Genomic DNA, 110609 nt, shown 5'->3' on the forward strand with positions numbered 1-110609 from the left:
GGATACTGAACAGGCATCTCCCAGCCCGCAAAATCAACCATCTTGCCACCCAACTCAACATGAAGAGAGTAAAGTGGAGTGCGATTCGGTGCGTCGGTCATGGCAGATACCTTTTCGTATCGAGTGGTCGGAACGCATACCTGTAAGTTTGCCCCAAGCTGGATCTAATGCAACGATTCAGCCTTCGTGTTTCGGCCCAGAACCGCAGCCAGAGCGGGCATGTATACGAGCGCATGCATCAGTAATGTTCCTATAGGAAACTTTTTTCCGTTAGGCAACAGACGATCTTCTTAGCGCTTGTAACTGGCACGTTTGCGAAGCCGCGTGTTCAACTCGGAGTTTGGCTATGGCCATGCAGACAATCGAGAATTTGCGTATTCGCTACAGTTCACTTCGGTTTTGGCTGCAGCCTTTGAACGGCGTGATCCAGCACATGAAGCCCGGCGATCAGGTCACTTTCGGCGGTATCCTCGGCGAAATCATGACTGATTCCGTTGATAGACGGCACAAACAGCATGGCAACCGGCATCAGGCGCGAGACATTGGTGGCGTCATGAAGCGCGCCCGAGGGCATCCTGCGCCATTTGCCGGGCGCGACCCGTTCGGCCCCATGCTCCAACGCGGCGCGGAGCGAGGGGTCCATGGCCACCGGCTTCAACCCCAGCATCGGGCCGTAGCTCAGGCCCATGCCCATCTCTGCGGCGATCTCGGCGGCTGTGTCGCGAATGACCTCCTCCATCCTAGCCAAACGGTCCGCATCTCCGTCACGCCATTGCATCGAAAACCGCACCTGCCCCGGTACAATGGACGAAGCGTTGGGGTGCAGATCTACATGCCCAATTGTCCAGACGGTTTGCGGCGTAACCACGTTTCGGAACCGGTCGTTCAGACGGGTGTTGAACACAGACAGAGCCTGAAACGCGTCGCGACGCAGGTGCATCGGGGTGGTTCCGGCGTGGTTCTGCTGACCGTCGAACTGAACCACCATATCGCGTATGCCGACGATGTCGGTGACAACGCCGATTTGCTCTTTCTGGGTATCAAGCGTTTGGCCTTGCTCGATATGCATCTCGACGTAGCCGGTGAAGCGGGTGGGATCGACAAAGCCATCGGTCAAATCGCCCATCGCACCCCGAGCCGCGGCAAAAGGCACGCCCGCGTGGTCGGTCAGCTTGTCCGCCTGATCCAAAGGCAGCCCGCCCGACCAGATGGCCGAACCTGTGGTGACGCCAAACCGTCCCTCTTCATCCTGAAAGCTGACGACCGAGACAGGCTGATCACTGCTGCGCGCAATCTCAAGCGCGGCGATCACGCCTAACGCACCGTCGAGCCAGCCGCCCTCGGGCTGGCTGTCGCTATGTGACCCCATCAACAATGACGGCCCGTCCGCCAAACCAAACAGATTCCCGACCGGATCGAAATGCGGGGTCAGGCCTGCATCCGCCATCCGGTTTGAAAGCCATGTCCGGGCGGCAATGTCGGCCTCGGAATAGGCGGGACGGATGACGCCTTTGCCCACGCCCGAGGCTCCAAATTCGCGCAGCTTGTGCAGATCGGCCAAAAAGCGGTTTTCGTTGATTGCCATGAACTCCCCCCAAACGTCTTGCGCGGCCAACCATAGCGCCCGGGCGGCAACCTGCAATCACCCTTCGATTTTTGCCGAACCCCTCTGGCCCCGGCCCGGAACCTGCCCTAAGACTTGCCAGCAAGAGGGACCGCCATGTCACATATCACATTGGTTCGTCACGGTCAGGCCAACACGGCAGCGCGGGACGAGGTTAACTATGACAAGCTCAGCGATCTGGGTCACCAGCAAGCGCGCTGGCTGGGCGCGCATCTGCGCGACACGCGGGCACATTATCCGCGCGTCTATTGCGGCACGCTGACCCGACATGTTGAAACCGCCGCCAGCATGGGTCTGCCTGAGCCGGTTCGCGATGCACGCCTGAATGAGATCGAGTATTTCACCCTGGCGCAACTGTTTCACGAACAGCACGGGGTGGCGATCCCGACAGATCGCGAAGGGTTTGTTGACCACCTGCCCCGCACATTCGCTGCCTGGGCCGCTGGCGACATCCAGGATGCGCCCGAAAGTTTCGAACAGTTTGAAACTCGCGTCAGTGATGCCCTGCATGAAATTGGAACCGAGGGTGGGCCGGCCATTGTTGTCACCTCAGGTGGGCTGATCTCGATGGTGGTCCGGCAGGCGATGGGTCTGGATATCCCGTCGATGGCGCGGGTGGCGCTTGCCATTATGAACACTTCGATGCACCGGCTGCATCCGATCGGAGCGCAGCTCAGCCCGGTTCTGTTCAACGCGACCCCGCATCTGGAAGCGCCAGACCGTCAGTTCGCCCAAACCCATCTGTAAGGAGGTCTCGATGCAGCTTTACTACGCTCCCCGCACCATCTCGGTCGCTGTCGCCATAGCGCTGGAGGAGGCCGGTCTGGACTATGAGGCGATCCGGTTGGACTTTGCCAATGGCGAACAGACCAAACCCGCCTACAAGCAGATCAACCCCAAGGGCCGGGTTCCGGCGCTGGCGGTGGATGGCGGTATTCTGACCGAAACCGGCGCGTTGCTGGACTATATCGCAACTATCGCCCCGCAGGCCGGGTTGGTCCCCGAAGACCCGGTCATGGCCGCGCGGATGCGCGAGGTGATGTACTACCTCGCCTCGACCATGCATGTGAACCATGCCCACAAAATGCGCGGGCACCGCTGGGCCGACAAGAAATCCAGCTGGAAGGATATGAAGGACAAGGTCGCGCAGACCATGACCGCGTCCTGCAAATACATCTCGTCGAACGGGCTGCGCGGGCCGTTTGTTCTAGGTGAGGCCTTCTCGCTCGCCGATGCCTACCTCTACGTGGTGTGCAGCTGGCTGGAGGGCGACGGCGTTGGCGTCTCGGCCTTCCCCAAAATCCTCGCCTTCCGCCAAGCGATGGAGGCACGCCCTTCGGTTCAGGCGGTCCATGCCGCCGGAATGCTCTGACAAAAGGAAATACGATGACACATCTCTGGGTCCGGGCAGAACAGCGCCCGAACGAGGAACGGGTCGGGTTGACCCCAGAAGGTGCTGCCGCGTTGATCGCGGCTGGCATCCGTGTGACGGTCGAGGAAAGCTCTGTCCGCGCTATCCCGCTGGACGGCTTTAGGGACGCGGGCTGCGAGATCGCGGCTGAAAACAGCTGGCCCGAGGCCCCGCAAGACGCAATCATCTTCGGCCTGAAAGAGCTGCCCGAGGACGGCACCCCCCTGCCGCATCGCCACATTATGTTCGGCCATGCCTACAAGGGCCAGCACTCCGGTCGGGCTTTGCTAGAGCGGTTCAAGGCGGGCGGCGGCACGCTCTATGATCTGGAATATCTGGTCGGTGAAGACGGCCGACGCGTCGCCGCCTTTGGCTATTGGGCTGGCTATGCCGGGGCCGCGGTCACGCTGAAAACATGGGCCGCACAGCAACGCGGACAGGAATGCCCGCCGGTTGGCGTCTATGCCAACAAAGACGCCCTGAACGCCGAATTGCTGGCCGAGTTGGACGCCATCGGCACCCGCCCTCGCGCCATCGTTATCGGCGCGTTGGGCCGGGTCGGCACGGGTGCCGCAGATATGTGCGAAGCCATGGGTGTCAGCGTCACCAAATGGGACATGGCCGAGACCGCCAGCGGAGGCCCATTCCCGGAAATCCTGGATCATGACCTGTTCCTGAACTGCATCTTCGCGCGCCCCGGCACGCCGGTCTTTGTTCCGCGCGAGGCGATGACCGCGCCGCGCAAGTTGACAGCCATCGGCGACGTGGCCTGTGACCCGGACAGCGACTATAACCCGGTCCCGGTCTATGACCGCGCCACCACGTGGGAGGCCCCCGCCCTGCGCGTTGCGACCGATCCGGTGATGGACGTGATGGCCATCGACAACCTGCCCTCGATGCTGCCGGTCGAAAGCTCGCAGGACTACGCAGCGCAACTGCTGCCGTCTCTGCTGACGCTCACCGATCTGGACAGCGGCGTCTGGGGTCGGGCAGAAAAAACCTACAAAACTCATATCGAAGGGATCTGAGCGATGACGATTCACTGGTGTGGCACCGGCCTGTCGGCCATCCCCGGCCTGCGCCGCCTGATCGAAGGCGGGCACAAGGTTACCGTCTGGAACCGAACCATCGAAAAGGCCAAAGCCGAGGTCGGCGACCTGACCGACGACATTCGCACCTTTGACATCGACGTTCTGGGCGCGGTGCTGGAGAAGCGCGACGTGATCGTCTCGATGTTGCCGGGCGATTGGCACGTGCCGCTGGCGGAGCTGGCAATCTCCAAAGCAGCGAACTTCGTCTCGTCGTCCTATATCGCGCCCGAAATGCGCGCGCTGGACGACAAGGCGCGTGAAGCTGGTGTGGCTTTGGTCAATGAGGTCGGGTTGGACCCGGGCATCGACCACCTGATGGCGCATGCTTTGGTGGCCGACTACCGCGCCTCGGATGCTTTTGACGCGCAGAACCACCTGAGCTTCATCTCGTATTGCGGTGGCATCCCCAAGAACCCGAATCCGTTCCGCTACAAGTTCAGCTGGTCGCCACTGGGCGTCCTCAAGGCGCTTCGCTCACCGTCAAAATCCATCCGCGACTACGCACCGCTGGACGTCGCCCGCCCATGGGACGCAATCAGCAGCTATATCGCACCATTGCCCACCCCAGAAAGCTTTGAGGTCTACCCCAATCGTGACTCGCTGCCGTTCATGGCCGAATACCAGTTTGAGGATCACTGGCCGGTCAAAGAATTCGTCCGCGGCACCCTGCGCCTGAACGGCTGGACCGATGCCTGGGCCGACGTGTTCTCCGAAATTGAGACCCTCTCTGGCCCCGAAGGCGACGCGCGTCTGAAAGAGATGTCGGACCAGTTCTGGACCGAGAACGCCTATGACGAAGGCGAGCCCGACCGCGTTGTGCTGTGCGTTGGCCTGAAAGCCGAGAAAGATGGCGTTGAGGTGTGGAACAAAACCTACGTCATGGATGCCTGGGGCGATGAACGCGGCACCGCGATGGCGCGTCTGGTGTCGATCCCGGTCTCACTGGCGGTTGAGGCTGTCCTGAACCGCGCCATCCCCGCTGGCGTTCACGCAGCACCCAGCGATCCGAAACTGGTGCAAGGCTGGATGGGTGAAATCGACACGCTCGCGCAGCATCTGCAAATCGTGGATCACTTGGGTTAACCAGCCGGTAGAAAGAAAAAGGCCATCCCAGTTTGTCTGGAATGGCCTTCAATATCGTATTATTTCCATTTCTAAGCCTGGCTTTTGTTACGACGCCTAAGCGTCAGATATATCGATTGATCGTGTCCTCGATATCGCTGCGGTTTATGCCCAACTCGGCCAACTGATTGTCGCTCAAGCCATCCAGATACTGCGCGGCACGCACAATTTCCGGACTTATGGCCCTGATACGCATGGCGCGATCAAACAACAGCAGAGCCGTAGCGGATGGCGTTGGCTGATTTGCGGGCGGGATGACATCAAACATATTCGTTACCTCACTCATTACAAAAACGGCGTTTGCGAACGGTCGCGGACCCTGTTTCATTGTCGAAGTGGGGCACCGTTGAAAACGCTCTCATAGGCGCGTTGTTTAATCTCGCTCCGATCAATCCCGATATCCGCGAGTTGGTGATCCGAAAGTCTTTCCAGATTACGCACCGTGTTCGAGAAAATGCGTCTCCGAAAAAACTCGACCTTTGCGTCCGCGTAGTTCGAGAACAAACCGTCAAAGAGGCCAGTCCCGGCTTCTGCAGTATGTGTATGTGCCATTTCTTTTCCTCCTAAATTTGATTTTCAGTGCAGTACTGACATCAAATAAAGGGACGCTGCGTTAACCAAAAAGCAGCGTTCCATTAAAGTTTCTTTAGGAAGATGGAGCGCGATGGCACGCGCTATCCGGAGCCTTCGGCTACATCAGATCGTTCTCGATATCCTCAGCCGATATGCCCAATGCATCCAACCCGTTCTCAAGATGGTCCGACAGATGCGGCGTGCCGATCAGATAGTCGGCGCAGGGGGTCGAGGCCTCAGACTTGGCGGTGGCAATGGCCTCGGCCAGATCCTCGGCAAAGAAGCTTTCGCGCCCGATCCACATAATGGCGACCAGCTCGGCCTGCTCATCCTCGCTCATCCGGTCGACAAAGGCGCGTAGCTCACCTTCGGCCCGTCCCAGTTCACGCCCCATCATGGCAACCTGAGCCACTTTCCTTGCCGAAATTTCCAACATGCCTTCAGCTCCTCTTGTTCGCGGTTTCTACACATCAGACCCCGACACGCGCCCTGAGTCTTTGATCTTACGCAAACAGAGGGGCAACTATCGCCGAACCCGCGACACCGGTTGATCCGGGACAGGAGCCGTGCGGAACGGACGAAACCGGGCTTTTTTGATCCATAGCTTGATTGCCTGCCATACGATCAGCGCAAAGGTGCGCCGCGCACCAAACGGACGCCGCACCAACGACCATAGTATAGAGCGGTTGGTCAGCGGCTGGCGCGGACCCGTCAGCGTGGCAATCAGCCCGCCTCCTTCCCGCCCATAGTCGATCCAAACCCCAACACGGTCGGGACGATAGTCGAAGCGGAACGTGTAATTCCCCTCAATCATCTGGAAAGGCGACACATGCATCAGCTTGTCCGCGACCACCCGGTCCGAGGGGTCGATGACCGCAAAACCCGGCTTGTGGCAAACATAGCTGTGGCGCGTCCCGTAAGTGTTCGTGACCTCAGCGACCACGGCGTAAAGCTGCCCTTCCTGATCGAAACAGAACCAGAAACTGACCGGGTTGAAAACATGGCCCAGAACCCTCGGCTGCGTCAGCAACATGATCCGCGCGGGCTGGGGCACCTCCAATTCCTCAAACCGGGCGCGCAGCCATGGGGCTCCGATCCCCTGCCCCGGTTCACCACCGTGATCTGAGCTGCGCCAATTGGTGATGTTCACGCGGTCGACCGAAAAAAGCAGCGGCGTGGACAGATCGGCCTCGGGGTCCAGCAGGATGTAATCGACCGAATAGCGAAAGGCGTTTTCAATCGCCCCTTTGCGACCGTGATAGGTGTAACCTGCTATGTGGTCGATATTTTTCATTCCGCCGCGCGTCCTGCTTTGCCCGTAAATTGTTCGACTTGCTCCCTTTTCAGAAAGGAGACGTCATTTGAAATACGGAATCCACCCCGGTTTGGACTTTTTTTGTCGCATGAAAGTGATCCGCCTTGGTGCCCCCCGCGTAATCCGGTTATGTTTACCGAGATCAATACCGTGACCTTGGACGAACCTGCGGCTGAACAGGCCGCCCCTCAGCCTTGGCGCGCAAAGAAACGCATCAAGGGTAGACAGGTGAACGGAACGAACGGCAGTTGCGACACCAGGACCGAGTGGGTGGAACATGTCAGGCGCATCCGAGACGCGCAGGACCAGGCGGCTTTTGCCGAGCTGTTCCAGCATTTCGCGCCGCGTATCAAGGCGTTCCTGATGAAGTCAGGATCAGACGCTGCGCTGGCCGAAGAGTGCGCGCAAGAGGTGATGGCGACCTTGTGGCACAAGGCCCATCTGTTCGATCCGTCGCGGGCCACGGTGGCCACTTGGGTGTTCACCATCGCTCGGAACAAGCGCATTGACGTCCTGCGCAAGCAACGTCGCCCTGAACCCGAGGAACTGGGATGGGGCCCCGAGGCTGAGCCGGACCAAGACGATGTCCTTGCGCTGCAACAGGAAACCGCGCAGCTGCGCACCGCCATGCTGGCGTTGCCCGAAGCGCAGAGAGAGCTGATCGAGAAGGCGTATTTCGGTGATTTGAGTCACCGCGAGATTGCGTCTCAGACCGGGTTGCCCCTGGGAACGATCAAATCACGTATTAGGTTGGCGCTGGACCGCTTGCGCCACGCGATGAACTGAGATGAGCAAGATGAGCCAGTCGATTAAACATCACCTGACAGATGAGCTACTGATGGCCTATGCCGCCGGCTCTCTGCCCGAGGCGTTCGACCTGATGGTCGCAACCCATCTGTCGCTGTGCGACCACTGCCGTGCGCGCGCCGAAAGCTACGAGGCCGTGGGCGGACATGTTCTGGATGCACAACCCGATGCAGTCAGCATGAGCGACACATCCCTTGCCGCAACGATGGCCCTGATCTCGCAAGGCGCACCGACCCCCAAGCCCGCTCGTCCGGGCTGCGCCATCCTGCCGACCCCCCTGCAAGACTACGTCGGTGGGACAGTTGATGACATTCAGTGGAAACCGATTGGCATGGGCGTGAAACAGGCGATCCTGCCGACCAGCAAGGAGGCCACCGCCCGCTTGCTGTTCATTCCTGCAGGTGTCGCCGTCCCGGATCACAGCCACAACGGCACGGAACTGACAATGGTTCTTCAGGGCGCGTTTTCGGATGAGGTTGATCGCTTCGCACGCGGCGATGTCGAGATTGCAGATGAAGATCTGCATCACACGCCGACGGCCGACATCACCGAGGATTGCATCTGTCTGGCCGTTACGGACGCACCGCTGAAGTTTAGCAAACTGATGCCGCGCCTTTTCCAGCCCTTCCTGCGGATCTGATCGTGTATAGTTCGGATCAGAACTGCCTCTGACAGGAGATATTTCATGAACCGAACATATTTGATTGCGCTTGGCTTTGCGTGCTTTGCTACAATCGCATCTGCCCAGATGAAGGCCGACGTTAAGTTCGAGCCAGGCAACTTTGGCACAATGGTCAACGGTACCGTGACCGGAGATGAGTATTTTGACTACTCGCTCGGCGCGAAAGCCGGGCAAGAGATGTTTGCCGACCTCAAGGTCAGCGACACCAATGGCAATGGTGTGGTCTATTTCAACATCCTGCCCCCCGGCAGCGATGGCGTCGCGATCTATAACGGTTCGATCGACGGCAACACCGCCCGGATCGATCTGCCCGAAGACGGAGACTATACGATCCGTGTCTATCTGATGGGAAATGACCGGGATACGGGCAAAACCGTGGGCTACAATCTGGACCTGTCGATCCAGTAAGTTGCTACTTGGGCTAGCTGTCGACTTCGACGTTTTCAGACCGGATAGGAACCCCCAACAGCTCTAACGCGCCGCTGCGGCCCTTGACCTCGATCGGGGGGATGCTGACCAGCCCGTCCAAGAGGCCCGGCCCTCCGGCCGCTGTCACAAGGTCGTTCGAGACGATCAGGTCCATTTCCAGATCGCGGGTCAGGCTTTCAAGTCGTGCGGCTATGTTCACCGCGTCTCCGAACACCGAAAACTCCAGCCGGTCCTGATCGCCTATCACGCCGAGAAAAACCTCACCCCAATGGAGGCCAATTCCGGTGCCAAGTGATGGGAGGTCCGCCGATTTGCGCTCGGCGGTCCAGCGGGCCATTTCGTCCAACAGTCCTGCGCCGCAGTTCAGGCAGCGTTTTGCGGCCTGCTCTCCGTCAAACACGATCATGACCGCGTCTCCGATGAACTTGTCGATGATACCGTTTTCCCGACGCACAACAGCCGAGACCCGGCGTCTGTAATCTGACACCAGCTCAGAGACCTCATCCGGTTCAAGCTGTTGCGACAGTGTCGTGAATCCGCGCAGATCGATGAAAATCAAACCGGCCTTCTGGCGGCGTCCGTTCTTCAAAGCCGCCAATCCGCTGTCACCAAGGTCCTGCACGACCTGTGAGGGCAGGTAGCGCGTCAGGTTCGCGCGACGCTGCGCCTCAGTTATGGATTGAAACAGCAACTTGTGAACCCGCCTTGCGGCGACGATCAGAACCACCCCGGCCAGGGCGATCATGAAGACTCGGATCAGGTTGGGCGGCGGTGCCAGAAATAGCCAAATAGGACTGTCTGTATGGCCCCGCGCGGATCCTGCATTTATCCCGATCAGGAACAAAAACCCTAGCGACAGCAAGACAACCTGCATCAACATGACCTTGTGGTTGCCGCGCAATACTCCGAAAGCCAGAACCACAGGAACCAGCCAGACGGCAGGCAAAACGAAGACCTCATCACCAACGAGGCCTGTATTGAGCAAACCCAACCAAACCGAGACAATCAGGAACACGGAATCCGCACCCGACACAGGCCACGCCATCCAACCCGAAAAGCGCCCCCTGCGTGCCGCGATCCATGTCACGAAGCCAAGCAAGAAATAGGCAAAGAGGGTTCCGAACGCGAACGCCCATTGGCGCTCCAGAACTGCGTGCCCGCTGTTCGAAACCGGTTGGATTGTGACGAGGAAAAAGACGCCAAGTCCCGCCGCAACACCCATTCGCAACAGGCCAACGATCTGTTCCGCGTCCTGCTCGGCCGTTCTCAGCAGTTGGTCAATTTCTGGCGGGTGCGCCGCATTTTTCATTCTGCAACCTGTCTGTCAGGATGCGCACTCAGCCCTCGTGCCGCGTTAAAGGGACGACCTCCGAGGGGGCCTCTGGCGCAAGTTCCTCAAAATCAAAGTTATCAAGCCGTTGCGCCCTGCGGCCAGCTTTTTCCGCGCTGATCTTGATGTCCGAGATATCCTTGGCCGCCTGCCCGAAATGACGATCCAAATTGGCAACGCGATCCCCCAAACGCTCGACATCCTTGTGCAGCATCCCAAGCTCTTTGCGGATGGCCCCCGCCTGTTCCCGCATCCGAGCGTCTTTTAGGATCGCGCGCATCGTGTTCAGCGTCGCCATGCAGGTGGTCGGAGACACGATCCAGACGCGTTTGGTAAAACTCTCCTGCACCAATTCGGGGAACTTGGCGTGCAGCTCCGCATAGACCGCCTCGGACGGCAGGAACATCAGCGCGCCATCGGCTGTTTCGCCATCCAGAATGTATTTCTCAGCGATATCGTTGATATGTTTGCGCACCGTGCTGCGGAACATCTGAACCGCCGCCTTCAGCTCGGCATCATTGGTCGATCCAATCAGCGCCTCATAGGCCTCCAACGGGAATTTACTGTCGATCACAATTGGCCCCGGAGGGTTCGGAAGATGGATCAGACAATCCGCCCTACGTCCGTTCGAGAGGGTCGCCTGCAACTGGAAACTGTCATGCGGCAGCGCTTTGGAGACGATGTCGTTCAGCTGAATCTCACCAAACGCGCCCCTGGTCTGTTTGTTCGACAGGATATCCTGCAGCGACAACACATCGCCGGACAGCTTGGTGATGTTGTCCTGCGCCTTGTCGATGGCGGCCAACCGCTCTTGCAGCTGGGTCAGCGAAGTCGCAGTCTGCTTGGAGGACCCATGCAGCGACTCCTTCATCCTCTCCTGCATCTCCGCCAGCGCACGGGCCGATTTCATGGCATTGTCGGCCAGCCGGTCATTCATCTGCTGCTGTACCGAGGACAAGCGGGATTCGACCGTCTGGATCACCTGCACCTGCGCATTGGCCTGCGTGTCCGAGACATGCTGCAACCCGCCGCGCAATTGCTCCTGCCCCTGCCCCAAGGCCTGCACATGTTGCCCCAGATGTGCCATCTGACGCGCCAAAGGTTCTGCCATCCGCGCGGAACGCTGCGACGCCCGTAGCGACAGGAACAGCAACAAAAGGATCAGCGCCAGAACGCCACCCGCAACGAGGATTACGGGGTCATTCAGTGCATATTGGGTGCCTGCAATCTCGATCATATAAACCTGTATGTTCTCGTTTTGTTTCTATCTTATTAGACGCTTCGCGTGACCGGATCAACTGCGCCCGAACAGGCGCTCGATATCGCTGAGTTTCAGTTCAACATAAGTGGGTCGGCCGTGGTTGCATTGGCCGGAATGCGGGGTGGCCTCCATCTCGCGCAGCAGGGCGTTCATTTCCTCGGCCCGCATCCGGCGGCCAGAGCGGATCGAACCATGGCAGGCAACGCGGCTGAGGATCGCCTCGATCCGCGCCTGCACCATCTGACTGTCGCCCTGATCGGCAAGCTCATCGAGGATATCCAGGATCATCGCCCGGGCATCGACCTCGCCCAGAATGGCAGGGGTTTCGCGCACGGCAATGGCACCGCCGCCAAAAGGCTCCAGCGTCAGGCCAAGGCGTGAGAGGTCATCGGCCACTGCCATCAACCGTGCGCAATCGCCTTCTGATAGCTCAACGATCTCGGGGATCAGCAAAGCCTGCGCGGCGACGCCATTCTCGGCCATCTGCGTTTTGAGTTTTTCATAGACCAACCGCTCATGCGCGGCGTGCTGGTCGACGATGACCATCCCGTCTGCGGTTTGCGCGATGATGTAATTCTCATGCACCTGACCGCGTGCGGCCCCCAAGGGCAGGTCCTGCGGCGCAGGTTCTTCGGCGGTCACCGGGGCTGCTACCGGGGTCGGCTCGACAATGCTGCCGCTATAGTCCCTTGCCAGTTCGGCAAAACCAGGGGATTGCGCCCGATACGCGGCTTGCCGGGCCGCCTGGGACGGGCGATCCATCTGGTAGACCCGCGCAGGGATAGGCTGAGGCGCCTCGGGCCGCATCGCGCCCAATGTCGCGTTGGCAACAGTTGAGGACGCCCGATGCCCGGCCTCGGCCAGCGCGTGGCGCAGGGCGGATACCATCAATCCACGCGCGACGCCGGGGTCGCGGAACCGAACCTCGGATTTCGCGGGGTGCACGTTCACGTCCACAAGCGTCGGATCGCAGTCGATGAAAAGCGCCGCAGCCGGGTGGCGGTCGCGGCTGAGAAAGTCGAAATACGCGGCCCGAAGCGCGCCGGTTAGCATCTTGTCACGGACCGGACGGCCATTGACGAACAGGTATTGCGCAACCGCAGCTCCGCGCGAATAGGTCGGAAGGGCAGCATAACCATACAATCGGATGCCTTCGCGCGTCGCATCGATCTGCAGGGCGTTTTCGGCGAACTCGCGTCCGATCACGCGGGCCAGACGGGCGTGGAGGGCATCGAAAAGATCGCCGTTCTCGCGGTCGGCGCGGAAGGTCACGCGACCCTCACCTCCGCCCGAAACATCGCGCAAGGTGAACGTGACGGAAGGCTCAGCCATGGCGAGGCGTTTGACCGTATCGCCAATGGCCTGAGCCTCGGCCCGATCGGTTCGCATAAACTTGAGCCGCGCCGGCGTGGCGAAGAACAAATCGCGCAGTTCGACCACTGTTCCTGCACGAAGGGCGGCGGGCTTCACCGCCTCCATCTTGCCGCCCGATACCGCAATCGACGCCGCATTCGCCCCCGGAACGCGGCTGATGATCGACAAACGACCTACCGCGCCGAGCGAGGGCAAAGCTTCACCCCGAAAGCCGAAGGTGTGAATGTTCAAAAGGTCCGACCCGTCGATTTTCGAGGTCGCATGGCGCGACAAGGCCAGCGGCAGATCCCCAGGCGCGATACCACAGCCATCATCGGTGACACGAATCAAGGTCTTGCCCCCGTCCGCGATATCTATGGCAATACGGGTGGCTCCGGCGTCGATGGCATTCTCGACCAGTTCCTTGACGGCCGAGGCCGGGCGCTCGACCACTTCACCCGCGGCGATGCGGTTGATCGCAGCATCGTCGAGCTGCCGGATAACGGGTCGTGTTTCGCTGATATTGGGGGTCGTCTGCGCCATACCACCAGACCTAGCACATAACGGCCCGATTCTGCCACCGGATTGAACCGTAATAATAGCCGATCTTTCTGTACTAGAACGGAGGGGGCCGGGCAGTGTTCGGGGGCTGGCTGTGCCGCCCTCACCAAACCCTGCCCGGACTTACCGAAGTGAGTGGTAGTTGTTAGCCGGTAATGTAATTGACCTAACATGCAATTAGTTAAATTGCTTATTAAGAGTCATCTTTATTTACTCTGGGCAAAGTTCAGCCGATGACCTGCGGGAACCGGTGGCAGGAAAGTGCCGCTTCACGCAGGCGTGTGCGCGCCCACCCGGGTGCGGCACGGGCCGAAGAGGGCGGTCAGGGCCAGAATCACGCCCGACATTGTGGCGATCATCCCCGCCGCGCTGACGGCGTCCGCCGCGCCCAGCCAAAGCGGGCCATACCCGGCCAGAACATAGCCCGAAACAGCTGAGAGGATGGCGAAACCCACGCTCCAGGCGATTTGCGTCTCCAGCCGGTTGGTCATCATGCGTGCCGCAGCCGGGGGGCAGATGAACATGGCAATCACGATGATCGAACCGACCGCATCAAAGGCGGCAACAGCAGCGATCGCGGCGACGATGACCAACGCCAGCCCTAGCGCGCCCGTGCGGATGCCCATAGTACGCGCGAACCCTTCATCAAAGGTCGAGATTTTTAGCGGCCGCCAGAAGAGCCATGTGAACAGCAGAACACCCAGCATCGTCACTGCAATCCGAGGCAGTTCCGGCGGCAGCCCGGCCAAGGCCTGCAGGTCCCAAAGCGAGGACCAGCCCGTCGCATCCAGCCAGATCAGGCTTTCTAAATTGCCATACAGCGCATGTTCCACGTCCAAGTGTACGGTTGAAGTATCCGTCTGCTCCAAAATCAGCACACCTGCCGCAAACATGGTGGTAAAGACCACACCCATCGCCGCACCCGGCTCGATTTGACCCAGCCTCCTGATCGCCTCGATCAGAGTAACGGCCACGATCGCCGCGCCCGCCGCGCCCAGCATCATGGGCCAGGTGGAGATCGTTCCGGTCAGCAGAAAGGCCACAACGATGCCGGGCAACACCACATGGCTGATCGCATCCCCAATCAGCGCCTGTTTGCGCAGCACGAGGAAATTGCCGGGCAAGGCGCAGGCAATCGCCGCAAAGGAGCCAATCAGCAGCGGCGTCAGAGACAGGGGTACGAATTCCTCACCACTCATGCCGGAACCCCCTGTGGTCCGCCGATGCGGCGGTCTATTTCGACGATCTGATCCTTGGTCAGTACGGTTTCGATATCGCGCAGACCATCATACAGCGCGGCAGTCGCCTCATGTGCCTGATCTGCGCGCACGACCTCCCATCGTTTTTCATCGCGCAACGCTTTGGCAGCGCGAGCTTTGCCAGCCTCGGTCGCCACGCCATCGGCGCGCACAAGATCAGCTCGGCGCAACAGGCGCAGGGTCAAAGGCTCGTAGATTTTCTGACCTTGCGCCAAGGCCAACAGCCCTTGCCGGATATGCACCCGACGTTGGAACCTCAGATGGCGTAGAACGGCAGCCAGAACCCCTCGGACCGGGGCGAGGAACAGGGACAAGACGAAGAAGGCGAAGCTGACCAGGACGATGATTGGCCCGGTCGGCAGATTCGGCGCAGTGGCCGACAAGGCGGCGCCGATATAGCCTGCCAAACCACCCGCGAGACCGGCCAGCAAGACAACGCGATCCGACCGCTCGGACCAGAACCGCGCGGTGACCGGAGGGATGATCAGTAGTGCCACAATCAGGATCAGGCCGACGATTTTCAGGCCGACCACGGTGACCGCCATAACCAGACCCATCATCGCAAGGTCAATGCGATGCACGGGCAAGCCTCGGGCCGCGGCATATTCCGGGTCAAACGCCACCAAAGTCATCGGACGGCGCAGGATCATAACAAGCGCCAGGGTCGTCGCGCCTCCGATCGCGATGATCAAGGCATCCACCCACAGCATCCCGGCCGTTGAGCCCAGAAGGAACCCCTCCAACCCCGCTTGTCGACCAACGCCCATGGTCTGAATGACGGTCAGTAGAACGATGCCAAAACCGAAGAACACCGATAGAACTGCGCCGATTGCGGCGTCCTCGGCCAGTCGGGTGTGGCGGGTTAGCCAGTTCAGGCAGAGCAGACCGACCCAGGCCGACGCTGCCGATCCGGCCAGCAGCCCCAGCAGGTTACGCCCATCCCCACCCAAAGCCACAAGCAACATGAAGGCTAGACAGACCCCCGGCAAAGTCGCATGGCTGATCGCGTCACTGACCAGCGCGCGTTTGCGCAAAAATAGAAAGGTGCCGGTCACACCGGCCGAGACTCCCAGCAAACTCGCACCGATAGCAACCAGCGTGGCGTTGTAGCCAAGCTGCAGGCTGAGCGCATCCCAGAGCATTCTTTACCCCAGCGCGCGCGAGATCTGGTCGATTTGGGCGGTGGCCAAGCGGCCTCCGTATGCGGATTGCAGGGTTTCGGCGGTAAAGGCCTGCTCCACCGAGCCTTCGGCAATCTTGCGTGTGTTGATCAGGAAGACATGATCAAAGTAGTCCGAGACCGTGGCCAGATCGTGATGGACGACTACCACGGTCTTGCCCGCCTCCTTCAGCGATTTCAGCACTGCGATGATGGCTTTTTCGGTGGCCGCATCGACACCGGCGAAGGGCTCATCCAACAGGTAAAGATCGGCGTCCTGCGCCAAGGCACGGGCTAGGAACACCCGCTGTTGCTGGCCGCCGGACAGCTGGCCGATCTGACGATCTGCAAAATCGCGCATGCCAACGCGGTTCAGGCAATCCATTGCAGCCGCTTTGTGCCGCGCGCGAACGCGACCCAACAGGCCCAGTTGACGCGACAGGCCCATGAGAACCACATCAATCACGCGGGTCGGAAAATCCCAATCGACACTGGCCCGCTGCGGGACATAGGCAATCCGGGCACGTTGTTCCTCGAGCAGTTGACCAAATACAGTCACCTGCCCGGACAAGGGCGTCACAATGCCAAGCGCGGCCTTTAGGAGCGTCGATTTCCCTGCCCCATTCGGGCCGATAATCGCGGTCATCGCTCCCGGCTGAACCGTCATATCCACCGAGAATACAGCAGGCTTCTGACCGTATGAGACTGTCAGACCACGCACCGCCAGCGGGCTGGCCTCAATCCCTTGGTCTTCGACGTAAACACCCTGAACCGCTGCAAGCTCTAGCATCACTCAAAACCCCGCAGACAGTTTGCCATTCAGACCCTGATCGGGAACATCCGCCCCCAAGGCGCCTGCGATCACGGTGATATTGTGATCCAGCATGCCGACATAGGTGCCCTCGTATGTACCTGGCTCGCCCATGGCATCGGAATACAGCTCACCCCCGACCGAGACTTTGTGCCCCTTGGCCGCAGCGCCTTCGATCAGCGCGCGCATCGAGCGATCCGAGACCGAGCTTTCCACGAACACGGCGGTCAACTGTCGGTCGACCAGAGTGTCGACCAGCTCTCCGATCCGATTCAGACCGGCCTCGGATTGGGTCGAGATGCCCTGGACGCCCATCACCTCATAGCCGTAAGCCGCACCGAAATAGCCAAAGGCGTCATGGGCGGTCAGTAGAACGCGGCTGTCTTCGGGCACTGCGGTCAGGGCCTGTTCTGCATAGGCTGACAGAGCGTCCAGTTCGGCCAGATGCGCCTGTGCATTCGCGGCAAAAATCTCGGCAGCCTCGGGGCGGGCTTCGGTTAATGTCTCTTGGACCTTGGTGACCACATCAGCCCAAAGGGCCGGGCTCATCCAGATATGCGGGTCATATTTGTCAGCATAGTCATCATGCGCGCGCAGATTCGATTTATCGACGCTTTCGGCCACGGCGACCACGGTCCGCTTGCGACCGAGGTCTTCAAAGAAATCCTCCATCTGCGCCTCAAGGTAGAGACCGTGCCACAGCACCAGATCTGCGCGGGTCATGGCGACGATATCGCTGCGGGTCTGACGGTAGGCATGCGGATCCACGCCGGGACCCATGAGGCCCTTAACCTCGACCTGATCGCCGCCAACCTGTCGTACGGCGTCGGCAATCATACCGGTCGTAGCCACAACTTTCAGCGGCGCCTGCGCCCATGCAGCAAGTGGCATGGCAGCGACGATAGCGAGAGCAGCAAGGAAACTGCGACGAATCATAGTAGATCTCCGGAATTCGGACCCTGTTGCAATTAAATATGAGAACGACTCGCAACTAAGTCAATGCTATTGCGAATTAGTCGCAACAAAATCCCGATTTATTTGTCCAAATGGTCAAAAAAATACCGCAAGGCCGCTCTGCTGCCTTCCATTTACTGCCAAGCCGTGCGATTTTGACGCAAACCTCCCAAAGGATGTGAGAATGGAACCGCAGCGCTCAGACAGCCCCGTGCGCACCGCGCATCTGCCGCAAGTCACTGAACCCAGAAACCCTGGAATGGACCTTGGTCTGGATTGGGTCCGCGCCGTGCAGGCCAATACCTCTGCGATCGAGCGTCGGGCGGCAACCCTGCCCGGTCGGCGGTCGGTGAAGAAGGACTATCAGGCTGCGTGGCTTTTGAAGGCGGTCACGATGATCGACCTCACCACCCTATCGGGTGACGACACGGTAGGACGCGTGCGCCGTTTGTGCGCCAAGGCGCGCCAGCCGGTTGCGCCGGCAACTCTACAAGCGCTGGATATGCCCGCAATCACCACAGGGGCCGTCTGCGTCTATCACGACATGATCGAGACTGCCGTTGCCGCTTTGAAAGGCACTGGGATACCGGTGGCTGCCGTTTCCACCGGGTTTCCAGCAGGCCTGTCGCCGTTCCATCTGCGCGTTGCCGAGATCGAAGAGAGTGTGAAAGCCGGAGCGGAAGAGATCGACATTGTCATCTCGCGCCGCCATGTGCTGTCGGGCGATTGGCAGGCTTTGTATGATGAGATGAAGGCCTTCCGCGCCGCCTGTGGCGATGCCCATGTCAAAGCCATCTTGGCGACCGGAGAGCTGGGCAGCCTGCGCAACGTCGCCCGCGCCTCATTGGTCTGCATGATGGCGGGGGCGGATTTCATCAAAACCTCGACCGGGAAGGAAAGCGTCAACGCTACTCTGCCCGTATCGCTGGTGATGATCCGCGCGATCCGCGACTACTATGACCGCACCGGGTATCGTGTGGGGTACAAGCCTGCGGGTGGTATCTCCAAGGCCAAGGATGCCTTGGTTTATTTGTCGCTGATCAAGGATGAACTGGGCGACCGCTGGCTGGAGCCGGACCTGTTCCGCTTTGGCGCCTCGTCACTTCTGGGCGATATCGAACGGCAGTTAGAACATTATGTGACGGGCGCGTATTCCGCCGGTTATCGTCATTCACTCGGCTGAGCCTGCGGCACGCACGGGACAATGAGTATTTGGGAAAAGATGAAGTCATGACAGTCAAAGAAATCTTCGGCACCATGGATTACGGCCCCGCCCCAGAAAGCGCGGCCGAGGCGCTGGCCTGGCTGGTCGATCAGGGCGACAAGTTCGGTCACTATATCGACGGGAGTTTCACCAAACCGGGCAAAGGGTTCGAAAGTCGCAACCCCGCGAGCGGAGAGGTTCTGGCCAAGCTGACCCAAGCCAAGCAGGCGGATGTGGACGCCGCCGTCGCCGCTGCCCGCAAGGCACAGCCCAAGTGGGAGAAACTGGGTGGCGCAGGCCGGGCGCGGTATCTCTATGCCATTGCGCGACTGTTGCAGAAACACGCGCGCTTGTTCGCCGTGCTGGAGAGCATGGATAACGGCAAGCCGATCCGTGAATCGCGTGACATCGACATCCCTCTGGCGCAACGCCACTTCTACTATCACGCCGGTATGGCGCAATTGATGGAGAGCGAGCTGCCCGAAGCTGAGGCCTTGGGTGTGTGCGGGCAGATTATCCCGTGGAACTTCCCGCTGCTGATGCTGGCCTGGAAAATCGCGCCCGCGCTGGCGATGGGGAATACGGTGGTTCTGAAACCGGCCGAATATACCTCGCTGACTGCGCTGCTGTTCGCTGATATCTGCTCACAGGCCGGGCTACCCAAGGGCGTCGTCAATATCGTGACCGGTGACGGTGCGGTGGGCGAGATGATCGTAAACGCGGACGTGGACAAGATCGCGTTTACCGGCTCGACCGTTGTGGGGCGGCGTATCCGCGAGGCAACGGCTGGTTCGCGTAAGGAACTGACTTTGGAGCTGGGCGGCAAGTCCGCCTATATCGTGTTCGACGACGCCGATATTGATTCCGCTATCGAAGGTCTGGTCGATGCGATCTGGTTCAATCAGGGTCAGGTCTGCTGTGCGGGCTCCCGCCTGCTGGTGCAGGAGGGCATTGCCGACCGCTTTCACGACAAGCTGCGCGCCCGGATGGACGGCTTGCGCATCGGTGATCCGCTGGACAAGTGTATCGACGTCGGCGCGGTTGTAGACCCGGTTCAGCTGCAGACGATCAAATCCATGGTCGATAGCAACACCGCAGGCCATGTCCACCACGCAGCCTGTGAGTTGCCGGAAAACGGCTGCTACTATCCGCCGACACTGATCTCGGGACTCGAGACCTCGGACCCTCTGATGCAGGAGGAGATCTTTGGCCCGGTTCTGGTCTCCTCGACCTTCCGCACCCCGGCTGAGGCGGTCGAACTGGCGAACAACACCCGCTACGGCCTGGCCGCAACGGTCTGGACCGAGAATGTGAACCTCGCGCTGGATATTGCGCCCAAGCTGGTTGCGGGCGTGGTCTGGGTCAACGCCACCAATCTGTTCGACGCCGCCGCCGGGTTTGGCGGTGTACGGGAAAGCGGCTTTGGCCGCGAAGGCGGTTGGGAGGGGCTGACAGCCTACACCAAGCCCAAGGGCAAGGCCAAGCCTCTGGCGAAGGTAGAGGCGACCATGGGCGAAGGTGCTTCGGTGGACCCCATCGACCGCACTGCCAAGATGTACGTCGGCGGCAAGCAGGCCCGGCCGGATGGCGGGTACTCGAAACCCGTATGGGGCAAATCCGGCCTGCTGGGCCATGTAGGTTTGGCCAACCGCAAGGACGTCCGTAACGCGGTTGAGGCCGCCGCTGGCGCGAAAGGCTGGTCCAAGACCACAGGTCATCTACGAGCGCAAATACTGTACTATATCGGCGAGAACCTCTCGGCCCGCGCGGGCGAGTTCGCCGCCCGTATCGACGCCATGACCGGCAAAAAAGACGGCGTGAAAGAGGTCGAAGCCTCGATCCAGCGCCTGTTCACCGCAGCCGCCTGGGCCGACAAATATGACGGTCAGGTGCATGGCGTTCCGATCCGGGGCGTGGCAATCGCCATGAAAGAACCCGTTGGCGTGATCGGCGCGCTCTGCGCGGATGAGGCCCCACTGCTGGGGCTGGTCTCGGCCATGGCGCCTGCGATTGCCATGGGCAACCGGGTGGTGCTGGCGGCGTCCGAGCCGTATCCGCTGGCGGCGACGGATTTCTATCAAATCCTCGAGACCTCGGACGTGCCCGCCGGTGTGGTCAATATCCTGACCGCAAGCCACGCGGAGCTGGCGAAACCGCTGGCATCACATCTGAACGTGGATGCGGTCTGGTCGTTCTCTTCGACAGATCTGTCGAAAGAGATCGAGGTCGTCTCAGCCGGGAACCTCAAACGGACCTGGGTCAATAACGCGACGGCATTTGACTGGAGCATGGACCATTCCCGCCGCTTCCTTCAGGCTGCGACCGAAGTGAAAAACATCTGGGTGCCCTACGGCGAATAGGGCTCCCGCATCACGGGAGTAGATTGGTTGGTTACTTTTTTAGTTAAGGTCGTTGCATCATGAATGCTCCTCGAAGAGTCTACTCTGAATGTGGTTCCCGAATTCTCGAAGTCGCAAAGACCGAGGGTGGCCTCTACACTCTTAAGGAGTTCGCTCGAAGATACGACACCGAAGAAAAGGCAGCGTACGAAATCAAAGTTCAGTCAAATATCAGCAGCAGCAAGTTTGGTGATTTTGAAACTGCCTTGCAGGAAGCGGAAAGGCTTGTTTCCCTCTAAAGGCGTTGCTCGCGAGGAAACGCCCCACAAACCCAAAAAAGGGACTGTACATGGATTTTTCAGGACGGACCGTCATCGTCATTGGCGGCACCAGCGGTATCAACCGGGGCATTGCCGAGGCCTTCGCGGCCTCGGGCGCGAGGTTGGCGGTTGCCAGCCGCTCACAAGAGAAAGTGGATGACACGGTCGCTGCGCTGAAAACGGCAGGCGCGGCAGAGGCCATCGGTGCGGCGTTTGACGTGCGCGATCCGGACGCCGTGGCGGCGGGGTTGAAACAGTTCCATGACGCGTTTGGCGATTTCGACGTGCTGGTGTCAGGTGCGGCGGGGAATTTCCCGGCGCTGATGTCCGAGATGTCGGTCAATGCGTTCAAAACCGTTGTCGACATCGATCTGATGGGCACCGTTCATGTTTTGAAAGGGGCCTATCCCTATCTCAAACGACCTGGTGGCAGCATCATAAACATCTCGGCCCCGCAATCCTATCTGCCGTACGAAGGGCAGGCGCATGTCTGCGCGGCAAAGGCGGGTGTTGATCAGATCACCCGAACCCTGTCCATGGAATGGGGCGTCGAAGGCATCCGTGTGAACTCGGTCGTGCCTGGTTTTATCGAGGGCACCGAAGGGGCCAAACGCCTTGCGCCAACACCCGATGCGGGCGAAGCGCTGCGCAAGGACGTTCCATTGGGCCGTTGGGGCCAACCGCAGGACGTGGCCAATGCTTGCCTCTTCCTCAGCTCTGACATGGCCAGCTATATTAGCGGCACGGTAATGGCGGTTGATGGAGCCTTGTATCAGCGCGGCTCGGGCAAGTTTGGGCAGATGATGGGTCAGATGCTGCGTGCGGCAAAAAGGGCTAAAGCCTGAAGGCTGAGTGTTCAGCCGTAGGGCTTTGTTTCGGCTACAGCTACCTCAAGAGCTTCTGAAATAGATCCCTGCGGCGACCAGCAGCGAGGTCAGGACGCCCGCGACCACGTAAAGTGCAAAGGCGCTGAGTAGGGATTGGCCAAGAATCAAAGCTGCCGCAAAGGTCAGCAACCCCGCAACTGTGCCCAATCCCATAATCGCAACTACCATAGCGTCACTATCCATCCCTAGCTGTGACAAGAGATGACGACCAAGGGAATCTCATCTCATATTCCGATTATCACAGAATTCTCGACATTTCTGGCTAAAGTATGGCCAAGACGCGTTAACGGTAAGTTAAGGCGGAGAGTTGCCGATCCGGTAAGCGGCGCATCGCTCGTTATTAATAGGTACCCTGCCCAGCAAGCGCAGGGGGGGACGGCGTCAGCCGTCCACCCCTTCGGGTTTTCCGACGATGGTGAAGTGCAGGCCCTCCGGGTCCAGCAGTTCGGACGCCACGCGGTTGATCTCATCCAGCGTCACCGCATTCACCTTGTCGTTGCGGGTCGCGATATAGTCGATCGGCAGACCTTGCATTTGCATCCCGACCATGATCCCGGCAATCCGCCCATTGCCATCAAACCGAAGCGGATAGGCACCTGTCAGATAGGTCTTGGCGTCGTCCAACTCCTTCTGGGTTACACCCTCGGACGCTGCTCGGGCCCATTCGTCGCGGATCACCTCGACGGCTTCGGCGATGCGGTCATTGGAGGACGAAACTGAACCCAAATAGACCGAGGCCAGATCTTTGGGCGCCAGATAAGAATAGACGCCGTAGGTCAGGCCGCGCTTTTCGCGCACCTCTTGCATCAGGCGGCTTTCGAAACCGCCGCCGCCAAGGATGTGATTCAGAACAAAGGCCGCGAAGAAATTGGGATCATCACGGTCGATCCCTTTCTGCGAGAACAGCGCCACGGATTGCGGCGTGTCGAATTCGACCACGCTTACGCCGCCCTCGATCTGAACCTCGGCTCTTTCCGGGATCGGTTTGCCTGTCTCTGGCAGGTCCAGCAGCAAGGTATCCAGCAGCGCGCCGAGCTCTTCGGCGGTGATATCGCCGACAGCGCCCACATAGAGGCGATCCTTGGCAAATACGCTGTCATAGGCGGTGACTACATCGTCGCGTGTCAGCGCCGCCACGGTTTCAAGTGTGCCTTTGCCCTCAGACCCGTAGGGATGATCGCCATAAGCCATAGCGGCAAAGCTGCGACCGGCTATATCGTTAGGATCGGTCTGGTCCGAGCGCAGGCCGGACAGGATCTGCGCCTTCACACGTTCCACCGCGTCCTCGTCAAAGCGCGGCTCAAGCAGTGTTGTGCGCAGCAGATCAATCACCTCATCCCGGTTTTCGGTCAGGAAGCGGGCGGAGATCGAAACCGAGTCGTCCCCGGCATTATAGGTGAATGAGGCGGCCAGCGACTCCAACTCGCGCGCATAGGTGCGGGCGTCCATATCACCCGCGCCCTCTTCGATCAGGCCACTCATCAGGTAAACCGCGCCGCGCTTGTCCGGGTCATCCAGCGAGGTACCACCGCGAAAGCGCAGCTCGAGCGCTGCGAAGGGGATCGAGTGATCCTCGACCAACCATGCGGTGATTCCACCGGGAGAGGTGACCTCCTCAATCTCAATCTCGGCCCATGCGGGCAGCGCGATGACAAAGGCGATCAGGGTTGCAAAGATGCGTTTCATTGGGTCACCTCATCATCCTTCATCAGCCAGCCGGTGACCGAGCTTTCCAGTTGCAGAACCTCGCGGGCGGCGGCGATGATTTCATCCCCGGTCACGGCCTGCAGGACGTCGGGCCAGGCCTGCACATCCTCAACCGTCAATCCGCTGGTCAGGGCGCGACCATAGCGGTTGCCGATGCCGTCCACATTGTCACGGGCATAAGTCTGCGAGGCGCGCAGTTGCATCTTGATCCGGTCAAGATCTTCTTCGTTCACGCCCTCGGCGATGAACTCGGCCACAACACGATCCATGGCATCCTCGGCATCTTGCAGCGAGACACCTTCGGCCGGAACAACCAAAAGGTCAAAGGTGGTGTCATCCAGCGAGACCCCCCGGTAAAACGCGCCTGCATAGGTAACGACTTGATCTTCGAATTGCAGTTTCTCGTTCAGATATGAGGTCGTGCCGCCCCCAAGAAGCTCGGCCAACAGAAATAGGGCTGCCGCTTTCTCCTGTGCGCCCGGATCGCGTTCCGGGGCCAGATAGCTGCGCTGCACATAGGGCTGCGACACACGCGGGTCTTTGTAGGTCAGGCGACGTTCCGCGGTTTGCGGAGGCTCCTGCGAGCGGACGCGTTCCGGCAGGTCCAGATTGGCCGGGATCACACCGTAATACTGATCCGCAAGACTACGCACCTCGTCCGGGTCGACATCTCCGGTCACGACAAGGATGGCGTTATTGGGGGCGTAGTGCGTCTGGTAGAAGGAGAGCGCGTCCTCCATGTCCAGCGTCTCCATCTCATGCCGCCAGCCGATGATCGGGACGCCGTAGCGGTGGTTGAGGTACTGCGCTGCGTTCATCTGTTCGCCAAACAGTGCGCGCGGGTTGTTGTCAGTGCGCTGGTTACGCTCTTCCAAAATCACGTCGCGTTCGGTGGCAATATCGTCTTCGGACAGACGAATATTGCGCATCCGGTCCGATTCCATCTGCATCATCAGCTCCAGCCGGTCGGCCGCGACGCGCTGGAAATAGGCTGTGTAGTCATAGGAGGTGAAGGCGTTGTCATTGCCACCATTGGCCGCAACCGTGGCCGAGAACTCGCCCGGTGCCAAAGTATCGGTGCCCTTGAACAGCAGATGTTCGAGGAAATGCGCCACGCCGGACGACCCAATCGGCTCATCTGCCGATCCGGCGCGATACCAGACCATGTGCTGCACGACCGGCGCGCGGTGATCCTCGACCACAACGACATCCATGCCGTTGTCCAAAGTGAAGGTTGTGACCGCCTCTTTCCCGTCCTCGGCCAGGACCGGGGTGGCTGCAATCAGGGCGGCAGATAGTGCCAAAGCCCGAACCATGGGGCATCCTCCGTTTCGTTTCTAGACTTCAAACTACGGTGGAGCCCGGCGGGATCAAGGGAGATGACAGAAAGTTAAAGAATTATTCATTCGGAGGTGAAGAGGGAGTCTCTACCCCAATGCGACGGGCTGCATCGGTCTCGACAAAGGGATCGATCGACTGACGTTCGTAAACCTGCTGGTAGCGATCGACCGGGAACAGGCGCAGACCGGTCCAACGGCCACGGCGCTTGCGGAAGGCTTCATCATCTGCCTCGACCACGGCGCGCGCGTTTGCTGGCACGCCATAGCGGCTTGAGGCAGTTACAAGTGCGGCATCCGACGACGGGATCGCCGCATTCGGGTTCAGCGCCGACGCGTTGCCCCCAAGGGCCACTACGGCGTCTGCGTTCGGGTTCGGATCCGTCAGGTTGCCACCGCCCGGTGTGGGGGCTGGCAGAAACGCATAGTCTTTCGGCTGGGTCAGGGGTTTGACCGGCAGCACGGAGAACTCATCCGGCCCTTCCCCCGGAGGGTCAAGATCGCGCAGGCCGGGGTTGTTGCAACCTGCAACGGCTGCACCAAGGATCATGGCAAGTAGGGCGCGCGACAACCGCATCAGAGTCTCCAACCTGTTTCAGGTGCTTTTAACGCATCTCTTCGGGCGCGTCACGAGGGCTTTTTACTGTCAAACAACACAAGTCCGATGGCACCGGCAAAGATGAACACATCGGCCAGATTGAACACGAAGGGATTGTTGATGCCGCAACAGGACATGTTCAGGAAATCCAAAACATAGCCATACAGCACCCGATCAACCACATTGCCCAGCGCTCCGCCGATCAGCAGCCCGCCACTCAGCAGCATCACCTTGGTCGGAGCCGACCGCCACAGCCAGATCGCAACCGCGATACAGACGGCCACGGAAATGCCAATCAGAACCCACCGCGCTGCATCTGAGTTGCCTTGGAAAAGGCCAAAATTGATCCCGCGATTCTCGCCGTATTTGAAAACAAGCAGCGGCGGCAGAACGTCGATATTGCCCTCAGCCACGCGCATCACGTGAACGACCAGATATTTGCTGATCTGGTCGATCAGAAATGCCGTGATTGCGGCCCAGAGCAGAAGACGGCTGCGCATCAGTGGCGGAAGTGGCGCATGCCGGTGAAGACCATGGCCAAACCGGCCTCATCCGCCGCCGCGATCACTTCGTCATCGCGCATCGAGCCGCCGGGTTGAATCACGCAAGTGGCGCCGGCCTCTGCGGCCTCCATCAAACCGTCAGGGAAAGGGAAGAACGCATCCGAGGCTACGGCTGAGCCGATGGTCAGCGACTGTGGCAGTCCCAGCACGTCAGCCATACGCTCGGCTTTCTTGGCCGCAATCAGCGCCGAGTCGACGCGGCTCATCTGGCCCGCGCCAACCCCGACGGTCGCCCCGTCCTTGACGTAGACGATAGCGTTGGATTTGACGTGTTTGGCGACTTTCCAAGCAAACAGCAGGTCTCGCATCTGTTCGTCGGTCGGCGCCTTCTTGGTGACCACTTTCAGGTCATCCATTCCGACAAACCCGTTATCCTTGTCTTGGACCAGAAGGCCACCGGCCACCTGACGCACGGTTTTCCCACCGGCGGTCACGTCCGGCAAACCCTCAGTCGTCAACAGGCGCAGGTTCTTCTTGGCGGCAAAGATCTCCTTGGCCTCATCCGAGGCACCGGGGGCAATGACGACCTCGGTGAAGATGCCAGTGATCTCCTGCGCCGTTTCCGCGTCCAGAGGCTGGTTCAGCGCGACAATCCCACCAAAGGCAGAGGTCCGGTCGCAATCGAAAGCCGACTTATACGCGTCTAGCAAGGTCGCTCCGGTCGCGACACCGCAGGGGTTGGCGTGTTTGATAATCGCGCAGGCGGCAGTGTCGGCAGGGTTGAACTCGGCAACCAGCTCAAAGGCTGCGTCGGTGTCGTTGATGTTGTTGTAGCTCAGTTCCTTGCCCTGATGCTGAAAGGCGGTCGCCACGCCGGGGCGGTTGGTGCCATCGGTATAAAACGCCGCCTGCTGGTGGCTGTTCTCGCCATAGCGCAGGGTCTGTTTCAGCTCACCGGCAAAGGCACGGCGCTTGGGGGCCTCCAGCTGTAGGGCATCAGCCATCCAGTTCGAAACAGCTGTGTCATAGGCCGCTGTGCGGGCATAGGCCTTTTGAGCCAACCATTGGCGGAAGCCATAGGACGTCTTGCCATAGTTCTCTTCCAACTGGTCCAGCAGCGATGAATAATCTTCGACATCCACAACCACGTTCACAAAAGCGTGGTTCTTGGACGCCGCGCGGATCATCGCCGGACCGCCGATATCAATATTCTCGATGCAGGTGTCATAGTCGGCCCCTTTGGCCACTGTCGCCTCGAACGGGTAGAGGTTCACGACCAGCAGGTCGATCGCACCAATGCCATGTTCTTCCATGGCCGCCACGTGGCTGTCATTGTCGCGCAGCGCCAAAAGGCCACCATGAACCATCGGGTGCAGGGTTTTGACCCGACCATCCATCATCTCGGGGAAGCCGGTGATCTCGCTGACGTCCCGAACCTCAAGCCCCGCATCGCGCAGGGCCTTGGCGGTCCCCCCGGTGGACAGCAGCTCAACCCCGCGCTCGGCCAGCGCCTTTCCCAGCTCGATCAGCCCGGTCTTGTCGGAAACGGAAAGCAACGCGCGGCGCACGGGGTGAAGGTCGGTCATGGGTCCAAAGGTCCTTTTGGCGTCAGTCGAATTCGGGTTCGTCCCGGTGCATGTCGCGCACGGCATAGGCTGTATCCTGCGCCTTGCTCAACGTCCACTGGATGCGCGTCGCATACTCCATTGCGCGGCCAGATAGAACGATCTGTTTTGTCGCGCGCGGCTTTAAACGCCCTTTTTCAAGGTAAACGCTTGGCTCGACGGACAATTTTCCCACGCCATCATGGCGGAAAACCCAGATCTCACCGCTTTTGAGGGCCATCGACACCGCCGAACCACCCAAATCAACGGCCGCATCCACATCCGGGTGCAGATGAAACCGGATATCAAACCCGACACCTGAAAGACCCGAGGCATCCATCGCCTTGTCAAACTGCCGCTTGGATTTGTCGCTTGTTGTCAGCAGGATATCCTCGCCCGTCAGCTCACGCCCGTCAAAGCGCAGCTCGAACGTGCGCGCGTGGGTCAGGCCGAAAACCTTGGTATAGCCATCATTGCCGACCATGAAGCGGATGCCCTCGAACGCGTCCTCGAAATCCACGGGGACGTCTTGTGGCGCATCCACCAGCGCCTGCCGCTCACTGCCCGTTACAGGTTTAGCGAGACGCGCGCTGGAATATCCATCCAGACAGAGCGTGGAATGAGACGGCGTGGCTCGTCCCGCCCGACGCCAATCCAGTCCAAAACTGGCCCCGGAGCCGCAATTCACGATCAGCGGACGCCGGCCCGAGGTCAGCTCGAACGCCGTGGTTGAGGCATGCGCGTTCAGCGAGGCCGCGCCGACGGGCGGAGGGCTGGCATCAACGATCACGGTCGTGCGGGCGGCAGACAGCCGGGCAAAGCCCATTGGCAATTCGGTTGCCGCCTTGTGCTTGACCCCGCTTTGGGCCAGCGCCTGTTCCAACCGGCCTTCGATCCCGCGTCCGCCGCCATGGAACCGGGCCAGAGCTCCATCCGCATGGCGCAAACTGCGCAGGGTAGGCGCGATCCGCTTGATCGCTGCGGCCTGCGCCACCGGCGTGCCGCGCCCAAGATCGCTGAGGGCGGCGGAGGTCCAGCCGAGTAGCGTAAACACCTCAAGCAACTCTTCGGGGTTGCGCGTCGGGATCCCGCCCTGTTTGTCGACTTGCCGTTCGCATTCGCGCGCCAACGCACGCAGGGCGGGATCGGCCATCCCCTCCAGCCCCTGCAGAGCCAGCCCGGCCTGGACCAGACCAGCCAGTGCCTCGAACCTTGGCAAACCCGGCGTTGCGGCATGGGCGCGTTTAGACAGAAACCATGTTTGTTGCGCGAGAGACCGGAAAAACAGTTTGCTCTGCGCCTCATCTGCGCCCCGCAGCAAAAAGGACGCGTGGTTGATCCAGCGCATGACACGCCGTCCGGTCAGATCGGGAACCCATCCGGGGCCCTGCCCGCGCCCATGCACCTCGATCCAGCCCCAGACCCAGCGCTGCGCCTTGTCTCGCGCCCGCATATCACCGACGGCCGCCAGATCATCCAGCCAGGCGAAGCCGTGCCTCTCATCGTCAAAGCCCAGACTGGGGGCTGTGACTTCCCACAGGCCAGTATCCTGCGCCTCGACGAGATATCCGGAGAACAGCAGATTGCCCGCCACCAGCTGACGACCACGGGCAAAAGACCCGACGGTGCGCGGTTCAGGCTGCGTGACAAACCCCGTGACCGCCTTTTGCCGCTGGCTCAGGCGCGCATAGAGACGGTTCTGGAACCGCATCCATCGGCTGGTCATGGTGTCCGTATCTGACATGACGCTCGTTACTCTGCCTCTTGCGCTCTGCTGGCGCTTGAGACCCAACGATAGACCGCGCCGATCGTCAAGTCATCGAAAAGCATGCGCTCAGGCGGATTTGTTCAGACAGGCGATGTAGAATCCATCCATCCCGCCGCGATCCGGCCAATAATCGGGCCGCAGACGCAGGCCGCCTTCCTCGGTGATCCACTCCGGCTCGACCCCATCGAGGGTCAGCGCGTCGCGATCCACGGTCATGTCCGGGTACATGTCCAGCGCCTCTTCGACCTGCACCTCGCCCTCGTCAGGCAGCAAAGAGCAGGTGCAATAGACCAACCGCCCGCCCGGTTTGAGCAGGCTCCAGGCATGGGCCAGCATCTGGGTCTGCAACTCGATCAGACCGCCGAACTCCGAGCCATCCTTGGCAAAGGGCAGATCCGGGTGGCGGCGGATCGTACCGGTTGCCGAACAGGGCGCGTCCAGCAAGATCGCATCATACTGACCCTGATGTTCCAGCGCGTCGCCCGCGATAACGCTTGCCTCCAACCCGGTGCGCGTGAGGTTTTCGCGTACCCGTTCCAACCGCTGCTCCGAGATATCCAGCGCCGTCACCTCGGCACCAGCAGCGGCCAATTGTAGCGTCTTGCCCCCCGGCGCGGCGCAAAGGTCGAGGATTTTCTCAACAGCCTGCGGGGCCAGCACGCGCACCGGCATCGCCGCCGCCGCATCCTGCACCCACCAATCGCCCGAGTTGTAGCCCGGCAAGGCCGAAACCTGCCCCGCATCCTGCACCCGCATTGACCCGGTCGGCAGAGCTATACCCGGCGCATCCGCCCCCGGTTTGGCCGTCAGATCCAGTGGGGCGGCTGCGAAATGCGCTTGCTCCATACCAGAAACGGCCTCTGCCCCCCAAGCCATGACCAGCGGATCACGCAGCCAGTCCGGCAAGCGTGGCACGCGCATCTTGGGCCACGCGTCTGGCCCTTCGGCGGCTACCTTGCGCAGCACTGCATTGACCAATCCCTTAAGGCGACCATGCTTGCGCGAGCGGGCAACAATTTCGACCATGGAATTCACCACACCATGGGCGGCCTCGCCATGGCATAGCTCGACCGCGCCCAGACGCAATGCATTGTGGACGGTCAGCGCGGGGGTACGGTTTAGGTGATTGTCGAGCAGCCGGTCCGCGCGCTCGAGCCCGCGCAGGGTTTCCAGCGTCAGGCGCTGCGCCCGTGCCCGGTCTTCCGGGGCCAGACGGTCCAGCGCGCCTGCGGCCAGACATTCGGACAAAAGCCGCCCTTCGCCCAAAATCTGATCCAGCAGATAGATCGCGCTGCGTCGCGCCGCCGTTGAATTGTCGGACATGGAACCGCCTTTTGATGTGCTTGTGGTCCGCATTGCCTTTGGCGGACGGTGGCGTATATCAAGACCGTGACCGGAAAGGAACCCGATGTCATGAGTGACGATACCAAAGATCTGCCGCCCGCAGCCCAGCGCGCACTGGCCGAGGCCGCCGAGCGCCGCCGCAAGGCCGAAGCCGAGGCAAAAGACATGCCGAAAGAGCTGGGCGGACGTGACGGACCAGACCCGGCGCGCTACGGCGATTGGGAGAAAAAGGGCATCGCCATCGACTTCTGATGGTTTACCCCCGCAGCGCTTGCAGGAAATCATCCAACAACGCGCGTTGCTTTTTCGATTTGGCCCGATCCTCAGGCCATGTCAGCCAATAGCCATCCTTGGTCTTCAGCTCTGGCAGGTCCAGCCTGCGCAAACGCCCCGACTGCAAGCTTTCAGCAGCGAGGGGCACTGATCCCAGAACAACCCCCAACCCCTGCCGCGCTGCCTTCATCGCGTGCCCGACGGAATCAAAACTGATCCGGCCCTGCGGCAGGTCCTTGATCCCCGCGCCCTGCGCCCAGTCCTGCCAGCCGGGCCGCTCGCCCCGCAGATCAATCACGGGCGCGCCCCAAGTCACTTCCGGCGCGGCCATCGGGGCCAGCACCTCGGGCGCGATCAGCTTGGCCTTGCGCCCCGGCCAGACACCGCGACCGTAGCGGATTTGCAGCCATGTCCGCTCTTCCTCCAGCGACGTTCTGCGTGTCACCGAATCCGTCATCACCCGCGCCTTGGGCCGCATGTTCAGAAAGGCAGGCAAGGCTGGCAGAACCAGTGCGTGGATGTGTGAGGAAAGCCCCGCGACCCGCAGCTCGCGCGGGGATTTGCCGAACAGGTCTTCGGTGTTGCGCTCCAGCGCCTGCAGGCTGTCCTGCACCAGCGGCAGATAGCTTTCGCCTTCGATGGTCAGCGACACGCCCCGCGCCTCGCGCACAAAAAGCGTACGCCCTAGCCAGGCCTCAAGGTTGCCAATCCTCTGGCTGACCGCGGCCTGCGTCAAACCGAACTCACGTGCAGCGGCCGAGAAACCGCCCAGTCGACCAGCCGCCTCGAACACCCGCAGCCAGTCAAGAGGCGGCAAACCGATCTTTTCCTTAGCCATTAGAAAAACCAACCCTCAGACGAAATAAGCATTAATTGTGATAATGGCACGGGGGGCGTATCCACTTCAAGTAAAGCCCGCGCTGAACAGGAGAGACCTCATGCTGCGCACCGCCACCTATGACCCTTCGGTTGTGACTATTGAATTCACCGACGGAACCTCAACCCGATTTCATGCCATTTGGTTGCGCGACAACGCGCTTGACCCGGACACCCGCGCGCCGGGCAACGGGCAGCGTCTGATCACCATTGGCGACATTCCCGAAAACACCTCAGTCAGCGCGGCCGAGGTGATCGACGGTGACCTGAGCGTCACCTTCCAGCCGGAAGGTAAAACCGTCACCTTCCCCGCCGCATGGCTGGCCGATCATGTTTACGATCGCGATCAAAGCGCCCCGTTCGGGCGCATCGCCCCCGGCATCACCACATGGGAGAGCGGTATCACGGCCCCAAGCGGCGACTGGAACGCGGTTCACGCCGACCCGAGCGCCAAACGCAACTGGCTGGCGGCTGTGGCCGAATACGGTTTTGCCAAACTGACCGACGGCCCGACCGAGCCCGAATCGCTTCTGAAAGTGGCCGACCTGTTCGGCTATGTGCGTGAGACCAACTACGGCCCCTATTTCGAGGTCCGGACCGAGGTGAACCCGACCAACCTCGCCTATACCGGGCTCGGGTTGCAGGCCCATACCGACAATCCCTATCGCGATCCGGTGCCGACGCTGCAAATCCTCTACTGTCTTGAAAACAGCGCCGAGGGCGGCGACTCGATCGTCGTTGACGGGTTCCGCGCCGCAGAAAAGCTGCGCGACCAGAACCCCGAGGGCTTTGCGTTGTTGGCAGGCTTCCCGGCGCGGTTCGAATACAAAGGTTCGGACGGGGTTTGCCTGCGCTCACGCCGTCCGATGATCGAGCTGTCACCCGATGGCGAAATCATCGGCATCCGGTTCAACAATCGCTCCTCCGCGCCCTTTGTGGATGTGCCCTTCGACAAGATGGAGGCCTATTACGCCGCCTACCGCCAGCTGGGGGACATCATCGACGACCCTGCGATGGGCGTGTCGTTCAAGCTTGAACCGGGCGAGAGCTTCATCGTCGACAACACCCGCGTGCTGCATGCGCGACTTGGCTACTCGGGCGCAGGGTCGCGGTGGCTGCAGGGCTGCTACGCCGATAAGGACGGGTTGCTGTCCACTCTGGCCGCTATGGACATGGCGCAACCGGAGGCGGCGGAATGAAACCCGATTTCACGACCCTGAACCGCGACAACATCGTGGCCTTCATCGGCGATGTCTTCGACCGCCGTGGTGGCGAGGAATATCTGGGCGAGCCCGTGACCATGGCCGAGCACATGCTGCAAGGGGCCACCATCGCCGAACAAAACGGCATGCCCGAAGAGATCATTGTGGGAGCTCTCCTGCATGACATCGGCCATTTCACCTCGGAATTCGGAACCTATCATCCTGATGACACCGAGGACCGCCATCACGAAGATGCAGGCGCCGAAGTACTTGAGCAGTTCTTTCCGTCCGTCATCACCGATTGCTGCCGCTACCATGTGGCGGCCAAACGGTATCTTTGCGCCACAAAGCCCGAGTATTTCAACCGGTTGTCCGCCGCCTCGGTCCACACGCTGGAACTGCAAGGCGGCCCGATGAGTTCCGAGGAAGTGACCGCGTTCGAGGCCAACCCGAACCTTAAAGAGATCATTCAGGTGCGATATCTCGATGAGGCCGGAAAGCGCGCGGATATGGAAACCCCTGACTTTGCACATTTCGCCCCGATGGTGCAGCGTATGGTCGACAAGCATATGGGTACGCCATGAACGCCCCGGAATATATCTTTGAAGCCAGCACCAAACCCTCGCTGCGTGGCACGAGGTTCCTCTGATCCGCGCCACGGACGCTTCGGTCAAAGGCTATGGCTGTCTGGTCGATGACCCCGAAGGGTTCGAGATCGAGATCACCCGCTGGCCGCAGCAAGGCTGGCGGCCCATCGACGAAGGCACCGGAGATGAAGCCGGCTGGGTCGAAGGCACGTTCCATGGGCAGTGGAAAGGCGATGTCCTCTACGGCCGTAATGAGGCGGTGGGCGGCCACTATGTACTGGGTTGGTCAACTGATCCTCAGCAGGCACAGGTCGAGCGGCAGAGCGCACCGCGCGATCAAGTCCTTTTGTGGCACATGAACTATCACCCAGACGGTGGACAGATGTTCTGGCCGCTGGACAACAAGCCCTTCATCATCCCCGCCGCCTTGCCCGGCGATAATCTGACGCCAGACAAAGTGGTGGCGTTCTGGTGCGATGGGTCTCGCGGCCTCTATATCCATCCCGGCATTTGGCATGAGGGGATTTTCCCGGTCGAAGACAACCAGCGCTTTCTCGACCGGCAAGGCGCGGTTCACGCCCGCGTCAGCGCAGATATCGGCAAAGAATTCGGCGTCTATCTCGCCTGCCCGCTGCGCGCGGACAAGGTTAAGGATCTTTGACGATCACTCGAAGACAAGCTCGGTAATCGCCGTGTCCTGATAATGCGTGCCGGGGTAGACATCGGTGATCTCGAACACGACCCAGGATACGGCACCATAGTTGGCCAAAGCACTGGTCTCTTGCCAGTCAGATGTGTCGTCAATGGTGAAAGACGTCGTGGAACCATTCGAAAAGCTCAACTTCAGCTCGCGCACACGACTGTTGCGGATGAAGGTCCGTTCAGATTTGGCATAGCCGTTCCGAATTGCCCAGCGGTTGATCTGCGTGGGTGAATCAAAAGCCAGAACGAATGCTTCACCGTACCCATGCCCCGGCGCGCCTTCCACCCAAGCGGTGCGGTGATCCTGGTCCGTCACATTTCGAGGGCCATAGTTGTTGCTGCCCTGTGCCTTCAAAACTGAACTGAAACACAAATCCGCCCACTGCCCGGCAACCGAAATACCGGTGCAGCTGTTCATAAGCCAACCCGGTGGCGGTGGCACTTCGGGCGCAGGCGGCTGAGCCGTTGGCGTCGCAGTGGATGGTGCCTGCCCAGTGCGTCGCAGCCATCCGCGCTCAACCGCTGCAAGGCGCTGATGGCGGGGCGGATGGGTCGCTGACCCTTGTGCGGGCAAGGTCTCCCACAGGGACTGAGCCTGCGTCAGGTTGGCCCCAAGTGCAGCGAGAACGAATCCGGCATATTCATCTGCCTCCAATTCGGTGGGCGGGCGCGACCCTCCTTCGATGATCGTATGTCCCTGAAGATGATGACCGACCTCATGGGCGATCACACCATAAAGCTGCCAATAGGCGTTCGGGTCCGCTTCGTATTGCGACAGCCAGTCCGGGTTGAATGCCAAGTACCGTTGTTCTTTGAAGATTACAGCCGCTGCGTTATCGACCTCGGTGGTTTCAAGCACCTCGAAATTCGGCAACAGGCCGGACACGGCCAGGATGCTGTCCACCACACCCCAAACTTGCTGCACCGAAAACGCGCTGGATTCGCTGAAGCGGGGCTTTTGCAACGTGATTTCCTTGCAGCCCTCGACCGTGCAAACCACCTGTTGGTCTTCGGCCAAAACGCTACCAGCGGCCAGCGAAAGCAGAAACGCCCCTGCAACAGACTTGACCAAAGCACTCTTCCCCCTTGCCTTACGAAGCAAGCATGGATCGAGTCCCGGTGTCAGGTAAAGCCCATGTTCAGAAAATCTCATTGGTTGTGTTGGTTTAGAGCCCCAGCACATCCACCATGTCATACTGACCCGGTGCCTTGCCCTGCCCCCAGAGCGCGGCTTTCAGCGCACCGCGGGCAAATATTGCGCGGTCGGTGGCCAGATGGCGCAGGACGATCCGTTCGCCAGGCGCAGCGAACAGGACGTCATGTTCGCCCACGATGTCTCCGCCGCGAATGGCGTGGAAGCCTATGTCTCCGCGTTTACGGGCGCCGGTGATGCCATCGCGGCCCCGGTCGGCCACATCCGGCAGCTTGACACCACGCCCCTCGGCAGCGGCTTCACCCAGCATCAGCGCAGTGCCCGAGGGCGCATCGACCTTATGGTGGTGATGGCCTTCGATGACTTCGATGTCGAAATCCTCATCCAGCGCAGCGGCAACTTTTTTGGTCAGTTGCACCAGCAGATTGACACCAAGGCTCATATTCCCCGCCCGCACGATCACCGCATGGCGCGAGGCAGGCTCGAGGGCAGCGATCTGTTCTTCGGTCATGCCGGTGGTGCCGATCACATGCACACACCGCGCCTGCGCGGCCAAAGCAGCAAACTCCAGCGTCGCTTCGGGCGCGGTGAAGTCGATCACGGCCTGCGCCTGTGCGAACGCCTCCAGCGGATCGTCCGTCACAGTCACGCCCAGCGCGGGGCCGCCCATGGCGGTGCCCACGTCCTGACCGATCCAGTCATGGCCCGCGCGCTCGACTACACCAACCAGACGGGCCTGATCGCTATCAGTCACGGTCTTGATCAGCATCTGCCCCATACGGCCCGAAGCCCCTGTGATAACGATCCCCGGAATATGGGTCATTGCGCTGGTCCTTTTCGCTAAGTCGGCTCAAAGCCTCCTACCCGGTTCGCGCCCGCTTGGCAAAGCCCTGCTTTGCGCTTAGATCGGGGTTTATGGCAAAGAACAAATTCCACGATGGCCCCGGCCCGTCCCAACGGCAACTGCGTGTCGGCGAACTGATCCGCCGCACCCTGTCCGAAGTTCTGGCGCGCGGAGATGTCCACGACCCCGACCTGAACCGTATGTCGATTACCGTAGGTGAGGTCCGCACCTCGCCCGATCTCAAGATCGCCACCGCCTATGTGCTGCCGCTGGGCGGCAAGGGCCAAGAGGATGTGATCGACCTGCTCGCCCGTAACAAGGGTGAACTACGGCGCATGATCGGCAAAAAGCTGAACCTGAAATTCTCACCCGATCTGCGGTTCCGTCTGGATGACACGTTTGACCGTCTGGAAGACACCCGCCGTATGTTCGAACAGGACGCGGTGCGCCGCGATCTGGACGAGTGATCCGGGCACTCGTAACACTTGGCGCGGTTCTCTGGGCCGCGCAGGCCCATGCGGTCACCTGTGAAAAGCTTACCCATGAGGACAAGCGGTACACGGTCTGCGAGGTCGATGCCTCGGAAGACATACGCCTGTTTCTGAACGATGACGAAGGCGAACTGCTTGGGCATTTCTCATCTGTAAACGACACGCTCGCGCCCGAAGGCAAACGGCTGGTCTTTGCGATGAATGCGGGCATGTATCACGACGACCGCTCGCCCGTCGGCCACTATGTGGAAAACGGGCAAGAGAAGATGCGTGTGATCCCGAATGCCGGGCCGGGCAATTTCGGATTGTTGCCCAACGGGGTGTTCTGCATTCGCGAGGGCCGCGCTGACGTGTTGGAAACGCTCACTTTCGTGGATCAGGCCCCGCAGTGCCGATTTGCCACCCAATCCGGCCCGATGCTGGTGATCGACGGCAAACTGCACCCCCGGTTCCTGCCCGATTCGACTTCGCGCTACATTCGCAACGGTGTGGGCACCAGTGCCGATGGTACCCGCACGGTCTTTGCGATTTCCGAGGATTACGTGACCTTCCATGAGTTCGGCAGGCTGTTCCGCGACGTGCTGGAAACGCCGAATGCGCTGTTCCTCGATGGAAATATCTCGCGCATGTATGAGCGCGCCAGCAACCGGTCGGATATCGGGTTCTCACTAGGGCCAATCGTAGGCGTCGTCGAAGACGCGCCCTGAGTTTGACAGCGGCAAAACGATCCGCTAACCCGCGCGCCTTAGCAAAAGGCAAGGTGCAAGATGGGACGCAAACGCAAGGGCCGCAACATTTCCGGTTGGCTGGTGGTGGACAAGCCTGCGGGCATGACCTCGACCGCAGTGGTCAACAAAGTGCGTTGGGCGATGGACGCCAAGAAAGCAGGCCATGCGGGTACTCTGGACCCCGAAGCAACCGGCGTTTTGGCCGTGGCTTTGGGGGAGGCGACCAAAACCGTTCCCTACATCACTGATGCGCTGAAAGCCTACACCTTCACCGTACGTCTGGGTCAGGCCACCAACACCGACGATGCCGAGGGCGAAGTGATTGCGCAAAGCGATGCGCGCCCTTCGGACGAGGATATCAAACAGGCGCTCGCCCCGTTTCTGGGCGATATCATGCAGGTCCCGCCCAAGTTCTCGGCCGTGAAGATCGACGGGCAACGCGCCTATAAGATGGCCCGAGATGGCGAGGAGGTGGAGCTGTCCGCCCGCCCCCTCTGGGTCGAAGAACTGATCCTTGTTGACCGCCCTGATGAAGACCATGTGGTGCTGGAGATGACCTGTGGCAAAGGCGGCTATGTCCGCTCGATCGCGCGGGATCTGGGTGAGGCTTTGGGATGCCACGGCCACGTCAAAGAACTGCGCCGCATCTGGTCCGGCCCGTTTGAGGCCGAGGACGGCTTGTCCATCGAACAGATCGACGAGATGGCCAAGACCGAGGCGCTTGACGACTATCTGCACCCGCTGGAAACCGGCCTGTCGGACCTGCCCGAGCTGAAATGCACACCCGAAGGTGCCACCCGTCTGCGCAACGGCAATCCGGGCATGGTTCTGGCTTCGGACGTGGAATATGGCGATGAGGCATGGGCCTCGCTCGACGGCAACGCCGTAGCGGTGGGCATCTACAAATCCGGCGAGCTGCACCCAAGCCGGGTGTTCGTCACCTGAACTCCGTGTTAGGCGAAGGGCATGATCACCCGAACGCATACCAAGGGCGATGCGCCCTCGACCGCTGTCTACTCGGATTGCGAGAAGTACCGCTATAGCCTGACCCGTGTTTGGGATCCGGTAGGGCATAAGGCGCTGTTTGTGATGCTGAACCCGTCAACCGCAACCGAGGTGCAGAATGACCCGACGGTCGAGCGTTGCGAACGCCGCGCACGGGCGCTGGGGTTCGGGGCGTTTCAGGTCACCAACATCTTTGCCTGGCGCGACACCGATCCGCGCAAGATGCGCGCCGCCGCTGATCCGGTCGGTCCGGCAAACGACGCGGCCATTCTGGACGGCGCAACATGGGCCGATCAGGTCATTGCCGCCTGGGGCACCCACGGCGCGCATCTGGACCGCGGCCCGGCGGTTGAGGCGCTGCTGCGCGGCACCGGGCAACCTCTGTTTCATCTGGGCCTGTCCAAAGCCGGGCACCCCAAACATCCGCTTTACATCGCCTATACACAGCAGCCCGAACTCTGGTGACAAAGGGTTAACCACTCGGCCAGCTATGCTTTGACCGATGAACCGTTCGAATGGAACAGTGCCGCCAAGGCGTCTCATTTCTTTCGGAGGGTTCGATATGTTTCTGGCCGGGTTGATCGGATTGGCCGCCGTCGGCGGCGCGGCATACGCCATTGGGGATGCGTTCATCGAAGAAGATGAGCAGGACGAGGGCGCGGAGGACGAAAGCCAGACCGAGATCGGCGAAGGTGAGTTCCTTGATGTGGGCGAGAGCGTCGAGCCGGCGCAGGACAGCCACGACACGACCACCGGCGGAACGGTGATCTCGGAACATGAAGGTGATCTGGTGATCGCCGGAAGCGACAACGCCGATGTCATAACCGGGCAGGACGGCACGGACCAGATCAACGGCTATAGCGGTGATGACCACATCATGGGTGGCGATGGCGACGACGTGATGCACGGAGCCGAAGGTGAGGACACTCTGTTTGGCGGCCAGGGCAATGACCTACTGCATGGCGAGGCAGACGATGACACCCTGTTTGGGGATGAGGGCGATGACAGGCTCTACGGTCACTTCGGCGACGACCAATTGCAGGGCGGCGAAGGCAACGACGCGCTGTATGGCGGTCAGGGCGACGATGATCTGAACGGCGGAGACGGCAATGATGCCCTGCATGGCGGTTATGGTGATGACACTCTGACCGGCGGTGAGGGTGAAGATTCCCTCTTTGGCGGCGATGGCGACGACTTGCTGCTGGGTGATGAGGATAACGGCGAATCGGACTATTTGAACGGCGGCGCAGGGGAGGACACGATACTGGCCAAAGATGGCGACGTCGCGACCGGAGGTGCAGGCGCGGATGAGATCATCGCCGACACGGAGAATTCCGAAATCACCGTGATGGGCTTTCAACCCGGTGAGGACCGCCTTCTGATCACCTGGGAAGATCAGAATCCTCCCGAGATCGAAATCGAGCAGGACCCCGAGAATGAGAACCTGACCCGCGTCAGCCTCAACGGCCACGAGGTCGCGCATCTGTTCGGGGCCGACGGGTTGACGTTGGACGACATCCAGTTACTGACTGAGGCCGAATTGGCGGAATACCTGCCCGCTGGCTGAGCCGTCAGAATCCCTTTGCCATTCGCGCCAAAAGCGCCTATACGCGCCCATCCGCATCGGAATCGGTGCGGTTTTCTCCATGGGCCTGTGCTGGACGACATCCCGGCCTGCGCCATTAACTCTAACCTTTGAAGGAGACCCCGATGTCGATTACTGCCGCTGAAAAAGCACGCGTCATGAAAGAATTCGGCACCAAAGAGGGCGACACCGGTTCGCCTGAAGTCCAGGTTGCCATCCTGACCTCGCGCATCACCACCCTGACCGAGCACTTCAAGACCCACAAGAAAGACAACCACGGTCGTCGCGGTCTGCTGAAAATGGTCGCCCAGCGCCGTAAGCTGCTGGACTACCTGAAGGGTAAGGAAGAAGCACGCTATCAGGACCTGATCAAAAAGCTGGGCATCCGCCGCTAAGATCAGAGCTGATCAAGCTGATATCAAAACGCCCGCGAAACAGCGGGCGTTTTTTTTGGAGTTGCCATGTCGCCAGGGCTGGAAGGCCCTACATACAAGATACGCTGCTACATCTTGGCTTTTTCCGATTTCAATGCCAGCCACAGGCAATAGCACATCATCAGAACCACCAGTGTGAACGGGATGCCTGTCGACACTGCCGCCCCTTGCAGAGCCGCAAGACCGCCGCCCAAGAGCAGAGCAATCGCCACTAGACCCTCGAGCGTACACCAGAACACCCGTTGGATCACCGGCGCATCCATCTTGCCTCCGGCGGTAATCGTATCAATCACCAACGAACCTGAATCCGATGAGGTCACAAAGAACACAACAATCAAAATCAGGGCGATCGGCGCGATGATGCCATAAAGCGGCAGTTCCTTTAGGAACCCAAACAGGGCGCCCTCGGGGGCATAGCTGTCGATCACAGTGGCGCGTACGCCTTCGGCTCCGCCTGCATTCAGCATGTCGATAGCGGCGCCGCCGAAGGTCGACATCCACAGGGCGCAGACCGCCGTGGGGGCCAGTAGCGCGCAGAGGATGAACTCACGCACCGTGCGGCCCTTGGAAATGCGGGCGATGAACATGCCCACAAAAGGCGACCACGCGATCCACCAGGCCCAGTAGAAGGTCGTCCAACCGTGGAAGTAACTGGTGTCTTCTCGCCCGAACGGGTTGGACAGTGCCGGCAGATGGGTCACGTAATCCACCATCACGTTGAAATACCGCGAAATGGCTGTACCCACTCCGGTGACAATGATGACGAAAAGGAACAGACCAACGGCCATGATCATGTTGATCTCACTTAGCCGTTTCACGCCCGCATCCATACCCAGCAGGACTGAACCAAGCGCGATCAGCGTAATGCCGATGATCAGCAGGACAGTGACGGTTGGACTGGGTTCGATACCGAATACCTCGTACAATCCAGCAGCAACTTGCTGCGCCCCAAGACCCAGAGAGGTGGTAAGACCGAACAGCGTGGCAAACACCGCCAGTGTGTCGATGAGATGACCCCACCAGCCCCACACACGCTCACCCAGAAGCGGATAGAAAGCCGAGCGCAAAGTTAGAGGCAGGTCAAGGTTGTAGGCAAAGATCGCAAGGCTTAAACCAACCGCGGCATAAACCGCCCAGCCTTCAAGGCCCCAATGATGGATCGTGCCAACAATACCAATATACTCATTGCCGGGCACTGCGATGTCGATACCCAGGGGCCGGGCGTTCCCGCCTTCGGCAAAGTTGTAGTAAACCGGCTCCATCACGCCGAAAAACAGCAGACCGATACCAATACCGGCGGCGAACATCATCGCGATCCATCCGGCATAGGAATAGTCAGGCTTGGCGTCCTTGCCGCCGATCCTGACTTTGCCGACAGGCAGAACGATCAGAACCAGACAGAACAGGGTGATGGCGTTAACTGACAGGACGAGGAACCAGTCAAACGTGCTGGTGAGCCATGGCCTGAGCCAGCCAAAAAAGGCGGCCGCGGCCTCTTGATTGGCCAATGCGATCAAGACGAACGCAAAGATCAAAATACTCGAGATCAGGAAAACCGGGTTGTGGATATCTAAACCGAATGGACGGACGTTGTCCTGACCCAATTCATACTCGGTTTCGAAATCGTAGATCCGCGGATCCGGATCCAGCATTTTCTTGGTTTGAGCCATACTTTGCCCCTTTGCTCGCAAGCTGCAAACGCCAAGGTAGTCGGCCGGCTGACGGATATGAGTATGTTACCCCCTTGGCGTATTCCCGTCTCTTCGACCGTGGGTTCAGTGTTAACAGTCTACACTGCATACAGTTTTTTCAAAACTCATTCATTTTTTTGAATCTTACGCCCCTTGGGAACTGACATTTCGCAGCCCCAAAAAAAGCGCAGCGCAGGGTGCTTAAATTCCAGTCTGCACGTTTCTGCCAATCGCAGCGGTTCCCCTTTCCTTTCAACGCATTCTCATGTATGCGCGCGGGTATCTGAGACGTTGTGCCCTGACCCCGGCACTCGAATGGAAGATAAAGTGGGGTCGGCGGCAATGGGGCCGCCATGCAAACCGGAGACCCGCAGGGGCGGGAGTGCTCCGTTCTAGGATACGCATATGTTTGATGTAACTAAGAAATCTATGCAGTGGGGCGAAGATACGCTTACACTGGAAACAGGCAAGGTTGCCCGTCAGGCGGACGGCACCGTGATTGCCACGCTGGGCGAAACCAGCGTCATGGCCAACGTGACCTTTGCCAAGCAGCAAAAGCCCGGTCAGGATTTTTTCCCGCTTACCGTCCACTACCAAGAGAAATACTATGCCGCCGGTAAAGTTCCGGGTGGCTTCTTCAAGCGCGAGGCGCGCCCGACCGAGAAAGAGACGCTGACCGCGCGTCTGATCGACCGTCCGATCCGCCCGCTGTTCGTTGACGGCTTCAAAAACGAAGTTCTGGTGATGTGCACCGTGCTGAGCCACGATCTGGTCAACGACCCCGACATCGTTGCGATGATCGCGGCATCCGCTGCTCTTACCATTTCCGGCGCGCCGTTCATGGGCCCGATCGCCGGTGCCCGCGTTGGTTTCGTGGATGGCGAATACGTCCTGAACCCGACCGTCGACGACATGCAGGACCTGCGCCTGAATCCCGAACAGCGTCTGGACCTGGTTGTTGCCGGCACCAAAAACGCCGTGATGATGGTGGAATCGGAAGCTTACGAACTGTCCGAGGCTGAAATGCTGGGTGCCGTGAACTTCGCGCACGAGCAAATCCAGCCGGTTTTGGATCTGATCATCGATCTGGCCGAAGAAACCGCAAAAGAGCCGTTTGAGTTCGTCGCCCCCGATTACTCTGAGCTTTACGCTGCTGTTTCCGCAGCAGGTGAAGAGCAGATGCGCGCCGCATTCGCGATCACCGACAAGCAAGAGCGCACTGCCGCTGTTGCCGCGGCCCGTGAAGCGATCAAAGAAGCGCTGACCGAGGAACAGCTGGAAGACGCGAACCTGGGTTCCGCGATGAAAAAGCTGGAAGCCGGCATCCTTCGCGGTGACGTTGTCAAAGGCGGCAAGCGCATCGACGGTCGTTCGACCACCGATGTTCGTGCCATCGAAGCCGAAACCTCGCTGCTGCCGCGTACACACGGTTCCGCCCTGTTCACCCGTGGTGAAACGCAGGCGCTGGCCGTGACCACGCTGGGCACCGGCGACGATGAGCAGTTCATCGACGCGCTGCATGGCAACTTCAAATCGAACTTCCTGCTGCACTACAACTTCCCTCCCTATTCGGTTGGTGAAGTCGGCCGCGTGGGTTCGCCCGGCCGTCGTGAGATCGGCCACGGCAAGCTGGCATGGCGCGCGCTGCAGGCGGTTCTGCCTGCGCCGACTGACTTCCCCTACACCGTACGGGTGGTGTCGGAGATTACTGAATCCAACGGCTCGTCTTCGATGGCTTCCGTCTGCGGCGGTTCGCTGTCGATGATGGATGCTGGTGTTCCGCTGAAAGCACCAGTTGCCGGTGTGGCCATGGGTCTGATCCTGGAAGATGACGGCGAGTACGCTGTTCTGACCGACATTCTGGGTGACGAAGACCACCTGGGCGACATGGACTTCAAAGTGGCGGGTACCGAAAACGGCATCACCTCGCTGCAGATGGACATCAAGGTCGCTGGTATCACGCCGCAGATCATGGAAACCGCTTTGGCACAGGCCAAAGAGGGCCGGATGCACATTCTGGGTGAGATGGGCAAAGCCCTGTCCGAGACCAACGAATTCTCGGTCCACGCTCCGCGCATCGAGACCATGAACATCCCGACCGACAAGATCCGCGAAGTGATCGGATCGGGCGGTAAGGTCATCCGCGAAATCGTTGAGGTTTCGGGTGCCAAGGTCGACATCAACGACGACGGCGTCATCAAGATCGCCTCGCCGGATGGTGAATCGATCCAGAAGGCCTATGACATGATCTATTCGATCGTGGCCGAGCCGGAAGAAGGTCAGATCTACACCGGTAAAGTGGTCAAGATCGTCGACTTCGGTGCCTTCGTGAACTTCTTTGGCAAGCGCGACGGCCTGGTCCACGTGTCCCAGATTGAAAACCGCCGCCTGAACCATCCGTCGGACGTTCTGAAGGAAGGTCAGGAAGTAAAGGTCAAACTGCTGGGCTTTGACGATCGCGGCAAGGTCCGCCTGTCGATGAAAGTTGTCGATCAGGAAACCGGCGAAGAGATCGTTCCTGAGAAGAAAGAAAAGAAAGAAGACGCAGAGTAGTCTGTTCTACTTTCAAATGATGAAGGCCCCGGTGAAACCACCGGGGCCTTTTTTGTGCTACAGTGCCGCCCAGCAGGAGGGTTGGCGATGTCTAACAAGGACCAGATGGATGAACTGGCGCGGCTTTACCTACAAGCCATCGAAAGCGGCGACCTGCCCACGATGCTGAACCTGTTTGCCGAGGACGCGACGGCAACCTCTCCGATATCGGGCAAGCAACCGGCGCGGGACTTCTATACCAACGTGATGAACATCACGAGCGACCGGTCCACCCTTCACAAGAACACCTTTACCGACACATCCGGTGCGCCGCAGATGGCGGTTCATTTCAACTACACCCGCACCATCCGAAACGGGCACCCTGAAACGATTGAATGCGTAGACCTGTTTGAATTGACCGAGGATCAAACCCGATTCCAATCGGTGCGGATCATCTATGACACCGCACCGGTTCTTGTAGATTTTGGTGAAGCCTGATCCTTAGTGCGCCACCCCAGACGGACCGTGCTTCATGACATGCCACTGACCATAGCTGTCGTTCAAATCCAACTTTATCGCCGCGTCGGCCTTGGTCGAGGCACTGCCGATCTCGGCTAAGGTAAATTCAATCCCGCCTGGAATGTCGATCCGCACGCGATGTGGGCCACCACCATGCGGCGCTTCAATGGGACGGCCGGTCGAGTTCAGCACATCTCCGATAGACACCTTTGCCGTACGCTCCTCCATATCCATCTCGAAATCTATCGGCAGAAATAGGGTCTCATGCACGGTTTTGCACATCGCACGGAAGACGAACCAATGGGTCGCCATCTCTTCGGTCTCTTCCCCGTGGAAGACCTTTTCTAGTGCGGCCCTCTGAGCATCTGAGGCGCTTGGATCGATGATCACCTGCATCTCGCCGCCGCCCTCAAAGATCGGACCCGGCCAGGCATAGATCAAAGCGGCCTTGGCACCCGCTAAGTCGGTATCTCCAAAATGGCCTTTCGAGACTTCAAGCACTTCGAACCCACGGCAATTGCCCTGTGTTGGAAGTTCCTCGAACTGGCAAGGGCACGCGTAACCGCAATTACAGTTCCCAAAAGCATCACCTTCAACATACCAATCTGTAAAAGCCATCGTCTTCTCCTGTGTTTCACAGTGTGATCGCCCGATGGTGCGGATGCCTGGTTCGTCTGCCTATCGCACCCTAGCATATTTGTGTCCTTTCAAGAACCGGTCGCCGACACCGCTCGCACTGGTTCAGCTTGCAAAAAATGAACGACCATTTCTCTCGCGTTGCTCTTTCCCCACACGCGCCCGTGTTCTATGCACGCACAATGCGATCTTTCATCATCCATATGTCCTCCAGCACGGCTCGCCGCGCCAACGCAGACCAGCTGTGCAAGGACCTGCCGAATGCCGAACTCTTCGAGGCGACCAACGGGCGCGACGCGGACCAGATCGCAGATGTCCGTCTGCATCCCGGCACCCTGCACAAGCCGCACTACCCGTTCGACCTTCGCCCCGCGGAAATCGGCGTATTCCAAAGCCACCGGCGTCTCTGGCAAAAACTGGTGGATGAAGAGATCGACCTGGCCATCATCACCGAGGATGACCTGCGCGTCGATCCGGACAAAATGGTCCAGGCAATCAAAATTCTGCACGCCATCGCCACCTCGGATCACTATATCCGCATCCCTGTCAAACAACGCGAAGTCGCAGCCCAAACATTGGCAGAAGAGAACGGCCTGAGCCTGATCCTGCCCAAAGTGATCGGGCTGCAATGCGTCTGCCAAATGGTCGGCCGCAACGCCGCCAAACGGCTTTTGAAGGCGACCGATCGAATCGACCGCCCCGTGGATACGTTCCTGCAAATGCACTGGATCACCGGCCAGCCAATCCATGCCCTTCTGGGCAGCGGCAACCGCGAAGTAGCCCGCGATATCGGCGGCTCGACCATCCAGACGAAACCACCCTTCTCAGACAAACTGACCCGCGAAGTCAAACGCGCTGCCTACCGGGCACAGCTCCACCTGCACCCGCAGCGCCCGCCTACTTCATCTGGCTGAAAATATCTTCGGGGGAATTGCGCTCAAGGCGCGATGGGGGGCAGACAGCCCCCCTGACCCGACCTAAATCAGGACGGAGCCTTGGTCTTGCGCAGATAAGGGAAGATCGTCTCGAACTCACCAAACTTCGCCTTGGCGTCTTCGTTCGAAACGGTCGGCGGGATGATCACATCCTCACCCGGCACCCAGTTCGCAGGTGTCGCAACACCCTTGGACGATATCTGCAGCCCGTCCAACGCCCGCAGGATCTCGGCAAAGTTCCGGCCCACGGTCATCGGATAAGTCATCGACAGCTTCAACTGCTTGTCGGGTCCGATGATGAAAACCGAACGCACAGTGGCGCTATCTGCAGGCGTTCGGCCATCGGGCAGGTAGGCCTCGGCGGGAAGCATGTCAAAGGCCTTGGACACCGCCAGCCCGTCATCTGCAATGATCGGGAAACCGGGGTTGGCCTTGCCATAGGCTTCGATGTCTTTCTTCCACTTCTTGTGGTCCTCGACACCGTCGACCGAAACACCGATCACCTTGGTATTGCGCGCCGCCCATTCGTCATTCAACTGGGCCACAGCCGAAAACTCGGTGGTGCAGACCGGGGTGAAGTCCTTGGGATGCGAGAACAGGATCGCCCAGCTGTCACCAATCCAATCGTGAAACTGAATGGTGCCCTGATCCGTCTCTGCGGTGAAATTCGGGACCGTGTCGTTGATACGCAAACCCATGGTGCAACTCCTTCTTTGGTTACTGACCGAGTCGAATGCTGTGAACCTAACCACTTTGCGCCAGAGTTAAACCTTCCGCAAAAGTCTTTTTCCGGGACGTCGCCAAACAAATTTGATCAAATTACCCCCTTGCCGCGCCTCAGAGCGAATGACAGACTGCGCGACAAAACCAGTCTTTGACATCACGGCCCGGAGGATACGCCATGATCGAAAAACGCGATTTCTACATTAACGGTCAATGGGTTGCCCCGTCTCAGGCATCTGATTTCGAGGTCATCAACCCCTCGACCGAGGAACCCTGCGCGGTGATCTCCCTCGGCGCTCAGGCCGACACTGACGCAGCCGTTGCCGCGGCCAAGGCGGCCTTGCCCGGCTGGATGGCAACGCCGGTCCAAGAGCGTATCGCCCTGGTTGAAAAGCTGGCCGACCTCTACATGACCCGGTCCGAGGACCTGGCGCAGGCCATGTCGCTTGAGATGGGCGCGCCGATCGACATGTCGCGCACTGCCCAATCCGGTGCAGGGATCTATCACCTGAAGAACTTCATCCGCGCCGCCAAGGCGTTTGAATTCGAGCGCCCTCTGGGCGATCACGCGCCCAATGATCGCATTATCTATGAAGCCGTCGGCGTCGCCGGTCTGATCACCCCGTGGAACTGGCCGATGAACCAGATCACCCTCAAGGTCGGCGCGGCGGCGATTGCGGGCTGTACGATGGTTCTGAAACCGTCCGAGCAGAGCCCCCTGAACGCAATGATCTTTGCCGAGCTGATGGACGAGGCCGGTTTCCCACCCGGAGTGTTCAACCTGGTGAACGGCGATGGCGCGGGTGTCGGTTCGCAACTCTCTGCGCATCCGGATGTGGACATGATCAGCTTCACCGGCTCGACCCGCGCGGGCACTGCGATCTCGAAAAGCGCTGCCGATACCCTGAAGAAGGTGCATCTGGAACTGGGCGGCAAAGGCGCCAACGTAATCTTTGAGGATGCGGATGAGAAGGCCGTGAAACGCGGCGTTCTGCACATGATGAACAACACCGGCCAAAGCTGTAACGCTCCAAGCCGGATGCTGGTGCAGCGCCCGATTTATGACAAGGCCGTTGAGACCGCAGCCGAAGTGGCCAATGCTGTCACGGTCGGCCCGGCCACGGAGGAAGGCCGCCATATCGGGCCCGTTGTGAATGAGCTTCAGTGGACCAAGATTCAGGACCTGATCCAAGTTGGTATCGATGAAGGCGCGCGGCTGGTCGCAGGTGGCACCGGGCGGCCCGAGGGGCTGAACAAGGGCTACTATGTGCGCCCCACGGTGTTTGCCGATGCCAATAACCAGATGACCATTGCGCGGCAAGAGATCTTCGGCCCGGTCCTGACCATGATCCCCTTCGACACCGAGGAAGAAGCCGTCGAGATCGCCAATGACACGCCCTATGGCCTGACCAACTATGTCCAGACACAGGACGGCGCGCGCGCCAACCGCATGGCGCGGGTGTTGCGGTCCGGGATGGTTGAGATGAACGGTCAGTCGCGCAGCGCGGGATCTCCGTTCGGCGGGATGAAGCAATCCGGCAACGGCCGCGAAGGCGGCGTCTTCGGCCTTGAGGATTTTCTTGAGATCAAAGCCGTCGGCGGTTGGGCAGCAGAATAGGCATGTGGCCTGATCTAGGACGATTGGTGAGGCTCGGGCAGAGCCTCACCCTTTTCTAGGCTGGACGCACAACCAGCTGGGGTTGCCCATCAGACGTCCTTTGTGTTGAGCGTCCATCCCAACCGATCACCCCGGTTACACGTTGGCGGTACGAGGAAAAGCTCTCGAACTGCACCACATCAACTGGCGTTTCAAAATGCAGGGTAACCCTGCGGTTGGATCCGTCACCCAACAGGGTCATGCCGCGTATTTCGGCTGAGAACGGCTGCCCCAGATATCGCCCTTCAACCCGATCTCCGACACGCAAGTGCATGCGGTTTCCAGCTTTGGCGTGCAGTGTATTCCAATCCCGAACGCCATATTGATGGGCGAGCATCTCCAACGCCTCGCTATGTGAAAGGGTCACATCTTTGGCGCGTAGGTCTTCACGCAAGCGCTTGGCCTGCGCTTTCAACTCGTCTATCGGTGGGATTGTTCTTTGTATCGTCATCATGTGCCTCGTTTCCTTGAACGGGCGCGAAATCTGGACGGGGTTCGCATTGCCATCCGCGCGCCGGGAAAGTGGCAACAGATGTTCGTATTCAGGGTTTCACCGAAGCCAAAGGCCGCGAACGGCAGGGGACCCAAACCTTGCTAGTCCTTTGGCACTGCTTGGTTGCAGAGTCAATCAGGCATCCGCCTGCGCAGCCTCATAGGCCAGCATCGCGCGCTTCACCGGCAGACCCCAGTGGTATCCGCCCAGACCGCCCGACTTGCGCAAGGCCCGGTGACAGGGGATCAGCCAGCTCACCGGATTGCGCCCAACCGCTGTCCCCACCGCGCGCACCGCCTGAGTCGACCCCACCCGCTGCGCGATTTCCGAATAGGTCGTGACCTGACCCGAAGGGATATGCATCAGCGCCTCCCACACCTTGATCTGCAGCGGTGAGCCGATCAGGTGCAGTGGCGTCTCGGACCGGTTCGCGCCAAAGGAGGCCTCGACCCAAGGACGCAGCTTTTCGGTATCCTCGACGAAATTGGCCTTGGGCCAGCGCGCGGTCATGTCCTCCATCGCGGCGGCCTCGCCGGTTTCGGCACCAAACGCTATGCCGCAGATGCCCTTGTCGGTCCCCATGACCAACGCTGGCCCGAAAGGACAATCGAACCACCCCCAGTAGACCGTCAGCCCCGCGCCTTTGCGGGCGTACTCACCTGGGCTCATGGATTCCCATTTCAGGAACAGGTCGTGCAGGCGGCCGCTGCCGGACAGGCCGACATTATGGGCGGTCTCCAACGTGGTGAAGCGTTCCCGCAGCAGCGCCTTGGCATGACCCAGCGTCAGGTATTGCTGGTACCGTTTCGGCGACACCCCGGTCCAGCGCGAGAACAGGCGCTGGAAATGGGCGGGACTCATGCCCATCTGGCTGGCCAGTTCTTCAAGGCTGAGGGTTTCGCCACCCTGATCAATCAACTCGATCGCGCGGCGCATGACGTTGTAGTGGTATCCGCTTTCGGGCGTCTGGACGTTCATGGCTTTCACCTCATCTGTTGAACCGAACCATAACGCGCAGGTCACGCTCCCGCGACCCGGAACTTGCGCATTGGCTTTGGGCTTGTGTCATTGGCCCTTGGGCGGCATTAAGGCTCGGATGGCAAAGCAACTCGATTATCACACGATCCGCGAAATCTTTACGCGCTTTCAAGAGGCCGACCCGGAACCCAAGGGCGAGCTGGAGCATGTGAACGTCTACACTCTGGTCGTGGCAGTGGCGCTTTCGGCGCAGGCGACCGATGCGGGCGTCAACAAAGCCACGCGTGAGCTGTTCAAGATCGCAGATACTCCGCAAAAAATGCTGGATCTCGGCGAAGAGGGCCTGATCGAGCATATCAAAACCATTGGCTTGTTCCGCCAGAAGGCGAAGAACGTCATTAAGCTCAGCCGTATACTGGTCGAAGACTACGATGGTGAGGTCCCCAATTCCCGCGCGGCGCTGCAATCTCTGCCCGGTGTCGGGCGCAAGACGGCCAATGTGGTTCTGAACATGTGGTGGCGGCAACCGGCGCAAGCGGTGGACACGCATATCTTCCGTGTCGGCAACCGCACTGGTATTTGCCCCGGCAAGGACGTAGACGCCGTCGAGCGCGCCATTGAGGACAATATTCCAGCCGACTTTCAACTCCATGCACATCACTGGCTGATCCTGCACGGGCGCTATCACTGCAAGGCGCGCAAGCCGCAATGCTCGACCTGCATCATCCGTGATCTCTGTCAATTCGAGGACAAGACCCTATGAAAACCTACCAACTGACCGGCATCGGAAATGCCGTTGTGGATGTCATTTCCCAGGCCGATGACAGTTTCCTGGAACTGATGGGGATTGAAAAAGGCATCATGCAACTGATCGAGCAAGAGCGTGGCGAAGTGCTCTATGCCTCGATGGAGGGTCGGGTGCAGACACCGGGCGGCTCGGTCGCGAACACCATTGCGGGCGCGGGTGCGCTGGGTCTGGATGCTGCCTTTATTGGCCGTGTGCATGATGACGCGTTGGGTAGATTCTATGCCGATGCGATGAACGAAGACGGCGTGGATTTCGTGAACCCACCTGTGCCGGGCGGCGAGCTGCCGACCTCACGCTCGATGATCTTCGTCTCGCCCGATGGTGAGCGGTCGATGAACACCTATCTGGGGATTTCCTCGGAACTGTCGTCTCAGGACGTCTCGGACGAGGTTGCCGGAAACAGCCAGATCATGTTCCTCGAGGGGTATCTGTTCGACAAGGAAAAGGGTAAAGCCGCGTTTCTTGAGGCCGCGCGCGCCTGTCACAGAGGCGGCGGCAAGGCCGGTATCGCCATTTCCGATCCTTTCTGCGTCGAGCGTCACCGGGTCGATTTCCTGCTGCTGATCGAGAACGAACTGGACTTCGTGATCGGCAACGAGGCTGAGATCAAATCGCTGTTCGAAACCGACGATCTTGAGGACGCACTGGCCAAAACCGCCGCAATCTGCCCTCTGGTCGTCTGCACCCGTTCGGGCGACGGCGTGACGGTTCTGAACGGCGACACCCGTCACGATGTTGCGGTCGAAAAAGTAGTGCCCGTGGATGCGACCGGCGCAGGCGATCAATTCGCCGCCGGATTCCTTTACGGTATGGCCACCGGCCGCGACTATGAGACCTGCGCCAAGATCGGTAATGTCTGCGCACGCGAAGTGATCAGCCATATCGGTCCGCGCCCCGAGGCAAACTTGCAAGAATTGCTGCGGGAAGAAGGCCTGCTGTAAGACATTGATCCGGGTCGGCGCCCACGCGCCGGCCTTCAGGATCCGGCGGCTGCGTCATTCGACGCCCAATCATACTCATAAGCATTCACACGTTGGGCTTGCTTGAGGCGCTGTTGCAACCCCGCGTCGGCTGCTGTTCCGAGATAGGCGATCACGGCCTGCTCATTGGTCCCGAAGTCCTCGCGGAACCAGATATAAATCTTCGACAGGATCAACCGCCCCTGATCATCGAATCGCACCCCACGCGGGTCGTTGACATAGGCGCGTTCGGCTGCGGCGAGATCGCGTTCCAGCGTCTTGGCCTCCCACGCGCGGGCCATCAGGTTCGGACACCCGACCGCCGCACAATTCAGCGCATAGTGAATGCGCGGCTCATTGAAAGTCGGTCGGATGATGCGGTGTTCAATGTCGTTGAGGGTCAGGCTCTGACCCGACACCACGGCCAACGGGCGACCCCACGGGCCGATCGACAAGGGCCCATCCTTGATGTCTCGGATCGAGGCGACTGGATAGGCCTCTAGCACCACATCCACCGTCAGCGCGTTGTAGAGGTTGATCCAATAGGCCAATTGCTGATCGCGGATCAGATCGGCCGGGTCAACGGCCTGCAGCTCGGTTAGATAGGCATCCAGCAGCGCGCTGTCGGCCGCACTCACCTGCCCATAGGCCACCCGGTTCACACCGCGCGCATCGGGGGCCACATAGCGGGTCAGAAAGCGGGTCCAATCTCCATGATCTACCTTCTCACCCGGAGGGGGCGCGGCGCGGGTCAGGGCCGTGTCGGGCAAGGGCGTCGCGGCGGGCAAGGCCAGCCTCTCCACACTGGCGCAGGCGGCCAGAAGCAGCAGCAGCAAGATCAGAACCTGTCTCATGAAGCGTTCTTTCGGCTTTGGCGGGCAGCGCGCAACTGCCCTTTGAGGCGTTTCAGTGGGGCCACCCTAGGGTCTTTCAACGCGGGCAGATCCGGGCGCGCAGACAGACCGCGCGTCGCCGCGTTCCACCAATAGGTGCCCATCGGACTGTCCACCCGATCCGGCGCGGCCAGATGCTGATCCCGCTGCGCGTTGTGGACGCACATGGAGAGCGGCCCGTTGGCCGTCGCAACCATGAACACGCAAGAGGCGCAGCGGTCTTTCTCTAACGCATCCGCAGCCATGAAATTGTGGATGAACACGGCCTGCCGCCGTACCGGTCCGCGCAATACGCCGGTCCCCAGCCGCAGAAGGCACCCGGCCAGATGGCTGAGCGCCCAAAGGGCCAGCAGCGGATGGCGGCGGATCAGGCGTCCCACGCAGGGGCGGATGCGGATATGAGCGTCTTGGCCTGTATCCACCTCCTCAAGCGCCGCAATCACCCGCTGAACCAGGCGCCGGTTCGACAGTAACGACACAGCCTTTCCCCCCGCAGAAACAACGCTGCCATACCGGTTGCAACTGGAATGCCCGACGGCTGCCGAGTCAAAATGCAACGACGTGCCATAGCCTTGCTCGACCGCGCGGATGACGCTGTCTTGCGTGATTGCATCGGGCCGCGCCCGCAACACGCCACGCCCGGTATCGGCCTGCATCTGGAACGAGACAAAACTGACCTCGGGCTGATCCCGCAGGAACCGGGCCGAAGCCGGGATTTCAGCAAAACTGCCCCCAAAAACGGTCGTATTGAAGAGAATACGCAGCCCCAAGCCGCGCGCCCGGTCGATATAGGTTTTGCGCACGCGGTTGAGCTCCACCTCGGAGGCAAACCCTTTGCGCTCTTGCGTCATGTCCACGTGAAAGGCCACGTCATCCAGCCCCGCTGCCGCCAATCGCGTCAGCATCGCCCGGCTGGCGCGGATGCCGTTGGTCATCAGGCACGAACGCATACCCAGCCGCTTGATCTCGCGGCAGAGCGCCTCAAGATCGTCAACCTTGCGCAGGGTCGGGTCGCCGCCGGTCAATTGAACGGAAACACCCCGACCATAGTGGCTGCGGATCGTGGCAATTCGCGCGAAGAGGACCGAGAGCGGGGGATCATAGGTCATCTCGGCCCGGTCCGAGAGGTAGCACAGTGTGCAGTCCAGATTGCAGCGCTGCGTCACCTCAAGCGCGACGCAGGCCATCGGGTAGAACCGCCCTGCTGTCTGAGACGGGCCGAACTCTCCGCACCCGCGCAATCCCTCACGCAGAGGCGCGCGCTGGTCCGAGCCCTGAAAGCGCCGTCCGGCGGGTTTGATGGAGATGGGGTCTGTCAGGGTGTCTTTCATGCACCCAAGCTAGAGGCAGTCCTTGACCCGAACCACGCCCCCTCACGGCAACGTGCAGGCTGGTGATCAGCTCAGATGACTACTAAAGACCGCGATCACCTGTTCATAGACCGCGCGCTTGAACGGCACAATTTCTTCGACCAGTTGATCCGGGGTCTGCCATTTCCAGCTGGTGAATTCTGGATGGTCCGTTGCAATATTGATCTGGTCGTCCTGGCCGGTGAAGCGCAGCAGAAACCATTTCTGCTCTTGCCCGCGATAACGGCCTTTCCAGATTTTCGGAACGATGTCGTGGGGCAGATCATAGGGCAGCCAGCCGTCAGTCTCGGCCACCACCTCGACCAGGTTAGCTGTCACGCCGGTTTCTTCCCATAGTTCGCGCAGCGCCGCATCTTGGGGGTCCTCGCCCTTGTCCACCCCGCCCTGAGGCATCTGCCAAGCGTTCTTGTGGCGGTCATTGCGTTGCCCCACGAAAATCTTGCCCTCGGCATTCATCAGCATCAGACCGACACAGGGGCGATAGGGCAGTTTGGCGATCTCTTCCGGGGTCATGCGAGGCCTCATGGACATGGTTCGCGACCTCTCTATCAAGCCGCGCGACAGGCGCAAAGGGGATGACGTTAGGTTTCGCGTGACAATGTTTACGCGAACGTCAATCTATTTCTCAACTTCGGAAGGGAGAGTTCGCCATGACTGCGTACCCAAACATGCTGGCCCCGCTGGACCTGGGCTTTACCACGTTGAAGAACCGCGTGCTGATGGGCTCGATGCATACCGGGTTGGAAGAGACCGGCGACTGGAACCGCGTGGCCGAGTTCTATGCGGATCGTGCCCGCGGGGGCGTGGCGCTGATGGTGACGGGCGGGATCGGCCCGAACCTCGAAGGGTCTGTCCTGCCGGGCGCGGCGATGATGACCACCGATAAGGACGTGGCGAACCACTCGGTCGTGACGGACCGCGTGCATGAGGCAGGCGGCAAGATCGCGATGCAAATTCTGCACGCCGGACGTTATGCCTATGGTCCCAAATGCGTGGCGCCCAGCCCGGTGAAATCCCCGATTTCTCCGTTCTCGCCCAGTGAGCTGGACGAAGACGGAATCGAGAAGCAGATCAGCGACATTGTGAACGCGGCTGTTCTCGCCCAGAAGGCGGGATATGACGGGGTCGAGATCATGGGCTCCGAAGGGTATTTCCTGAACCAGTTCCTCGTGACCCACACCAACAAACGCGAGGATCGCTGGGGCGGCTCATATGAAAACCGGATGCGCCTACCGATCGAGGTCGTGCGGCGCACGCGTGAGGCTGTGGGTACGGATTTCATCATCATCTATCGCCTGTCGATGATCGATCTGGTCCCGAATGGGTCGACCCATGACGAGGTGGTCGAGCTTGCTCAGCGGATCGAACAAGCCGGTGCCACGATCATCAACACCGGCATCGGCTGGCACGAGGCGCGGATTCCCACCATCGCCACCAGCGTACCGCGTGCGGCCTTTGCCTGGGTGACCAAAAAGCTGATGGGCAAGGTTGGTATCCCGGTGATCACCTCGAACCGGATCAACACGCCCGAGGTCGCAGAAGAGGTTCTGTCGACCGGCTGTGCCGACATGGTCTCGCTGGCGCGTCCGATGTTGGCGGACGCGGATTTCGTCAACAAGGCGATTGCGGGTCAGTCCGCGCAGATCGCGCCGTGTATCGCCTGTAACCAGGCCTGCCTGGACCACACGTTCGGCGGCAAACTGACCTCCTGCTTGGTCAATCCCCGTGCCTGCCATGAGACCGAACTGGTCATTGAGAAGGCCGAGACGCGCAAGACCGTTGCCATTGTGGGCGCTGGCCCGGCCGGTCTGTCGACTGCAATGACCGCTGCCCAGCGCGGCCATGACGTCACGCTGTTCGATCGCGCCTCGGAGATCGGTGGGCAGTTGAACATGGCGAAACAGGTACCGGGGAAAGAGGAATTCTGGGGGCTGGTCGACTGGTACCGCACCATGATGGATGATCTGGGCGTGAAGGTGGAACTGAACCGCGAAGTCAGCGCCGACGACCTGACCAGCTTTGACGAAGTCGTCATTGCCACCGGCGTTATCCCACGTGATCCGGAAATCCCCGGTCAGGACCGCGACTATGTCATCAGCTATATCGACGTGCTGCGCGAGAAAGCAGAGGTCGGCAAGTCCGTCGCCGTGATCGGCGCTGGTGGTATCGGCTTTGACGTATCCGAGTTCCTGTTGGAGGACGGCCACAGCATCACCACCGACCTGCCTGCCTGGATGAAAGAATGGGGCGTGACCGACCCGGAGCAGCACCGCTCGGGTCTGGCACCGGAAGGCCCTCAGCCTGCAGCCCCAGCACGTCAGGTGACTCTACTGCAGCGCAAGAAACAGGCGCATGGTAAAGGCTTGGGCAAGACCACCGGTTGGATTCACCGCGCGACGCTCAAGATGAAAAACGTCAGCTTCGTGGGCGGCGTAAATTATGAGCATATCGACGATGACGGCCTGCATATCAGCTTTGGCGAAGAGCGCGCCAACCCAACGGTGATTGCTGCGGACACCATCGTTCTGTGTTCCGGTCAACTGTCCGAGCGTAGCCTTGCAGACGCCCTGATCGAACGCGGGATCACGCCGCATGTGATTGGTGGCGCAGATGTCGCGGCGGAATTGGATGCGAAACGGGCGATAAATCAGGGCACCCGTCTGGCCGCCGCAATGTAGGGGCGCTGAGGTCTACATCGTATAAGTCAGGCCTGTCTCTTTCTCGAATCGGGCCATGTAGGTTTCGTAGTCGCGGTAGGCGCGATGGAACAGCAGCCGCGCCATTCGCGTCGCCCGCCATGGCTTTTTGCCCCCGACATAGTGCCAGATTTTCGGAGTTCTGCTTGCATCACTCAGATGCTGGCGGAACGTCTTGGACATTTTGCGGTATTTCGGACTGTGAGCGTCAAACCAGATCTGAGGCCGCGTGTTCCACTGAATGGGCAGGTGAAACCAGCGCCCGTGAAACAGTTGGTTCATTCTGTCCTGTTCGGGCAGGTAGGGAATGTGCGGAACCAGCTTCTCGAAATCGCTGATCTCGCGCAATTCGCGATCACCGTGTATGGCCGAACAGTCCATCACCATGATACCGGCGTTGAAATAACCTTCGCCCGGTATGAACCCCAACCTAATGCTCTTGCTCACGCGGCTGAGTGACTTTTTGTGCTCGTGGCCCGGTCTGAAAATCTGTTGCAGGGAAGGGCGCAGGAAGTCCCCTCCGCCAAGCGTCACCAGACCCATATCCACGCAGGCGGCAAAGGGTTGGCCTTCAAGGTCCATGTCCAGCAATTCCCAAACATCCGAAACAACCAGAGTGTCCGCATCCACAAAAACGCAGCGCTTTTCGCAAAGCTGGGGCAGAAACAAAGGCAGCATCGTGATCGCAGGGAACTTCGATTTGTACTCTGAAAAACCTGGCAGGTGATCGAGGTCGAATTTCCGGTACGAAATCGTCCCGCCCGTGAGGGATTGATTGGCCCGTTCAATGATCGCGATGTCTTCGCCTGTGAAATCCTGCCCGAAGATCGTCACATCCAAGGGCTTGCTCGCGTTTTTGACAGCGGAATATGCGGAAAGCAGAGCCGGGAACAGAAAAGACCTGTTCACGCCATAAACCACCTGCATCGCGCCCCCCCTCGATCACGTCAATGTGATGAGAAGGAATAGCAGCGAAGAGCAGGCACTTCAAACCCTTAGCGGCCCTCAAAACTCTTGGTTTGCGGCGTTACCCGGCGCCCCCTTATTCGACCGAAATCGTAATCACTTCGGATACAATGGGCGGGTTGTGCGGAACGTGACCCGCATCGCCCAAAACCAGTTGCAGCGTATGCTGACCTGCTGGCAGATTCAGAGTGACCTCGGTCTGGCCACCGCCGAAATGCATGTGGTTGTCGTCTGCGGGCAGCCCATAGAGCAACTCATCCGCGCCGTCTTCGCCCTGACCCAGCGGCGGTCGGTTTATAAGCAGATGGTGGTGGCCGGTATTGTCGGCCTCGGTCCCTGCAGGCGCAACGCCCATGCCGCTGAGGCCAAAGACCACCGTGACCGGTGATTGCACCGTGTCGCCATCGGCAAGGTTCGCGAAATAGACCTGCGCACCCGGCGCGGATGGCGTTTGTTCCTGCGCCGCGACAGCTGTGGCAAACAGAGCAACTAAAATGGCAGTGAAGATGGCTTTCATGATCTCCTCCCTCGTCACAAAAATGCCATTCTAGATCTAGCACATCTTGAATGTTTTTCAGAAAACGCCCGTTTGCAGGGCGATCACCATCGCGGGAAACAACTGTTTCCACGTTTCTGATACGCAAACGATCCGATTCAAAACCCTGATATTATCCCATGTCCGCCCCGATTCCGCCCAGATTGAGGGGCAAAGTCGTTGCAAGTAGCAAGACCTGGGGAACGAGAATGGATCGACTGACGGAAATGGAAGCCTTTGCCAACGTGGTGGACCAAGGTGGCTTCACCGATGCGGCCAAGAAGATGGGAATCTCCAAATCAGCCGTTTCCAAGCACGTGTCCAGCCTCGAGTCGCGGCTGGGGGCACGACTGCTCAACCGGACCACACGCCGCGTTTCTCCGACCGAGATTGGGTTGGCCTATTACGACCGCGCCCGCCGGGTGTTGAACGACGCGGGTGAGGCGGATTCGCTGGTCACCGCGATGCAATCGGCCCCTTCTGGCCTGCTGCGGATCAGCGTGGCGACGGATTTCGGGGTCAATCACCTGTCGCCTGTGCTGTCAGATTTTCTGGCCACCTATCCCGATATCACCGTGAACATGGTGCTCAATAACCGCTACGTGGAACTGATTTCCGAGGGTTTTGACGTGGCCGTTCGCATCGGGGAGCTGGAAGACAGCACTCTGCGCGCCCGCAAGCTGACCGAGACCGTCAAACGCATGGTCGCCGCCCCCAGCTATATCGAGAAATACGGCCGGCCCCAGAAGATCGATGATTTGAACGAACACAAGCTGCTGCACTATTCCAGCCAGTCCTCGGGCAATGTCTGGCGCCTGACTGCCCCATCGGGCGAGAAACGTCAGGTGCGCACGGCCGGTTGGCTCAGCGTGAACGACGGGCAATCGCTGTTGAATGCAGCAGTCTCGGGCCTCGGGATCGCCTATCTGCCCAGCTATCTTTACGCCGATGCGTTGAAAACCGGTGAGGTTGTGGATGCAATGCCATCCCTGCCGGACGAGGTGCAAGGCATCTACGCGGTCTATCCTCCAGGCCGCTTTACTCAGCCCAAGGTACGGGCCTTCATAGACTTCCTCGTTGACGCTTATTCCGAAAAAGGCGCGATGGACTGGTAATTCTCCCGGTGAACTGGATTGGCCCGTGCGTTCTTCGTGCGGGTCTTTTTTTGTGCAGACACGTCAGTTGACCAGCAAGACAGCCTCAACCCTACGGTTCAGATCGCGCCCTTCCGGTGTCGCGTTCGAGGTCAGCGGCGCAAGATATCCCACGCCCTGTGCTTCGATCCGATCCGCCGCGACGCCATGCTTGTCGATCAGGCGGGCACGCACCGCCTGCGCCCGTTCAGTGCTGACCTTTGTATTGGCCTGCAACGTGCCGGTATCATCAGTATGCCCCACCAACGCAAGCCGGGTTGACGGATTGTCGGCCAGGAACTGCGCCAGCAACGACAATGAAGCAAACGGGCCGTCGCCCAGTGCCACCTCGGCGGTGCGGAAATGCAAATCGTCCAGAATAACATGGCCCGACTGCTGCAACGCGTCCAAAAGGCCCTCCGTTCCGCTGGCGGATTGCTCAACGACCACAGGCGTTGGAGCCGGAGCATCAACGGGCGCAACGCGGATCAGTTGCACATAACCATCCGGCGGGTTGCGGCTGACCAGGAGGCTGAGCGCCTCGTCGCCCTTGGTGGCAGACAGAAAACGATAGTCGCGAATGGCGACATACATATCCGGTGTTGGCACCACTTCGGTCCCAAAGCGGAAATCGAACCCGCCGCAGGTCCGGGCCTCACATTCAAACAGGATATCAAAGCCCTGCGCCACGAGCTGATCCCGTAGCGGAGCCAGCAATTGCAGTGTCGTGCTAGAGCCCGCCTGCAAGCGCCATGTCAGCCGCTCGACCCGCCCCTCGACCGTGCGAGACGGGACTATGCCATCCGCAACGGGTCCTGTGGGCAGCTCATAGCTGTCCAGCGGCGAGGTCCTCTCGCTGATCTGACGCGCGCTGGCGGGCAGGGTCAGATCTTGCGCCAGACCCGGCCCGGCCATCAGACAAAAGGCAAGGGCGAGGCGTCGGATCATCGGGCTTGCGCGTGGTATTCGGGGTTGGGGGCCATGGCGGTGGCACTGGCCACCCTGTTTGACATGTTGAAGAACCCGGTGACGTTGGCGATGTCCCAGATATCCCGGTCACTGAAGCCCTGATCGCGCAAGTGCTGGCGATCAGCCTCTTCAATCTCGGCGCTTGCGGTGGTCATCTTCGCCGCGAAATCCAACATCGCACGCTGGCGCGCATCCAGAGGGGCGGTGCGGTAGTTCATCACCAGCATCTCGCCCAATTGCGGATCACCGGACATCTGCCTGACGGCAGCACCATGGGCAACAAGGCAGTAGAAGCACTTGTTGATCGAGGACACGACCACCGCGATCATCTCACGTTCGAGCTTGGACAGCCCGCTCTCTGCCAGCATCAGGTCGTTATACATGGCGGTGAAGGCGTTCAGCTTGTCGATGTCGAACGCGTAAGCCTTCAGCACATTCGGCACCATGCCCAGCCGTTCAAGGCAGACATCAAAGTATTTCTGCGTCTCTGGCGGCAAAGGGTCGGCCATAGGCAGGTTCAGCGCGGTGGGTAGATCGGTCTGGGTCACGGGCTTTCTTAACTCCTTAGACACGTTGACGATAATGGTATTCCCCGACAATCTCCATCCCGAGCGCACGGTAGAGGCCATTCGCCCCATCATTGGCCTTTGTACAGATCACGCTGAGCGTTTTCGCCCCGTTGTCCCGCGCCCAGAAGGCTGCTGCCCGCATGGCCCATTGGCCTAGGCCCTGACGGCGGTGATCGGGAAGAATCTCAAGCGCATGTACCATGGCCACATCGCCTTGCATGGCCATGAACACAGTTCCCGCCGGGCGACCGGAATGCCGCAGCAGGAACGAGGTCTTGGGACCCGCGGCACGCTCCATCACGGCCAGCCGTTCGGGGCCGATACCACCTTTGGCCCAGATCTCCTCCATGACGGCAAGCGGTGGCCAGATGCCAAACGCGGTCACGCGGGGCAGAGGCTGATCGGTCAGCTGCTCCGGCGGGCAGGCGTAGATGTTGACCGGGTCCAGCACCTCATAGCCGCGCGCTTCCAGTTGGGAGTCGAGCTTGCGGTCATCGGGCCACAGACAAAAGATGCGTTTCTGGCCCATGGCCTGCATGGCACCCTCGGCCGCGATGATATCGGCCTCGGTTGCGTCACCCAGCGCATTGGCGGCAGACACGCGTGATCCACCCCCCTGCCCTTCGCGCAGGCGGAAGGGGCCAAGGACGTCATAGCGCGCAGCGGGCCATGTTCCGTCAACAATGTCGGGCCAGTTGATGCTCACAACTCAAGCTCTTTTGCCAATTGGGTCATGGCCGCGTCGATGCGCGCACCCTCAGTCCCCCGGATTACCACGTTGGCGCCGAAGACCCCGTTGATCTGAAACGGATAACAGCCGATGGACAGGTCCGAGTACGCCTCGGCCAGTGCAGACAGCGTGGCAGCAATGTCGCCTTCGCCCCGATCCACCCGCAAGGTCTGAGACAACAGCGGGCTACCGCCCGTCAGACCCGGCAAAACACTAGCGACCATGGCTTGGAAGACCGAAGGCACCCCGGCCATCACATGCACGTTTTCGATGGTAAATCCGGGCGCGGTTGAGACCGGATTGTCGATCAATGCAGCCCCATCAGGAATGCGGGCCATACGCAGGCGGGCCTCATTCAACTCCAGCCCCGACTTGTCGTAATGCGCCTGCAAAAGCGCCCGCGCATCGTCGCGCACGTCAATCGGGGTGTCGAAAGCGCGGGCGATGCAATCGGCGGTGATATCGTCATGTGTCGGCCCGATGCCTCCGCTGGTGAAGACGTTGTCGTAGGACACCGACAGCGCTTTGACCGCCGCTTCTATAGCCGGGGCATCATCGCTGACAATTCGAACCTCTTTCAGGTCGATGCCATGCTTGGTCAACTCCCCCGCAAGATAGTGCATATTCGCATCACGCGTCCGGCCCGAGAGGATCTCATCCCCGATGACAAGCATTGCAGCGGTTGGATTGGCCATGGCGCGCGCCCCCTCTTGATCGGCTGTTGGGGCAGGTATAGGCCGTGGGGCATGAGATTTGAAACCCCCCTTGTCCCCGCCCGACTGATCCGCCGCTACAAACGCTTTCTGGCCGATTGCACGCTAGAGGATGGGCGCGAGGTGACAGCCCACTGCGCCAATCCGGGCTCAATGATGGGACTGGCTGAACCGGGCGAGAAAATCTGGCTGGAGCCCAATGACGATCCGAAGAAAAAGCTGAAATACGGCTGGCGGCTGGTTGATCACGAGAATGGCCATTTCACCGGCGTCGACACTTCGGTGCCGAACCGGGCACTGCGCGCGGCGTTGGAGGGTGGCGAGATCCCCGAACTGGCCGCTTATGAAACCGTCCGGGCCGAGGTGAAATACGGCCAGAACAGCCGCATTGATTTCCTGCTGACCCAGCCCGGCCTGCCGGATGCCTATGTCGAGGTCAAAAGCGTCACGCTTTCCCGCCAGCCCGGTCTTGCCGAGTTCCCCGACAGCGTAACCGCTCGCGGTACCAAACATCTAGGCGAGCTGGCCGCCATGGCCGAGCAGGGCCACCGCGCGATCATGCTGTATCTGGTGCAACGCACCGATTGCGACCGCTTCGCGCTGGCCGCCGATATCGACACGGCCTATGCGGTGGCCTTCGACACGGCGCAGGCGCAGGGGGTTGAACGTTTGGTGGTCGGCACCGCCGTTTCGCCACAAGGGATCGAGGTTGATGCGGCGAAGGCCTGGGCAATCGGTTAAGGCAGGAGAGTGAACTCTCCCAGATAAGAGCCTCGCCCCGATGTGTAGCCGCGATAGGTGCCATCCTCAACCTGCCCCACCGCAGCGCAGAGGTCCTGATCTTTGCGGAACGTCTTCCAACGGCTGCAGATCCTGTCGCCCTCCAACCACCAAACACCGGTGTCCCGGCCCAGGCGAGGAATCTCAGCGACAAAGCTTTGGTCGGCGTTCACGCTTGCGGTGCCAGTGACGCCCGCGCGGTTCAGGGCAATCTTGCGATCCTGTACCAAAAGCGCCGTAAACTGATCCTGCGTCAGCATCGTCACCTCTTCGCGGCAACCGCAGGTCAGAACGACCAGAAGAGCAGTAATCGCTCTGACCATCTCAGCCCCTGTTCCCGTTGATGTATTCTACTTTGCACCGTGCCGCAAAGCGGCGCGGATGGCCACGCGCGGGCGGGATGATCAACGAGATTTGAACTTCTACTTGTGAATTTCAGGCCAAAGATCGGCGTCCAACCCCTTCACAAACGGTGCGAAGTGATCGGCCACAACCTGCCACCCCCCGACCGAAGCCGTGTTGACGGGTTTACGGGCCTGAAGGTTGCTGGCCGTTCTGATCGCATCCGAGGATTTGTCGGGCGACAGCATCGCCTGTTCAAAAGGCAGGTCGCAGAGACGGGCCAGCTCCTTGGCACCGTCCTCCAGATTATTCACCAGATGCTCGTAGCTTATGTCATGGACCCGCCCCGGAAGCACGGCATGCCAGTGCTGAATATAGCGGCGATAGCGGTTGGCTTCGGCTGCCATCCAGCTCAGATCATGCGTGTAATACAGGCCACCCGCTCCGAAATGCGTCCGCCACATCGACAGCGCCACATCGCGCGGATCGCGCATGACGTTCAGGATTACCGCGTTCGGGAAGGCCTGCGCAATCGGCCCCAGAAACGCGTAATTCCCCGGAGCCTTATCGATAAAGGCGCGTGTGCCTTCCGCCGTCTGGGGCAAATTACCCGCGTAGTAATCGGCCAGCTCCTGTGCGTCACTTCCAGCACCCGGTTGGCTTTCTGCCTTGCGGGCCCAGTGGTGCACGCCCGCCAACTCTCCCAACCCCTGAACGGTGGAGTGTGAGGCCAGAATCCTCTCGATCAGAGTTGTGCCGGAGCGTGGTAAGCCGACCACAAACACTGGCCGCGGGATATCGGTGCGCGGCGCTGATGCAGGGGCGGGCAGAGGCGTGCTCAGACGCTGGCGGCAGGCTTTCTCGGCCCGGGTTTCCCAGCTTTTGAACCCATGCTGCAACTGATCATGCGCCTTGCGCAGCTGAAGCATCTCGGTCGCGGTATCGCCATCCTGTTTCGCAAGGCTCGCGGCGGCGAAATGCACAGTGGCTGCGGCTTCCCGATTGGCGTTGCCCGCCTCAAGCAGTTTAGAGGTCAGAGCCTGCAATTCCGCCCTATCCTCAGCCGACAGGTTCGGCAGAGTTGCAGCGAACTCCAGCGTTTCGGGATCCTCGGGCGCCAGCGCAAAGGCGGCGCGGCCATGGGTTAGAGCCTCAGACATACGCCCCAAACCGACGAGACCCTTGGCCAGTCGCAGCTGACCGTAGTGGAATTTCGGGTGCTTCTCGGCCACGGCCAACAGGACGTCGATGGCCTGGTTCCACTGGTGCATCTCATCCAGAATATCGGCCTTCAGGCAATGGGCCTGCAGATTGCCGTTTTGATGGCGCAGAACCTCATCAACATCTACCAACGCCTCGCTCAGTTGACGCTCCTGCAACAGGGCCATGGCGCGCACATAACGTTGCGGTGGGGTCAGAGGGGCCTTGGCCCCAACTTTATTCATCAGGGTTAGCGCCTTGCCGGCATCGCCGCCCTGAACAAGGCTCAGCCCGAAATTCTGGATCAGGTCGGGGTTCTCCGGCTCCATCTTCCAAGCGCGCTCCAGATGGGTCTGTGCCTGTTTGAATTCCCCCTGGTGAATGCATGCAAGACCAGCCATCTGCGGAAACGCGGGCATTTTGGGCCATTTCTTCCCGGCCTTGACTGCACGCTTCAGCGCCCTGTCCGCGCGCCCGGTCTTGAGCATTTCACTAATGGTGGCAATCTCGGCTCTCAGCTGGTCGGCTTTCTGCATCTGACTGCCCTTCTTCTATTTTAACGCCCGAGAACTATCTTACCCGTGCTAGTTTATATCGCTGTACGCGTCCACCTGTGATCGGATCGTCAACCATCCTAGATACAGGCTGCGACGCTGCACCCTCTGGAACTTTCTGCACAAGCAGCGTAAATAGAGCACTGCGCGAAACATTTGGAGCCTCGCATCCATGAAAGAACACCGTGGCCGCCTGACCAAGGACGGTATCCGCATTTACGAACAAGCTGACTTTGCCGGCATGCATGCGGCAGGGGCTTTGGCTGCGCGGATACTGGATGACATCGCGCAACATGTCTTCCCCGGCCAAACCACCGGTGCGATCGACGGGATCATCACCCAGATGGTCGAGGACGCGGGCGCGACTTCGGCCACGATTGGCTACAAGGGCTACCAGCACGCCAGCTGTATCAGTGTGAACCACGTGGTCTGCCACGGCATTCCCGGTGAGAAAAAGCTCAAGGACGGGGATATCTTGAACATTGACGTCACCGTCGTCGTGGACGGCTGGTTCGGCGATACCTCGCGGATGTATGTCGCAGGCAAACTGCCGCGAAAAGCCGAGCGTCTGATTCAAGTCACCCATGATGCACTGTTCAAAGGGATCGAGATGGTCAAGCCGGGCAACACGTTCGGCGATATCGGCCACGCGATTCAGTCCTATGTGGAAGCGCACCGCATGAGCGTTGTGCGCGATTTCTGTGGTCACGGGCTGGGTCGGGTGTTCCACGCCCCGCCAAACGTGCTGCACTATGGCCGCCCCGGTACCGGTTCCGTTCTGGAGGAAGGCATGTTCTTCACCATCGAACCGATGGTCAATCTGGGCCGCCCTGAGACCAAGACTCTGGCCGACGACTGGACTGCTGTGACCCGCGACAAGTCGCTCTCGGCACAGTTCGAACATTCGGTCGGTGTAACCGCAAATGGGGTCGAGATCTTTACCCTGTCACCCGGCGGCAAGTTCCATCCGACCTATTCTTCGTGATCGGCAACCTGATCCCGTAGCACTTTCAGCAGCATCGTCTCAGCCCCCCACGGCGTGATCGCGTCGTGGATGAACACCGGCGCGCGTGCAGGTTTGCGCGGCGGGCCGGTTTCTGTGTCAGTGTCCTGAGCCAAACCCCAGAACAAGGGCGGTAGGGCGCGGTCCATGCCAGAAGCCTAGCACAAACCGGCCCGCGCCTCAAAACCGGATCACGATGGCGTACAGCTGCCTCTGTCAAAACGCTGCGAAGTGCCTTTGATCATCATGTCATATTCGAGACTTACAAGATCAACGGCAAAGTTGACGACCTGACCATCCTGAATCAGCAAAAACGTCAGGTTGTCCAAACCCGGCAGGATGTCCGCCTCGCCCTGCAGATCTCCGACAGTGATGTGCCCTTTGTTGGACCCGTCCGAACGGGCCAACGTCACGTTGGATTGATCCACAGACGAGGTGCAATTGGCCGTAAATTCATTCGCATCTAGTTTTGTTTGCCCTGCAACAACAGGGGAGGAGCCCAGCACGATGGCCGAGGTCAGGGCAGCTCTGAAAAGCATAGAGAGTCCTTTAAGGGTTGTTCCGCGTTTCCACGGCGCGTAGAGGCGAAATTGGCCGCAATTTTGGCGGAGATGCGTCAAATTGCTGGCCGCCCGCATTCAATTTTAAAACGAATTAGGACGGTCAGGATCAACCCACATGATCAAGTGATTGAAGCATCAGTGAGATATGCGTGTCGCCGTATTTTCGACTGTCCAACAACTGGAATCCATCCGGTGCCTGCATCGGGGCGTTTTCTTCCCACACGATAAACGCCCCCTCAGCGATCCATCCTGCCTCGGACGCCTTGGCCAGCGCTTTTTGGCCCAGAGACTTGCCGTAAGGCGGGTCCAGAAAGATCAGGTCGTAGTGCGCGTTCGGGTTTTCACCCAAACGCGTCGCATCCCGGCGGATCAGATCGGCCCGATCTGCGCTGCGGGTCAGGTCGATATTCTTGCGGATCAGGCCCTGCGCCACACGCCCGTCATCCACAAAGGTGACGTGGTCAGCACCGCGCGACAGCGCCTCGAGCCCCAGCGCGCCAGTGCCTGCGAACAGGTCCAATACACGCAGACCGTCAAAATCGATCTGATGGCTCAGGACGTTGAACAGGCTTTCACGCACTCGGTCGGTGGTGGGACGCAAATGGGCACCCGCATCCCCTTTGCCGACCGAGGCCAAGGCACGACCCCGGAACTCTCCGGCGATGATCCTCACGCTTTGAGCAGCGGTTTCAGATCCGCAGCCGGATCGGCCACCACGGCAGGATCAGCGGTTTTGCCCGCGTCGATCAGGCGCTTGCCAACCATATAGGCGCGCGGGTCGTTCATCGCGTCGACTGCAATCAGCTGGTCACCCTTGTAGTACCAGAACGACACGGTCTGACCTTCGCCCTGACGGGTGACAACCCGATCATAACCCGTATTCAGACCTGCGATCTGCAGTTTCACGTCATACTGATCCGACCAGAACCACGGCGTTGCTGTATAGTCCTTGGCTGCCCCTAGCATGTTCTGAGCCACGATCTCGGCCTGATCAATGGCGTTGGGCACGCTTTCCAGACGAATGCGCCCCTCACCATGCGGGAAGGAGGCGCAATCCCCCGCAGCCCAGATCGACGGAACAGAGGTGCGGCCATGGGCGTCGGTTTTGATGCCGTTGTCCAGTTCAAGCCCAGCCATCTCGGCCAGTTGGCTGGACGGCGCGATGCCAACGCCGACAACCACAAAATCAACCTCGATTTCGGTTCCATCCGTCAGAACCGCGCCGACGACCTTGCCGTTTTCACCGATCAGACGATCAAGGCCCACACCCTCGCGGATGTCCGCGCCGTGACCCGTATGCAGCGTGCGGAAATAGTCGCTGGTTTCCTTGGCGGCGACGCGTTGCAGGATACGCTCGGCCATTTCTACCAGCGTCACCTTGACCCCGCGCTTGGCGCAGACGGCTGCGGCCTCAAGCCCGATATAACCACCGCCCACGATCAGAGCGCGCGCGCCTTCGGTGACCCGAGGCTCCATCTCGTCGATATGAGCCAGATCACGCACTACATGAACGCCCTGAAGATCTCCTCCGATAGAGGCAGGTAGGTAGCGCGGATCCGACCCAGTGGTCAGCGCCAGCTCATCGTATGAGATGACTTCATCCCCCACGGTTACGGTCTTGGCCTTTGGGTCAATCGCAGTGACACGCTGCCCCAGACGCAGGGTGATGTTGTTGTCGGCGTAGAAGCTTTCGGGGCGCAGGAACAGACGCTCCAGCTCCATCTCGCCCAGCAGATAGGCCTTGGACAAGGGTGGGCGCTGGTAGGGCAGATGCGGCTCGGCCCCGATGAGGGTGATATCCCCTTCAAACCCATCCTTGCGCAGTTTCGCAACAAGCGACGATCCGGCCTGCCCGGCGCCGATCACGACAATATGGCTCATGTTCGTTACACCCTGTCGAATTCTCATGGTTACTTTTGTCCGACCACCTATATTGCGGCATAGCCCGACTCTGCAAATCCAAACGACAGGAGCTGATAAATGATTACAACAGGTGAGATGCTGCCCGACGCCACGCTGACCCAAATGGGTGCGGAAGGCCCCGAAGAGGTTCGGATTTCGGACAAAACCGCGGGCCGCAAAGTGGTGATCTTTGCCGTTCCCGGCGCGTTCACACCGACCTGTCATTCGGCCCATGTGCCCAGCTTCATGCGCACCAAGGATCAGTTCGACGCAAAGGGCGTGGATGAGATCATCTGCATCTCCGTCAACGACCCGTTCGTGATGAAAGCCTGGGGCGAAGCGACCGGCGCGACCGAGGCCGGACTGACCCTGCTGGGCGATGCTGCGTCCGAGTTCACAAAGGCCATCGGTATGGATTTCGACGCCCCCCCGGCCGGGCTGCTCGCGCGTTCGCAGCGCTATGCGATGCTGGTCGAAGACGGCAAGGTCACTGCGCTGAACCTGGAAGAAAGCCCCGGCGCTTGCGAGATTTCGGCCGGAGAAGGCTTGCTCGAAGTTATCTGACGCTGTTCGGCACCGGCTAAACCGGGGCCGAACAAACCCAATTTAACTTGATGCAGCGCCCCGTTGTGCCAATATCCAAGGCATATAGCAGGGGAGTTTTTATGAATATCAAAGCCATTTCACTCATTCTAGGCGGCGCAGGCCTTCTTGCAGCTTGCGGCCCGGCCCCGACACCACAGCAACAAGCAGCCCGGCAACATGAAATCGCCTGCCTGAGCGGTACGTTGGGTGGCGCGTTGATCGGGGGTGCAATCGGCAATCAGTTTGGCGGCGGTTCTGGCAAGTCCATTCTGACGGGTGCAGGTGCGGCTGCCGGTGGCATCAGTGGCGCAAGATTCGCATGTTGAGGGGAAAAGTGATGAAACGACTAATCTGTATCGCCACGCTTATGATGGCCAGTGCCGCAGCTGCGGACGGAGTGGCAGAGCTGAATGAAAAAGAGCTGGCAGCCATCGATGCGAATAATGACGGCTTTCTGTCCAAGGACGAGTTCAATGCTTTTTCGGACTACGCCTTTCAAGCGATGGACGAAGACAAGAACGGCACGCTCGGCCTGTCCGAGGCCAAACCCTTCCTGGGCATAAAGCAATTTCAGGACGTTGACCGGAACGGCGACAGCCTTATCTCAAGGGCGGAATACGATGCGCAGATGAACAACGATTTCGACTCTGCGGACAAGGATGGAAACGGCCGGTTGGACTAACCCCGGAGGGTGAGATGAACAGATGGATCTGGATCGGCGCGCTGGCCGTATTGGCGGCTTGTGACGTACCGCAGGCCCCGGTTGTGACCGGTCCCGACGGGCAGGCCCGCATCCAGATCAACACCAGCGGGCTGACCTGCTATGAGAGGCGGTGTCTGGACATCAACCCAGCGGCGCGCAGTGTCCGGTCTATCGGCAACAAAACGACCCGCATTCCGGGCAATATCGACATCAGTAGTGGCACGGTCACGCCGGATGAGTTCCGCCAAATGGCGATCACGGCATCCTTGGCTGGCGGCATCGGGTCCGGACAGGATCGCGACTAGACCAAACTATCCATCTTGCGCGCCAGTTTTGCATCCAGCGAAGACAACCCGCCGACGTCATGGGTGGACAACACAACCTCGACCGTGCGGTAGACGTTGGACCATTCGGGATGGTGGTTCCATTTTTCGGCCCAGATCGCCACTTGAGTCATCCATCCAAAAGCCGCGACGAAATTGTCAAAGATGAAAGTCTTGGTGATTGCATCCCGGCCTTCAACCATCGTCCAGCCATTGTTGAACAGCGGATCAAGAAGGGGGCCACGGGTCTCGGTCGACAAAAGCTCGGTCATTGCTGTTCCTCCGGGTTCGATTTTCTGAACGGACCGTAATCCGTCAGAATCTCAATCTCTTCTCCCACCGCGCGGCCTTCGGCGTCCAGATATTTTTTGACGGCATCGGCGAATCCCGGATCGGCAATCCAATGAAGGCTGTGCGTGCGTGTTGGCAGGTAGCCACGTGCAAGCTTGTGTTCACCTTGCGCTCCGGCTTCGACCCTTTGCATGCCATGCGCGATGGCAAAGTCGATGGCCCTATAATAGCACAGCTCGAAATGCAGGCAGGCATGATGTTCGACACAGCCCCAATAACGACCATAGAGCGTCTCACGCCCGATGAAATTCAGCGCCCCCGCGATGGGATACCCATCGCGTTCTGCCAGCACCAAAGCCATATCAGCGGCCATCGTTTCCTGCGCGATATCAAAGAACTGGCGCGTCAGGTAAGGTGAGCCCCACTTGCGCGCGCCGGTGTCCTGGTAGAACCGCCAGAAGGCATCCCAATGCTCGGGCCGCAGGTCATCACCGGACAAGGTACGGATCTCACCACCGAATGCGTTGGCCTGAGCACGCTCCTTGCGGATGTTCTTACGCTTGCGCGAGGACAGCGCCGCCAGAAAGCCGTCGAAATCCGCGTAATCGTCATTCAGCCAATGAAACTGCTGCGAACTGCGCAGCATCAGGCCCATCTGCTCACCCGCCAACGCCTCGTCCTCGGTGCAGAAGGTCGCGTGAAGCGACGAGACCTGATTGTCTGCCGCCAGTTGAACGGCGCCCTGCACCAGCGCGGACATCCCAATCCCTTCATATCCCGGACGCACCAGAAAGCGCCGCCCGGTGGCGGGCGTGAAAGGGGCCGCAATCTGTAGTTTGGGATAGTACCGCCCGCCCGCGTTTTCGTACGCATGGGCCCAGCTGTGGTCGAAGATATATTCTCCCTGACTGTGCGACTTAGCATACATCGGGGCCGCCGCGATCAGCATCCCATCCAGATAGGCCGTCAGGTATTGCGGCTGCCAGCCGGTGCCCCGCCCAACCGAGCCGCTGTTTTCCAAGGCCAGCAAAAACCGGTGCGTGGTAAAGGGATCCAGCGGACGCCCGCCATCCGCCGCCTCAGGGCAGGCGCAGGCATCCCACTCGGCCGCAGAGATTTGCGAGAGTGATCCAAGTACCTGAATTTCGATCTGCGCCTGATCCATGTGCCCTCCGCGTCTGGTCTTTATCTGTGACGAGGTGCGACGGGTTCAACCCGGATGCTTGGCCAGATACCCCTCAAAGGTCACATTGTCGGCAACGGCGCGGGCCTCTGCCTCTTGTTCAGGCGACTTTACCGTCCAACACAGGATCGGCACACCGCGCGCTTTCAACTCGGCAACGCGCGGACGGTCCAGATCATGAACCTCATGGCTGATGAAACTGGCCCCAACCCGGTCGAAATCGGGAATGTCGCGCAGGTGATCACACACCGATTGCGGCAGCAGTTCGACCTTCGGCTTGTAGGAACAAGTCACGATCCCGCGGGGCAGATGCGGGGCCAACCGGGCCAGCTCTGCCACGCTGTTGGGGTTGAACGACATCAACGCCACCGGACCGTCGTAGTTCTCTAGCGCCCGCGCAGCGTCCGCCTCAAGCGGGCCGACATTGGTGCCCATGGCGCCATCCTGATCCTTGAGTTCGATCAACAACGGGACTTTGCCTGCGACCATCTCAAGCACATCGTCGAGGGTGGGAATGCCATCCTCGGCATGCAGCAGCTGCGTGGCCTGCGCCCGCGCGGCCGAGACCTGCTGGATCGGTCCAGACTGCCCGGTCAGACGCGCCATGTCGTAGTCATGAAACACCATCGCACGGTTGTCCGAGGTCCGCTGCAGGTCAATCTCGATCCCGTAACCGGCATCGATCGCGGCACGAATGGCCGCCCGGCTGTTTTCCGGGCGGTTATCTGTTTTGTCATGCAGCGCCCGGTGCGAGATCGGGGCCTCAAGGAACGCGGGCGGCAGAGCAGGTGTCATTGGACTTCGAAAATACCTTCGATTTCGACAGCAACACCCAGCGGCAGCGATGCTGCGCTGACAGCCGAGCGGGAATGACGACCCGCCTCGCCCAGCGCTTCAACCAGGAAATCGGACGCGCCATTGATCACCTGCGGCTGTGCGGTGAAATCAGCGGTCGAGTTCACAAAACCGGTCAGTTTGATCACCCGTACCAGCTTCTCGATATCCCCATCGCAGGCCGCTTTGACCTGAGCCAGCAGGTTGATCGCACAGACCTTTGCCGCCGCTGCACCAGCGTCGACATCCATGTCATCGCCCAGTTTGCCGGTGATCAGGTCGTCCGCTTTGGAAATCTGACCCGAGACATAGACGATATTGCCCACGCGCACGAAAGGCACATAGTTTGCGGCCGGGGCCGGTGCGTCTGGCAGCGATACGCCTAGGCTTTGCAGTTTTTCCGAGATGCTCATGTGATTGTCCTCACCCAAAATCGACTCGGGCGGACGCTAACCGGGATGATGCGGCTGGGAAAGCCGGAATCCGATTTTTCTGGCCGTCGCGCTCAGTGGGCATATCCTGTCCTATTTCGAACTGTTGAAGTCGTGTCACTTTACCTTCGTTGATTTACCGGGTTTAACGCTATGTGTTTCATTCAAGCTCTGAAACCTCTATGTGACAACAACTTGTGTCGGTTGGACACGCTGGTATTGATTGATCGCCCAAGCGTCGTGCCGGGCCGTATTGGAGTAGCTAAGACCGTGTTGAGCAAATTTGGCTTCAAACATCTTGTTGTTCTGTCACTTATGGCTGTGTTGTCGGCCTGTGCGACGCAACCCCCGGAACAGGCTGCCCGGGGTGAGATTTTCGACCCCTATGAGAACGCCAACAGGGGAATTCACAAGTTCAACCTTGGCGTCGACAGGTTTCTGTTTCGCCCCGCCTCAAAAGGCTATGTGAAGATCGTCCCTGATCCGATGGTGACCAGCTTCAGTACCTTTGCGGAAAACATCTCTCTGCCCGGGCAGGCGGTGGATTACCTACTTCAGGGAAACCCCAAGCAAATGGGCAACGCCTTGTTGCGGTTCGTGATCAACATGACCGTCGGTGGCTTTGGCCTGTCGGCCCCGGCGGATGAGTTGAACCTGCCGCCCGTCGATACGGATTTCGGCGAAACCTTGCACGTCTGGGGTGTTGGTGAAGGCGCCTATGTTGAACTGCCGTTCTATGGCCCATCGACCACTCGTGACGCTGTAGGTGTCGTTATCAACCTGTTCTCGAACCCGATCAACTTCACTCCGGTACGCCCTGCAGACAATCTGGGGGTTTATGCCGAGGTCGTACGTCGGATGGGGGATCGGGGTCGTTTTTCTGATACAGTGGATTCGATTCTCTACGAAAGTGCCGACAGCTATGCGCAGGCCCGACTGATCTACCTGCAAAACCGCCGCTTCGAATTGGCACGCGACGACGAGGACGCCTTCTTGGATCTCTACAACGATCCATATGCCGACGCCGGAACCGACCCTGTTAGTGATCCCCTTCTCGACCCCTACGAGGACCCTTATGCTGAGTAACGCTTTAAACCGAAGACATTTCCTGAAAACCTCTGTGGCCGGAGCAGCTATTGTTGCCCTGCCCTTGCCCGCTCTGGCCCTGACCGAGGCGGGTGCCAAACAGCTGGTCAACAGTGTTGTCGCGGATATCAACCGCGTGATCGCCTCGGGCAAGTCGGAAAAAGCCATGCTGCGCGATTTCGAAAAGATTTTCGTGCAATACGCTGACGTTCCGATTATGGCTCGGTATGCGCTTGGGGCGGACGCCCGTTCTGCCTCTCCGGCGCAGTTGAGACAATTCACCAAGGCGTTCCAAGGCTATATCTCGCGCAAATACGGACGCCGGTTCCGCGAATTCATTGGCGGCCAGGTGGATGTGCGAAATGCGCGTAGAATCAAAGCCGGTTATGAAGTGCGCACCTCGGTCAAGCTGCGGGGATCGTCGCCCTTTGACGTAACCTTCCTGGTTTCTGACAAATCCGGTCGCGACAAGTTCTACAACATGTTCATTGAGGGCGTGAACTTGCTGCTGACCGAGCGAACCGAAATCGGGGCGATGCTGGATGCGCGTAAAGGCAACTTGAACCAACTGATCAAAGACCTCAACAGAACCGGGTAGCACCGCCTTTTTGTGTGCTTAAACGCCTCCGCGCTCTGTACGTCGGAGGCGTCTTCGTTTCTATACCCACAAGAAAGTCATTTTACCTTGTGACCTAACACGCGCCGAAGTTGATGCGCCGCTTTCCAAAGCTCTCACTAAAACTAAGCTTGTACCCCGCTCCACGCCCAGCCCGCGGACCCTCTAGGGCATGTAACTTCGGACCAACGCGCTGGCGATCAAAGCCCATCCATCTGCGATCACGAAAAACGCCAGCTTGAACGGCAGCGAGACGATTGCAGGCGGCACCATCATCATGCCCATCGACATCAAAACGGCAGCCACAACTAGGTCAATGATCAGAAAAGGCAGGAAAATCAGGAACCCGATCTGAAACGCCCGAGCGATTTCAGACAACATGAAGGATGGCATCAGAACTGAAAGTGGAGCATCCGGAGACAGGACCATCCCCTCGCCTCCGGGGCGCAGAGCGGCCATGGATTGAAACGTCTCAATATCCAGTCGCGCGGCCATGAACTCTCGGAACGGGTTCAGGGCGCGTTCCAGAGCCGTTTCAACCTCAAGCGTTTCATGGATCAAAGGCTCAATACCAATAGTCCAGGCTTCGGTGAAAACCGGCTCCATAATGAAATAGGTCAGGAACAGCGCAAGGCTGACGATCAGCATGTTTGGCGGAGATTGTTGCAACCCGATGCCCTGTCGCAGGATCGCGAGAACCGTGATCAGAAACGGAAAACAGGTGATCATGATCGCCAGCCCGGGCGCAAGGCTGAGAACGGTGATCAGCAAAATCAACTGGATCGTCCGGGCCGAGATGGACCCACCTTCCCCAAGCGACAGGGTCACGTCTTGAGCCACAGCCAGCGAGGGCAGCGTAGCCACCACCGCCACAATCAGCCAGAGCCACAGGCGCATCAGCCGATCCCGTTCTGCAAATCCGCGATTTCGGTCAGACGTACGGCCAGTTGACCGGCCTGATCGCCCTCCACCTCTTCCAGAATGCCACGGGCAACCAGTTGATCCCCGACATAGAGGTCCACGGGGTCGTCGATCCGTTTGTCCAGCGTCAGCACCGCATTTTCGCCCATGTTCAGCAGGTCCCGGATCAACGGGCGGGCGCGGCCGACAGAAACTGTGACTTCGATCGGGACAGCATCAAAAGGGTTGGTTTTCTGGGATTGGGTATCAGTCATGGGTCAAAGCCTCTTTCGCCTCAAACATGTAGGAGTCAAATGCCTGCTTCACCGAGGACAGCAGATCCACGCAATCCACCTCGCGTCGCGAGATACCGACCTGCAGCCGCGCTTGTCCGGGTTGCAGCGAGGAATCCTCGATCACGCGCGGGGGCTGTGGCATATCCGATGACAGCAAATCTTCGACCTCGGCTGCGTGCCCTTCTGGCACAAGTATCTGGATGGGTTGGTCGATCTGGGTTCGTGCCATGTCTTGCAGCTGTTCCGACAGGCGGTGAGCAAAGCCCCGGTCGATACAATCCGGCAGCACCAAGTTCACCAGGCTTTGGAACATCGGCTCCAGCGACAGGGTCATACGTGTCAGCGCTTCGTGATAGGTAAAGGACATGTCTTCCAACGCCTTGGCCAGATCCGCCGAGACCTGTCCCCGGTTCTGCTCCTGCGCTTGAACGGCGTCTTCCCATCCGGCCCCGTAACCTTGCTCGAAGGCGGCCAGGCGCTGTTCCTCCAGCGCGTCTTCGTCCAGAAGATGCAGCTTGCCGCCTTCGACCTGCGCGGTGAAATCCTCAAGAAGGTGAGCAATAGACATCAGACCCGCTCCTCGCCTTCTTCAAGCCAACTGCGCAGAATCTCGACCGTTTCTTCCTGCTTGTCGCCAATCATCGCCCGCAACCGATCCACAGGATCTGCATTGCTGTCCGACCCAAGCGCCGGCACGCCGGCCGATTGCGCCTGCCCTGGCAGAGCCGTGAACTCGGTCGACTCATCTGGCGCGATCTCACCGACCAGAACCTGAGTATCCTGAGCTTCACCACCACCCGCAGGCAACAACGCGGGGGCTGTCGCTGGTTTCATCAGGATGGGGCGAATGACGAACAAGGCCAGAACCAACGAAACCGCGGCAAGCACAGCCATCTGGATCAGAGACATCGCATCCAGATGAATATTCTGCCACAGGGAGGATGAAACCAGCGTTCCCTGCGGCTCTACCACCGGCAGATCAAGCGATTTCAACGTGATCACATCGCCCCGAGCTGCATCGAAGCCAACGGCTGAGGCCACCAGCTCCTCAAGCGCGTCAAGCTCGGTCTGAGGCAGGGGCTCAAAGCTTTCCGTCCCGTTTTCATCTACCGATCGGAGGCCATTGACCAACACCGCGACTGTCAGGCGCTTGATGGCTCCGGGTGCGTTGTGAACCTCAAGCTCCGTTTCTGAGACCTCATAGTTCACGCGCTCGCGGGTTTGCGTCGCGTTCGAGTTCGATTCGTCCCCGCCCGCTCCGTCCCCATCAGGCAAGTTGGAGGCGACCGTCACATCGCCGGACTGATTGCGCGCACTGTCCGAGCGTTCCTCGACATCCGTGCTGATCGCGACCCGGCCTTTGGGGTCGAAGCGGCGTTCGCGGATGGATTCGGTCTTGGTTACCGTGTCGACACTGACCTCAACCACAGCGTTTCCGGTGCCCACGCGCGCCTCGACAAGGCGCAGCACGCGTTCACGCAACTGACGGGATTTGTCATCCACCGTGTCAGCTGCAACCGCCGTGTCCTGTCCGCCAATCACGGCGCCGCTTGAATCCACAACCGTCACGTTTTCCGGCGCGAGCCCGCTGACCGCCGAGGCGACCAGAAAGCGAATCGCCTTGGCCTGATCGCCTGTTATCTGCGCGCCCGATGGAACCAGATACACCGAGGCCGTGGGCGCAACGCTACGCTGAAACGGGTTGGCCGAGCCATTTGCGATATGCACCCGCGCCTGACTGACATGAGGACCACCGACGATGGTGCGCGCCAGCTCACCTTCTTTTGCGCGCCAATAGGCGGCATCGAACATCTGCGACGTGGTGCCAAATCCGCTGAGCGAATCGAGCAGCTCGTAGCCACGATTGCCATTGGCAGGCAGGCCTTCGCTGGCCAGGGTCATTCGCAGCTCATCCCGCTGCGAACCGGGCACGTAAATCGAGCCGCCCCTGATCTCATACGTGACGCCGCGCTGATCGAGCTCACGCACAATATCGCCCGCGGCCCCGCTTTCCAGCCCTGCATAGAGAAGGGTCATGGACGGCGTCGTCACAAGACGGGACATCCCGAGAACACCCAGAAACACCAGCGCAACCGCGCCGACGACTATGATTTGCTTTCGTCTGTCCAAACTTGCCCAGACAGTTCCGATCTGCTGCACGCTCACCTCCGACTCGCCGACATTCTGCCCGGCGCATCCCTTATTTGAACGATTGCCCTTAACAATCGGTTAGTCCCTGCCGGGTTATGACAGCTTCAGATCGAATGAATGAGGACGTCATGACTGACGCTACAGCAGAAGAGGCAGAAGCCCCTAAGAAATCAGGGAAAATGGGTCTGATCGTCGGGGTGATTCTGGCGCTCGTCGGGGCGGGCGGCGGCTACTACGCGACCATGTCCGGGCTGTTGCCATTTGGGGCAAAACCCGAAATGGCAGAATCGCTGGACGCAGAAAAAGACAAACCGGCCAAGGCTCTGCCGGATGTGGGATTCGTCGATCTTCCGCCCGTGATCCTGTCGGTGAATGCCGGTGAGTCGCGGCATCTGAAATTCCACGCGCAGCTCGAAGTTAACTCGGCCTACATAAGTGATGTGGAAAAAATGCAGCCGCGAATCATGGATGTGCTGAACGGATATCTTCGCGCGCTGGAGGTTTCGGATCTTGAGGACTCCTTAGCGCTGGTGCGTATCCGAGGGCATCTGCTGCGGCGCTTTGAAATCGTCGTCGGAGAGGGTCGTGTGCGCGACGTTCTGGTGATGGAATTTGTTCTGAATTAGGAGGCGAAATTGGAGCTTATTGCAGATATTTTGCTGGTCGCGGGCGCGCTGGGCGCCGGTCTGTATTGCTTTGTCCTGTCCCGCCGCCTGAAACGGTTCACAGATCTGGAACAAGGCGTCGGTGGGGCCGTCGCGGTGCTGTCCACCCAGGCGGAAGAGTTGAAAAAGTCGCTGGACAGCGCGCGGGCTGCCTCGGACCAGTCCGGGGATGAGCTGAAAGAGCTGACGGAACGCGCGCAATCGGTTGCGCAGCGGCTCGAGCTGATGATGGCCTCAATGCATGACGTTATCCCCGAAGAAAAGGCCACGCCTGAACCGCCGGCGCCTGACGTATCGTCAGAGCCGGATGAAGAGGCTGAGGGTGCAGCCGAACCAGAGGAGGCATCTGACACTCAGGATTCGGATGCAGACGACACGTCCGCCGAGGAGAATGGGTCCGACCAACCAGCCAAAGCACCGGAAGGTTTGATGTTCTTCCGGCACAAACGGCAGGGTGTGGAGGCTGCGGAATGAAACGCTCTGGCACGCAAAAAGGCAGGGCGCGACCCCGCGGCGGCGTGTTGGCGGTGATTGCTCTGCTGATGATCGGGTCCGCCGCGATTCGCCTTGGGCTGGAAGCCGGGCCCGCATTGGCCAAAACCGTCGAGCCGACAAAGGCCGAAGAGCCGCCGATGTCAAAACCCTCGCCGGATCTACAGGTTCTATTGACCGAACTTCTGCGCCGCGAAAAACGTCTGAAGCAGCGGGAAGAAGCCCTGGAAGAGAAGGAAAAGGTGCTTGAGATCGCCCACGAGGCCATCGAAACGCGCTTGGCCACACTGCAACAGGCCGAGGGAGACCTGCGGGAAACGCTGGCACTGGCGAACAAGGCCGCTGAAACGGATCTGACCCGGCTGACGGACGTCTACCAAAACATGAAACCCAAAGATGCCGCCGCCCTGTTCGAGACGATGGATCCCAGCTTTGCGGCCGGTTTCCTGTCACGCATGCCCGCCGATGCAGCAGCGGGTGTACTGGCCGGCCTCAGCCCCGAAGCCGCCTATACGATCAGTGTCGTCATGGCGGGTCGAAATGCCAATGCGCCACAGGAATAACCGCATGCTTACCAAGGCTATTTGGATACTTGTCGGAGATCGCAAATGATTGGAATTGTTGGAATTGTTGTCATCTTTGTGATGGTGTTCGGCGGCTATCTGGCTGCGGGCGGCAAGATGACGATTATCATGAAATCCCTGCCGTTTGAGATGATGATGATCGGCGGCGCCGCTGTTGGTGCCTTTTTGATCAGCAACGATGTGGGTGGGATCAAACATACGATCAAAGACATGGGCAAGGTCTTCAAGGGGGCAAAATGGAAACCCGAAGACTACCGTGACCTTCTGTGCCTTCTATTCTCTTTGATCCGCATCGCACGCGCAAACCCGGTCGAGGTTGAACAGCACATTGAAGCTCCCGAAAACTCGAGCCTGTTTTCCGCCTACCCGAAAATCCAGTCCGACAAGGAAGCCGTGGATCTGATCTGTGACACGATGCGATCGGCTGCGCTGAACTATGATGACCCCCATCAGGTCGAAGAAGTTCTGGAAAAGCGGATGGAGGCCAATTTTCATCACGCCATGCATTCCAGCCACGCGCTGCAAACCGTCGCCGACGGCTTGCCCGCCCTTGGGATTGTCGCCGCCGTTCTGGGTGTGATCAAAACGATGGGGTCAATCGACCAGCCGCCCGAGGTTCTGGGCAAGCTGATCGGGGGCGCTCTGGTCGGGACATTTCTGGGGGTGTTTCTGGCCTATGGTCTGGTGGGGCCATTTGCGGGCAAACTGAAAACCGTCGTGGAAGAAGACAATCACTTCTACCAGCTGATCAAAGAGGTTTTGGTCGCCAACCTGCACAACCATAATGCCGCCATGTGTATCGAGGTCGGCCGCCAGAACACACCAACCCACAACCGGCCCGGCTTCTCAGAACTTGAGGACGCCCTCAAGGAACTCAAACAGGCGGCGGCATGAAAGGCCTGGCTCTCTTCACGTCGATCCTCATCACAGTGGCAACCTCGGCCACTGCTGAAACGTTGGTTGTCCGATCAGGAGAACATGACAGCCACACCCGCCTCGTCGTAAAGGTTCCGCCGGGCACCGAGTGGGTACTTGCACGCCGGAAAAACGGGGCGCGGCTGACCGTTTCAATCGACGACGTCCTGTTTCAAACAGAAGGCGTGTTCGGGCGACTGACATCAAATCGCTTGTCAGCCCTGTCTCAATCGGAACCAGGTGCCGCACTTGATTTGGAGTTTGGCTGCGACTGCGTGGCCATGGCCTTTCTGTTTCAACAATCAATGATTGTCGTGGATATTTCGCAAGGCACTTTGCCTCCGCCTTTGACTGCCAACATCCCTTTGCCACCGTCTCTGCCGCCGTTGGGAGTAGAAGATCCGCCTGAACCCTTAGCTTTGCCGCTTTTGACGCTGAACCAACAGGGCTTCAAAGATCAACTCTCAGCCAGCCTACTGCAAGGTGCCGACCGAGAGGTCCTTGACCTGGACCTGGCCGCCATCGGCCCCCGCACGTCAACACCTCCGAACGACACGGACATGCTGCCGAATTTTGCAGCGAATATGAGTGTCTCAACGATTGTGGACGAACTGGAAGGTCTTCTTGGCCCCGATGTCCCTCAAATTGAAAAACGTCCCGCCTGCATCAGCAGCGCTCGGCTAGGGTTCGACACATGGTCGGACGCGCGCCCGTTCGACGAACAGATCGCCGATCTGCGTTCTGGGTTGTATCAGGAGTTCGACCGCGTCGACGCCGATCTGGCGTTCAAGCTGTCGAAACTCTACGCTTTTTTCGGGTTCGGAGCGGAAGCTGTCTCCTCGCTTGCTCTGGTTGAAGGGCATTCCGAAGAGCAAAGCTGGGTGCAAGCCATAGCCGGGCTTGTGGATCACCGTGAGCCCGCAGAAGATAGCCCGTTTCGAGGTCTTCAGCGCTGTAGTAGCCATGCGGCTTTCTGGTCAGCACTAAGCGAGCAAACGCTGAGCCTTGATGCTGATCTGGACGCGATAGAGCAGTCTTTCTCCAGCCTTCCCCGACATTTGCGCCGCAGTTTGGGCCCAAGACTGTCATCGATTTTGGTTGAAGCTGATAAGCTGGAAGCGGCGCGGCGGGTGATGCGTTCCGTTGATCGCGTTGAAACGGAGCAACAGCCCAGTGTGGCCAAGGCTCGGATCGCTCAGGCCGAAGGCGACTCTGACGTGGCCGATGCCATCTTGGAAGACGTCATTTCTGCGCCAGAAACAGCAACAGATGCCCCTCTGGCCTTGGCGCGATTGGTCGAGAAGCGCTGGGCAGAGCGAGGGGCCGTATCCTCTCAGGACGTTGCCCTTGCCGCAGCCTACGCGTTGGAGTTTCGTGGATCTGAAACCGGACCAATGATGCAGCACGCACATATCGTTGCGCTGAGTTTGAACAATGAATTCGATGCGGCCCACGACCTGATCCAAGCCCTGCCCGAGGGTGATGATCGCGCGGATGTTCTAAACCGTCACACACATCTGCTGGAAGAAAGGTCAAACGATGTAACCTTTCTGAAACAGGTGCTGTCCATGTCTGATGGCGACTCGATGGCTTTGACCACACAAGCCGCTATTGCGATTTCTGGCCGCTTGGGCGCTTTGGGGTTTGCGGCTCAAAGTTCTGCCTTTGCCAATCGCACGCATGACACGACGGACCGATCCCAACGTGCACGTTTGCGCGCGCGCGCGGCACTGTTGGACGAAAAACCGCACAAAGCGATGCTGGAACTGTCCGATGATGCCTCAGCAGCCGCAGATACCCTGCGCGCTCAGGCACTGGCGGCGATCGGTGATCTGAGCGCGACGGCAGACTTGTACCGAGACCTCGGCGAAACCGAGGTTGCGAACCGGTATTTCTGGTTGGCTGGATTGCCCGAAAATATTGAACCTGAAGGGCGATTTGCGAACCTGGCTGAGATCTCGGGCAAGCTTGCCTTAGCGCCTCGTCGTCGTCTTGAGACGCCTCTCGCCGATGCCAACAGCCTACTGGCCGACAGCGAGGAAGTCCGAGCGCACATTGCAGACCTGTTCGGTTTACTCTCCGATCCAGAACGCGCGCCCGATGAGGGGGCGGATCCCAACCAATGACGCCAAAGGTCTAGCGCAGATTCCGAAAAATTTGTTTCACTCTAATAGCTTAGTTCCCCTTAGTGCGACGCTGGATAAATACCTTGATGAAAATTCTGACAGGACTTCGCGCGTTCCTTCGACCGTTTGCCACAAAGAAACATGACCAACTTTACACCGCCGACCAAGGAAGTTGGCGACTTGCTGAGAGGTTCCGATAACAAGATTTTCCCAAAAGCGCCTCGGCACAAGACATTTTGCTTTCCGAGCCTGTGCATGGTTCACGACTTGGAAAATGAGGTAAAGGCCGATGTTTAAACTTGTTTATCTCTAGGCCGTTGCTCTCGCCGTGACCGACATCTACTGGGTTGGAACCCTGAGCCTAAATCACGTGCGATTTGGGAAATGGGTCTCAGGCGCGCTTAGTCGTTCTGAAAAAGAATGAACATCGGTGGTCAGCGAAACCCACGAAAAACGCAATTGCGCCCCATGGCGATACTCAGAGAAAACAAGATTCCAGATCGCGATAGAACGGCGCTCTGCCACTCGTGTATTGAAAAGAGCAGAGCGCCAACAAGACAGTTGATCAGTAAGGTGCCTCGACGTCGTTCATCGAGACGTAAACGGTTTTCATCTCGCTGAAATGATTGATGGCGAGTTTTGAGTTCTCGCGACCGACACCCGACATCTTGGACCCGCCGAACGGCGCCTCAACCGGGGCGAGGTTGTAGGTGTTGATGTAGCACGTCCCGGCCTCGAACCCGGCGACGATGCGATGGGCGCGGGTCAGATCGTTGGTGAAGACCCCAGCCGCAAGGCCGAATTCGGTGTCATTGGCGCGGGACAGAACCTCTTCTTCCGTGTCGAAGTCCAGTACGGACATGACCGGGCCAAAGATCTCTTCGAGGGCGATGGTCATGTCGTCGGTCACGTCCGCGAATACGGTGGGTTGCATGTAGAACCCTTCACCCTCGATGCGCGCGCCGCCATAAACCAGCCGCGCGCCTTCGGCCGTGCCCTTTTCCACGTAGCCCAGCACGATATTCATCTGATTTTCGCTGACCATGGGGCCAAAGTTGACCTCTTCATCCAGCGGATCGCCGATCTTGGCGGTTGCCAGACGTTCGGCCAAGCGGGTCAGAAACGCCTCTTTGATACCTTTTTGGACGAACACGCGGGTGCCGTTCGAACAGACCTGACCTGAGGAATAGAAATTGCCCAGAATCGCGCCCGAGACCGCGTTCTCGATATCGGCGTCATCAAACACGATCATGGGGGATTTGCCGCCCAGCTCCATGGTCACGTGCTTCATGCCATCGGCGGCCGCGGCATAGACCTTGCGACCGGTCGGCACCGAGCCGGTCAAAGACACTTTGGCAACGCGCGCATCAGTCACCAGCGATGCACCTACATCGCCATAGCCCTGAATCACGTTGTAAATGCCTTTGGGTGCGCCTGCTTCGATGAGAATCTCGGCCACCTTTAGTGCGGAGAGCGGGGTCGTCTCGGACGGCTTGAACACCATCGTATTGCCGCAAGCCAATGCCGGCGCGCCCTTCCAGCAGGCGATCTGGGTGGGGTAGTTCCACGCGCCGATGCCGACGCAAACGCCCAGCGCCTCGCGAATGGTGTAGACGAAGTCTCCACCGCCCAGAGGGATGTGTTCTCCTGTCAGGGATGCGGCCAGCCCTCCGAAATACTCCAGCGCATCCGCGCCCGAGGTCGCGTCGGCCACCAGCGTCTCTTGCAGGGGTTTACCGGTGTCATGTGTTTCCAGAACCGACAGGTCGTGATTGCGGTCGCGCATGATGTCTGCGGCGCGGCGCAGAACACGGCCGCGCTCGGTCCCGGACATGGCGGCCCATTCCGCTTGCGCCGCTTTTGCACTGTTCAAAGCCTGATCAACGATCTCGGGCGTGGCTGAATGCAGCCGGGCAATGACCTCACCCGTTGCAGGGTAGATCACATCAATCGGCGCGCCGTTGGTGTCTTCGACATACGCGCCATTGATGAAATGGCTCGCCTTGGGCTGAAATTTCATGCCGGGTTCCTTTTCCGAAGCAATTTCCCAAGCGTGTATCTTTTGTTGATTGGTCAGTCAATAAAACTGAATCACGGCAAACTCCCGCTGATGTGAATCGCTGTGCCCTTGAAAAAAAGAGTTAATGTTCTATTTATGTTCCACATAGTCAGAGGAACAATCCGATGTCTTACCACGCCCGAAATCAGGCCCTAAACGGCCCTTCGAACGACTATCACCTGCTGCCCGTCACGGATCGACAGATGCGCTATGCCCGCGCCATCGCTGAGCAGACCGCGCTGGAAATCCCGGTTGAGGCGCAACGTGACCGCAAGTCCATGTCTGCTTGGATCTCGGCCCATAAGCCCGAGGATCCATCGCCCTTTGCCAACTACCCGACCGGCAAGCAGGTCGCCTTTGCCGAGCGGATATCCCGCAGCAAACGTCGCCCGATCCCGTCCGAGTGCTTTCGCGACAAACAGTTGATGTCGCGTTGGATCGACCAGAATAAATAGAGCCTAATGCGCGTGGTTTCGCGAATAAAGCGACACAGCAGCCGCAACGAACATGCCCAAAAGGATATACCCTGTGACGGCCTCGGACACGGCCAAGCCGCGGCATAGGCCTGTTGGGCTCATGTCGCCATACCCGACTGTGGTGAAGGTGACATATGAGAAATACAGAATATCGGCAGGGCCTTCCGCCCCGAGAACGCAATTGTCGTTGTAGCCAAAGGCCCCATAGACGGCCGCAAACAGGAACGGCACGACCTGAATGAAGGATACACCCATCAAGAACAACAACCTGCGCGGCGACTTCACCTGGGTCATGTAGTACCACGACTGCGACACCAGCCAGATCAGCAACGCGACCGATGCCATGGTCCCGATCGTGTCCCCAGCGGTGGTCTCACTCAACCGCGACAGGCCGAACCATGCCAGAAAACTGGCCAGTACCAACCCGGCGGCGGCCAGAAAGGTCGATTTCCATTCCGCCAAAGTTGTCGGTTTGCGGGTCATTGAAGCTCCATCACAGCGATCCGGCGATAATCATCGGGATTCCCCTCCGACCTGCAAGCGGAATTCAGACGCTGCCCAGATGCTCATCGCCGCGCGCGCGGGCCAGGAGGATCTGTTTCTGCCGTTCGCGGAAACGCATCTTGTCGGCCTCCGACGTCTCATCCACGCAGAGATGGCAAGACACGCCGTGTTCATATTCCGGGCGCTTCACATCTTCGGGAAGGATCGGGCGGCGGCACCCGTGGCACAGGTTATGCGGCCCTACGACCAGACCGTGGCCAACCGACACACGATTGTCGAAAACGAAACACTCGCCCTGCCAGGTGCTGTCCTCGGCGGGCATTTCCTCAAGATAGCGCAAGATGCCACCTTTGAGGTGATAGACATCCTCGACCCCCTGCCCCAGCAGGAAATTGGTGGATTTCTCGCAGCGGATACCACCGGTGCAGAACATCGCGACACGTTTGTTGTGGAATCGGTCCTTGTTCTGCTCCCACCAATCGGGAAATTCACGGAAGCTGGCAGTTTCAGGGTCTATCGCACCCTCAAACGTGCCAATCGCCACTTCATAGTCGTTGCGCGTGTCGATTACGACCACATCGTCCGAGCGGATCAGATCATTCCATTCCTCGGGTTCGACATAGTTGCCGACGCGGGCGCGCGGATCGACATCCGGCTGACCCATGGTCACGATCTCTTTCTTCAGACGCACCTTCATCTTGCCAAAAGGGGGATGGTCGGCAGTGGCCTCTTTCCACTCCAGATCGGAACAGCCCGGCAGGGCCTTGATATGCGCCAGAACGGCGTCGATCCCGGAGCGCGGGCCAGCAATCGTGCCATTGATCCCCTCTTGCGCCAACAACAGGGTGCCTTTGACCGATTGCGCGCGGCACAGGTCCAGCAGCGGCGCGCGCAGGGCGGCGTGATCAGCGAAACGGGTGAAGTGATAGAGGGCAGCGATCGTGTACATGCGCGCGGTCTAAACCTGACAGCGCAGAGTCGCAAGGGACCGGATTGACGCGTCCTGCACCGCGCCGTACCGATAGACCAAAGGAGAGATTGCCATGACCCATGCCCTGCTTGTCATCGACGTCCAGAACGATTTCTGCCCCGGCGGAGCGCTGGCCGTAGCCGGCGGGGACGAGATCGTTGCCCCGATCAACGCCATGATGGACAGGTTTGATGCCGTCATCCTGACGCAGGACTGGCATCCGGCGGGGCATTCCTCATTCGCCAGTTCGCATCCGGGCAAGGCCCCCTTCGAGATGACCGAGATGCCCTATGGTCCGCAGGTTCTGTGGCCCGACCATTGCGTGCAGGGCACCGATGGCGCGGGTTTTCACCCGGATCTGCGCATGGATGGCGACCTGATCATCCGCAAAGGGTTTCGCAGCGCCATCGACAGCTATTCGGCGTTTTTCGAGAATGATCAGGCGACGCCGACCGGGTTGAAAGGGTATCTAAACACGCGCGGCATTTCGAAACTGACCCTCGTGGGGCTCGCGACCGATTTCTGTGTTCACTATTCTGCAGTTGATGCCGCGAAGCTGGGCTTTGACGTCACCGTCGTGCAAAGCGCCTGCCGTGCGATTGACATGGATGGTTCACTGGCTGCGGCGCAACAGGCTATGCAGGCCGTCGGGGTTACTCTGGCCGACTAAGGCGCTGCACCCGTTTCTGCGAGATACTTAAACACCGCGAACAGAATCACCGCAACTCCAAGACCAACACCAATCCGCCCCTTTGCCGTCCTGCGTTTGGGCATGTCAGGCTGTGGCACCGGAGGGCGCTGAACGGGAATAACCCGGACAAGCCCATCAACCGCCTCGGCGCGGCGAATGTGCCCGAGGAATTGCCGTAGATCGAACTCACCACAATATTCCCCCCGCACACCGCGGGTTTTGATGTTGTCGAACAGGGTGCGCAGTATCCGGGTTCGGTCGGGCAGGTCTTCGGTTGGAAACTTGTCCGGTACGATACCACTGACATGGGAATCGAGATCAAACCCCGCGTCCTGGAACATCATACGAATCCCTGGGGAAGCCCCTCGCAACGCGTCAGAGGTCTTCACATCTCTGAACCGCGCACAGACCTGAGCCGGAACATCCCCTTCCGCCGGTCTTACAACCATATCAAAATCGTACAGCAAACTCATTAACAACCATCAGTTTAGTCTTTCCATCCCACCCCATCACTAATTGGTGAAAACACCGGACATTAAGCCCGCATTGTGACGTCAAACGGGCATTGTCACCGAATCAGCGACTCTTGCCATTCGCCGTGCTGATTGATCTAACAACGGAAATTGCAGGAGTTCCCCATGGTCGACATCGCGACCCGTGTCTACAATCACAAATGGAAGATCGACCCGATTGTGCGGTCTTTGATCGACACGGATTTCTACAAACTGCTGATGTGCCAGTCAGTGTTTCGCAACAAGCCCCAAACAGATGTCGTGTTTTCCCTGATCAACCGCTCGAATCACGTGCCTCTGGCCCATTTGATTGACGAAGGTGAGCTTCGGGAACAGCTGGATCACATCCGTTCGCTTAGCCTCAGCCGAGGGGAAAGCACGTGGCTGCGGGGCAATATGTTCTACGGCAAACGGCAGATGTTCCGCTCGGATTTCATGGAGTGGTTCGAGAATATGCGCCTGCCGCCCTACCATCTGGAGCGTAAAGGCGACCAATACGAACTGACCTTCGAGGGCAAATGGCATGAGGTCATGTTGTGGGAAATCCCGGCGCTCGCGGTGCTGATGGAGCTACGCTCGCGCGCGGTACTGAACCATATGCGCCGGTTCGAACTTCAGGTCCTCTATGCCCGTGCGATGACGCGTGTGTGGGAAAAGATCGAACAGCTGGGTTCTATCGACGGGCTTGGGATTGCAGATTTTGGCACGCGGAGGCGGCATTCCTTCCTTTGGCAAGATTGGTGCGTTCAGGCCATGATCGAGGGGCTGGGCGAGTCGTTCACCGGCACCTCGAACTGCCTGATCGCCATGCGGCGCGAGGTTGAGGCTATTGGCACCAACGCGCATGAACTGCCCATGGTCTATTCCGCGCTCGCAGACTCAGATGAGGCACTGGCGCAGGCCCCCTATGATGTTCTCAGCGACTGGCATGACGAACATGAGGGAAATCTGCGCATCATCCTGCCTGACACCTATGGCACCAAAGGGTTTCTGGACCATGCCCCCGACTGGCTGGCCGGATGGACGGGCATCCGCATCGACAGCGGCGATCCCGCCGCCGGTGCCGAGATTGCGATCGACTGGTGGACGTCGCGAGGCGAGGACCCAAAGCAGAAGCGGATCATCTTCTCGGACGGTTTGGACGTCGACAAGATCAAAGAGCTGCACAGTCAGTTCGCAGGGCGCACCAATATCTCCTTTGGCTGGGGCACCCTGCTGACCAACGACTTCCGCGGCCTTGTTCCAGATGACGCGCTGGCGCCGTTCTCGCTGGTTTGCAAGGCGGTTTCGGCGAATGGGCGTCCGACGGTCAAACTGTCGGACAACCCGGAAAAGGCCATGGGACCCGCCGACGAAATTGAGCGCTACAAGCGGGTGTTCGGCGTTGGCGCGCAGAAACCGATCGAGGTGATCGTCTAGCCGTGTAAGGCAGCCACCGTCTTGAGTTGCGAAAAGCCATAGAGCGACTCGAACCCTTTTTCGCGACCGTGTCCGGATTTTCCGACCCCTCCGAACGGCAGCTCTACGCCTCCGCCGGCGCCGTAATTGTTAATGAACACCTGCCCCGAACGGAGGCGCTTGGCCAATCGCATCTGCCGCGCCCCGTCGCGCGTCCAGATGCTGGCGACCAATCCATAGTCGGTGCTATTGGCTATGGTTAGAGCCTGTTCTTCGGTCTCAAACGGGATCAAGACCTGCACTGGACCAAAGATCTCTTCCCGGGCCAGAGCGTGATCGGCAGGCACGTCAGCGAAGAGCGTCGGGCGCACATAAGCGCCTGCCTCGGGTGCGTCGGGTTCGATCTGTCCCTGCCCGGCAATCGCTAAATCCGCGCCTTTGGACAAGAACCCGGAAACAATTGCCTTCTGCCGGTCCGAGATCAGCGGCCCCACGCGCAGGTCATCCAACGCAGGCCCAACGGTCAGTTGCGCGTAGGCCTCGGCCATTTGCTCCTTGACCTGCTCATACAAACCGCGCTGCACCAGAATGCGCGACGAGGCCGAACAGGTTTGCCCCGCGTTCTGAATGCCCGCATTGACCAGAAACGGCAGGGCCGCCTCCAGATCGGCGTCTTCGAACACCAATTGCGGGGACTTCCCGCCCAGTTCCAGCGTCACCGGAACCACATTTTTCCCGGCCGCTTGCTGCACCAAAGCCCCCGTCGCAACCGACCCGGTGAACGAGATATGGTCGACACCCGTATGCCCGGACAGCGCCGCGCCAGCCTCAGCCCCCAGACCGGGAACGACATTCAGCGCCCCGGCGGGCAAACCTGCCTCAACCGCCAGATGAGCAAAGGCGAGGGCGGTCAAGCAGGCCTCTTCTGCGGGTTTCAAAACGCATGCATTGCCCATGGCCAGCGCCGCCCCGACCGAGCGTCCAATGATCTGCATCGGGTAATTCCAAGGCACGATATGCCCCGTGACACCATGCGGTTCGCGCAAAGTGTAGACGGTATAGCCGTCGAGATAGGGGATGGTCTCACCCATCACCTTATCCGCCGCACCCCCGTAGAATTCGCAATACCGCGCTAAAGCGATGGCATCGGCGCGGGCCTGGGTCAGCGGTTTGCCCACATCCATGGCCTCAAGCCGTGCGAGGTCGTCCACCCGGTCCAGAACCAATTGTCCCAGTCTGCTCAGGATGCGCCCCCTCTCAAACGCAGGCATCCGGCCCCAGTCCCCGTTCAACGCAGATCGCGCGGCAGCAACACCCGCGTCGATATCGGCCTGTTGACCACGTGCAATCTGGCAGAGTTCCGACCCGGCCGAAGGATTCACAAGTGGCAAGTATTCCCCCGCTTCCGGCGTTTTCCATTCCCCGCCGATCAGGCATTGGCTGGGGTCGAACCAAATCGGTTTGGTCATCGGGAACTCCTAACTTCAGACTCTAATAAAGCGAATATCATGCGGTTTTACGCCCGATCTCGGGCAATTGCGGCGCGACCGAGATGAGCTTGCGGGTATAGGGATGGCGAGGATTAGCAAAGACATCCTCAGTCTCGCCCTGTTCGACGATTTTCCCGGCCTGCATCACCATCACCCGATCCGTGATCGTGCGCACAACGCTCAGATCGTGGCTGATGAACAGGTAGGTCAGATCGTAGGCCGCGCAAAGCTCGGCCAAAAGATCCAGGATCTGCGCCCGGACCGACACGTCGAGGGCCGAGACCGCCTCGTCAAACAAGATCAGTTCTGGTCGGATAATCAACGCGCGGGCAATGGCGATACGTTGCCGTTGCCCACCCGAGAATTCGTGGATGTATTTCCCGGCATCATCCGGGCTTAGGCCGACAGCGCGCAGCATTTCGGCGATCCTGTCCTGACGTTCGGACCCTGTCGGAGGTGATTCCAGCACGTGAAACGGTTCCGTGATCAACCGCGCAACGCGGTGGCGCGGGTTGAAGCTGCCATAGGGGTCTTGAAACACGACCTGCATCTTGCGGCGGACGTCGAGATTTGGCTTGTGGCCTGAGAAAACGGGCACGCCATCCAGCCGGATATCGCCGGATTGAACCTCTTCAAGACCCAAAATTGCCCGTGTTAGGGTCGATTTTCCACATCCTGACTCTCCGACCAGACCCAGACGCTCTCCGCGGTTGAGGGAAAAGCTGACCGTGTCCACCGCTCGCATAAAGGCGGGCTTTGTGAACAGTCCCGTGCGCGGCAGGCGATAGTCACGGACGACGTCGGTGACCTCAAGCAAGGGCTCTTGCTCCTGAGTTTCGGGCAGAGCAACCTGATGGTTCGAGGCGTCAAATAGCATCCGTGTATAGGGGTGCTGCATGTTTTGGAGGAGATGGTCGGTTGCGTCGCTCTCGACCACTTGGCCCCGACGCATGACCACAATCTGATCCGCCATATCGGCCACCACGGCTAGATCATGGGTGATCATCAGAAGCCCCATGTCGTATTCGCGCACCAGCCCCTTCAGCAGGTCCAGAATCTGCGCCTGCGTGGTCACGTCCAGGGCTGTCGTGGGCTCATCCGCAATCAGCAGTTTGGGCCTGAGGGCAATCGCCATCGCGATGACCACACGCTGACGCTGACCGCCCGACAGCTCATGCGGGTAGCGGGACATTGGGAAACGATCCGGAGGCAAGCCAACACGGCTGAGAACCTCTTGCGCGCGGGCTTCAGCTTGCGCGCGGGGCATCGCTTTGTGGATCAGGATGGTCTCCATCACCTGAACACCGATGGTTTTGACCGGGTTCAGGGCGGTCATCGGTTCCTGAAACACCATTCCGATCGACGCACCGCGAAGGGCGCACATTTCAGTCTCAGGCAGGTTTAGAATCTCTTGCCCGTCCAGATGTATCGACCCGTCGGTGCGTGCTCCGTTTGGCATTAATTGCATGACGGCCAACGCAGTCATGGACTTGCCCGAGCCGCTCTCTCCCGTGACCGCTACGATCTGACCGGGCGCAATTGACAGACTGACTTGCTTCAGAATCTCAGCTTCATGAATAGCCAGAGACAGGTTTTCGATCCGCAACAGGTTCATGCCCGCGCCACCCTTATGCGTGGATCGAGCCAGTCGCGCAGACCGTCACCCAGCAGGTTCAGACCCAGCACCGTCACAATGATTGCCAAACCCGGAATCAGAGCCAAATGCGGGGCAAAACTGACCATTGTCTGCGCATCGGCCAGCATCCGGCCCCAACTTGGCGTGGGTGGTTGCGCGCCGAGACCGACGTAACTCAGCCCCGCTTCGGCCAGGATTCCAAGGCTGAATTGGATGGTCCCTTGAACGATTAGCAGATTGGCGACATTGGGCAGGATATGTTCCGCCGAGATCCGTGCAGCTCCCTTGCCCGAGACACGGGCGGCGAGGATGAACTCACGCTCCCACAGGGACAGGGCCGCGCCGCGGGTGATGCGGGCGAAGACGGGGATGTTGAAGATGCCAATAGCGATGATCGCGTTAATCGCCCCGGCCCCGAACACGGCGGTGATCAGGATGGCGATGACCAGAGACGGGAAGGCAAAGACCAGATCATTGCCGCGCATGATGACCTCATCCAGCCAAGCCCCCTTGCGCGCAGCCGCCGTCAGGCCCAGGGGCACGCCCAACGCCATACCGATCCCCACCGCCACCAACGCAACGGCAATGGACGTCCGCGCGCCGACCATGATCATCGAGAACATATCACGCCCGAAGTGATCGGTGCCGAACCAGTGCTGCGCGTTGGGCGGTTGCAGTTTCGCGGGAATGTCCAGCGCGGCGTGGTCATAGGGCGTCCAGACAAACGAGATCAGCGCCGCCAGCAGAACCAGAGACGACAGCACTGCGCCGAGGATCAGGTTTCGGCTCATGTCCGGCTCCTCAGCCGTGGGTCAACGGCGGCATAGGCCAGATCGACCAGAAAGTTCACGGTGATGACGGCGAAGACGAGTAGCATCACCACGGATTCCACCACGATCAGGTCACGGGCTGAGATTGCCTGAAACACCAACCGCCCGAGGCCGGGCAAGTAGAAGACCTGCTCGATAATGATCGACCCGGCCAGCAGGAACGAAAATTGCAGCCCGATGATCGTCAGCACCGGAATCAGCGCGTTGCGCACTCCGTGTCTCCACAGCGCCTGACGGCGGGAAAGCCCCTTAGCACGGGCTGTCCGCATGAAATCCTCACCAAGTATGTCGAGCAGCGACGACCGCATCACCCGCGCCAGAATGGCCGCTTGCGGCAGCGCCAAAGCGATGGCGGGCAGGGTCAGGGAATGCAGCCCGGTCCAGAACCCTTTGTCCCAACCGGCGAACCCTCCGGCGTTGAACCAGCGGAGGTTGATGGCGAAGATCAGCACCAGCATCATCGCGAACCAGAAATTCGGCACCGCAATGCCCAATTGCGTAGCCCCCATGACCGTCAGATCGCCCGGTTTACCGCGACGGGCGGCGGCGTAGATGCCCGCTGGAAAGGCGATCAGGGTGGACAGGGTCAGCGCATATAGCGCCAGCGGCAATGACACCCATAGCCGATCCGCGATCATCTGCGACACCGGCGTGCGATAGGTGTAGGAGGTACCAAAATCGCCGACCAGCATGCCACCAATCCAATTTAAGTACCGATCAAGTTTGGACATATCCAACCCCAACTCGGCCCTCAGAGCGGCCAGCGTATCGGGCTGCGCGTTGACGCCCAGCATGAATGAGGCTGGATCGCCCGGTGCGATCTCGATCACGGCGAAGATCACCACCGAGGCAACCGCCAGGCTGATCACCAGCGAAATCAGACGTTTGAGGGCATAGCGAAGCATCAGCGCCACGTTAGGCCGGGCCGCGCTTTGGGTCCAGCACCAGTTCCATTGTCGAGAATCAGTGCGGGTCCTATCCTGAGACCATTGTTTGAAAGGACATTGATGATGAGAATACCTGTACTTGCGGCTTTGTTTTTAGCCGCAGCGGGCGCGGCGCCCGCTCAGCAACTGGATGTGGATTTCGTGATCACCGAAGACGGGCAAGCCGCAGGATGCGCGGCCAGTATCGTCTCGGGTCTGGATCCAAACGGTGATGGCTTTCTGGCTGTGCGCACGGGACCGGGGTCAAACTATTTCCAGGTCGACCAACTGCGCAACGGCGACACAGTCCGCACCTGTGCACAACAAGGGGAGTGGATCGGCGTCTACTATGGCCAGCCCCGTCGCAAGGGCTGGGTTCATAGCAATTGGCTGATTGACGGGGCGGGTTAGCCCCGACAGTTACTCAGCCCAGCTGATCGCGGTCAGATCAATAGCGGCTGTTGGCGCATTCTGCCACAGCCCCTGCACGCCTGCCTTGGCCACGCCGAGCTTGGCCAATTGGAACAAGTATCCGTTGACGTAGTCGCTGGAAATCAGCCGCTGTGCCTCACCCATCAGGCGGGTGCGCTCATCCGGGTCGGTTGTGGTGTTCAGCAACTCCATCAGCGCCTGAAAATCCGAGCTTTCATACTGGAAATAGTATTCGGGCCGGGCGTAGATGCCGATATCCATCGGCTCGGTATGGCTGACGATGGTCAGGCCGAAATCCTTGCCCTTGAAGACCGACTCCAACCACTGCGCCCATTCGACATTGATGATCTCGGCCGTGATTCCGACCTCGGCCAATTGAGCGGCAATGATCTCTCCACCTCGGCGCGCATAGGACGGGGGCGGCAGATGCAGCGTGGTTTCGAACCCGTCTGCCAATCCGGCTTCGGCCAGAAGGGACTTGGCTTTTTCCGGGTCATAGGCGGATTGCCCGGTCAGATCGACATAGGCCGGGTGATGCGGTGCGAAATGGGTGCCGATGGGGGTGCCATAGCCGAACATGGCTCCGTCAATGATCGCCTGACGGTCGATCGCGTGGGCCAGCGCCTGCCGAACGAGGATATCGTCAAAGGGCTCCTGCTTGTTGTTCGTAGACAGGATCGTCTCCCCCTCGGTGGAGCCGACAAGCACCTGAAAGCGTGGATCGGCCTCGAACTGAGGCAGGTTCTCGGGCGCGGGGAAATTGTCGAACACATCCACATCCTCGGCCATCATGGCTGCAAAAGCGGCGGTCGGATCCGAGATGAACTTGAACGTAGCGGTCTCTAACGCGGGCTGATCGCCCCAATAATCGGGATTGCGGTTCAGCGTGATGCTGTCGCCCTGCACCCATTCGCCAAAGGTGAACGCCCCGGTTCCGACCGGGTTGGTCTTGATGTCGTCGATGCTGTCTGAGGCCACAATCACGGCGTCGCCCCAGGCCATGTTGAACAGGAAATTCCCGTTCGGCTCGGACAGGGTCACTTTGACGGTCAGGGGCTCCACCGCCTCGACACTTTCGATGCCAGAAAACAGCGCCTTCTGCGCATTCGCACTGTCCTCGGCCATGGCGCGATCCAGGCTGAACTTGACGTCCTCGGCATCCATCGTGGTGCCATCATGGAAGGTCACGCCATCGCGCAGCTTGAAGGTATAGACCGTGCCGTCATCTGAGATTTCCCAGCTTTCCGCCAGCCCCGGCACGACCGAGCCGTCGCCCATGAACCGGGTCAGACCTTCGAAAATATTGGTGTAAACAACCGAATCAATGGCCTGCGCTGCGGCACTGGTCGGGTCCAGATGCGGCGGCTCCAGCTGCATGGCAATGGTGATGTCGGATTTCGCCAATGCCTGCGTCGCCAGCACACTGGCGCTGAGCGCCAAGACCGATCCGAAGGTTCGAAACATCTGCTTTGTCATGAAAATCTCTCCCCGTTGATGTCAACGTAGCCGCGTATTTCGGGCCTATCGGAGGCCAGTGTTCCCTTAAACCTAGGGTCATTCAAGGAAATGTTCGCGCAACCGGGGTTTCGCGGGCCCGGTCCGATCTGTTATGCCGCGCTGCAACATGAACCGTGCCGGAGCCGAGCATGAGCGCCACAGCCCGCAAAAAAGCCCCGAACGCCGAGGATATCCGCGCGCGTAAAGGCGGCGATCCTTTGGTCAGTCTGACGGCCTACACCACACCGATGGCCCGACTGATGGACGCCCATTGCGACTTTGTCCTTGTTGGCGACAGCGTCGGAATGGTGCTGCACGGGTTGGAATCGACCCTTGGCGTAACGATGGAGATGATGATCCTGCACGGTCAGGCCGTCGCGCGCGGGCTGGAAGGCGCGATGATGGTGATCGACATGCCCTTCGGCAGCTACGAGGAAAGCCCCGCGCAAGCCTTCCGCAACGCCGCCCGCCTGATGGCGGAAACCGGTGCAGGCGCGGTGAAACTGGAAGGCGGGGTCGAGATGGCCGAAACCATCCGCTTTCTGGTCAAGCGCGGCATCCCGGTCATGGCCCATATCGGCCTGACGCCGCAATCCATCAACACGCTGGGTGGCTACAAGGTGCAAGGCCGCGACGAACAGGCCGACGCGGTGCTGGATGATGCCGCCGCCGTGGCACAAGCAGGTGCGTTTTCCGTCGTGTTAGAGAAGGTTCCGCAAGGTCTGGCCGACCGGATCACGGCCGAAGTGGCAATTCCGACCATCGGCATCGGAGCCTCGGCAAGCTGTGATGGGCAGATCCTTGTGGTCGACGACATGGTTGGCTTTTTTACCGCGTTCAAACCGAAATTCGTCAAACGCTATACGGAACTTGGCCCCTTGGCCGAAGCCGCCATTGCTGAATACGCAGCCGAAGTACGCGCCCGCACCTTCCCGGCGGATGAGCATGTGTTTGCGGATCAGGCCCCCAAGGGCACCGGCACATGACCGCGCCCATTCTGCGCCGATTGGCGGACCTGCGGGCCTTGACCACGCAATGGCTCCGTGACGGAGAGATAGTCGGCGTCGTCCCCACAATGGGCGCGCTGCATCAGGGCCATTTGTCACTGGTCGAGGCGGCCAAAGCCGGATGCGACCGCGTGATTGTCACGATCTTTGTGAACCCCAAACAGTTCAACAACCCCGAGGACCTGGCCAACTACCCGCGCACCGAGCATGAGGATGCCGAAAAGCTCGCCCCCTTTGGTGTTGACGCCATCTATGTGCCGGACCCGGATCAGATCTACCCCGAGGGGTTCTCGACAACCGTAGCAGTTGCGGGCCTGACCGATGTGATGGAGGGACCCTTCCGCCCCGGTCACTTCGAAGGCGTCGCCACTGTCGTTGCCAAACTGTTCCTGCAAACGCAGGCGGATCGAGCCTATTTCGGGGAAAAAGACTATCAACAGCTGTTGGTCGTGCGGCGCATGTCCCGTGATCTGGATATCCCGATCGAAGTCATCGGTTGCCCCACCGTGCGTGAGTCGTCGGGCTTGGCGATGTCCTCGCGTAATCTGCGCCTCTCGGCCGAAGGGCTGCAGATCGCGGCGCAGAAGAACCAGATCATGCGCGATATGGCAGAGGCGCTGTCACAGGGCGCGGATTTCGCGCCGCTTGCGCAGACTGCACGGGATTCTCTGATTGCGGCGGGCTTTACCGAGGTCGAATATATCGACCTGCGCTGCTCTGAGACGCTGCAGGCCCTTTACCGCGCCGACCGCCCGGCCCGCCTGTTCGTCACCGCCTGGGCGGATGGCGTTCGGCTGATCGACAATATCCCGGTCGCTGCAGCCTGATTTCTGCTCTGGCCCCTGCGCAAGTGTTTGCGCTAAAGTCCCGCAAAACACCACCGGGGGAGGAACGCGGGCATGACATATATTCTGGCTATTGATCAGGGCACGACATCATCGCGCGCCATTTTGTTTGACGCTCAGATGCAGCGCGTGGGCACGGCCCAGCAGGAATTTCCCCAGCATTTCCCACAGGAAGGCTGGGTTGAACATGATGTCGAGGATATCTGGAACAGCGTTCTGAGCGTTTGTCAGGAGGTGATGGAAACCACGGGCACAATGCCTGCACAGATCGCCGGGATTGGCATCACCAACCAGCGTGAAACCACCGTGGTCTGGGACAAGACCACCGGCAAAGCGATCTACAATGCCATTGTCTGGCAAGACCGCCGCACCGCCGATATCTGCGCCCGCTACAAACAGGCCGGATGCGAGGATGACGTGACCCTGCAAACCGGGCTGCTTTTGGACCCCTATTTCTCGGGTACCAAGGTGAAATGGCTGTTGGATACCGTTCCCGGCGCCCGCGAAAGGGCCGAAGCCGGAGAGCTGCTATTCGGCACCATCGACAGTTTCCTGATCTGGCGGTTGACCGAAGGGCGCAACCACGTCACCGATGCCACCAACGCCGCCCGGACCCTGTTGTTCGACATCCACAAAGGCGCATGGAGCGCTGAGATCTGCGATCTGCTGGACGTCCCGATGGCGATGCTGCCAGAGGTGCTGGATTGCGCTGCTGATTTCGGTGCGACAACGCTGCTTGGCGGCAATATCCCTATTCTGGGCGTGGCCGGGGACCAGCAGGCCGCCACTATCGGACAGGCTTGTTTCCAGCCCGGCATGATGAAATCGACCTATGGCACTGGCTGTTTCGCTCTGTTGAACACCGGCACGCAGCCGGTTGCCTCGAAGAATCGTCTGCTCACCACGATCGGGTATCAGCTGGATGGGCAGCGGACTTATGCGTTGGAAGGCTCGATCTTTATCGCCGGGGCCGCCGTTCAGTGGCTGCGCGACGCGCTGCAAATCATCGACTCGGCCCCGCAGAGCGGCGACCTGGCCGCGCAGGCCGATCCGAACCAGCATGTGGTGCTGGTGCCCGCCTTCACCGGGCTGGGCGCGCCTTACTGGAAACCGGACTGCCGCGGCGCAATGTTCGGGCTGACCCGCAACTCGGGCCGGGCCGAAATCACCCGTGCCACATTGGAAAGCATCGCTTTCCAGACCCGAGACCTGTGGCATGCCATGCAGGGTGACTGGGGGGCCGAGGCAGAGGTGATTCTGCGCGTCGATGGCGGGATGAGCGCATCTGACTGGGCCATGCAGGGCCTCTCGAACATTCTGGGCGCACCGGTCGATCGGCCCGTGATGCAGGAAACAACCGCCTTGGGGGCGGCTTGGTTGGCGGGCATGAAGGCCGGGATCTATCCTGATCAGGGCGGTTTCGCCGAGACATGGCAACTGGATCAGCGATTCGAGCCTGACATGCCGCAAGAGGACCGCGACGCCGCCTATGCTCGTTGGCAACGCGCCGTTCAGGCGGCCATGGCGTTCTGATCACGCGATCTGCAATCACCGGGTAAGCCGGGCTTCAGCCCGGCACAGCCCTCAACAGCGTTTCGAGTTAGCTGTGATCTTTCATCAAGCGTTGTTTCTGCCGCGACCAATCCCGCTTGGCCTGAGTTTCGCGCTTGTCATGCAGCTTTTTACCCTTGGCGATCCCGATCTTCAGCTTCGCCCGGCCCTTGTGGTTGAAATACAGCACCAGCGGCACCAGCGTCATGCCCTTGCGCTGGGTTGCATTCCAAAGGTTCGACAGCTCTTTGCGCGACACCAGCAGCTTGCGGCGGCGGCGCTCTTCATGCTTGAAAACCTTGGCTTGCTCATAAGGGGCAATGTAGCTGTTGATCAGCCATAGCTCTCCGTCGTCGACCGAGGCATAGCTTTCGGCAATGTTCGACCCACCTGCCCGCAGAGATTTGACCTCAGAGCCCTCCAGCATGATGCCGCACTCGATATCCTCTTCGATTGCGTAATCGAAGCGGGCGCGCCGATTCTCGGCGATGACTTTGTAATTCGGGTCTGTCTTCTGCTTGGCCATGACGCGATGATGTAGGCGGCTTGGGCGGTCCTTGCAAGGCGCAGCGCCTACCTCTTGGCCGAGATGATCAGATCTGGGCCAAAAATCGTGTCGGCATGGTTGGCGAGGTAGATCTTGAGCCACGGCGTGAAACGGGTGGGATGGCGGCGCACTTCGGCCAGCAGATCATGATAGTCGATCCAGCGGATATCCATCACTTCGTCTGGATTAGGCTCGATTTTCAAAGGTCCGCGTACATGGGCGAGGAAAACATCAACGACCTCATGTTCCACCATGCTGTTGCCGACATCAGCGTGATATTCCAGCCGGTGGCGGTATTCCGGGTAGAGGCCGGTGATCCCCAATTCCTCACGCAGGCGACGCACGGCACAGGCCGAGGCGCTTTCGTTCCAGTCGGGATGCGTGCAACAGGTATTCGCCCAAAGACCCGGCGTGTGATATTTGCCCATGGCGCGGCGCTGCAGCAGAATCTCTGTGCCCCGCACGACAAAGACAGACACGGCCTTGTGCTTAAGGCCCTTTTCATGTGCCTCCAGCTTGTCGACGGGGGCCAATTGGCCATCAACCCAGGCCGGAATCATCAATCCCATCTGTCATCTCCTGATGCCGATCCACCGGAACGGCGGGAATTTGGGGTTTTGCAATGGCCAGATCGGCGTGGCGGTTCGGTGTCATAAGGCTGAGCAGGGGCACCGCATGGAACGAAGGTGGCAATGATCAGTCAGGTAATCAATCGCACGAAAGGCCGCAGGTGTGCGGCCTTTCGTCATGTCCAAAGGGATTTTCGGCCGATTTTACTCGCCAGAGACGCTCACGATGTAGGCATAGACATCCTCGCCGCCTTTTTTCAGACGGAATGACATCTTGGATTTGGCCGAGGTCTCGCCCAGGTAATCCTTCAGGAACGCTTTAGGGTCCTGCGAATAGGCGACGAAGGTCTCTTCGTCCCAGACCAGCCCGTTTTCGCCAGCAGCAACGATGCTGTCGCCGTATTTGAACCCTTCATAGGTGCCCGCAGTCCGACCTGCGATGCCATAGAGGTTCGGCCCGGTCTTGCCGCCCTTGACGATCACTTCACCCTCGGGATCCGCGATCATGTGGCAGGATTTGCACTTGTTAAAGGCTTTCTTGCCAGCTTCGGCGTCGCCTTCTGCATAGGCTGGCAGGGCCAGCAGGCCGATGATTGCTGTAGCTAGGATGCGATTCATATTTTGGCTCCGATACTTGGTGGCTTGCGAGATGGTGCTTTTGAACGGCCCAGAGTCAACGCGCAGATTGCCGCGCATGCGCGCCTCTATGCGCCTGTACGGGCGTTTCTAATCTGTTGCGTTCAGCGTCGACCAGCAAGGTAGCAAATCGTCGTAGACGGGTGTCGCAAGATAAACGGCCCGCGCGATCGCCCGCGCCAGACAGAGCGAGGCCGCGTGGCCGATCTGCCCAAGCTCGATCTCTGAGGTCATGGGCTTTGCCCCGGTGCTGACACCAAACACCAGATCGCCATCGCCCGGCGTATGCGCGGGAACGATTGCGCGCGCGATCCCATCATGGGCGGCGACCGCAAGTCTCTGACATTGGGGTTTGGAGAGGGCCGCGTCGGTGGCAACGATTGCTATCGTCGTGTTGGCCTTCTGCGGGTCGGCACGCATGGCCTGCGACTTACGGCTGATTTGCGGTTGGCCCAGTCCGGCGCTGGGATCAGGCCCTAAACCGCCGAATTCGTCGCCAATCTCGAACGGGGCGGCCCAGAAGTGGCGATCACCCCGCGTTGTCACACTACCCAGCGGGTTCGCTGCCACCAAAGCGCCAACGGTCACTCCGCTGTCCAAAACAAATGAGGCCGAACCCAGCCCGCCCTTGTGCATCGCCGCCAACGCTCCGGTCCCTGCCCCAGTTGTACCCAGAGCGAAATCCTCGCCAGCGGTTTCCAAGGCCTTGCGTCCCAAAGCGCGGTAAGGGTTTTCGTCCCATGACTTGTCACCGCCGTTCAACAGGTCGAACAGGATTGCGCCGGGAACGATTGGGACCTTGATATCGCCGACAGGAAATCCCCGGTCTTGTGCCCGTAGCGCGTCCGAGACGCCCGAGCAGGCATCCAGACCAAAGGCCGATCCACCGGACAAAGTGATGGCGTCGACATGGGTGACGGATTTGTCGGGGGCCAGCAGGTCGGTTTCGCGCGTGCCGGGGGCCCCGCCCATCACGTGGACCGAGGCGGTGAATGGCGTGTCGGCGGTCAGGACCGTTGTGCCAGACTTCAGCGCAGTGTCCTGCGCATTGCCGACCTTCAGGCCGGGGACATCGGTGATAAGGTTTCGGGCTCCGGGGGTCATTTTCGCCTTTTGTGTTGGGCCGAAAGCGCGCTAGCGCGCGCTGCCTCCGGCGGAGGTATTTTTGGCCAGATGAAGAGCGGATCAGATACAGCGGCCACCGTCGACCTCTAGCGCTGTGCCGGTGATCATGCTGGCCTCGTCCGAGCAGAGAAACAGGGCCGCGTTGGCCATGTCCTGTGGGGTTGAAAAGCGACCAAGCGGGATGGTCGAGAGGAACTTGGCGCGAATCTCGGGCGTATCTTCGCCCATGAAGGATTTCAGCAGCGGCGTTTCCCCCGCGACCGGGCAGATGGCATTGACCCGCACACTAGAGGGGGCCAGTTCGACCGCCATTGTTTTCGTCGCGGTGATCATCCAGCCCTTGGAGGCGTTGTACCAGTTCAGATTGGGGCGCGGCGACAGCCCTGCCGTTGAGGCAACGTTGAGGATCGCCCCGGTCCCGCGCGCCTTCATCGCCGGGACAAAGGCGCGGGCAGTCAGGTATACGGACTTCATGTTCACGTTGAATACGCGATCAAAATCCTCTTCGCTCACGTCTTCCAGCGGGGTGGGCAGATGGGTGACGCCCGCGTTGTTGACCAGAATGTCGAGCTGACCAAAGGTGGCCTCGACCGTGCCGGCCATGGCCTGAACCGACGCGCCGTCGCTGACATCCACCTGTTGCGCCACGGCGGCGGAGCCCAGTTGCGCCGCCAGATCCTGCGCCGCGTCGCCGTTGATGTCAGCGATCATCACGCGCGCGCCCTCGGCCAGAAACGTCTGTACGATCCCAGCCCCAAAACCGGACGCCCCTCCGGTGACGATTGCCGTTTTGCCGTTAAGCCTCATGGTGTTCCCCTCCTGCCGCTTTTAGGCGTCAGAGTATCAACGGGTCGGCAAGATGCCAGATCAATCTTCAGAGACTTTGCCGCGCAGTGCCTTGACGTCGCCACGGGCTTTTTTCGCCGCCAGCCGCCGTTTGACCGACCCATAGGTCGGCTTCGTCGCTACCCGCCGTTTGGGTTTGACCAGCGCTCGGGCAATCAATTCGGCCAGTCGGGCGCGGGCAAGTTCGCGGTTGCGGGCCTGCGACCGAGTTTCTTCGCATTGAATGATGATCGCGCCATCTTTAGTCCAACGCCGCCCGGCCAGACGTTTCAGGCGGTTCTTCACCGGCTCCGGCAGGGATGGAGAGCGCGCGGCCTCGAACCGTAGCTCAACGGCAGTCGACACCTTGTTGACGTTCTGCCCACCGGGACCGGAGGAGCGGACGAAGCTCTCGGTCATTTCCCAATCCTGCAGGGTAATATCGTCAGTGATGCGCAACATGGGTCAGATCTTACAAGGCGTGGGTGGAAACAGAAAGGGCCGCCCCTGTGGGACGGCCCTTCGAAAGTACAAAGAGGTCGGGTCGGTTAGATCAATCGACCAGCCGGAGCGAGCGCTCCGCCAAGGGCTGCCCTAGCAGGCTTTCCCCCCGGTTGTTCCGACACCTCTCTCCAATCTCTTTCTTGACACTGGATCACCTCCTTTTCTATCTGTTGCGGTTAGTTTTGAGCCTGACACAAGATGCGCCATTCTCAAAGCACTTTTTTACGCAGGCTGTGCAGCGGTCAAACGCGCAACGATCACCCTGAACGGGATCAGGGCAATCAGGGCCAGTGACAGCTTTACCAGCCAGTCCGCAAAGGCCAGCGTGACCCACAGCGGAGCCATCGGACCGGACAGCATGAACGGCACAGGCTCCCATGCCCAGTTGATCGCAGCGTCAGCGTTTGCGCCGAAGAAGGTGACCGAGGCCGAGAAGGCCAGCGTAAAGAAGATCGCGGTGTCCAGTGCCGATCCGACCAGAGTCGAAACCAACGGCGCGCGCCACCAACGGCCACCGCGCATGGCGTTGAACACAGTAACATCGGTCAGCTGCGCGATCAGGAAGGCGGTGCCAGAGGCGACAGCGATCCGCAGCGGTACGGCGGCATAGGTGAAACCATCGCCCTGCAGCGTGATCTGGCTACCGATCAGCGAGCAGATGATACCAGTGACAAACCCGGCGAATACGACCTTGCGAGCCGGACCTACGCCATAGACGCGGTTCATGATGTCTGTGACCAGAAAGGCCAGCGGATAGGTGAAAGCACCCCAGGTCAACAATCCGTCAAGGATCAGGAACTGAACCAGAATGTTCGAGGCCACAACAATGGCGGCCATGGCAAGAATGCCGGGAATATAAGAGCGTTGCATTTTCAGATGCCCGTTTTGACAAGGTAGCGGCGACTTGGCCAAGGGCTCATCCCAAGGCAAGCCGTGCGTTTAGACCCTTGGTCTGGTTCTGTCAATCGGGCAGCAGGTATTCCACCAACTCGGTCCGTTGAAGCGCCAGAAAGTTGTCGTCCGAGATCATGGTTGCGCGCAGGCGGTTCTGATCATCCCGCCAGACCGACAGACCTTCGAGGTTGTCATGTGTCCCGGTTTCGGTTTCCAGCAGAACCTCCTCAGCGCGCGGTGTGTCATTTGAGACGTCCCATCGACGCAGGCGGGTCCGAAATCCGATGAATGCGACCGAGCGCTCTAGCACGTAGAAGCGCCCATCTGGGCCGAAATCAGCCGCAACGGGCAGGAAGCGATCCCGTTGTGGCAGGGTAAAAGGGGTGGACCAGCTGGTCCCGTCCCAGCGAAAACCCGGAATATCGCCGCTCGCCGTGCGGGTTTTCTCCGGCAGGGTATAGAGGTGCCCTTGCCCGTCAATCGCCAGCCCTTCGAACGAGCCGTTGTGATCCAGCTTGCTGAAGGCGTGAGGGCGCGGCAGAACCTGCGCGTTTGCCTCCGGAGAGCTATAATAGGCCACGCGATGAACACCTTCGAAGGACACGAAAAAGCCGCCGCCCGGCGCAAGGGCGATGCCTTCAGAGTCCCCCGCCCGGCCGCTCAGCTTACGCCCCATGCTGGACAGAAGCGGCCCGCGGTTTTGCACTTCGACACCCGATATCGCATCTCCATCGCGCGTGATCCGTGCCGTGACCAGGGTTGCTCGGTCGCTCAGGAGGGTGACGTAGGATCCGTCGTCGCTCAGGTGTATGGCCGAGAAGCCACCGAACCAATCGGTGGCCTCGATCCATGTGTAGCTGCCCAGAAATGTGGCGCTTTTGACCTCAACCGCTGCGACCTGACCGGCCCATAAAACGGCGGCAATCAGTTGGACGACAAAACGGCAGCACATTGCTGGGGCAGATCGGCCAAAACATATTCGCGACGTTTCTTTGGCGCAGGCGCGTTCGGATCGGGTGGCGGAGGGTTGAGGATATTGTTGACCCACTCCTGTGCTTGCGCACAGCCATCACCCTTTGGTGGCGGGTCCTGATTGACACAGCCTTTCGACCCACGCGGACATTTCAGGCGCACATGGAAGTGGTAGTGATGACCCCACCAAGGCCGGATCTTGCGCAGATAAGCCCGGTTGCCCTTTTCTTCCTTGCACATCTGAACCTTGGCACCGGGGAACACAAAAATCCGCGCGACGCGCTTGTCCTTTGCGGCTGCTCGCAGAACGGCGTGGTGCTGTTTGGTCCAGTTTCCGTTGACGAAGGCTCCGTTCGCGCGACGCAGGGAAATGGACGAGATATTCTCACGCGCGTTACGCGACAGCCGCATGTTGTCTCCGGGCAACATCCAGATATCGATATCCAGCCCCAATTGGTGCGAGCGATGGCCCGAGGTCATCGGCCCGCCCCGCGGCTGGCTGATATCCCCGACATAGAGACCATTCCAGCCCGGCTGCTTGGCCGCAAACCGGCTGAGGTCCTGCACGTAATCTATCGCCTCGGGGTGGCCCCAGTTGCGATTGCGCGACAGGCGCATGGCCTGCCATGTGGGCCCGGTTTCAGGCAGCTGCACCGATCCGGCGGCGCATCCGCGCGAATAACTGCCGAAGGCGGCAGGTTTTTGTTGTGAGCTTTGCTTTTGCGCCCCGAACAACTGCTTGGCCAGAGGCTGCGCCCCCGCCGTGCCTGCCCATGTGATCGTGGCTAATAGTGCCAAAAAACGTAGTAAAATCATCTGCTCTGATCCCCTTCCGGCTTTACCCAGCGCATCAGGAATAGCCCCAGAATAAACAACAGAATGATCGGTGACACCCCTAGTCTTGCACTACCAGTCACAGTTGTTGCTACCCCGATCAAGAGCGGCGCGGCAAAGGCAGTCGCACGGCCGGACAACCCATAAAGGCCGAAGCTCTCGACCGGAGCTTCGGGATCGGTATGGCGCACCATCATCGAGCGGCTGGCGGATTGCAGAACCCCTCCCATCCCGCCGATGAGGATTCCACAGCCGAAAAACACCATATCGGGCAGTCCGGACCCTTCGGGCAGCGCTATGCCGTAAATCTGCGTCCGGTCCATCGACACGACGGTGATACAGACAAAGATCAAAACCCAGATTGCGACCAAAATGACCGGTTTAGGGCCGTATTTCCGATCCAACTTACCCCCGATCCACGCAAAAATGGCCGAGGCCAGAACGCTGACAATCCCGAAGACACCGATCTTTATCAGGTCCCACTCAAGAACCAGCCGCGCGTAGACCCCGCCAAAGCTGTACAGCCCGTTCAACGCGTCGCGGTAAAACATGGACGACCCGAGATAAGTCGCCAGACTGACCCGGTGCCTCAGGTTCGAGATTGAGTGCCCCAACAGGCGTAGCGCCTCGGCGAAACTGCCGGATTTCTTGGCTTTTGGATCGTCACGTACCCACAGAAAATAGGGCACCATGAACAAAACAAACCAGACGGCTGTGAACGGCCCAACAAAACGCGTACCCTGACTGGTGGCGGCATCAAGGCCAAGCGCAGGCTCCATCCCGATCAATGTCTTACCGCTGGGCTGTTCGACAAACAGCGCCAGCATGATTGCCAGAGAAATCAGCCCGCCAAAATACCCGAAGGCAAACCCTGAGCCCGAGATCTCACCCACCTGATTATCATCGCCCAGTTCAGGCAGCTGCGAGTTGATGAAGATCAGCGCATATTCCGCCCCGACAAAGCCCAGCCCGAAGGCGGACAGCATCAGCCACATGTTCGAGCCGTCGGGCATCGTGTACCAAAGCGCAGCGGACCCCGCCGCATACATGACCGAAAACGCAAAAATCCACGGTATACGACGACCCGAAACATCTGCCATTGCCCCAAGCAGAGGCGCGCCACAAGCGATGATCAGCCCGGTGATGGTCAGGCAATTGGCCCAGACTGTCTGCGCCCGTGCAGCGGCGGCTTGCGGGTCCAGCCCGGCATCGGTGAAATACCCTGCGGCGACCCCGGCGAAATAGGGGCCGAAAACAAAAGTGACCAGCAGTGTATGATAAGGCTGCGATGCCCAATCAAAAAACCACCAGCCCCAGATGCGCTTGCGATTGGAAATCTCTGCCATGACTGCCCCAGTTATTCTTTTGTCCAATAAGACGGGTGTTTGGCCCATTTCGCAAGCTTTCAGTTGGCGCAGCCTTGCTCTTTCCGGCGCGTGTGCTTAGGTCTTTTTCGGTCAAAGATACGGAGTACCCATGCTGTCGCTGATCCAAATCCTGCTGCTGATCCTGGACATTGTCTGGTTCATCATCCTCGCCCACGTGATCATGAGCTGGCTGATCAATTTCCAGGTGCTGAATCTGCACCAACAGCTGGTCGCGCAAATCTGGTACGGCCTGAACCGCATACTCGAACCGATCTACGGCCCGATCCGCCGTATCCTGCCGAATATGGGCGGGCTGGATCTGACCCCTCTGGTCGTGCTGATCGGGGTCTATGCGGCACGGATTATCTTGATCAACAATGCGGGCTATTTCGTCTGACCTCTTGTTCACCGAATCTTAGTATGTGATTGTCCTGTCTTAAGAGCAGATAAACCTTAAAACAGGGCAACCCCGCACATGTTCGACGCCGCACCCCTGCTGCGAGATGTCTTTGGATTCGACGACTTCCGCCCCGGTCAGGAAGAGATCGTCGACGCCGTGACTGCAGGCGAAAACGTGTTGGCGATCATGCCAACGGGCGGCGGCAAATCCCTGTGTTTTCAATTGCCCGCACTGCTGCGCGACGGTGTGACGGTAGTGATCTCCCCTTTGATCGCTTTGATGCGCGATCAGGTCCGAGGCTTGCAGGAGGCCGGGGTTGAAGCCGGTGCGCTGACCTCGGGCAACACGCCTGAGGAAACTGATGCGGTGTGGGAGGCGTTGGAGTCCGGACGGCTCAAACTCCTCTACATGGCACCCGAGCGTCTTGCGGCCGGATCCGCGCTGGGCATGTTGCGTCGGATCAATGTCAGCCTGATCGCTGTGGATGAGGCGCATTGCGTCAGCCAATGGGGTCACGATTTCCGCCCCGACTACCTGCGGATCGGAGAGCTGCGGCGCGCCCTGAACGTGCCTCTGGCCGCGTTCACCGCCACGGCGGATGCCGAAACGCAGGATGAGATCGTCGAGAAGCTGTTCGACGGTGACACTCCGCGCAAGTTTCTGCGGGGGTTCGACCGGCCCAACATCCATCTGGCCTTTGCCGCCAAGGATGGTCCGCGCAAACAGATCCTCGATTTCGCCGCCGCGCGCAAAACCCAATCCGGCATCGTCTATTGCGGCACCCGCAACAAAACCGAGGTGCTGGCCAAGGCTCTGCGCGACGAGGGGCATTCAGCCTGTCACTATCAT

121 protein-coding genes (1 of these 121 running past the window's edge) are annotated in these 110609 nt (G+C 59.7%); 50 read left to right on the forward strand and 71 right to left on the reverse strand.

Annotated elements, in window-relative coordinates; all coding sequences use genetic code 11:
• Positions 1-388: 388 nt before the first annotated feature.
• Positions 389-1585, reverse strand: coding sequence for a Zn-dependent hydrolase (locus tag ACR0J4_RS18215; protein ID WP_170643632.1), 1197 nt, complete (start codon positions 1583-1585; stop codon positions 389-391).
• A 135-nt stretch (positions 1586-1720) separates the two neighbouring features.
• On the opposite strand from ACR0J4_RS18215, the gene ACR0J4_RS18220 reads away from it, so the two are divergent.
• Genes ACR0J4_RS18220 through ACR0J4_RS18235 form a run of 4 tightly spaced genes read left to right on the forward strand, consistent with a single transcriptional unit; the run spans position 1721 to position 5209 of the window.
• A complete protein-coding gene (locus ACR0J4_RS18220; RefSeq protein WP_170643633.1) occupies positions 1721-2371 on the forward strand; it encodes a histidine phosphatase family protein in 651 nt (216 codons plus the stop codon).
• 10 nt (positions 2372-2381) lie between these two features.
• Positions 2382-2996, forward strand: coding sequence for a glutathione S-transferase family protein (locus ACR0J4_RS18225; RefSeq protein WP_170643634.1), 615 nt, complete (start codon positions 2382-2384; stop codon positions 2994-2996).
• 14 nt (positions 2997-3010) lie between these two features.
• Entirely contained in the window at positions 3011-4063 is a 1053-nt protein-coding gene (locus ACR0J4_RS18230; protein ID WP_170643635.1) for a saccharopine dehydrogenase, read from the forward strand.
• A 3-nt stretch (positions 4064-4066) separates the two neighbouring features.
• The gene (locus tag ACR0J4_RS18235) at positions 4067-5209 is read left to right on the forward strand and encodes a saccharopine dehydrogenase C-terminal domain-containing protein (RefSeq protein ID WP_170643636.1); all 1143 of its coding nucleotides are present in this window, start codon (positions 4067-4069) and stop codon (positions 5207-5209) included.
• Positions 5210-5312: 103 nt separating this feature from the next.
• Here the strand turns inward: ACR0J4_RS18235 and ACR0J4_RS18240 are convergent, their stop codons facing one another.
• The 4 genes from ACR0J4_RS18240 to ACR0J4_RS18255 form a co-directional block, all read right to left on the reverse strand.
• On the reverse strand, positions 5313-5516 hold the full coding sequence (locus tag ACR0J4_RS18240; protein WP_170492715.1) for a DUF1127 domain-containing protein: 204 nt from the start codon (positions 5514-5516) through the stop codon (positions 5313-5315).
• A gap of 56 nt (positions 5517-5572) precedes the next feature.
• Complete coding sequence (locus ACR0J4_RS18245) at positions 5573-5800, reverse strand: DUF1127 domain-containing protein (protein ID WP_170643637.1); 228 nt, start codon at positions 5798-5800, stop codon at positions 5573-5575.
• A 139-nt stretch (positions 5801-5939) separates the two neighbouring features.
• A complete protein-coding gene (locus ACR0J4_RS18250; protein ID WP_170379290.1) occupies positions 5940-6257 on the reverse strand; it encodes a DUF3775 domain-containing protein in 318 nt (105 codons plus the stop codon).
• An 87-nt stretch (positions 6258-6344) separates the two neighbouring features.
• The gene (locus ACR0J4_RS18255) at positions 6345-7115 is read right to left on the reverse strand and encodes a DUF1365 domain-containing protein (RefSeq protein ID WP_170643638.1); all 771 of its coding nucleotides are present in this window, start codon (positions 7113-7115) and stop codon (positions 6345-6347) included.
• 291 nt (positions 7116-7406) lie between these two features.
• Here ACR0J4_RS18255 and ACR0J4_RS18260 point away from each other — a divergent pair, with 291 nt between their 5' ends.
• Genes ACR0J4_RS18260 through ACR0J4_RS18270 form a run of 3 tightly spaced genes read left to right on the forward strand, consistent with a single transcriptional unit; the run spans position 7407 to position 9033 of the window.
• Entirely contained in the window at positions 7407-7922 is a 516-nt protein-coding gene (locus ACR0J4_RS18260; RefSeq protein ID WP_425084919.1) for a sigma-70 family RNA polymerase sigma factor, read from the forward strand.
• A gap of 10 nt (positions 7923-7932) precedes the next feature.
• Complete coding sequence (locus ACR0J4_RS18265; protein WP_170473205.1) at positions 7933-8583, forward strand: ChrR family anti-sigma-E factor; 651 nt, start codon at positions 7933-7935, stop codon at positions 8581-8583.
• A gap of 45 nt (positions 8584-8628) precedes the next feature.
• Positions 8629-9033: a hypothetical protein gene (locus tag ACR0J4_RS18270; protein ID WP_170643639.1), complete on the forward strand. Its 405-nt coding sequence runs from the start codon at positions 8629-8631 to the stop codon at positions 9031-9033.
• A gap of 13 nt (positions 9034-9046) precedes the next feature.
• On the opposite strand, the gene ACR0J4_RS18275 is transcribed toward ACR0J4_RS18270, so the two are convergent.
• The 7 genes from ACR0J4_RS18275 to ACR0J4_RS18305 all read right to left on the reverse strand — a co-directional run bounded on the left by ACR0J4_RS18275 (position 9047) and on the right by ACR0J4_RS18305 (position 17724).
• Complete coding sequence (locus ACR0J4_RS18275; protein WP_170555510.1) at positions 9047-10363, reverse strand: adenylate/guanylate cyclase domain-containing protein; 1317 nt, start codon at positions 10361-10363, stop codon at positions 9047-9049.
• A 28-nt stretch (positions 10364-10391) separates the two neighbouring features.
• Entirely contained in the window at positions 10392-11621 is a 1230-nt protein-coding gene (locus ACR0J4_RS18280) for a DNA recombination protein RmuC (protein WP_170459724.1), read from the reverse strand.
• Between the two features lie 57 nt (positions 11622-11678).
• Positions 11679-13541: a DNA mismatch repair endonuclease MutL gene (gene mutL, locus ACR0J4_RS18285; protein ID WP_170643640.1), complete on the reverse strand. Its 1863-nt coding sequence runs from the start codon at positions 13539-13541 to the stop codon at positions 11679-11681.
• A 287-nt stretch (positions 13542-13828) separates the two neighbouring features.
• Positions 13829-14758: a metal ABC transporter permease gene (locus tag ACR0J4_RS18290; RefSeq protein ID WP_170643641.1), complete on the reverse strand. Its 930-nt coding sequence runs from the start codon at positions 14756-14758 to the stop codon at positions 13829-13831.
• The gene (locus ACR0J4_RS18295) at positions 14755-15960 is read right to left on the reverse strand and encodes a metal ABC transporter permease (protein ID WP_170643642.1); all 1206 of its coding nucleotides are present in this window, start codon (positions 15958-15960) and stop codon (positions 14755-14757) included. The genes ACR0J4_RS18290 and ACR0J4_RS18295 overlap by 4 nt, the downstream gene beginning before the upstream one ends.
• A gap of 3 nt (positions 15961-15963) precedes the next feature.
• Entirely contained in the window at positions 15964-16767 is an 804-nt protein-coding gene (locus tag ACR0J4_RS18300; RefSeq protein ID WP_170643643.1) for a metal ABC transporter ATP-binding protein, read from the reverse strand.
• A gap of 3 nt (positions 16768-16770) precedes the next feature.
• Positions 16771-17724, reverse strand: a complete 954-nt coding sequence (locus ACR0J4_RS18305; RefSeq protein ID WP_170643644.1) for a metal ABC transporter solute-binding protein, Zn/Mn family — start codon at positions 17722-17724, stop codon at positions 16771-16773.
• Between the two features lie 202 nt (positions 17725-17926).
• Here ACR0J4_RS18305 and deoC point away from each other — a divergent pair, with 202 nt between their 5' ends.
• The 3 genes from deoC (at position 17927) to ACR0J4_RS18320 (ending at position 22450) form a co-directional block, all read left to right on the forward strand.
• A complete protein-coding gene (deoC, locus tag ACR0J4_RS18310) occupies positions 17927-18925 on the forward strand; it encodes a deoxyribose-phosphate aldolase (RefSeq protein ID WP_170643645.1) in 999 nt (332 codons plus the stop codon).
• A 47-nt stretch (positions 18926-18972) separates the two neighbouring features.
• Positions 18973-21306 carry an aldehyde dehydrogenase family protein gene (locus ACR0J4_RS18315; RefSeq protein WP_170643646.1) on the forward strand — a complete coding sequence of 778 codons (2334 nt, stop codon included), beginning with the start codon at positions 18973-18975 and terminating at the stop codon, positions 21304-21306.
• A 328-nt stretch (positions 21307-21634) separates the two neighbouring features.
• Positions 21635-22450 (forward strand): SDR family oxidoreductase, encoded by an 816-nt coding sequence (locus ACR0J4_RS18320; RefSeq protein WP_170643647.1) that lies wholly within the window; start codon positions 21635-21637, stop codon positions 22448-22450.
• 45 nt (positions 22451-22495) lie between these two features.
• On the opposite strand, the gene ACR0J4_RS18325 is transcribed toward ACR0J4_RS18320, so the two are convergent.
• The 8 genes from ACR0J4_RS18325 to ACR0J4_RS18360 form a co-directional block, all read right to left on the reverse strand.
• A complete protein-coding gene (locus tag ACR0J4_RS18325) occupies positions 22496-22660 on the reverse strand; it encodes a hypothetical protein (RefSeq protein ID WP_170379318.1) in 165 nt (54 codons plus the stop codon).
• A 213-nt stretch (positions 22661-22873) separates the two neighbouring features.
• Entirely contained in the window at positions 22874-24178 is a 1305-nt protein-coding gene (locus tag ACR0J4_RS18330; RefSeq protein ID WP_170643648.1) for a M16 family metallopeptidase, read from the reverse strand.
• Positions 24175-25515, reverse strand: coding sequence for a M16 family metallopeptidase (locus ACR0J4_RS18335; RefSeq protein ID WP_170643649.1), 1341 nt, complete (start codon positions 25513-25515; stop codon positions 24175-24177). The genes ACR0J4_RS18330 and ACR0J4_RS18335 overlap by 4 nt, the downstream gene beginning before the upstream one ends.
• A gap of 82 nt (positions 25516-25597) precedes the next feature.
• Positions 25598-26113, reverse strand: a complete 516-nt coding sequence (locus tag ACR0J4_RS18340; protein WP_170555488.1) for a DUF3035 domain-containing protein — start codon at positions 26111-26113, stop codon at positions 25598-25600.
• A 50-nt stretch (positions 26114-26163) separates the two neighbouring features.
• Positions 26164-26634, reverse strand: coding sequence for a signal peptidase II (gene lspA / locus ACR0J4_RS18345; protein ID WP_170482152.1), 471 nt, complete (start codon positions 26632-26634; stop codon positions 26164-26166).
• The gene (purH, locus tag ACR0J4_RS18350) at positions 26634-28223 is read right to left on the reverse strand and encodes a bifunctional phosphoribosylaminoimidazolecarboxamide formyltransferase/IMP cyclohydrolase (protein ID WP_170747414.1); all 1590 of its coding nucleotides are present in this window, start codon (positions 28221-28223) and stop codon (positions 26634-26636) included. The genes lspA and purH overlap by 1 nt, the downstream gene beginning before the upstream one ends.
• A 22-nt stretch (positions 28224-28245) precedes the next feature.
• Positions 28246-29985 carry a heparinase II/III domain-containing protein gene (locus ACR0J4_RS18355; protein ID WP_170747415.1) on the reverse strand — a complete coding sequence of 580 codons (1740 nt, stop codon included), beginning with the start codon at positions 29983-29985 and terminating at the stop codon, positions 28246-28248.
• Between the two features lie 90 nt (positions 29986-30075).
• Positions 30076-31332, reverse strand: a complete 1257-nt coding sequence (locus ACR0J4_RS18360) for a transcription antitermination factor NusB (RefSeq protein ID WP_170643652.1) — start codon at positions 31330-31332, stop codon at positions 30076-30078.
• Positions 31333-31422: 90 nt separating this feature from the next.
• Here ACR0J4_RS18360 and ACR0J4_RS18365 point away from each other — a divergent pair, with 90 nt between their 5' ends.
• Positions 31423-31605 carry a DUF1674 domain-containing protein gene (locus ACR0J4_RS18365; protein WP_170643653.1) on the forward strand — a complete coding sequence of 61 codons (183 nt, stop codon included), beginning with the start codon at positions 31423-31425 and terminating at the stop codon, positions 31603-31605.
• 4 nt (positions 31606-31609) lie between these two features.
• Here ACR0J4_RS18365 and ACR0J4_RS18370 read toward each other — a convergent pair whose 3' ends face one another.
• Entirely contained in the window at positions 31610-32464 is an 855-nt protein-coding gene (locus ACR0J4_RS18370; protein ID WP_170643654.1) for a LysR family transcriptional regulator, read from the reverse strand.
• Positions 32465-32564: 100 nt separating this feature from the next.
• On the opposite strand from ACR0J4_RS18370, the gene tmpA reads away from it, so the two are divergent.
• From tmpA to ACR0J4_RS18385, 3 genes are all read left to right on the forward strand, one after another.
• On the forward strand, positions 32565-33701 hold the full coding sequence (gene tmpA / locus ACR0J4_RS18375; protein WP_170555474.1) for a 2-trimethylaminoethylphosphonate dioxygenase: 1137 nt from the start codon (positions 32565-32567) through the stop codon (positions 33699-33701).
• Entirely contained in the window at positions 33698-34288 is a 591-nt protein-coding gene (tmpB, locus tag ACR0J4_RS18380) for a (R)-1-hydroxy-2-trimethylaminoethylphosphonate oxygenase (RefSeq protein WP_170555472.1), read from the forward strand. The genes tmpA and tmpB overlap by 4 nt, the downstream gene beginning before the upstream one ends.
• A gap of 262 nt (positions 34289-34550) precedes the next feature.
• Positions 34551-34952, forward strand: a complete 402-nt coding sequence (locus tag ACR0J4_RS18385) for an ureidoglycolate lyase (protein ID WP_480668771.1) — start codon at positions 34551-34553, stop codon at positions 34950-34952.
• A gap of 3 nt (positions 34953-34955) precedes the next feature.
• On the opposite strand, the gene ACR0J4_RS18390 is transcribed toward ACR0J4_RS18385, so the two are convergent.
• Both ACR0J4_RS18390 and dapB read right to left on the reverse strand, forming a co-directional pair.
• A complete protein-coding gene (locus tag ACR0J4_RS18390; protein WP_170555468.1) occupies positions 34956-36065 on the reverse strand; it encodes an NADase-type glycan-binding domain-containing protein in 1110 nt (369 codons plus the stop codon).
• Between the two features lie 94 nt (positions 36066-36159).
• The gene (dapB, locus tag ACR0J4_RS18395; RefSeq protein WP_170643655.1) at positions 36160-36969 is read right to left on the reverse strand and encodes a 4-hydroxy-tetrahydrodipicolinate reductase; all 810 of its coding nucleotides are present in this window, start codon (positions 36967-36969) and stop codon (positions 36160-36162) included.
• Positions 36970-37061: 92 nt separating this feature from the next.
• Between dapB and rbfA the strand changes: the two genes are divergently transcribed.
• From rbfA to rpsO, 6 genes are all read left to right on the forward strand, one after another.
• Positions 37062-37457 (forward strand): 30S ribosome-binding factor RbfA, encoded by a 396-nt coding sequence (gene rbfA, locus ACR0J4_RS18400; RefSeq protein ID WP_170643656.1) that lies wholly within the window; start codon positions 37062-37064, stop codon positions 37455-37457.
• On the forward strand, positions 37454-38188 hold the full coding sequence (locus ACR0J4_RS18405; RefSeq protein WP_170643657.1) for a phosphodiester glycosidase family protein: 735 nt from the start codon (positions 37454-37456) through the stop codon (positions 38186-38188). Before rbfA ends, ACR0J4_RS18405 begins: the two co-directional genes overlap by 4 nt.
• A gap of 60 nt (positions 38189-38248) precedes the next feature.
• Positions 38249-39154 carry a tRNA pseudouridine(55) synthase TruB gene (gene truB, locus ACR0J4_RS18410; RefSeq protein ID WP_170643658.1) on the forward strand — a complete coding sequence of 302 codons (906 nt, stop codon included), beginning with the start codon at positions 38249-38251 and terminating at the stop codon, positions 39152-39154.
• Positions 39155-39175: 21 nt separating this feature from the next.
• Entirely contained in the window at positions 39176-39679 is a 504-nt protein-coding gene (locus tag ACR0J4_RS18415) for a DUF1643 domain-containing protein (RefSeq protein WP_170643659.1), read from the forward strand.
• Positions 39680-39776: 97 nt separating this feature from the next.
• Positions 39777-40781 carry a calcium-binding protein gene (locus ACR0J4_RS18420; protein WP_170643734.1) on the forward strand — a complete coding sequence of 335 codons (1005 nt, stop codon included), beginning with the start codon at positions 39777-39779 and terminating at the stop codon, positions 40779-40781.
• A 143-nt stretch (positions 40782-40924) separates the two neighbouring features.
• Positions 40925-41194, forward strand: a complete 270-nt coding sequence (rpsO, locus tag ACR0J4_RS18425; RefSeq protein WP_170379357.1) for a 30S ribosomal protein S15 — start codon at positions 40925-40927, stop codon at positions 41192-41194.
• Positions 41195-41301: 107 nt separating this feature from the next.
• Here rpsO and ACR0J4_RS18430 read toward each other — a convergent pair whose 3' ends face one another.
• Positions 41302-42903, reverse strand: a complete 1602-nt coding sequence (locus tag ACR0J4_RS18430; RefSeq protein WP_170555456.1) for a BCCT family transporter — start codon at positions 42901-42903, stop codon at positions 41302-41304.
• Positions 42904-43329: 426 nt separating this feature from the next.
• Between ACR0J4_RS18430 and pnp the strand changes: the two genes are divergently transcribed.
• Positions 43330-45477 (forward strand): polyribonucleotide nucleotidyltransferase, encoded by a 2148-nt coding sequence (gene pnp / locus ACR0J4_RS18435; RefSeq protein WP_170643660.1) that lies wholly within the window; start codon positions 43330-43332, stop codon positions 45475-45477.
• Between the two features lie 87 nt (positions 45478-45564).
• Entirely contained in the window at positions 45565-45954 is a 390-nt protein-coding gene (locus tag ACR0J4_RS18440; protein WP_170643661.1) for a nuclear transport factor 2 family protein, read from the forward strand.
• Between the two features lie 3 nt (positions 45955-45957).
• On the opposite strand, the gene ACR0J4_RS18445 is transcribed toward ACR0J4_RS18440, so the two are convergent.
• Positions 45958-46593, reverse strand: a complete 636-nt coding sequence (locus tag ACR0J4_RS18445; RefSeq protein WP_170555450.1) for a DUF1326 domain-containing protein — start codon at positions 46591-46593, stop codon at positions 45958-45960.
• 200 nt (positions 46594-46793) lie between these two features.
• Here ACR0J4_RS18445 and ACR0J4_RS18450 point away from each other — a divergent pair, with 200 nt between their 5' ends.
• The gene (locus tag ACR0J4_RS18450) at positions 46794-47525 is read left to right on the forward strand and encodes a glycosyltransferase family 25 protein (RefSeq protein WP_170555448.1); all 732 of its coding nucleotides are present in this window, start codon (positions 46794-46796) and stop codon (positions 47523-47525) included.
• Between the two features lie 68 nt (positions 47526-47593).
• Here ACR0J4_RS18450 and ACR0J4_RS18455 read toward each other — a convergent pair whose 3' ends face one another.
• On the reverse strand, positions 47594-48244 hold the full coding sequence (locus tag ACR0J4_RS18455) for a peroxiredoxin (RefSeq protein WP_170555446.1): 651 nt from the start codon (positions 48242-48244) through the stop codon (positions 47594-47596).
• A 203-nt stretch (positions 48245-48447) separates the two neighbouring features.
• On the opposite strand from ACR0J4_RS18455, the gene ACR0J4_RS18460 reads away from it, so the two are divergent.
• A complete protein-coding gene (locus ACR0J4_RS18460) occupies positions 48448-49887 on the forward strand; it encodes an aldehyde dehydrogenase family protein (RefSeq protein ID WP_170643662.1) in 1440 nt (479 codons plus the stop codon).
• Between the two features lie 55 nt (positions 49888-49942).
• On the opposite strand, the gene ACR0J4_RS18465 is transcribed toward ACR0J4_RS18460, so the two are convergent.
• Complete coding sequence (locus ACR0J4_RS18465) at positions 49943-50377, reverse strand: glyoxalase superfamily protein (RefSeq protein WP_170643663.1); 435 nt, start codon at positions 50375-50377, stop codon at positions 49943-49945.
• A gap of 177 nt (positions 50378-50554) precedes the next feature.
• Positions 50555-51397 (reverse strand): bifunctional helix-turn-helix domain-containing protein/methylated-DNA--[protein]-cysteine S-methyltransferase, encoded by an 843-nt coding sequence (locus ACR0J4_RS18470; RefSeq protein ID WP_170747416.1) that lies wholly within the window; start codon positions 51395-51397, stop codon positions 50555-50557.
• Positions 51398-51515: 118 nt separating this feature from the next.
• On the opposite strand from ACR0J4_RS18470, the gene nth reads away from it, so the two are divergent.
• Positions 51516-52160 carry an endonuclease III gene (gene nth, locus ACR0J4_RS18475; RefSeq protein ID WP_170643665.1) on the forward strand — a complete coding sequence of 215 codons (645 nt, stop codon included), beginning with the start codon at positions 51516-51518 and terminating at the stop codon, positions 52158-52160.
• The gene (locus ACR0J4_RS18480; protein WP_170643666.1) at positions 52157-53146 is read left to right on the forward strand and encodes an adenosine kinase; all 990 of its coding nucleotides are present in this window, start codon (positions 52157-52159) and stop codon (positions 53144-53146) included. Before nth ends, ACR0J4_RS18480 begins: the two co-directional genes overlap by 4 nt.
• A 35-nt stretch (positions 53147-53181) precedes the next feature.
• Here ACR0J4_RS18480 and ACR0J4_RS18485 read toward each other — a convergent pair whose 3' ends face one another.
• The 3 genes from ACR0J4_RS18485 to ACR0J4_RS18495 form a co-directional block, all read right to left on the reverse strand.
• The gene (locus ACR0J4_RS18485; RefSeq protein WP_170555438.1) at positions 53182-54018 is read right to left on the reverse strand and encodes a DUF547 domain-containing protein; all 837 of its coding nucleotides are present in this window, start codon (positions 54016-54018) and stop codon (positions 53182-53184) included.
• Positions 54015-55388 (reverse strand): radical SAM protein, encoded by a 1374-nt coding sequence (locus ACR0J4_RS18490; RefSeq protein ID WP_170643667.1) that lies wholly within the window; start codon positions 55386-55388, stop codon positions 54015-54017. The genes ACR0J4_RS18485 and ACR0J4_RS18490 overlap by 4 nt, the downstream gene beginning before the upstream one ends.
• 66 nt (positions 55389-55454) lie before the next feature.
• On the reverse strand, positions 55455-55940 hold the full coding sequence (locus ACR0J4_RS18495; RefSeq protein ID WP_170643668.1) for an RNA pyrophosphohydrolase: 486 nt from the start codon (positions 55938-55940) through the stop codon (positions 55455-55457).
• 137 nt (positions 55941-56077) lie between these two features.
• Between ACR0J4_RS18495 and ACR0J4_RS18500 the strand changes: the two genes are divergently transcribed.
• Positions 56078-58105, forward strand: coding sequence for an NADPH-dependent 2,4-dienoyl-CoA reductase (locus ACR0J4_RS18500; RefSeq protein WP_170747417.1), 2028 nt, complete (start codon positions 56078-56080; stop codon positions 58103-58105).
• A 12-nt stretch (positions 58106-58117) separates the two neighbouring features.
• Here ACR0J4_RS18500 and ACR0J4_RS18505 read toward each other — a convergent pair whose 3' ends face one another.
• Together ACR0J4_RS18505 and ACR0J4_RS18510 are read right to left on the reverse strand one after the other, a co-directional pair.
• The gene (locus ACR0J4_RS18505; RefSeq protein WP_170643670.1) at positions 58118-59050 is read right to left on the reverse strand and encodes a glycosyltransferase; all 933 of its coding nucleotides are present in this window, start codon (positions 59048-59050) and stop codon (positions 58118-58120) included.
• A gap of 115 nt (positions 59051-59165) precedes the next feature.
• On the reverse strand, positions 59166-59606 hold the full coding sequence (locus ACR0J4_RS18510) for a DUF4399 domain-containing protein (protein ID WP_170555429.1): 441 nt from the start codon (positions 59604-59606) through the stop codon (positions 59166-59168).
• A 227-nt stretch (positions 59607-59833) separates the two neighbouring features.
• Between ACR0J4_RS18510 and ACR0J4_RS18515 the strand changes: the two genes are divergently transcribed.
• On the forward strand, positions 59834-60739 hold the full coding sequence (locus ACR0J4_RS18515; protein WP_170379389.1) for a LysR family transcriptional regulator: 906 nt from the start codon (positions 59834-59836) through the stop codon (positions 60737-60739).
• 63 nt (positions 60740-60802) lie between these two features.
• Here ACR0J4_RS18515 and ACR0J4_RS18520 read toward each other — a convergent pair whose 3' ends face one another.
• From ACR0J4_RS18520 to ACR0J4_RS18535, 4 genes are read right to left on the reverse strand one after another with little or no spacing between them, the layout of a single operon-like run.
• On the reverse strand, positions 60803-61705 hold the full coding sequence (locus ACR0J4_RS18520) for an OmpA family protein (protein WP_170555427.1): 903 nt from the start codon (positions 61703-61705) through the stop codon (positions 60803-60805).
• Entirely contained in the window at positions 61702-62274 is a 573-nt protein-coding gene (locus ACR0J4_RS18525; RefSeq protein ID WP_480668772.1) for a peroxidase-related enzyme, read from the reverse strand. The genes ACR0J4_RS18520 and ACR0J4_RS18525 overlap by 4 nt, the downstream gene beginning before the upstream one ends.
• 16 nt (positions 62275-62290) lie before the next feature.
• Positions 62291-63001: a GNAT family N-acetyltransferase gene (locus tag ACR0J4_RS18530; RefSeq protein WP_170643671.1), complete on the reverse strand. Its 711-nt coding sequence runs from the start codon at positions 62999-63001 to the stop codon at positions 62291-62293.
• Positions 62998-63720, reverse strand: a complete 723-nt coding sequence (locus ACR0J4_RS18535; protein ID WP_170643672.1) for a molybdopterin-binding protein — start codon at positions 63718-63720, stop codon at positions 62998-63000. Before ACR0J4_RS18535 ends, ACR0J4_RS18530 begins: the two co-directional genes overlap by 4 nt.
• Before the next feature lie 51 nt (positions 63721-63771).
• Here ACR0J4_RS18535 and sfsA point away from each other — a divergent pair, with 51 nt between their 5' ends.
• On the forward strand, positions 63772-64479 hold the full coding sequence (gene sfsA, locus ACR0J4_RS18540; RefSeq protein ID WP_170643673.1) for a DNA/RNA nuclease SfsA: 708 nt from the start codon (positions 63772-63774) through the stop codon (positions 64477-64479).
• Here sfsA and ACR0J4_RS18545 read toward each other — a convergent pair.
• Together ACR0J4_RS18545 and ACR0J4_RS18550 are read right to left on the reverse strand one after the other, a co-directional pair.
• Positions 64476-64841: a hypothetical protein gene (locus ACR0J4_RS18545; protein WP_170643674.1), complete on the reverse strand. Its 366-nt coding sequence runs from the start codon at positions 64839-64841 to the stop codon at positions 64476-64478. The genes sfsA and ACR0J4_RS18545 overlap by 4 nt on opposite strands.
• Positions 64842-64940: 99 nt before the next feature.
• Positions 64941-66596, reverse strand: a complete 1656-nt coding sequence (locus ACR0J4_RS18550) for a tetratricopeptide repeat-containing sulfotransferase family protein (RefSeq protein ID WP_170643675.1) — start codon at positions 66594-66596, stop codon at positions 64941-64943.
• 190 nt (positions 66597-66786) lie between these two features.
• Here ACR0J4_RS18550 and map point away from each other — a divergent pair, with 190 nt between their 5' ends.
• Entirely contained in the window at positions 66787-67599 is an 813-nt protein-coding gene (map, locus tag ACR0J4_RS18555; RefSeq protein WP_170747418.1) for a type I methionyl aminopeptidase, read from the forward strand.
• Here the strand turns inward: map and ACR0J4_RS18560 are convergent.
• The 4 genes from ACR0J4_RS18560 to ACR0J4_RS18575 all read right to left on the reverse strand — a co-directional run bounded on the left by ACR0J4_RS18560 (position 67587) and on the right by ACR0J4_RS18575 (position 70061).
• Positions 67587-67766 carry a hypothetical protein gene (locus tag ACR0J4_RS18560; protein ID WP_170555411.1) on the reverse strand — a complete coding sequence of 60 codons (180 nt, stop codon included), beginning with the start codon at positions 67764-67766 and terminating at the stop codon, positions 67587-67589. The genes map and ACR0J4_RS18560 overlap by 13 nt on opposite strands.
• A 42-nt stretch (positions 67767-67808) precedes the next feature.
• The gene (locus ACR0J4_RS18565) at positions 67809-68156 is read right to left on the reverse strand and encodes a hypothetical protein (RefSeq protein WP_170643677.1); all 348 of its coding nucleotides are present in this window, start codon (positions 68154-68156) and stop codon (positions 67809-67811) included.
• Between the two features lie 130 nt (positions 68157-68286).
• Positions 68287-68853 (reverse strand): 16S rRNA (guanine(966)-N(2))-methyltransferase RsmD, encoded by a 567-nt coding sequence (rsmD, locus tag ACR0J4_RS18570; protein WP_170555408.1) that lies wholly within the window; start codon positions 68851-68853, stop codon positions 68287-68289.
• Positions 68850-70061: an NAD(P)/FAD-dependent oxidoreductase gene (locus tag ACR0J4_RS18575; protein WP_170643678.1), complete on the reverse strand. Its 1212-nt coding sequence runs from the start codon at positions 70059-70061 to the stop codon at positions 68850-68852. Before ACR0J4_RS18575 ends, rsmD begins: the two co-directional genes overlap by 4 nt.
• 99 nt (positions 70062-70160) lie before the next feature.
• Between ACR0J4_RS18575 and ACR0J4_RS18580 the strand changes: the two genes are divergently transcribed.
• The 4 genes from ACR0J4_RS18580 (at position 70161) to ACR0J4_RS18595 (ending at position 71675) form a co-directional block, all read left to right on the forward strand.
• Positions 70161-70646, forward strand: coding sequence for a peroxiredoxin family protein (locus tag ACR0J4_RS18580; RefSeq protein WP_170555406.1), 486 nt, complete (start codon positions 70161-70163; stop codon positions 70644-70646).
• Between the two features lie 101 nt (positions 70647-70747).
• Positions 70748-70993 (forward strand): hypothetical protein, encoded by a 246-nt coding sequence (locus tag ACR0J4_RS18585; protein WP_170555403.1) that lies wholly within the window; start codon positions 70748-70750, stop codon positions 70991-70993.
• A gap of 11 nt (positions 70994-71004) precedes the next feature.
• Complete coding sequence (locus tag ACR0J4_RS18590) at positions 71005-71349, forward strand: EF-hand domain-containing protein (RefSeq protein ID WP_480668773.1); 345 nt, start codon at positions 71005-71007, stop codon at positions 71347-71349.
• Positions 71350-71363: 14 nt separating this feature from the next.
• Positions 71364-71675: a hypothetical protein gene (locus ACR0J4_RS18595; RefSeq protein ID WP_170643679.1), complete on the forward strand. Its 312-nt coding sequence runs from the start codon at positions 71364-71366 to the stop codon at positions 71673-71675.
• On the opposite strand, the gene ACR0J4_RS18600 is transcribed toward ACR0J4_RS18595, so the two are convergent.
• Genes ACR0J4_RS18600 through ACR0J4_RS18615 form a run of 4 tightly spaced genes read right to left on the reverse strand, consistent with a single transcriptional unit; the run spans position 71672 to position 74414 of the window.
• Entirely contained in the window at positions 71672-71965 is a 294-nt protein-coding gene (locus ACR0J4_RS18600; RefSeq protein ID WP_170555400.1) for a 4a-hydroxytetrahydrobiopterin dehydratase, read from the reverse strand. The two genes, ACR0J4_RS18595 and ACR0J4_RS18600, sit on opposite strands and share 4 nt — an antisense overlap.
• On the reverse strand, positions 71962-73149 hold the full coding sequence (locus ACR0J4_RS18605) for a GNAT family N-acetyltransferase (protein WP_170643680.1): 1188 nt from the start codon (positions 73147-73149) through the stop codon (positions 71962-71964). Before ACR0J4_RS18605 ends, ACR0J4_RS18600 begins: the two co-directional genes overlap by 4 nt.
• 45 nt (positions 73150-73194) lie before the next feature.
• Entirely contained in the window at positions 73195-73962 is a 768-nt protein-coding gene (locus tag ACR0J4_RS18610) for a glycerophosphodiester phosphodiesterase family protein (RefSeq protein WP_170643681.1), read from the reverse strand.
• A complete protein-coding gene (locus tag ACR0J4_RS18615; RefSeq protein WP_170459597.1) occupies positions 73959-74414 on the reverse strand; it encodes a RidA family protein in 456 nt (151 codons plus the stop codon). The genes ACR0J4_RS18610 and ACR0J4_RS18615 overlap by 4 nt, the downstream gene beginning before the upstream one ends.
• Positions 74415-74747: 333 nt before the next feature.
• Between ACR0J4_RS18615 and ACR0J4_RS18620 the strand changes: the two genes are divergently transcribed.
• Positions 74748-75518 carry an MlaA family lipoprotein gene (locus ACR0J4_RS18620; RefSeq protein WP_170473255.1) on the forward strand — a complete coding sequence of 257 codons (771 nt, stop codon included), beginning with the start codon at positions 74748-74750 and terminating at the stop codon, positions 75516-75518.
• Positions 75508-76116, forward strand: a complete 609-nt coding sequence (locus ACR0J4_RS18625) for an ABC transporter substrate-binding protein (protein ID WP_170379430.1) — start codon at positions 75508-75510, stop codon at positions 76114-76116. The genes ACR0J4_RS18620 and ACR0J4_RS18625 overlap by 11 nt, the downstream gene beginning before the upstream one ends.
• A 183-nt stretch (positions 76117-76299) precedes the next feature.
• Here the strand turns inward: ACR0J4_RS18625 and fliP are convergent, their stop codons facing one another.
• From fliP to fliF, 4 genes are read right to left on the reverse strand one after another with little or no spacing between them, the layout of a single operon-like run.
• The gene (gene fliP, locus ACR0J4_RS18630) at positions 76300-77031 is read right to left on the reverse strand and encodes a flagellar type III secretion system pore protein FliP (protein WP_170643682.1); all 732 of its coding nucleotides are present in this window, start codon (positions 77029-77031) and stop codon (positions 76300-76302) included.
• The gene (locus ACR0J4_RS18635; RefSeq protein ID WP_170643683.1) at positions 77031-77309 is read right to left on the reverse strand and encodes a FliM/FliN family flagellar motor C-terminal domain-containing protein; all 279 of its coding nucleotides are present in this window, start codon (positions 77307-77309) and stop codon (positions 77031-77033) included. Before ACR0J4_RS18635 ends, fliP begins: the two co-directional genes overlap by 1 nt.
• Positions 77302-77898: an ABC transporter ATP-binding protein gene (locus ACR0J4_RS18640; protein ID WP_170643684.1), complete on the reverse strand. Its 597-nt coding sequence runs from the start codon at positions 77896-77898 to the stop codon at positions 77302-77304. Before ACR0J4_RS18640 ends, ACR0J4_RS18635 begins: the two co-directional genes overlap by 8 nt.
• Positions 77898-79490 carry a flagellar basal-body MS-ring/collar protein FliF gene (fliF, locus tag ACR0J4_RS18645; protein ID WP_170643685.1) on the reverse strand — a complete coding sequence of 531 codons (1593 nt, stop codon included), beginning with the start codon at positions 79488-79490 and terminating at the stop codon, positions 77898-77900. Before fliF ends, ACR0J4_RS18640 begins: the two co-directional genes overlap by 1 nt.
• 119 nt (positions 79491-79609) lie before the next feature.
• Between fliF and ACR0J4_RS18650 the strand changes: the two genes are divergently transcribed.
• From ACR0J4_RS18650 to ACR0J4_RS18670, 5 genes are read left to right on the forward strand one after another with little or no spacing between them, the layout of a single operon-like run.
• Entirely contained in the window at positions 79610-80107 is a 498-nt protein-coding gene (locus ACR0J4_RS18650) for a flagellar basal body-associated FliL family protein (RefSeq protein WP_170643686.1), read from the forward strand.
• A 9-nt stretch (positions 80108-80116) separates the two neighbouring features.
• Entirely contained in the window at positions 80117-80620 is a 504-nt protein-coding gene (locus tag ACR0J4_RS18655; protein WP_170643687.1) for a DUF6468 domain-containing protein, read from the forward strand.
• Positions 80617-81201, forward strand: a complete 585-nt coding sequence (locus tag ACR0J4_RS18660; RefSeq protein WP_170643688.1) for a MotE family protein — start codon at positions 80617-80619, stop codon at positions 81199-81201. Before ACR0J4_RS18655 ends, ACR0J4_RS18660 begins: the two co-directional genes overlap by 4 nt.
• A gap of 45 nt (positions 81202-81246) precedes the next feature.
• Entirely contained in the window at positions 81247-82116 is an 870-nt protein-coding gene (gene motA / locus ACR0J4_RS18665; RefSeq protein WP_170643689.1) for a flagellar motor stator protein MotA, read from the forward strand.
• On the forward strand, positions 82113-84263 hold the full coding sequence (locus ACR0J4_RS18670) for a hypothetical protein (protein WP_170643690.1): 2151 nt from the start codon (positions 82113-82115) through the stop codon (positions 84261-84263). The genes motA and ACR0J4_RS18670 overlap by 4 nt, the downstream gene beginning before the upstream one ends.
• Positions 84264-84828: 565 nt before the next feature.
• Here the strand turns inward: ACR0J4_RS18670 and betB are convergent.
• Positions 84829-86283, reverse strand: a complete 1455-nt coding sequence (betB, locus tag ACR0J4_RS18675; RefSeq protein WP_170643691.1) for a betaine-aldehyde dehydrogenase — start codon at positions 86281-86283, stop codon at positions 84829-84831.
• A 164-nt stretch (positions 86284-86447) separates the two neighbouring features.
• On the opposite strand from betB, the gene ACR0J4_RS18680 reads away from it, so the two are divergent.
• A complete protein-coding gene (locus tag ACR0J4_RS18680) occupies positions 86448-86777 on the forward strand; it encodes a hypothetical protein (RefSeq protein ID WP_170555375.1) in 330 nt (109 codons plus the stop codon).
• 3 nt (positions 86778-86780) lie between these two features.
• Here ACR0J4_RS18680 and ACR0J4_RS18685 read toward each other — a convergent pair whose 3' ends face one another.
• Entirely contained in the window at positions 86781-87281 is a 501-nt protein-coding gene (locus ACR0J4_RS18685; protein ID WP_170643692.1) for a potassium channel family protein, read from the reverse strand.
• A gap of 64 nt (positions 87282-87345) precedes the next feature.
• A complete protein-coding gene (gene trhO, locus ACR0J4_RS18690) occupies positions 87346-88251 on the reverse strand; it encodes an oxygen-dependent tRNA uridine(34) hydroxylase TrhO (protein ID WP_170643693.1) in 906 nt (301 codons plus the stop codon).
• 94 nt (positions 88252-88345) lie between these two features.
• On the opposite strand from trhO, the gene pncA reads away from it, so the two are divergent.
• Entirely contained in the window at positions 88346-88942 is a 597-nt protein-coding gene (gene pncA / locus ACR0J4_RS18695) for a bifunctional nicotinamidase/pyrazinamidase (RefSeq protein ID WP_170643694.1), read from the forward strand.
• On the opposite strand, the gene ACR0J4_RS18700 is transcribed toward pncA, so the two are convergent.
• The gene (locus ACR0J4_RS18700) at positions 88939-89304 is read right to left on the reverse strand and encodes a hypothetical protein (RefSeq protein ID WP_480668774.1); all 366 of its coding nucleotides are present in this window, start codon (positions 89302-89304) and stop codon (positions 88939-88941) included. The genes pncA and ACR0J4_RS18700 overlap by 4 nt on opposite strands.
• Before the next feature lie 297 nt (positions 89305-89601).
• Between ACR0J4_RS18700 and pncB the strand changes: the two genes are divergently transcribed.
• On the forward strand, positions 89602-90894 hold the full coding sequence (gene pncB, locus ACR0J4_RS18705) for a nicotinate phosphoribosyltransferase (RefSeq protein WP_170643696.1): 1293 nt from the start codon (positions 89602-89604) through the stop codon (positions 90892-90894).
• Here the strand turns inward: pncB and ACR0J4_RS18710 are convergent.
• Genes ACR0J4_RS18710 through ACR0J4_RS18725 form a run of 4 tightly spaced genes read right to left on the reverse strand, consistent with a single transcriptional unit; the run spans position 90891 to position 95734 of the window.
• Positions 90891-92342 carry an aldehyde dehydrogenase family protein gene (locus ACR0J4_RS18710; protein WP_170643697.1) on the reverse strand — a complete coding sequence of 484 codons (1452 nt, stop codon included), beginning with the start codon at positions 92340-92342 and terminating at the stop codon, positions 90891-90893. The genes pncB and ACR0J4_RS18710 overlap by 4 nt on opposite strands.
• 37 nt (positions 92343-92379) lie before the next feature.
• Positions 92380-93978, reverse strand: a complete 1599-nt coding sequence (locus tag ACR0J4_RS18715; RefSeq protein WP_170643698.1) for a dipeptide ABC transporter ATP-binding protein — start codon at positions 93976-93978, stop codon at positions 92380-92382.
• Positions 93975-94790 carry an ABC transporter permease gene (locus ACR0J4_RS18720; RefSeq protein WP_170643699.1) on the reverse strand — a complete coding sequence of 272 codons (816 nt, stop codon included), beginning with the start codon at positions 94788-94790 and terminating at the stop codon, positions 93975-93977. The genes ACR0J4_RS18715 and ACR0J4_RS18720 overlap by 4 nt, the downstream gene beginning before the upstream one ends.
• Positions 94787-95734, reverse strand: coding sequence for an ABC transporter permease (locus tag ACR0J4_RS18725; RefSeq protein WP_170643700.1), 948 nt, complete (start codon positions 95732-95734; stop codon positions 94787-94789). Before ACR0J4_RS18725 ends, ACR0J4_RS18720 begins: the two co-directional genes overlap by 4 nt.
• A gap of 105 nt (positions 95735-95839) precedes the next feature.
• On the opposite strand from ACR0J4_RS18725, the gene ACR0J4_RS18730 reads away from it, so the two are divergent.
• Entirely contained in the window at positions 95840-96166 is a 327-nt protein-coding gene (locus tag ACR0J4_RS18730) for an SH3 domain-containing protein (protein WP_170379470.1), read from the forward strand.
• 9 nt (positions 96167-96175) lie between these two features.
• Here the strand turns inward: ACR0J4_RS18730 and ACR0J4_RS18735 are convergent, their stop codons facing one another.
• The gene (locus tag ACR0J4_RS18735; RefSeq protein ID WP_170643701.1) at positions 96176-97663 is read right to left on the reverse strand and encodes an ABC transporter substrate-binding protein; all 1488 of its coding nucleotides are present in this window, start codon (positions 97661-97663) and stop codon (positions 96176-96178) included.
• Positions 97664-97833: 170 nt separating this feature from the next.
• Here ACR0J4_RS18735 and panB point away from each other — a divergent pair, with 170 nt between their 5' ends.
• The 3 genes from panB to glpK all read left to right on the forward strand — a co-directional run bounded on the left by panB (position 97834) and on the right by glpK (position 101069).
• A complete protein-coding gene (panB, locus tag ACR0J4_RS18740) occupies positions 97834-98670 on the forward strand; it encodes a 3-methyl-2-oxobutanoate hydroxymethyltransferase (protein ID WP_170555354.1) in 837 nt (278 codons plus the stop codon).
• Positions 98667-99518 (forward strand): pantoate--beta-alanine ligase, encoded by an 852-nt coding sequence (panC, locus tag ACR0J4_RS18745; RefSeq protein ID WP_170643702.1) that lies wholly within the window; start codon positions 98667-98669, stop codon positions 99516-99518. The genes panB and panC overlap by 4 nt, the downstream gene beginning before the upstream one ends.
• A gap of 72 nt (positions 99519-99590) precedes the next feature.
• The gene (gene glpK / locus ACR0J4_RS18750; protein ID WP_170643703.1) at positions 99591-101069 is read left to right on the forward strand and encodes a glycerol kinase GlpK; all 1479 of its coding nucleotides are present in this window, start codon (positions 99591-99593) and stop codon (positions 101067-101069) included.
• A gap of 67 nt (positions 101070-101136) precedes the next feature.
• Here glpK and smpB read toward each other — a convergent pair whose 3' ends face one another.
• The 11 genes from smpB to ACR0J4_RS18805 all read right to left on the reverse strand — a co-directional run bounded on the left by smpB (position 101137) and on the right by ACR0J4_RS18805 (position 109339).
• Positions 101137-101613, reverse strand: coding sequence for an SsrA-binding protein SmpB (smpB, locus tag ACR0J4_RS18755; protein WP_170379480.1), 477 nt, complete (start codon positions 101611-101613; stop codon positions 101137-101139).
• A 47-nt stretch (positions 101614-101660) separates the two neighbouring features.
• The gene (idi, locus tag ACR0J4_RS18760) at positions 101661-102203 is read right to left on the reverse strand and encodes an isopentenyl-diphosphate Delta-isomerase (RefSeq protein ID WP_170643704.1); all 543 of its coding nucleotides are present in this window, start codon (positions 102201-102203) and stop codon (positions 101661-101663) included.
• Entirely contained in the window at positions 102175-102327 is a 153-nt protein-coding gene (locus ACR0J4_RS18765; protein WP_480668775.1) for a hypothetical protein, read from the reverse strand. The genes idi and ACR0J4_RS18765 overlap by 29 nt, the downstream gene beginning before the upstream one ends.
• An 80-nt stretch (positions 102328-102407) precedes the next feature.
• On the reverse strand, positions 102408-102821 hold the full coding sequence (locus tag ACR0J4_RS18770; RefSeq protein WP_170472935.1) for a c-type cytochrome: 414 nt from the start codon (positions 102819-102821) through the stop codon (positions 102408-102410).
• Between the two features lie 108 nt (positions 102822-102929).
• Positions 102930-103943 (reverse strand): P1 family peptidase, encoded by a 1014-nt coding sequence (locus ACR0J4_RS18775; RefSeq protein WP_170643705.1) that lies wholly within the window; start codon positions 103941-103943, stop codon positions 102930-102932.
• Positions 103944-104024: 81 nt separating this feature from the next.
• A complete protein-coding gene (locus tag ACR0J4_RS18780; RefSeq protein ID WP_170643706.1) occupies positions 104025-104771 on the reverse strand; it encodes an SDR family oxidoreductase in 747 nt (248 codons plus the stop codon).
• Positions 104772-104831: 60 nt separating this feature from the next.
• Positions 104832-105251 (reverse strand): alternative ribosome rescue aminoacyl-tRNA hydrolase ArfB, encoded by a 420-nt coding sequence (gene arfB, locus ACR0J4_RS18785; RefSeq protein WP_170643707.1) that lies wholly within the window; start codon positions 105249-105251, stop codon positions 104832-104834.
• Positions 105252-105515: 264 nt separating this feature from the next.
• Complete coding sequence (locus ACR0J4_RS18790) at positions 105516-106163, reverse strand: queuosine precursor transporter (RefSeq protein WP_170643708.1); 648 nt, start codon at positions 106161-106163, stop codon at positions 105516-105518.
• A gap of 91 nt (positions 106164-106254) precedes the next feature.
• Positions 106255-107139 carry an esterase-like activity of phytase family protein gene (locus tag ACR0J4_RS18795; protein ID WP_170643709.1) on the reverse strand — a complete coding sequence of 295 codons (885 nt, stop codon included), beginning with the start codon at positions 107137-107139 and terminating at the stop codon, positions 106255-106257.
• Positions 107112-107975, reverse strand: a complete 864-nt coding sequence (gene mepA / locus ACR0J4_RS18800; RefSeq protein WP_170379497.1) for a penicillin-insensitive murein endopeptidase — start codon at positions 107973-107975, stop codon at positions 107112-107114. The genes ACR0J4_RS18795 and mepA overlap by 28 nt, the downstream gene beginning before the upstream one ends.
• Positions 107972-109339 carry an MFS transporter gene (locus ACR0J4_RS18805; protein WP_170643710.1) on the reverse strand — a complete coding sequence of 456 codons (1368 nt, stop codon included), beginning with the start codon at positions 109337-109339 and terminating at the stop codon, positions 107972-107974. Before ACR0J4_RS18805 ends, mepA begins: the two co-directional genes overlap by 4 nt.
• Before the next feature lie 130 nt (positions 109340-109469).
• Here ACR0J4_RS18805 and ACR0J4_RS18810 point away from each other — a divergent pair, with 130 nt between their 5' ends.
• Positions 109470-109757 (forward strand): YggT family protein, encoded by a 288-nt coding sequence (locus ACR0J4_RS18810; RefSeq protein WP_170472916.1) that lies wholly within the window; start codon positions 109470-109472, stop codon positions 109755-109757.
• 78 nt (positions 109758-109835) lie between these two features.
• Positions 109836-110609, forward strand: partial view of a DNA helicase RecQ gene (gene recQ / locus ACR0J4_RS18815; RefSeq protein WP_170643711.1) — the 5' end (the start) only. Its footprint extends 1266 nt past the window's final position; the window shows 774 of its 2040 coding nt (coding positions 1-774); the start codon lies at positions 109836-109838; the stop codon falls past the right edge of the window.

The sequence above is a fragment of the Ruegeria sp. B10 genome (genome assembly GCF_056539825.1).

Coding starts and splice junctions, on each gene's coding strand:
- ACR0J4_RS18215 (WP_170643632.1), bottom strand. CDS start 1,585: ATGGCAATCAACGAAAACCGCTTTTTGGCCGATCTGCACAAGCTGCGC.
- ACR0J4_RS18220 (WP_170643633.1), top strand. CDS start 1,721: ATGTCACATATCACATTGGTTCGTCACGGTCAGGCCAACACGGCAGCG.
- ACR0J4_RS18225 (WP_170643634.1), top strand. CDS start 2,382: ATGCAGCTTTACTACGCTCCCCGCACCATCTCGGTCGCTGTCGCCATA.
- ACR0J4_RS18230 (WP_170643635.1), top strand. CDS start 3,011: ATGACACATCTCTGGGTCCGGGCAGAACAGCGCCCGAACGAGGAACGG.
- ACR0J4_RS18235 (WP_170643636.1), top strand. CDS start 4,067: ATGACGATTCACTGGTGTGGCACCGGCCTGTCGGCCATCCCCGGCCTG.
- ACR0J4_RS18240 (WP_170492715.1), bottom strand. CDS start 5,516: ATGTTTGATGTCATCCCGCCCGCAAATCAGCCAACGCCATCCGCTACG.
- ACR0J4_RS18245 (WP_170643637.1), bottom strand. CDS start 5,800: ATGGCACATACACATACTGCAGAAGCCGGGACTGGCCTCTTTGACGGT.
- ACR0J4_RS18250 (WP_170379290.1), bottom strand. CDS start 6,257: ATGTTGGAAATTTCGGCAAGGAAAGTGGCTCAGGTTGCCATGATGGGG.
- ACR0J4_RS18255 (WP_170643638.1), bottom strand. CDS start 7,115: ATGAAAAATATCGACCACATAGCAGGTTACACCTATCACGGTCGCAAA.
- ACR0J4_RS18265 (WP_170473205.1), top strand. CDS start 7,933: ATGAGCCAGTCGATTAAACATCACCTGACAGATGAGCTACTGATGGCC.
- ACR0J4_RS18270 (WP_170643639.1), top strand. CDS start 8,629: ATGAACCGAACATATTTGATTGCGCTTGGCTTTGCGTGCTTTGCTACA.
- ACR0J4_RS18275 (WP_170555510.1), bottom strand. CDS start 10,363: ATGAAAAATGCGGCGCACCCGCCAGAAATTGACCAACTGCTGAGAACG.
- ACR0J4_RS18280 (WP_170459724.1), bottom strand. CDS start 11,621: ATGATCGAGATTGCAGGCACCCAATATGCACTGAATGACCCCGTAATC.
- mutL (WP_170643640.1), bottom strand. CDS start 13,541: ATGGCGCAGACGACCCCCAATATCAGCGAAACACGACCCGTTATCCGG.
- ACR0J4_RS18290 (WP_170643641.1), bottom strand. CDS start 14,758: ATGAGTGGTGAGGAATTCGTACCCCTGTCTCTGACGCCGCTGCTGATT.
- ACR0J4_RS18295 (WP_170643642.1), bottom strand. CDS start 15,960: ATGCTCTGGGATGCGCTCAGCCTGCAGCTTGGCTACAACGCCACGCTG.
- ACR0J4_RS18300 (WP_170643643.1), bottom strand. CDS start 16,767: ATGCTAGAGCTTGCAGCGGTTCAGGGTGTTTACGTCGAAGACCAAGGG.
- ACR0J4_RS18305 (WP_170643644.1), bottom strand. CDS start 17,724: ATGATTCGTCGCAGTTTCCTTGCTGCTCTCGCTATCGTCGCTGCCATG.
- deoC (WP_170643645.1), top strand. CDS start 17,927: ATGGAACCGCAGCGCTCAGACAGCCCCGTGCGCACCGCGCATCTGCCG.
- ACR0J4_RS18315 (WP_170643646.1), top strand. CDS start 18,973: ATGACAGTCAAAGAAATCTTCGGCACCATGGATTACGGCCCCGCCCCA.
- ACR0J4_RS18320 (WP_170643647.1), top strand. CDS start 21,635: ATGGATTTTTCAGGACGGACCGTCATCGTCATTGGCGGCACCAGCGGT.
- ACR0J4_RS18325 (WP_170379318.1), bottom strand. CDS start 22,660: ATGGTAGTTGCGATTATGGGATTGGGCACAGTTGCGGGGTTGCTGACC.
- ACR0J4_RS18330 (WP_170643648.1), bottom strand. CDS start 24,178: ATGAAACGCATCTTTGCAACCCTGATCGCCTTTGTCATCGCGCTGCCC.
- ACR0J4_RS18335 (WP_170643649.1), bottom strand. CDS start 25,515: ATGGTTCGGGCTTTGGCACTATCTGCCGCCCTGATTGCAGCCACCCCG.
- ACR0J4_RS18340 (WP_170555488.1), bottom strand. CDS start 26,113: ATGCGGTTGTCGCGCGCCCTACTTGCCATGATCCTTGGTGCAGCCGTT.
- lspA (WP_170482152.1), bottom strand. CDS start 26,634: ATGCGCAGCCGTCTTCTGCTCTGGGCCGCAATCACGGCATTTCTGATC.
- purH (WP_170747414.1), bottom strand. CDS start 28,223: ATGACCGACCTTCACCCCGTGCGCCGCGCGTTGCTTTCCGTTTCCGAC.
- ACR0J4_RS18355 (WP_170747415.1), bottom strand. CDS start 29,985: ATGTCAGATACGGACACCATGACCAGCCGATGGATGCGGTTCCAGAAC.
- ACR0J4_RS18360 (WP_170643652.1), bottom strand. CDS start 31,332: ATGTCCGACAATTCAACGGCGGCGCGACGCAGCGCGATCTATCTGCTG.
- ACR0J4_RS18365 (WP_170643653.1), top strand. CDS start 31,423: ATGAGTGACGATACCAAAGATCTGCCGCCCGCAGCCCAGCGCGCACTG.
- ACR0J4_RS18370 (WP_170643654.1), bottom strand. CDS start 32,464: ATGGCTAAGGAAAAGATCGGTTTGCCGCCTCTTGACTGGCTGCGGGTG.
- tmpA (WP_170555474.1), top strand. CDS start 32,565: ATGCTGCGCACCGCCACCTATGACCCTTCGGTTGTGACTATTGAATTC.
- tmpB (WP_170555472.1), top strand. CDS start 33,698: ATGAAACCCGATTTCACGACCCTGAACCGCGACAACATCGTGGCCTTC.
- dapB (WP_170643655.1), bottom strand. CDS start 36,969: ATGACCCATATTCCGGGGATCGTTATCACAGGGGCTTCGGGCCGTATG.
- rbfA (WP_170643656.1), top strand. CDS start 37,062: ATGGCAAAGAACAAATTCCACGATGGCCCCGGCCCGTCCCAACGGCAA.
- truB (WP_170643658.1), top strand. CDS start 38,249: ATGGGACGCAAACGCAAGGGCCGCAACATTTCCGGTTGGCTGGTGGTG.
- ACR0J4_RS18415 (WP_170643659.1), top strand. CDS start 39,176: ATGATCACCCGAACGCATACCAAGGGCGATGCGCCCTCGACCGCTGTC.
- ACR0J4_RS18420 (WP_170643734.1), top strand. CDS start 39,777: ATGTTTCTGGCCGGGTTGATCGGATTGGCCGCCGTCGGCGGCGCGGCA.
- rpsO (WP_170379357.1), top strand. CDS start 40,925: ATGTCGATTACTGCCGCTGAAAAAGCACGCGTCATGAAAGAATTCGGC.
- ACR0J4_RS18430 (WP_170555456.1), bottom strand. CDS start 42,903: ATGGCTCAAACCAAGAAAATGCTGGATCCGGATCCGCGGATCTACGAT.
- pnp (WP_170643660.1), top strand. CDS start 43,330: ATGTTTGATGTAACTAAGAAATCTATGCAGTGGGGCGAAGATACGCTT.
- ACR0J4_RS18440 (WP_170643661.1), top strand. CDS start 45,565: ATGTCTAACAAGGACCAGATGGATGAACTGGCGCGGCTTTACCTACAA.
- ACR0J4_RS18445 (WP_170555450.1), bottom strand. CDS start 46,593: ATGGCTTTTACAGATTGGTATGTTGAAGGTGATGCTTTTGGGAACTGT.
- ACR0J4_RS18450 (WP_170555448.1), top strand. CDS start 46,794: ATGCGATCTTTCATCATCCATATGTCCTCCAGCACGGCTCGCCGCGCC.
- ACR0J4_RS18455 (WP_170555446.1), bottom strand. CDS start 48,244: ATGGGTTTGCGTATCAACGACACGGTCCCGAATTTCACCGCAGAGACG.
- ACR0J4_RS18460 (WP_170643662.1), top strand. CDS start 48,448: ATGATCGAAAAACGCGATTTCTACATTAACGGTCAATGGGTTGCCCCG.
- ACR0J4_RS18465 (WP_170643663.1), bottom strand. CDS start 50,377: ATGACGATACAAAGAACAATCCCACCGATAGACGAGTTGAAAGCGCAG.
- ACR0J4_RS18470 (WP_170747416.1), bottom strand. CDS start 51,397: ATGAACGTCCAGACGCCCGAAAGCGGATACCACTACAACGTCATGCGC.
- nth (WP_170643665.1), top strand. CDS start 51,516: ATGGCAAAGCAACTCGATTATCACACGATCCGCGAAATCTTTACGCGC.
- ACR0J4_RS18480 (WP_170643666.1), top strand. CDS start 52,157: ATGAAAACCTACCAACTGACCGGCATCGGAAATGCCGTTGTGGATGTC.
- ACR0J4_RS18485 (WP_170555438.1), bottom strand. CDS start 54,018: ATGAGACAGGTTCTGATCTTGCTGCTGCTGCTTCTGGCCGCCTGCGCC.
- ACR0J4_RS18490 (WP_170643667.1), bottom strand. CDS start 55,388: ATGAAAGACACCCTGACAGACCCCATCTCCATCAAACCCGCCGGACGG.
- ACR0J4_RS18495 (WP_170643668.1), bottom strand. CDS start 55,940: ATGACCCCGGAAGAGATCGCCAAACTGCCCTATCGCCCCTGTGTCGGT.
- ACR0J4_RS18500 (WP_170747417.1), top strand. CDS start 56,078: ATGACTGCGTACCCAAACATGCTGGCCCCGCTGGACCTGGGCTTTACC.
- ACR0J4_RS18505 (WP_170643670.1), bottom strand. CDS start 59,050: ATGCAGGTGGTTTATGGCGTGAACAGGTCTTTTCTGTTCCCGGCTCTG.
- ACR0J4_RS18510 (WP_170555429.1), bottom strand. CDS start 59,606: ATGAAAGCCATCTTCACTGCCATTTTAGTTGCTCTGTTTGCCACAGCT.
- ACR0J4_RS18515 (WP_170379389.1), top strand. CDS start 59,834: ATGGATCGACTGACGGAAATGGAAGCCTTTGCCAACGTGGTGGACCAA.
- ACR0J4_RS18520 (WP_170555427.1), bottom strand. CDS start 61,705: ATGATCCGACGCCTCGCCCTTGCCTTTTGTCTGATGGCCGGGCCGGGT.
- ACR0J4_RS18535 (WP_170643672.1), bottom strand. CDS start 63,720: ATGGCCAATCCAACCGCTGCAATGCTTGTCATCGGGGATGAGATCCTC.
- sfsA (WP_170643673.1), top strand. CDS start 63,772: ATGAGATTTGAAACCCCCCTTGTCCCCGCCCGACTGATCCGCCGCTAC.
- ACR0J4_RS18545 (WP_170643674.1), bottom strand. CDS start 64,841: ATGGTCAGAGCGATTACTGCTCTTCTGGTCGTTCTGACCTGCGGTTGC.
- ACR0J4_RS18550 (WP_170643675.1), bottom strand. CDS start 66,596: ATGCAGAAAGCCGACCAGCTGAGAGCCGAGATTGCCACCATTAGTGAA.
- map (WP_170747418.1), top strand. CDS start 66,787: ATGAAAGAACACCGTGGCCGCCTGACCAAGGACGGTATCCGCATTTAC.
- ACR0J4_RS18560 (WP_170555411.1), bottom strand. CDS start 67,766: ATGGACCGCGCCCTACCGCCCTTGTTCTGGGGTTTGGCTCAGGACACT.
- ACR0J4_RS18565 (WP_170643677.1), bottom strand. CDS start 68,156: ATGCTTTTCAGAGCTGCCCTGACCTCGGCCATCGTGCTGGGCTCCTCC.
- ACR0J4_RS18575 (WP_170643678.1), bottom strand. CDS start 70,061: ATGAGCCATATTGTCGTGATCGGCGCCGGGCAGGCCGGATCGTCGCTT.
- ACR0J4_RS18580 (WP_170555406.1), top strand. CDS start 70,161: ATGATTACAACAGGTGAGATGCTGCCCGACGCCACGCTGACCCAAATG.
- ACR0J4_RS18585 (WP_170555403.1), top strand. CDS start 70,748: ATGAATATCAAAGCCATTTCACTCATTCTAGGCGGCGCAGGCCTTCTT.
- ACR0J4_RS18590 (WP_480668773.1), top strand. CDS start 71,005: ATGAAACGACTAATCTGTATCGCCACGCTTATGATGGCCAGTGCCGCA.
- ACR0J4_RS18595 (WP_170643679.1), top strand. CDS start 71,364: ATGAACAGATGGATCTGGATCGGCGCGCTGGCCGTATTGGCGGCTTGT.
- ACR0J4_RS18600 (WP_170555400.1), bottom strand. CDS start 71,965: ATGACCGAGCTTTTGTCGACCGAGACCCGTGGCCCCCTTCTTGATCCG.
- ACR0J4_RS18605 (WP_170643680.1), bottom strand. CDS start 73,149: ATGGATCAGGCGCAGATCGAAATTCAGGTACTTGGATCACTCTCGCAA.
- ACR0J4_RS18610 (WP_170643681.1), bottom strand. CDS start 73,962: ATGACACCTGCTCTGCCGCCCGCGTTCCTTGAGGCCCCGATCTCGCAC.
- ACR0J4_RS18615 (WP_170459597.1), bottom strand. CDS start 74,414: ATGAGCATCTCGGAAAAACTGCAAAGCCTAGGCGTATCGCTGCCAGAC.
- ACR0J4_RS18620 (WP_170473255.1), top strand. CDS start 74,748: ATGGCTGTGTTGTCGGCCTGTGCGACGCAACCCCCGGAACAGGCTGCC.
- ACR0J4_RS18625 (WP_170379430.1), top strand. CDS start 75,508: ATGCTGAGTAACGCTTTAAACCGAAGACATTTCCTGAAAACCTCTGTG.
- fliP (WP_170643682.1), bottom strand. CDS start 77,031: ATGCGCCTGTGGCTCTGGCTGATTGTGGCGGTGGTGGCTACGCTGCCC.
- ACR0J4_RS18635 (WP_170643683.1), bottom strand. CDS start 77,309: ATGACTGATACCCAATCCCAGAAAACCAACCCTTTTGATGCTGTCCCG.
- ACR0J4_RS18640 (WP_170643684.1), bottom strand. CDS start 77,898: ATGTCTATTGCTCACCTTCTTGAGGATTTCACCGCGCAGGTCGAAGGC.
- ACR0J4_RS18650 (WP_170643686.1), top strand. CDS start 79,610: ATGACTGACGCTACAGCAGAAGAGGCAGAAGCCCCTAAGAAATCAGGG.
- ACR0J4_RS18660 (WP_170643688.1), top strand. CDS start 80,617: ATGAAACGCTCTGGCACGCAAAAAGGCAGGGCGCGACCCCGCGGCGGC.
- motA (WP_170643689.1), top strand. CDS start 81,247: ATGATTGGAATTGTTGGAATTGTTGTCATCTTTGTGATGGTGTTCGGC.
- ACR0J4_RS18670 (WP_170643690.1), top strand. CDS start 82,113: ATGAAAGGCCTGGCTCTCTTCACGTCGATCCTCATCACAGTGGCAACC.
- betB (WP_170643691.1), bottom strand. CDS start 86,283: ATGAAATTTCAGCCCAAGGCGAGCCATTTCATCAATGGCGCGTATGTC.
- ACR0J4_RS18680 (WP_170555375.1), top strand. CDS start 86,448: ATGTCTTACCACGCCCGAAATCAGGCCCTAAACGGCCCTTCGAACGAC.
- ACR0J4_RS18685 (WP_170643692.1), bottom strand. CDS start 87,281: ATGACCCGCAAACCGACAACTTTGGCGGAATGGAAATCGACCTTTCTG.
- trhO (WP_170643693.1), bottom strand. CDS start 88,251: ATGTACACGATCGCTGCCCTCTATCACTTCACCCGTTTCGCTGATCAC.
- pncA (WP_170643694.1), top strand. CDS start 88,346: ATGACCCATGCCCTGCTTGTCATCGACGTCCAGAACGATTTCTGCCCC.
- ACR0J4_RS18700 (WP_480668774.1), bottom strand. CDS start 89,304: ATGTTCCAGGACGCGGGGTTTGATCTCGATTCCCATGTCAGTGGTATC.
- pncB (WP_170643696.1), top strand. CDS start 89,602: ATGGTCGACATCGCGACCCGTGTCTACAATCACAAATGGAAGATCGAC.
- ACR0J4_RS18710 (WP_170643697.1), bottom strand. CDS start 92,342: ATGACCAAACCGATTTGGTTCGACCCCAGCCAATGCCTGATCGGCGGG.
- ACR0J4_RS18715 (WP_170643698.1), bottom strand. CDS start 93,978: ATGAACCTGTTGCGGATCGAAAACCTGTCTCTGGCTATTCATGAAGCT.
- ACR0J4_RS18720 (WP_170643699.1), bottom strand. CDS start 94,790: ATGAGCCGAAACCTGATCCTCGGCGCAGTGCTGTCGTCTCTGGTTCTG.
- ACR0J4_RS18725 (WP_170643700.1), bottom strand. CDS start 95,734: ATGCTTCGCTATGCCCTCAAACGTCTGATTTCGCTGGTGATCAGCCTG.
- ACR0J4_RS18730 (WP_170379470.1), top strand. CDS start 95,840: ATGAGAATACCTGTACTTGCGGCTTTGTTTTTAGCCGCAGCGGGCGCG.
- ACR0J4_RS18735 (WP_170643701.1), bottom strand. CDS start 97,663: ATGACAAAGCAGATGTTTCGAACCTTCGGATCGGTCTTGGCGCTCAGC.
- panB (WP_170555354.1), top strand. CDS start 97,834: ATGAGCGCCACAGCCCGCAAAAAAGCCCCGAACGCCGAGGATATCCGC.
- panC (WP_170643702.1), top strand. CDS start 98,667: ATGACCGCGCCCATTCTGCGCCGATTGGCGGACCTGCGGGCCTTGACC.
- glpK (WP_170643703.1), top strand. CDS start 99,591: ATGACATATATTCTGGCTATTGATCAGGGCACGACATCATCGCGCGCC.
- smpB (WP_170379480.1), bottom strand. CDS start 101,613: ATGGCCAAGCAGAAGACAGACCCGAATTACAAAGTCATCGCCGAGAAT.
- idi (WP_170643704.1), bottom strand. CDS start 102,203: ATGGGATTGATGATTCCGGCCTGGGTTGATGGCCAATTGGCCCCCGTC.
- ACR0J4_RS18770 (WP_170472935.1), bottom strand. CDS start 102,821: ATGAATCGCATCCTAGCTACAGCAATCATCGGCCTGCTGGCCCTGCCA.
- ACR0J4_RS18775 (WP_170643705.1), bottom strand. CDS start 103,943: ATGACCCCCGGAGCCCGAAACCTTATCACCGATGTCCCCGGCCTGAAG.
- ACR0J4_RS18780 (WP_170643706.1), bottom strand. CDS start 104,771: ATGAGGCTTAACGGCAAAACGGCAATCGTCACCGGAGGGGCGTCCGGT.
- arfB (WP_170643707.1), bottom strand. CDS start 105,251: ATGTTGCGCATCACTGACGATATTACCCTGCAGGATTGGGAAATGACC.
- ACR0J4_RS18790 (WP_170643708.1), bottom strand. CDS start 106,163: ATGCAACGCTCTTATATTCCCGGCATTCTTGCCATGGCCGCCATTGTT.
- ACR0J4_RS18795 (WP_170643709.1), bottom strand. CDS start 107,139: ATGTGCTGCCGTTTTGTCGTCCAACTGATTGCCGCCGTTTTATGGGCC.
- mepA (WP_170379497.1), bottom strand. CDS start 107,975: ATGATTTTACTACGTTTTTTGGCACTATTAGCCACGATCACATGGGCA.
- ACR0J4_RS18805 (WP_170643710.1), bottom strand. CDS start 109,339: ATGGCAGAGATTTCCAATCGCAAGCGCATCTGGGGCTGGTGGTTTTTT.
- ACR0J4_RS18810 (WP_170472916.1), top strand. CDS start 109,470: ATGCTGTCGCTGATCCAAATCCTGCTGCTGATCCTGGACATTGTCTGG.